Here is a 113,159-nt window from a genome sequence, read left to right as displayed (position 1 = left end):
GGGCCTCGGATAAGACTGCGATGCGCCGGCCCTTGCGACTATCCATATCGCATCTCTCCCTTATCGTTTACACTTGGAATAGTGTTCTGATCAAAATTTAACAAGGGATTGCCATTCTCATCTTGTATGTCCCCTCGAGCTACGATTCGGCATTTGCGCCGAGCTACAGCTTCTGCGCCAGCCAGTTGCGCGCAACATGGCATATCGTCACAATTTTACAGGGAAACCCCGCAATTTGAAATGAGAATTTGTGACCAGCCTACCATTTTTGTGATGGAATAGTCACAAAACTGTATAGATGGTGCCTCACTTCGGCTGCGGGGAAGTGGGTGACGACAAGATCGACATTCTAGGCCGGCAGGGGCGAGTTCGTCACGCCTCTGGTCGGGGTGGCCTTCCGACCAGAGGCTTCATCCTCGCGACTGCTGAGGACATTCCTGGCTGCGCGCGCTACTCGCCGGCTTTTCTTGCTGCTGTTTCGATCGCATCGGCAACCTTTTCCGGTTGGGATGCGAAGACTGCGTGGCTTGCCTTTATTTCAGTCACGTCGCTTCCGGCAAGTTTTGCCATGTCGCGTTCAAGCTCGGGGTTGATGGAGCGATCCTCGGTGGCGACGATCGACCAGCTTTTCTTCGTCCGCCATGCTGGCTGGGTGATCTTGGCGGAGAATGCCTGCTTTGCGGCGAAGACCTGTGACTTTGCCATGAAATCGGCTTCGGCTTGCGGAAGGTCGGCTGCGAAATCCGCGGCGAAGGCACCCGGATCGAGATAGAGATATTTGCCGTCCTTCGTTTCCCTTATATCCATGCTGCCGGCGGGCTTCGAGCTGGCGAGGCTGAGCAGGCTTTCGCCCTTGTCAGGCTGGAACGCCGCGACATAGACCAGGCCCGCGACCGCGGGATCGTTGCCGGCTTCGGTGATGACCATGCCGCCATAGCTGTGGCCGACGAGCAGGACCGGTCCGTCCTGAAGGTCGAGAACCCGCTTGGTCGCTGCCACATCGTCGTCGAGCGAGGTGATGGGCTGCTGGACGATGGTGACGTTGAAGCCGCGCTTCTCGAGTATGTCCGTCGCCTTGCGCCATCCCGAGCCGTCGGCCAGCGCGCCGTGGACGATCACGATGTTTTTGACCTCGGCAGCCCCCGCCGCGAATGCGATGGCGGTCGTGGCAACGGCAAGGGCTGCGGTGAAAATAAGACGTTTGTTCATGGGTATCACTCCTTTGGGTCGTTGTTGATGATTGGGATAGTGATGCGTTTCGGGTTCAACCGAATGTAAAGGCGTAGGCCTGCACGCCGCGATCGAGGAAGCGGATCTCGAAGTTGCGGGCGGCGACCGTGCCGGACTGGCGGACGAGCTGGTAAAGCCTGGTCGCGGTCACCGTACCGTTGCCGTCGGCATCGATGTCGGAGCCGTGGTCAGGCCCTGGCGCCTTGCCGTCGACCTTCACTTGGAAGCGGACCGGTTTGCCGCCGGCGCCAGGCCCAAGAACGAGATGCAGATCGCGGGCGCTGAAGCGATAAGTGATGCCGCCGCCCGGCTGATCAAGCGTCGCCTGATCCCGGCCGACGGTCCAGGTTCCGGACAGGCCCCAGCCATTGAGGCCGGGTTCGGCGATCGTATAGTTGCGCGCTGTGTCTGCCTGCAGCTCTTCTGGAGAGGCGAAATTCGCCGCTTGCTCGTAGCCGAGATAGGTCTCGCCGGAGCGGATGTTACCGAGATCAGGACCTGCTTCCACGCCCTTGGCATCCGGCGCGACCGGCGCACTTGCCGTCGTTTGGCTGCCGGCTTCGCGCAGCAGGTCCTGAATGGCTTTTTCGGTCTTGTTGTAATTGCCTTCGCCGAAATGGTGGTAACGGATCTGGCCTTTGGCATCGATCAGATAGCCGGCAGGCCAGTAGCTGTTTTCGAAGGCGCGCCAGATGCTGTAATCATTGTCGATCGCAACGGGATAGCCAATCTGGAAGTCGCTGATCGCCTTCTTGACGTTGTCGATCTTCTTCTCGAAGGCAAATTCCGGGGCGTGAACGCCGATCACCACGAGGCCCTGGTCTTTATATTTTTCGGCCCAGGCTTTGATATAGGGGATCGTGCGAATGCAGTTGATGCAGGAATAGGTCCAGAAATCGACGAGCACGACCTTGCCGCGCAGCTGCTCGGTGGTGAGAGGCGTTGAGTTCAGCCATTCGACCGCACCATCAAGTGACGGCGCGTAGCCTTCGACGGGCAGATCACTGCGGAAAGGCTGTTTTGCATCGGCGGCCGCAATCATCACCTCGTTGCTCGCCAGCTCGGAAGAAGGGCCACTGAGCGGCTTTGCATGCAGCCTGTCGAGCACGGCCTGTTCCAGCGATGCAGTGCTGGCGTAGGAGAGCCGGGCGAGCAGGCTGGTATCGAGGCCGAGCGCGACGACGGCGACGCCCGCCAGTACGGCAGCGCCGAGTACCTGGCGAATCCGGTCGCCAAACCCGAGGGAGCGCTTCATGGCGGCGAAGAGCTTGCCGCCGACAAGCAGGGCGACGGCAAGCGAACTTGCAGCACCAGCGGCATAAGCGATCAGCAGGAAGGTCGTTTGCAGATTGGCGCCCTGCAATGCAGCTCCGGTCAGCACGAGGCCGAGAATCGGACCGGCGCAGGGCGCCCAGAGCAGTCCGGTGGCAACGCCGAGAAGAAGCGCGCTCTTCACTGTCGTTGTGCCGCGCCCGCCGCCGGTGGCGTTGATAAGATTGTTGCCAAGGTCGACGATCGGCCGGGCAAGCGTGCTTGCGATACGTGGTGAAAGCAGGCTTGCGCCAAAGAGCGCGAGCAGGACGATTGCGGCAAGGCGGCCATATTCATTGGCGCGAATGGCCCAACTGCCACCGACCGCGGCGAGCGTAGCGACGAGCGCGAAGGTGGCGGCCATGCCCGCCAGCATCGGCAGCGTGCTTCTGACGAAGGGCTGTCCGGCGCGGGCGAAGACGAAGGGGAGGATAGGCAGGATACACGGGCTGAGGATCGTCAGCGCGCCTCCGAGATAGGCTATGATCAGAAGTGTCATCATCGTTTCCTTTGAAACCGTTTGATCGGGCTCTGGGCGGCGATGGGCCTGGACCAGCGATGGCCGGGATGTAGCCGGGCCGACGTATCCCCGATGTGTCCGGTTTTGCGGGAAAATGTATCGAAGTGTTGCTGCCGGCGGACGGTGATACAGAGCGACACAAAGTGCTGCCGTGGCCGCGAGGAGCGACGAAAACGGCTGCGGCCGAACCGATGCGTCGCTGAGGCGCCGCGATTGTATCAGACTGTATCCCGGAGGCCGGAAGCTACATGAGCATTCAAAAACTGCTGGCGCGCGACATATCGGAGACACAAGTAGAGCGCCTTTTCAGCACCGTGATTCATTCGACAGGAGAGACCGATGTCAGAGCAAATCAACCAACACCGCCGCCGCTTCTTCGGCATGACGGCAATCGCCCTTGCGGCGGTCGAGTTCGGCGTGGCCGGCAAGGCCGCCGCCCAGTCGGCGCCTGCCGCAGCCCCGCCTGATGCAGAGGCCGGAACCCACACGTCTTTCGAAGCGCTGAAGCAGGTCAAGGCAGGCGTGCTCGACATCGGCTATGCCGAGGCGGGGAAGGCGGATGGCCCTGTCGTATTGCTGCTGCATGGTTGGCCCTATGACATCTATAGTTTCGTCGATGTCGCGCCGCTGCTTGCCTCGGCAGGCTACAGGGTGATCGTGCCTTATCTGCGCGGTTACGGGACGACGCGCTTCCTGGACGACGGCACACCTCGCAACGGCCAGCCGTCAGCGCTCGCCGCCGATATGATCGCGCTGCTCGATGCGCTCGATATCGAGAAGGCTGTCATTGCCGGCTATGACTGGGGCGGGCGGACCGCCAACATCATGGCGGCGCTCTGGCCCGAGCGCTGCAAGGCGATGGTGTCGGTGAGCGGCTACCTGATCGGCAGCCAGGAGGCCAACAAGAAGCCGCTTCCGCCGAAAGCCGAACTTGCCTGGTGGTACCAGTTCTATTTCGCCACCGAACGCGGTCGTCAGGGATACGAGAGCAACACCCATGATTTCGCAAAGCTTATCTGGCAAACGGCATCGCCGAAGTGGAACTTCGACGATGCGACATTCGACAGATCGGCCGCTGCCTTCGACAATCCCGACCACGTCGCGATCGTCATTCACAATTATCGTTGGCGCCTAGGGCTTGTCGAAGGCGAGGCCAAGTACGATGCCTACGAGACGACTCTCGCCGCAACGCCCGTCATTTCGGTGCCGACCATCACCATGGAAGGCGATGCAAACGGTGCACCGCATCCGCAGCCTTCCGCTTATGCCGGAAAATTCTCCGGTAAATACGAGCATCGCACGATCGGCGGCGGCATTGGCCACAACTTGCCTCAGGAAGCGCCGCAGGCTTTTGCGCAGGCGGTCATAGACGTCGATCGTTTCTAGGTCGACGCTGCCGTTGTAGCGCCTCGTTGCTCCGGCCAGCGGAATATGCGTAGGTCGCGCCTATCGCTTCGGTCAGGAACGAAGCGACCGGCGCGGCCGCTTCTATCGATAAGGAACAGGGAAATATGGATCATGTCGATCACATCCTGATCGTCGATGACGATCGCGAAATCCGCGAGCTGGTTTCGGGCTATCTGCAGAAGAACGGCCTGCGCACGAGCGTTGCCGCCGACGGACGGCAGATGCGCAGTTTTGTCGACGCCAATGCCGTCGACCTGATCGTGCTCGACGTGATGATGCCCGGTGACGACGGGCTGGTGCTGTGCCGCGAACTGCGCGCCGGCCGGCACAAGGCGATCCCGATCCTGATGTTGACGGCCCGCACCGACGAGATGGATAGGATCCTCGGGCTGGAGATGGGTGCCGACGACTATCTTCCCAAGCCCTTTGCCGCGCGCGAGCTGCTCGCCCGCATCAAGGCGGTGCTGCGGCGGACGCGGATGCTGCCACCCAACCTGCAGATCAGCGAGGCCGGACAGTTGCTGACTTTCGGTGACTGGCGGCTCGATACGGTCGCCCGGCATCTTCTCGACAGGGAAGGGACCGCGATTGCGCTGAGCGGCGCCGAATACCGTCTGCTCCGCGTTTTCATCGATCACCCGCAGCGGGTGCTCAATCGCGACCAGCTTTTGAGCCTGACGCAGGGCCGCGACGCCGATCTCTTCGATCGCTCTATCGATCTCCTGGTTAGCCGGTTGCGTCAGCGGCTGGGCGACGATGCGCGCGAACCGACCTATATCAAGACGGTGCGCAGCGAAGGCTATGTGTTTTCGGTTCCGGTCGAGATATCGGAGCCGCGCCAATGAAGGCGGCAGTCCGCTTGCGTTCGGGCCTGACGTGGCCGAGCACGTTGCGGTCGCGGATCTTCCTGATCCTGCTGATCGGATTGGCCTTGGCCTACGGGCTGTCCTTCAGTGTGCTCTATATGGAGCGGTACATGTCGGCCAAGGCGGTGATGCTCGGCACGCTGGAAAATGACGTGGCAACATCGATTGCGGTTCTCGATCGGCTTCCGCCAGGTGAGCGCGGCGATCTGCTCGACCGGCTGAGCCGCGGCAACTATCGTTTCGTGCTCGGGCCCGGCCTTCCCGGCGTGCCTGACACGTCAAGCAAGGGGGCGGAAATCTCAGGAAAGATCGAGGAGGCCATCGGGCACCGCTTTCCGATCCGGATCGAACGAATTCCTGGCGATGTGAACCGGCTGCAGGCGCATCTGACGCTTAGCGACGGAAGCCCGTTAACTATCGACGTCACGCCGAAGGGCGTCATGCCGATTGCCGCATGGCTGCCCTACGTCTTCGTCGTCCAGATGGTGCTGCTCATCCTCTGCACCTGGTTCGCGGTTCGCCAGGCGATCCAGCCGCTCGGCGAGCTTGCTGCCGCCGCCGATGCTCTTGACCCGAACAAGGACGGCCCGGCTATGAGTGAGGCGGGGCCGAGCGAGGTCGCGCATGCGGCAAGGGCGTTCAACGCGATGCGGGAGAGGATCGCCCATTACCTCGAAGAGCGTGTCCAGATACTGGCGGCCATCTCGCATGATCTGCAGACGCCGATCACCCGCATGCGGCTGCGCGCCGATATGGCCGAGGATTCGCCGGAGAAGGACAAGCTGGTGCACGATCTCGGCGAGATCCAGCGCCTCGTTCAGGACGGCATTGCCTATGCACGCAGCGCGCATGGCAATGGCGAGAAGAGTGCCCGCATCGATCTCGCCTCGTTCATCGACAGCATAGCCTACGACTACCAGGATACCGGCAAGGCCGTCACCGTCGTCGGCCTGGTTCATGGTGCTGCCTCCACCAAGCCGCATGCTCTTCGCCGTATCCTGTCGAACTTCATCGACAACGCGCTGAAGTTTGCCGGTGCTGCCGAGATCAGCGTCGAGCGCAGCGCCGAGAACGATATCGTCATATCAGTCATGGACCGAGGGCCTGGAATCCCCGACGATATGCTCGAGGCCGCCATGCAGCCATTCTTCCGGCTGGAGCAATCCCGCAACCGGGAGACCGGCGGTACCGGTCTCGGTCTTGCGATCGCCCAGCAGCTGACTGCCAAGATCGGCGGGTCGCTCCGGCTCTACAATCGCGCCGGCGGCGGACTGGCAGCGGAAGTCACCATTCGTTGACGTCGGGGTCGCCGCAGAATCTCGCCAGGTTTTGTATGCCAAGATGTCCTTGACACCGGATGCTACGCTTTGTGACATTTCGGGCGTTTTCGGAAACATGGCGGATATATCAGTCGGTCAAACCACACTCCGTCAACCCGGCCGCCCACCGCGGCCAGTCGCTTGTAGCGACGCAACAGAAGGAGTGTTCCATGACAAAGATCGACAAGGTTCTCTATACCGGCAAGACCCACACGACAGGCGGGCGCGACGGCGCTTCGCACAGCGACGACGGCCAGCTTGATATCAAGCTTTCGCCTGCGGGCAGCAACCGCGGCGGCACCAATCCCGAACAGCTTTTCGCCGCCGGCTGGTCTGCCTGCTTCATCGGCGCGATCGGTTTCGCCGCGGCTAATCAAAAGGTCAAGCTTCCAGCCGATCTTGCCGTCGACACCGAGGTTGATCTCGGAACCGCCGATGGCGGCTATTTCCTGCAAGCCCGCCTCAAGGTCAGCTTGCGGGGGATCGAAGCGGAGGTCGCAAAGGCGCTGATCGACGAAGCCCACCAGACCTGCCCTTACTCGAAGGCCACGCGCGGTAACATCCATGTCGAATTGACGGTTGCCTAACGAGTGGAATTGCCCACCGAAAGCCATTGGCTGCGGTGGTCAGAAAGACAGAGCCGAAATCAAGCGAGACGGGGCCGATCGGGCCTCGCCGATGGAGGATTTGATGAGATTGATGATCATCTGTTTTTTGGGAGCGGTGGTCTTCGCCGCACCCTGCATCTACGACGTAAGCTCGCAGGAGCCTTCGCCGCTTGCGGGCCTCGTGACGGCGGCATCCGCAGCTTCTTCCTCAGGGGAACAGCCGCCGTTTCAGCCGCTTGGATCACCAGGAGAAAGACAGTGAAACTCTATCAGAACGAAATTTCTTCGGCGACGTCGAGAGTCCGTATCGCGCTCGCTCTGAAGGGACTGACGGCAGAAGCGCTGCCGGTTGGCATCCTCGGCGAAGATTCCGAGAGCCGGCAGGCCGGATATCGCAGCGTCAATCCGCAGGGGCTGGTGCCGGCCTTGCTGACGGATAGCGGTGTCCTCATTACCCAGTCGCTGGCGATCGTCGAATATCTTGATGAGATTCAGCCTGAGCCGCCGCTGCTGCCCGACACGGCGGAGGGCAGGGCGCAGGCGCGGTCGATCGCGCTTGCGATCGCAGCCGAGATCCACGCGCTGCTGCCGCCGCGGATCGGCCTGCATCTCGGCAAGGCCTTCCAGGCGGATGCCGATGCCATTACCGCCTGGAATCGTCATTGGGTCGGCGAAGGAATGACCGCGGTCGAGACGATGATCGCCGGCCGCAGGCAGGGGGCTTTCGCTGTTGCGGATCAGCCGGGTATTGCCGAGATCTTTCTCTTCCCGCAGGCGATCAGCGCCCGGCGCCTCGGCTTCGATCTCGCCCGCTGGCCTAATATCGCGGAGGTCGTCGCCAGACTGGAGATGATACCGGCTTTCCAGGAGAACGCACCGGCGCCGAGACGATGATCCAATCAATGAAGAATTGGCCGCAAGTGACTGCGGCCGATTCTCTTCCGGTGTTCTAGCCTTAGCGATAAGACGTCGCCTTCATGGCCCGTCGGCCGCTTTTAGCGGTTGACCCTGGCTTGCAGATGCGCGGGATAACGATCGCCTTCCACCTTGATCGTGGCGAGCGCGCTTTCGATGCTGGCAAGATCCTCAGCCGTCAGTTCGACGTCAGCGGCCTGGATGTTCTCCTCGAGGCGGTGCAGCTTGGTTGTGCCGGGGATCGGCACGATCCAGGGCTTCTGCGCCAGCAGCCATGCGAGAGCCACTTGGGCGGAGGTTGCCTTTTTCTGGGCGGCGATTTCTCCGAGACGATCGACGAGCGCCTGGTTCGCCTTTCGCGCCTCCTGAGAAAAGCGCGGCACGACGTTGCGGAAATCCTTGCTGTCGAAGGTGGTCGTTTCGCTGATCGCGCCAGTCAGGAAGCCCTTGCCGAGCGGGCTGAACGGCACGAAACCGATGCCGAGTTCTTCCAGCGTCGGCAGGATTTCCTGTTCGGGCTCGCGCCACCACAGCGAATATTCGCTCTGCAACGCCGCCACCGGCTGGACCGCATGGGCGCGGCGGATCGTCTGGGCGCCCGCTTCCGAGAGGCCGAAATGTCTGACCTTGCCTTCCTCGATCAGCGCCTTGACCGTGCCGGCGACATCCTCGATCGGAACATCGGGGTCGACGCGATGCTGGTAGAAGAGATCGATGACATCGGTCTTCAAACGCTTCAGCGCCTGGTCGGCCACCGCGCGGATCTGTTGCGGCCGGCTGTTCATGCCGCTCTGGCCGCCATTGGCATCGAAGCTGAAACCGAATTTCGTGGCGATCACCACCTCTTCGCGAAAGGGCGCGAGCGCCTCTCCCAGAAGCTCTTCGTTCTTATAGGGGCCATAGGCCTCGGCTGTGTCGAAGAAGGTCACGTCGCGTTCGAACGCCCGCCGGATCAGTGCGGTCGCCTCCTGAATATCTGTCGCCGGGCCATAACCATAACTCAGCCCCATGCAGCCGAGACCGATGGCCGAGACTTGAAGTCCGCTCTTTCCGAGTTCACGCTTCTGCATAGACGTTTTCCTTTCTAACCTTGGTATTGCGTATCGGTGACATGCTCCATCCAGTCGACGACCTTGCCGTCGAGCTGTTCCTGGATGGCGATATGGGTCATCGCCGTCGTCGGCGGTGCGCCGTGCCAATGGCGTTCACCCGGCGCGAAGCAGACGACGTCGCCGGCGCGGATCTCCTCGACGGGACCGCCTTCGCGCTGCACGCGACCGAAGCCCGATGTGACGATCAGCGTCTGGCCGAGCGGATGAGTGTGCCAGGCGGTGCGGGCTCCGGGCTCGAAGGTGACGCTGGCGCCAGCCGCACGTGCGGGGCTGGTCACGGCAAACAGCGGGTCGACACGCACGCTGCCAGTAAACCAATCGGCTGGTCCCTTGGCCGAAGGCTGCGAACCGCTTCGCTTGATCTCCATCTTTGTCTTCCTTTCGATGTCGGGGTGGACGTGTCCACTCGAGTAGCAAGGTATTTAGGGCGTGCGCCAGGTCGCGATTAGATGGTATAAACGGCAAGAACCCATGAGAAAGTTTCATAAATGCCGCGCCCCGCCGTCAACGACCTCATCGCCTTCCTTGCCGTTGCACGCGCACAGAGCTTCACGAAGGCGGCGGGCAAGCTGGGTGTGTCGCAATCGGCGCTCAGCCACACCATCCGCGGGCTCGAGGAGCGGCTTGGACTGCGATTGCTGACACGCACGACCCGCAGCGTCGCGCCGACAGAGGCGGGCGAACGTCTGCTCGTTTCCATCGGACCGCGGCTCGACGAGATCGAGAGCGAGCTGGCTGCCTTGAGCGCGTTCCGGGAGAAGCCGGCAGGCACCATTCGCATCAATGCCGGCGAGCATGCGGCCGATGCCGTCCTTTGGCCTGCCTTGCAAAAGCTGCTGCCCGATTATCCCGATATCAATGTCGAGATCATTGTCGACTACGGTCTGACCGACATCGTCGCCGAGCGTTACGATGCGGGGGTGCGGCTTGGAGAACAGGTGGCGAAAGACATGATCGCAGTGCGCATCGGTCCCGACATGCGCATGGCCGTGGTCGGCGCTCCCGCCTATTTCGACACCAGGCCGAAGCCGCTGACGCCGCAGGACCTTACGGATCACAATTGCATCAATCTGCGCCTACCGACTTACGGCAGCGTTTATGCATGGGAGTTCGAGAAGGACGGGCGCGAACTCAGGGTTCGCGTCGAAGGGCAATTGGTCTTCAACAATATAGCGCTGCGGCTGAACGCAGTGCTGGCGGGCATGGGACTTGCCTACATGCCGGAGAACTTGGTCGACGCGCATCTAGCCGATGGACGGCTGGAGCGCGTGCTTGAGGATTGGTGCCTGCCGTTTTCCGGCTACCATCTCTACTATCCGAGCCGCCGGCATACGTCGCCGGCATTTGCCCTCGTCGTCGATGCACTTCGCTATCGAGGATAGACGCCCACCGTTTCGGGCCGCCCGGACAGGCATATGTCCGAGCTACTGGTGATGGCCTCTTGCCGGAAAGAAATCATGCCTGCCAGTAATTTGACATTCCTTCACTCGCCGCTAATTCACACTTGAAATTGAAGGAAACAGTGAATGAATACTGCGGCACCTGCCACGAAAGCTCGGACCGGCGTGTCCGGTTTGGATACAGTTCTGGCGGGGGGCCTTTCGCCGGGGCACGTGTTTCTCCTGGAGGGAAATCCGGGAGCTGGCAAAACGACGATTGCGCTGCAGTTCCTGATCGAGGGTGCACGGCTCGGCGAGCAGGGGCTCTACATCACCCTTTCGGAAACCGAGAGCGAACTCCGGGCCGGTGCCGCATCGCATGGCATGGTGATCGATGGCAATATCGAGATCTTCGAGGTCGTGCCTCCGGAAAGCCTGCTGGATGCCGACCAGCAGCAAAGCCTGCTTTATTCGTCGGATCTTGAACTCGGAGAGACGACAAAGGAAATCTTTGCCGCTTTCGAGCGGATCAAGCCACGTCGCGTGGTTCTCGACAGCCTGTCGGAGATAAGGCTGCTCGCGCAGAGCTCGTTGCGCTACCGCCGGCAGATTCTTGCGCTCAAACATTATTTTGCCCGACAAGGCGCGACAGTCCTTCTGCTCGATGATCTGACCTCCGACGTGCTCGACAAGACGGTGCACAGCGTCGTACACGGCGTCATCCATCTCGAAGAGATGGCGCCGAACTACGGCTCCGAACGCCGACGTCTAAGGGTCATAAAATATCGCGGTCAGGCCTTCCGCGGCGGTTATCACGATTTCATCATCCAGACTGGCGGCGTTATCGTCTTTCCGCGGCTCGTCGCCGCCGAACACAGGTCGAGCTACACCCGCGATCAGATTTCCTGCAATATTGCGGAACTGGACCTTCTTCTGGGAGGTGGCCTCGAGCGAGGTTCCAGCACGCTCATCCTTGGTCCTGCCGGCACCGGCAAAAGCACGTTCTCGTTTCAATTCCTGGTGGCTGCGGTCGCGCGCGGCGAGAAAGTGGCGGCCTTCATTTTTGACGAGGAGCTGGGCCTGCTCTTCACGCGGCTGAAGGCGCTCGGAATAGATCTCGAAGCCATGCGGGACGCCGGTCATATCCACATCGAACAGCTCGATGCCGCCGAACTGTCGCCGGGCGAATTCGCCCACCGTGTGCGCAGCTGCGTCGACAAGTCGGATGCGAAAACCGTCATCATCGACAGTATCAACGGTTATCAAGCTTCGATGCCGGATGAGAATTCGCTGATCCTTCATATGCATGAGCTGCTGCAATATTTGAACAGGCAAGGCGCCAACACCTTTCTTACCGTTGCCCAGCACGGGTTGGTTGGTGACATGAAGGCGCCTGTCGACGTTACCTATCTCGCCGATACCGTCATTCTGCTGCGTTACTTCGAGGCGGCGGGAAAGGTGCGGCGAGCAGTCTCGGTGATCAAGAAGAGAACCGGCTTTCACGAGGATACCATCCGGGAGTATCGCATAGACGCTTCCGGCTTGAGGTTCGGCGATCCTCTCGTCGGGTTCCAGGGCGTGCTTCGCGGCGTTCCAGAATTTGTCACGACCTCAACGCCGCTCCTCGCGACCGATGGCGGGGATAGCGGCAATTCCTAATTCCGGCAAACCGAAAGCATTGATCTACACCCCCGTCGGTCGCGATGCCTGGGTGGCGAGATCGTTGGTCGATGAGGCCGGATTGGCATCGATTGCTGCCACTGACCTGTCTATGTTCGCGTCATCGCTCAGCGATGACATCGCGCTTGGCGTCTTGACGGAAGAGGCCGTTCGCTCGAGCGATCTCAAGCCGATTGCCGCCTGGGTTTCGGCCCAGCCGAGCTGGTCGGATCTTCCCTTCATCGTACTCACCACACGTGGCGGCGGGCCTGAACGAAATCCGGCCGCTGCAAGGCTTTCCGAGGTTCTTGGTAACGTCACCTTCCTGGAAAGGCCATTCCATGCGACCTCCTTCATCAGCGTTGCCCGGACCGCATTAAAGGGACGCCTGCGCCAATACGAAGCGCAAGCCAGGCTTGAAGCTCTGGGCGAGGGAGAGCGACGGTTGCAGACGGCGCTCGCCGCCGGTCGTCTCGGGGCGTGGGAGCTGGAGCTGTCCTCGATGGCCTTGTCGGCCTCGGCGACCTGCAAGGCAATCTTCGGTCGAGGGCCGGATGACGATGTCACGCGCGACGATCTGATCGCAAGCATCCACCCCGACGACCGGGATCTTGTGCTGGCACGCCTGCGCCAGACGATCGATACCGGACGCGACTATTCCATCGAGCACAGGACGATCTGGCCGGATGGATCGCTGCATTGGACCGAGGTCCACGCGCAGCTTTATTCCGACAGATATGGTTCCGCGAGGAAACTCGTCGGCGTCTGCTCTGATACCACCGTCCGAAAGACCATCGAGGAAAATCTGAGGCGGCTCAATGAAACCCTCGAAGAACGTGTGAGGGAACGGACCAAAGAGGTCAACGCCGCTCACCAGACCCTGCTCGAGGAAGTCGCCCAGCGCGAAAGGGCCGAGGAGCAGCTTCGCCAATCGCAAAAGATGGAGGCGATCGGCCAACTGACCGGCGGCGTCGCCCACGATTTCAATAATCTGCTTATGGTCGTTCTCGGAAATCTGGAGTTGCTCGGCAAGCACGTTGGCGGAGATGCCAAGGCGACGCGTCTGGTCGACGGGGCGATTCAGGGTGCGCGGCGCGGGGCGGCGCTGACGCAGCGGCTGCTGGCTTTTGCCAGACAGCAGGATCTGCAGGTCAAGCCCGTCGATCTGACCGAGCTGGTCTCCGGCATGAACGACCTGCTGCGGCGCTCGGTCGGATCCTCGATCAGCATCGAAACCATCCTGCCGGCAACCCTGCCGCCGGCGCTGGTCGATGCGAACCAGCTCGAACTGGCGCTGCTCAACCTTGCGGTCAATGCCCGCGATGCGATGCCGGATGGCGGGACGCTGTCCATATCGCTGCGTGAGGAGCAGGTGGCCGGCGATGACGGCGCTCTCGACAAGGGCGCCTATCTTGTGTTGGCGGTGGCCGACAGCGGCACCGGCATGGACGCGGAGACGCTGAAGAAGGCGGTTGATCCGTTTTTCTCGACCAAGGAACTCGGAAAGGGCACGGGCCTGGGCTTATCGATGATCCACGGACTTGCCGTTCAGCTCAATGGCGCACTTCGTCTGACAAGCGAGCTTGGAGTGGGAACGATTGCCGAATTGTGGCTTCCGGCGACCGAACGGCGCCCCGAGCGGCCAGCCGAGGCGGAGCGGCCCGTCCCGCAAGCTGCATCCAGACTGAAGATCCTGCTCGTCGATGATGATGCCTTGATCGCCATGAGTTCGGTCGAGATGCTTGAAGATCTCGGCCACGAGGTCGTCGAGGCAAATTCCGGCGCGCAGGCGCTGGAATTGATCAGCGGTCAGCATTTCGACCTTGTCATCACCGACTATTCGATGCCTGGCATGACCGGCGCACAGCTTGCCCAGGCCACGCGGGACATTCATCCGGGGTTACCGATCGTGCTGGCGACAGGTTACGCCGATCTTCCTGCCGGCACCGATATCGATCTTCCGAGATTGGCAAAGCCCTATGATCAGGCTCAGCTTGCCAAGGAAATCGCCAAGGCGATGGCGAGCGAAACGGTTCCGCTTCTTAGATCCGGCGGCGATGCAGGTGGTTCAAAGCCTCGCCTGTCCAAGGCCGACGATGTCAGCGATGAAATCGGCGATGGCGCCTGTGTCGTCTAGATCGAAGACCGGCAGGGCCGTATCCGTGACGGCATGATCGGCGGCGATAGCGCAGATATGGGGATCGCTCGGCGCCAACGGTTCACGATTGGTGGCCTCAAGGCGGCGGGCCTCTATCTTCGGGATCGGTTCGCGCTTGTAGCCCTCGATCAGCACGAGGTCGCAGGGGGCGAGACGGGCGAGGATCTCCTTGAACTCAGGTTCCGGCGCACCGCGCAGTTCGTGCATGATGGCGTAGCGGGTGCCGGAGACGATGGTGACCTCGTGGGCGCCGGCCTGGCGGTGGCGATAGCTGTCGGCCCCGACCTTGTCGATGTCGAAATCATGATGGGCGTGCTTGATCGTCGAGATCTTGTAGCCGCGGCGGGTGAACTCCGTCACCAGTCGGACGGCGAGACCCGTCTTGCCTGAGTTCTTCCAGCCGGCGATGCCGAAGATTTTCGGTGCGGTCATGCGCGAAGGGCCTCCAGCCAGCGTTCCGCCTCGACGAGATCATCAGGCGTGTTGATGTTGAAGAAGGGATCGAGCAGGCTGGCACGGGTCGGATGCAGCGGAAACGCCACTTCCGTAACGTCATGCCGCAACAGGAAGTCGCGTACGCGGCGCTTCTCGTCGGTGGCGATCCAGGCTTCGAGATCGGCGGCCAGCGTCACCGGCCAGAGCCCGAAGACGGGATGGCTGCGGCCCTCGGAGGCGGCAATGGCGATCTGCGAAGGGTGCTCGACCGCTGCCGCCAGCCGGGCGACGAGATCGGCCGGGAAGAACGGGCAATCCACCGAGACGGTGGCGACATGGGTGATCGAGGGCAGGCCGGCGGCATAGACCATGGCGGCATGGATTCCGGCCATCGGTCCGGCCTTGCCGCGAAAACGGTCGGGAACGACAGGCACGCCCTCGGCGGCGGCATCGGCATTGACCGCGACGAGCGGGGTCTGCTGCGAGAGGCGGGTCAGCACATGGTGGAGCAGGCTCTCGGCGCCAAGCATCACGCCTGCCTTGTCGCGGCCCATGCGTTGCGAGCGGCCGCCGGCCAATACGACGCCTGCTATATCAGATCTGTCGAGCGAGAATTCAGCCATCATCCTTCCTCAGACCGGCGCGCGCGGCGCGGATTCCTGCGCGATCGGCGACACACGGCGCTTGGCCTCACGATAGAATGTATAGAGGCCGGATGCGATGACGATCGCAGCCCCGACGAGCGTCCAGCTGTCAGGCACTTCGGCGAAGAAGAGGAAGCCGAGCAGAGAGGAAAAGATCAGGCTGGTATAGCGGAACGGCGCGACGAAGGAGATTTCGCCGGTGCGCATGGCGAGGATGACCGACTGGTAGCCGACGAGCACCAGCACCGAGGCGAGCACGAGATGCCCAAGCGCGTTAGCGCTGACCGGCTGCCAGCCGCCGAGCGCCGGAATGAGCAGCGCGCCGAAGAAGGAGGCTGATATGGCGGTGATGACGGTTATCATCAGCGAGGGAATCTCCGGACTGATGCTCCGGGTGGCGAGATCGCGGCCGGCCGTCGTCAGCACCGCGGCGACGCAGAGGAGGGCGGCGGCAGTGAATCCCTCAGGGCCGGGGCGGATGATGATCATCACGCCGACGAGGCCGACGAGGATCGCCGACCAGCGCCGCCAGCCGACCGGCTCGCCGAAGAAGAGGGCAGCGCCGAAGGTGACGACCAACGGCAGCGATTGCAGGATCGCCGAGGCATTGGCGATCGGCATCATGCCGAGCGCGGTGATATAGGTGACGGCGGAGAGCGTCTCGCAGATGATCCTGAAGATGATCATCGGCTGCAGCATGATGCGCCAGGAGCGTAGCGCGCCCATTTTCCAGGCGATCAGATAGACGAGCAGGCTGGTGAAGAGGCCGCGCAGAAACATGATCTCGCCGGCGTTCATATAGGCGATCACCGATTTGGACAGGGCGTCGCTCGCGGAAAAGCCGGCCATCGCCAAGCTCATATAGATGGCGCCCTCAGTATTGCGTGACCGCGGCATGAAGAGATTCCCGTTACCTGTGCGCTCCTTTTAGTCGCGAAGATGCATCAAGGGAATCGGATGAATGTCACACCAAGCATAAATCGATGACGCGGTGCACAATGGCGCCGATGTCAACGCAGGCGTGTGGGTGGAAGTCCAGGCAAATCTCCGTTTTATAAGCTGAATTCCGACAGTTCCGACGCCGCAATCAACGCGTCGATGAGGACGCGCCGTCGCGCTGCCGGTTCGGGCCATAGGCGTTTTTCTCCTCCTGCGCGGGAAACGGGTGGCTGCATCGCCTGATGTTTGAGCATCTCAGATCTCGCAACAACGAAGGAGAGATCGATATGACACTTCTCAACGACAAGATCGCAATCATCACCGGCGCAAGCTCCGGCATCGGCCGCGCGGCGGCGAAACTCTTTGCGCGGCAAGGCGCCAAGCTCGTGGTCACCGGCCGGCGACAGGACGCGCTCGATGCCGTCATCGCCGAAATCGAGGCGGAGGGTGGTCAGGCCGTCGCCATATCAGGCGATGTCAAGGATGAGGCGCTGCAGGCAAGACTCGTCGAAACGGCAGTCTCGCGTTTCGGCCGGCTCGACATCGCCTTCAACAATGCCGGCATCCTCGGTGAGATGGGGCCGGTTGCCGGGCTGTCGCTGGAGGGCTGGCGCGAGACGATCGAGACCAATCTCACCGCCGCCTTCCTCGGCGCCAAGTACCAGTCGGCGGCGATGGGAAAAGGCGGCGGATCGCTGATCTTCACCTCGACTTTCGTCGGTCACACCGTCGGCATGCCGGGCATGGCCGCCTATGCGGCGAGCAAGGCGGGTTTGATCGGCTTCGTGCAGGTGCTCGCCGCTGAACTCGGAGCGCAGAAGATCCGCGTCAACGCACTGCTTCCCGGCGGCACCGACACACCCGCCAGCATCACCAACGCGCCCGATGCCACGCCGGAAGTGCTCGCCTTCGTGGAGGGATTGCATGCGCTGAAACGCATGGCGCAACCCGAAGAGATCGCCAATGCAGCGCTTTTCCTCGCCTCCGACATGTCGAGCTTCGTGACCGGCACGGCAATGCTGGCGGATGGCGGCGTTTCGATCAGCCGGACATAGGGCGAGCAAGGGACAGTGCCGTCACGGTCATCGCTTCGGCGTTCTTAGTTGCGGCGGGCTATGCCGCCGCAACTAAGGCGTCGATCAGGCGACTTCGCGTATGTCTCTTGCCGCCTGGCGTTCGAGATAGGCGACCAGATCCTCGATGGTGACGAGGGGGAGGTTGTGGCGTTCGGCGAAGAGCGTGAGTTCGGACAGGCGGGACATGGTTCCGTCGTCGTTGGCGACTTCGCAGATGACGCCGGCGGGGATCCTTCCGGCGAGGCGGGCGAGATCGACTGCGGCTTCGGTGTGGCCAGGGCGGCCGAGCACGCCGCGGGGGTTGGCGCGGAGCGGAAAGATGTGGCCGGGGCGGGCGAATTCGTCGGGCTTTGTGCGATCGTCGACGAGGGCGCGGACGGTGGCGGCGCGGTCCGCCGCAGAGATGCCCGTCGTCGTGCCCTTGAGATAATCGACCGAGACCGTGAAGGCGGTTTTGTGCGATTCCGTGTTATTGGGCACCATCAGCGGGATATCGAGTGCATCGAGACGCTCGCCTTCCATGGCAATGCAAACGAGCCCGCGGGCGTGGTTCATCATGAAGGCGATTGTTTCCGGGGTGACGGCATCGGCCGCGACCACGATATCGCCTTCGTTTTCCCGGTTCTGGTCGTCGACGACGACGACCATCTTGCCGCTGGCAATGGCTGATATGGCATCTTCAATTCTTGCGATAGTCATGCTGTCTGGCCTTTCAAGGGTTATGTCAGCGGACTGACATGGTCTGCTCGGCTCAATCCGTGAGCGAGCCTTCTGCCCTTGGGCGAACAAACGTCAGCCGACTCCCGGATGGAGTGCGACTGCCCGTGTTGTCCTCTTCCATCCGGACTATACCGTCGGCTCCGGCATCTCACCGGATCTGCTGACCTTCCGACAGGAGGTGCCGGAAGCGCTCGCGGGCTCCAGGATTGCTCCTGATACCGCCGGTGGGGAATTACACCCCGCCCTGAGAACATTTCAAAGATAGGATCAAAAACAGGCGGATGGCAAGGTCACTCGACCCGGCAAAAATGCAAAGCTGCCCTAACGCCGATGGACACACTGTTCACACGGAGGCGACGACCGGGTCGCCTTCCGTGCTTCGTTGGTGCTTTGATCCTTCCATGCATGTCGTTGTCCCAAAACCACTGCGCACTTTTGGGCGACATGCATCAGGACATGATCAGGCCGCCGTCGACATTGATGGTCTGGCCGGTGATATAGGCGGCGTCGTCGCTGGCGAGGAAGGTAACCAGGCCGGCGACATCCTCGCCGGAGCCGGCCCGTTTCATCGGGATGCCCTCGACCCATTCCTTCATCAACTCGCCGGGGGCGTAGTTGCCGAGCAGCTTGCCCCAGGCCTGGTCGTTATAGGCCCACATGTCGGTCTCGATGATGCCGGGGCAGAAGGCGTTGACGGTGATCTTCTCGGTCGCGACTTCCTTGGCCAGGCTCTGGGTGATGCCGACGACGCCCATTTTCGAGGCGGCATAATGCGGCGTGTAGATAAAGCCGTCACGGGCCTGGCCGGAAGCGGTGTTGATGATGCGGCCGCCGCGCTTGTGCTTGCGCATTCTCGATATCGCCTCCTGGGCGCAGAGGAAGACGCCCTTGGTGTTGACGGCCATGACCTTGTCCCACTCGTTTTCGGTCAGGTCCTCGACGCGGGCAATGGTGATGACGCCGGCGTTCTGGATCGAGACGTCGACCGAGCCGAATTCCTTCTCGGCGGCATCATAGAGGGCGGTGACGCTCGCCTTGTCGGTGACGTCGCCGATGAAGGAGATCGCCTTGCCGCCGTCGGCCCGGATCTGTTCGGCAACGCCGTGAACCAGGTCCTCGTTGGCCGAGACGACGAGATTGGCGCCTTCGCGCGCAAAACGTCTTGCGATAGCAGCGCCGATGCCGCGGCTGCCTCCGGTAATGACGACCGTCTTCTGCTCAAAGCGTTTCATGCTCTTTCCTTGTCCGTCGATAAACAGCAAATCTGGGCGCGACCTACCATGCGATCATTATTGGAGCTCAACCGGTTGTCGCCAATTCAGGCAGTCTTGAGCGCCGATGACGACGCCCGAGCCTGTTCGATCGGCGTGAAGGGCGGGCAGACGACGATATCGCACGCCGTCTTGCCCGTTATTCCCTTCAGCGCCTCGATCTCAGCCAGGGAGGAAGCGAGACCGTTCATTTTTCAGTTGCCGGCAATGAGCTTTCGCCTCGCCCTCACCAGCAGCAGAAACCGCCGTCGACGAGAAGATCGACGCCGGTCACGAAACTTGCTGCATTCGACAGCAGAAACACCGCCGGACCCACCATCTCGTCGACCGCTGCCATGCGCTGCATTGGCGTCTGCTCTTCGAAGAGCTTGGTCTGGTGGACCATCTCCGGACGGGTGTTCATGGGCGTTGCCGTGTATCCGGGCGAGATGGTGTTGACGCGAATGCCGCGGTCGACCCATTCCATCGCCATGGACTTCGACATATGGATCACGCCCGCCTTCGAGGCGTTGTAGTGCGCTTGGCTCAGCCCCCGGTTTACGATCACGCCCGACATGGAAGCGATGTTGACGATGGAGCCGCGTCCATTCTTCAGCATGGCGCGAGCCTCTGCCTGGCAGGAAAGAAAGACGCCTTTGAGGTTGATATCCATCAACGTCTGATATTGATCCTCCTCCATCTCTTCCGCCGGGTTCGCGTTGGCGATGCCTGCAGCGTTGACTGCAAGCGTCAGCGTGCCGAGATCCGCTTCGGTACGTGCTACGGCATCTGCAAGGGAAGATTTGCTCGTGACATCCGCCGCGATCTGGATCGAGCGGCGGCCGGCGGCGCGAATATGTTCAGCCGTCTTGGCCAATCCGTCGTCGGTTCGGCGGTCGAGCAGCGCCACGTCGGCGCCGCATTGCGCGAGGCCGATGGCAATGCGCTGACCAATGCCGCTGCCGGCTCCGGTAACGATGGCAACCTGGCCGCTGAGATCGAAAAGCTTCGGGGCGTTCAGAGTGATGTCGGACACCGCTCTTCCTTTCTCTGTCTGTTTAGATGGTGGCTAGCTCCATGACCGAAACGTCATTTGCCTGGTCACGATTGAGAATCCCCGCCTGCTTGCCTTGCGCAAGCACGAGAATGCGATTGGAGACTCCGAGAACTTCTTCGAGGTCTGAGCTTACGACGATGACCGCCACGCCCTGTTTGGCAAGATTGACGATGATGTCGTAGATGCCCGCTCGGGCGCCGACGTCGATGCCTCTCGTCGGTTCGTCGAGTACGACGACCTTGGGATCGCGCATCAGCCACTTCGCGATCACGACCTTCTGCTGGTTACCGCCGGACAGGTCCGAGGCATGCTGTTCAGCACGGCCCTTTACGCCGAACTTGGCAACTGCCTTTTCTGCAAACGAGCGCTTGATGCGCGGCGTGATCCAACCACCGCCCAGTTTGTCAAGATTGGCGTAGATAATGTTCTCGCTGATCCGGTGCCCGACGATCAGGCCCTGCTCCTTGCGGTCTTCCGGAACCATCACGATACCCTTGGCGATCGCGTCCGCCGGATCTCGCAGCCTCAGTTCCTCGCCTTCCAGCTTGATCGAACCAGCACTGATTGGATCTGCTCCCGAAATCGCGCGCACCAGTTCGGTGCGGCCGGCGCCGACCAATCCGGCGATCCCCAGAATTTCCCCGGCCCGCACCTCGAAGGTAACGTCACGGAACGAGTTGTCCGGCGAGCTCAGCCCGGATACCTGGAGTACCGGACGATCTGTCGGCACCGGCAGGGTAGGGAACAGGCGGTCAAGCGGGCGCCCGACCATGCTCTCGACAATCGTTCGCACCGGGGTCGCGCTGTCTGAGAATTCTTGCACCCGCTCCCCGTCACGAAGAACGACGATCCGGTCGGTTATCTGCTTGATCTCTTCCATGCGGTGGGAAATGTAGACGATGCCGACGCCTTCTGACCGAAGCTTCCGAACCTGTTCGAAGAGAGCTTCCGTCTCCGCGCCGCCAAGGGCGGCTGTCGGCTCATCGAGGATCAGGAGCTTTGCGTTGAGAGCCAGCGCCTTGGCGATCTCGATGAGTTGTTGATTTGCCGTGGAAAGGCCGGCGACCGTCCGCGTTGCGGGGATGTGAAGGTTCAAGCGAGCAAGCTGGTCCTGGGCCCGGCGAACCATCTGGGCGCGGTCGACGACGCCGTTCTTCATCGGCCAGCGTCCGATGAAGACGTTTTCCGCGATCGACAGCTGCGGCAGAAGCTGCAGCTCTTGATGAATCAGGACAACGCCCTTGTCGATCGCTTCCCTTGGGGTGGCCGGGGCATAAGGCTGCCCCAGCCATGTCATTGATCCTTCGGACGGCGTGCGTGACCCGGCGATGATGCCCGATAGCGTTGACTTGCCCGCTCCGTTTTCACCGAGGAGTGCAACCACTTCGCCCGGATAAACGTCCAAGCTGACATTCTTCAGAACCTGGAGCGGCCCATACCATTTGGATATGCCCCTCAGGGAAAGAACTGGATCAGACACGGCACACCTCCTCAAGACCTCAACTTCATTATGGATGGTTGGCGATGAAGCCTGCGACGTTTTCCTTGGTTGTCAGCGTGGCATCCATAAGCTGCACCGGGGGTACCTTTTCTCCCGCGACAAGCTTGGCGGCATTTTCGACCGCATCGCGGCCCATCTTCTGCGTCTGCTGTGTCGCCGTTACGTTGAAGACGCCCTTGCTGAGCGCTTCGAGAGCCGCGGTGTCGCCATCGAAGCCGCCAACCACGATCTTCTGCGACGGATTGGCGACCTTGATCGCCTGCGCGGCGCCAAGTGCGAGGCCGTCGGCCTGTGCGAACACGATGGAAACGTCAGGATTTGCCTGCAGCATATTCTGCATGATCTGGAAGCCTTCGTCCTGGCTCCAAATGTTCGAGAACTGTTCGGCGACAACCTTGACGTCCGGATATGCCTTGAGAGATTCAGCGCAGCCCTTCGAGCGATCGACTTCCGGCGTCGTGCCCTTCTGGCCGTGGATGATGACCATCTTCCCCTTGCCGCCGGCTTCCTTCAGGATGTAGTCGCACACGGCCTTGGCAGACGCGACGGAATCCGTTGCAAGGAAGGTATCGCCGGGTGCTCCCTCGGCGTTGCGGTCAACGTTCACGACCGGAATACCAGCGCTCTTCGCGAGCTTGACCGGAACGGTCGCAGCAGCCGCGCCGGCCGGAATGTAGATCAGCGCGTCGATTTTCTGGGTCAGAAGATCCTGGATCTGGTTGACCTGCGTCGGCCCGTCGCCCTTTGCGTCGACGGTGATGACTTCGATGCCGCGCTTCTTGGCTTCGGCCTCGACCGATTGCTTGATCTGGTTGAAGAAGTTTGCCTGAAGGTTGGCAACGGCCAGGCCGAGCTTCTTCAGTTCCGCAGCATGTACAGGCCCGAGCATGAGGCCCAGCAGTGCAGCAGATGCGAGCATGGTGCGCGCTATTTTCATTGTATTTCCTCCGTTGTTTGATGGAACCCTCGGGTATGTCCTCCCCCTCGGGGTATTGATCCGACCCAAATTTTTGGGGCGGAATTCCGGGCCCGCCAACGCGGTGGACCTCGCTCGTCAGGCGCGACGCCGACGAATGGTCTCCGCGCCGACCGCAAGCACGATGACGATGCCGATGATCACCTGCTGCAGGAAGGGCGAGACGTTGAGAAGGTTGAGACCGTTGCGAAGCACACCGATGATAAGAACGCCGATCAGCGTTCCACCGATGCCGCCCGCGCCGCCGGAGAGCGAAGTCCCGCCGATGACGACCGCAGCGATGGTGTCCAGTTCATAGCCCAGACCACTGGACGGCTGGACGGAATCCAGCCGCGCGGCGAGCACGATGCCGGCGAGCCCCGCAAGGACGGCACTCACGACATAGACGGCTATCGTCACGAGCGGGACGTTGATACCGGCCAGGCGTGCGACTTCGGGATTTCCTCCCACCGCGTAGAGCATGCGACCTTCGGACCGGAAGTGCAGGAAAAGCCACGCGGCAAGAACAACCGCAAGCATGAGAAACACAGTGGCTGTCAACACGCCGAAATGGCGATCGATTGCCAGCATCATGAACCAGTCGGGGAATCCAACGATCTGTTGGCCGTCCGTGATCATATTCGCGACGCCGCGAGCCGCAGACATCATCGCAAGAGTGGCAATAAACGCTGGAACCCTGAACTGCGTCACCAGAAGTCCGACGATCAGCCCCGAAAGGCCCGCTGCGACCAGAGCAAAAGCGATCCCGACCGGCAGCGGCAGGCCGGCGACATTCGCAGTCCAGCCCATGACCATCATCGCAAGAGCGAGTGCCGAGCCGACGGAGAGATCGATGCCGCCGATCAGAATGACAAAGGTCATTCCGACGGCCATGATGCCGAGGACAGTGATCTGATCGAGGATGTTGAGACCGTTCCGAACCGAAAGAAACGTGTCGGTGCTGAGGCTCAGGAAGACGCACAGCGCGAGCAGCCCCACGAGCGGGCCGGTGGCGCCCTTGAGTTTGCTCAACCAGGCCCCGGACGAAAGCCCGTGTTCATTGATATCGAGCGCCACCATTGTTCCTCCCTATGTCTAGGCTAATAGCTAATTCACTCTACGAATAAATATTCACTGATGCTGGAAAATTCATTAACAAGTTGCTTTCCGGCTGTCAACAGGATTTCTAGGCCTACAACTGTTGGTGTTCCACTTAAAGGGCTTGACTAATCGGTGTCTTGTGCAAAAATATTGACAACTGAATATTTATGCATGAGAGGAATCCATGAATACGACAGAACTCGAGCGGGTCGCTCGCGAGATCCGATTGCGCGATCTCCAGGCGGTCTTTGAAGCGGGCGCCGGCCATATTGGCGGGGAAATGTCGGTCATCGACATTTTGACTGCCCTCTATTTTCGTGTGCTGAATGTTTGGCCCGATCAGCCGAAGCACCCCGACCGCGACAGGTTCGTTCTTTCGAAGGGACATACTGCATGCGCGCTGTATGTGACGCTCGCAAAACGCGGCTTCATCCCGGAGGAAGAGATTTCCACCTTTTTGCAGCCGCATTCGAGGCTGAACGGGCATCCAAATTGCAACAAGGTTCCTGGCGTCGAAACGAATACCGGGCCGCTCGGCCACGGTCTTCCGGTCGCAGTAGGAATGGCGATAGCCGCCAAGCTCTCGGCCGCGAAATATCACACCTATGTCGTCACCGGCGACGGTGAGATGCAGGAGGGCTCCAACTGGGAAGCGATCATGGCGGCCGCGCAGTTCAAGCTCGATAACTTGACGCTGGTCATCGACCACAACAGGTTCCAGCAGGGCGCCGCCCTGGCGGAAACCAACGATCTCGCCCCGCTTCGTCCGAAGCTTGAAGCTTTCGATTGGGAAGTCACCGAGATCAACGGGAACAATATGAGCGAGGTCGTTTCAGCCCTCGAACACCGGGGATCGAGACCGCATTGCATCGTCGCCCACACCAACAAGGGCCATGGAATCTCGTTCATGCAAGACCGAGTCGACTGGCACCACAAGGTACCGAGCAAGGAACAATACGAAATCGCATTGGCAGAATTGTCGGAGGCACTGTAATGAACGCGCCAATAAACGCACCCAAGCTCTACGATTGCCGCGACGCATTCGCCACCACGCTTGAGCGGCTGGCAGCCGAAAACGAAACGATCGTTGCCGTCTGCAACGACTCCGTGGGTTCTTCCAAGCTCGGCGGCTTCAAGGCGAAGTTTGGAGAGCGCCTCGTCAATGTCGGTATCGCTGAGCAGAACATGGTGGGGGTTGCAGCAGGCCTGGCCAATGGCGGACGCCTTCCGTTCGTGTGCGCCGCCGCTCCGTTTCTAACGGGACGGTCGCTGGAGCAGATCAAGGCCGATATTTCCTACTCGAATGCCAACGTCAAGCTGGTCGGTATTTCTTCCGGAATGGCGTATGGCGAACTCGGGCCGACCCATCACTCGATCGAGGATTTTGCCTGGACGCGTGTTCTGCCTAATCTTCCGGTCATTGCGCCTTGTGACCGCATCGAAACAGCCGCTGCGGTTGAGTGGGCCGCGGCCTACAACGGCCCCTGTTTCCTGCGTCTGTCTCGCGTAGGTGTGCCTGATCTGCTTCCGGAGGGTCACAAGTTCGAACTTGGCAAGGCAAACCTCCTTCGCCAAGGTTCCGACGTCACCCTTATCGCAAACGGCACTTTGACTCATCGAATCTTAAAGGCTGCCGAGATCCTCGCAGAACGTGGCATCAACGCCAGAGTACTCAACCTTGCAACGGTTCGTCCGATCGACGAGGAGGCTATCATCGCTGCGGCGAAGGAAACCGGAGCGATCGTCACAGCCGAAGAGCATTCGATCTTTGGCGGGCTCGGCTCCGCGGTAGCCGAAGTGGTGGTCGACAATGCTCCAGTCCCGATGAAGCGTCTCGGAGTTCCCGGCGTCTACGCTCCGACCGGTTCGGCAGAGTTCCTGCTCGACGAATTCGGGATGGCGCCGTCCGCAATCGCCGACGCGGCGCAGTCGCTGATCAGGCGCAAGTAACTGGGATCACGTGATCAGCCCGGACGCTTTTTGTCGTCCCGGCTGCCGCCTGATCTGGGGAGGATAGAATGCGGGCAATTCTGGCAATTGACCAGGGCACGACCAATTCAAAGGCAGTTCTCGTTTCCGAAAAGGGAGAAATTGTTGGCAGAGGTTCGGCTCCAGTCGGCATCGCCTATCCGAAACCAGGCTGGGTCGAACAAGACCCACGCCGGCTCTACGCATCCGTCTGCGAGGCGATCGACGCCTGCCTGAAGGCTGGCCCCGATGTAGCTATTGAGGCGGTGGCGATTTCCAACCAGCGCGAGTCAGTCACTGCCTGGGACGCCGAAACGGGAGAAGCACTTGGGCCGGTGGTAAGCTGGCAGTGCCGCCGAACGGCACAGGATTGCGAACGTCTTATTACCGAAGGCCACCTTCACCGTGTGCAGGCGCTCACGGGCCTGCCGCTGGATCCGATGTTTCCGGGTTCGAAATTCCGATGGCTGCTCGACCGTATTCCGGCTGGGCGTTCGGTGCGGCTAGGAACGGTCGACAGTTGGCTCGTCCACTGCCTGACGGGCGGGCGCCGGCATGTCTGCGACGCTTCCAATGCCGCCAGGAGCCAGTTGTTCGATCTCCAGGAGCAGAGATGGAGCGAGGAACTTGGCGAGATCTTCGGCGTGGATATCGCGCTCCTGCCCGAGGTACTCGACAGCTCTGCCGACTTCGGCAGGACGCAAGGGTTGCCAGGCGTGCCGGATGGAACTCCGATCATGGCCGTGATCGGAGACAGTCATGCTGCGCTGTTCGGTCATGGAGCATTCAAGCCGGGTGATGGCAAGGTAACCTTCGGAACCGGCTCGTCGGTGATGACGACGCTTCCGCGATTTATTCCCCCACGCAACGGCGTCACTACGACCGTCGCATGGCGTCTCCATGGAAAGCCGACCTTCGCTTTCGAAGGCAATATTCTCGTCTGCGCCGCCAGTCTCCCCTGGATGGCAGGCATTCTCGGCCTTTCGGACGTGGCGGCCCTTGTCGAACTTGCGGCGAGCGCCGAACCGGGCGGACCGGGCTTCGTGCCAGCATTCGTGGGACTTGGCGCACCCTATTGGAACTCCGACGCCCGTGCCCTGTTCTCCCAGATCAACTTCAATACGACACGTGCGCAAATGGCGCGGTCGGTCACCGACTCGATCGCCTTCCAGGTGCACGACGTGATCGCCGCCATGCGAGCACAAAGCGGCGGCGAGCTCGGGGCCCTCTATGTGGACGGCGGACCGAGCCAGAACCGCTTCCTGATGCAATGTGTCTCGAATCTCATCGAACATCCCGTGATTCAATGCGAAGCACCCGAGGCGTCGGCTTTGGGAGCGGCATATCTCGCGGGTCTCTCACTTGGCTTGTGGAGCGATCTTCAGGTTATCGCGGAGCTGCCCCGGAGCTCACATATCATTGACCCGGAACCCGTGGATCGAGCGGTGCTTCTGAATACCTGGAATGATGCACTTGCCCGCTCGACGGCACGCGAAACAACGGCTAATGATGAATAAAAATTCACCCTAGGATTAGCGATGACTCGCCTCAATGAACTCCGCCTCATCTCAAGGGTCGCCCAGATGTACCACTTGGAGGGGCGGCGACAGGCGGAGATCGCACAGCACCTTCGCCTGTCGCAGGCGACAGTGTCGCGCATGCTCAAGCGTGCCGAGGCCGAAGATATTGTGCGAACCAGCGTGACCCCCCCCGTTGGCACCTACAGCGAGCTTGAGAGCGCGCTTCGCGAGAAATATGATTTGCCGGAGGCGATCGTCGTTGAGTGTACGGAAGATCGGGACGGCGCCATCATGGCCCGTATCGGAGAGGCAGCGGCTCATCTCTTGGAGGTGACGCTTGCGCCAGGGGAGATCATCGGCGTTTCGAGTTGGAGCCAGACCATCTCCAAGATGGTCGAGAACATTCATCCCCTTAAGAGCGCTCAGGCGAAATACGTCGTCCAAACCCTTGGAGGCATGGGCGATCCTTCAGTGCAGACACATGCGACGCAGCTTACCACGCGGCTTGCTCGGCTGACCGGCGCTGAGCCAAAACTGCTCGCTGTGCAGGGCGTTACAACGTCCAGAGAGGCAAAATTTCTTATGCAGGCCGATCCATACGTTCGGGAGACGATGGACCTGTTCGGCAGCATAACGCTTGCGATTGTCGGAATCGGAGCGGTCGAACCGTCCGAACTTCTCGCACGGTCAGGCAACATCTTTTCGTCTCGCGAACTGTCTGATCTCGCGGAAGCGGGAGCCGTCGGCGATATCTCGCTTCGCTTCTTCGATAAAAACGGCAAGCCGGTCAAGACGCCCCTGGACGACCGGGTCATAGGGCTTCCACTCGAGGATCTCGAACGGGTGGACCGGGTCATTGCTCTTGCCGGCGGGTCCAAAAAGACCGACGCGATCGCAGGCGCGCTCCGCGTGGGGGTCATCCACATGCTTGTTACGGACAAGTTTACCGCGCAGCGATTGATCAACTGATGAGGCAGACTGATTCCCCAACCTCAATGCGCCGTCCCATCCACAATCACGTGGTCGTGGTCCAGCGAGCATCTCTCCACCCGGGCCTCGACCCTGTAGATTTCCCGTAGCATCTCAGCGGTGACGACGTCGCGGGGGGTGCCGCAGGCATGCATGCGGCCGTTGGCGATGACGAGGACTTTGTCGGCGAAGCGGAGCGCCTGGTTGAGGTCGTGGATGGCGATCAGCACGATCATGCCCTTGGTGCGGGCCTGGCGCCGCATGAAATCGAGAACCTCGACCTGGCGGTGGAGGTCGAGCCCGCTTGTTGGTTCGTCCATCAGCATGATTTCAGGCTCGCGTACCAGGGCCTGGGCGATCGAGACGAGCTGGCGCTGGCCGCCGGAAAGCGCGCCGAGATCGCGGAAGGCGATGGAGGTAATGTTTAGCGCCTTCATGATCTCGTCGATGAAGCGCAAGTCGCTGTCGCTGACGGCCCAGGACTGGCCCTGCTTGCGGGCAAGCAGGATGGATTCGTAGACCGTCAGCACCGCGTTGGCCGAGGTATCCTGCGGCATGTAGCCGATGGCCTTTTTGGCCTTCGAGCCTTCGACCACGACATGGCCCGGCCCTTTGAGGAGGCCGGTAATGCGCTTGAAGAGGGTCGACTTGCCGGCAGCGTTCGGGCCGATCACCGCCACGACCTCGCCCGATGTCATCACCGGCGTCGTCACGTCTTCGACGAAGAGCTTGCGGCCGTGATAGGCGCCGACCGATTGCAACTGAAGCGCTACCACGACCGGCTCCTGTTCGAGAGGATGAGCGAGAAGAAGAAGGGCACGCCGACCAGCGCGGTGATGATGCCGATCGGGAAGACGACACCCGGAATGATCGACTTCGAGACGATCGAGGTCAGCGACAGCAGCAGCGCGCCCGACAGGACAGAGCCCGGCAGGAAGAAGCGCTGATCCTCGCCGAGGATCATGCGTGCGATGTGCGGCCCGACGAGGCCGACGAAACCGATCGTACCGACGAAGCTGACCGGCACCGCGGCGAGCAGCGAGACAACAAGCATGGTTTCGAGCCGGATGCGACGGACATTGACGCCGAAGCTTGCGGCCTTGTCCTCGCCGAGGCGGATGGCCGTCAACGCCCAGGCATTGCGGGCAAAGAGCGGCAGGGCGATCAGCAGAACGGCAAGCGTTACCCAGATCTTCGGCCAGGTGGCCTTGGTGAGGCTGCCCATCGTCCAGAAGACGACAGCCGACAGCGCCTGTTCGGAGGCGAGATATTGCAGGAAGGCGAGAGCTGCATTGAAGGTGAAGACCAGAGCGATGCCGAGCAACACCACCGTCTGCACCGAGACGCCGCGGGCCTGCGAGACGAAATGGATGAAGAGCGTGGCGATCAGCGCCATGATGAAGGCATTGACCGGCACCAGCAGCCCGGCTGCGACAGGCAGAAGCGGAACGCTGGTGACGATCGCCAGTGCCGCGCCAAAGCTTGCCGCCGCCGAGATGCCGAGCGTGAAGGGGCTGGCGAGCGGATTGGCGAGGATCGTCTGCATCTGCGCGCCGGCGACGGAGAGCGATGCGCCGACGACAATCGCCATCACCGCAACCGGCATGCGGATGTCCCAGACGACGGCCCGCACCTGATCGGATACGGAGGAGGGGTCGAGAAGGGCTGCGACGACTTCACTAAGGCTGTAGCGGGCCGGGCCCCAGGCGAGATCGACGGCAAAGGACAGGCAGAGCGCTGCCGTCATGGCGGCAAGGATCAGCAGCTTGCGCCGGGCGAGGGCGCGGTAGCGCTCCCTCCCGGCTTCGGCTTCTATCGATATGGCGGCGATCTCGGCCATGTCGGATTACTGACCCGCCTTGGCGTCGACCCAGTAACCCGGCTGATAGGCGACCGGCAGGAATTTTTCGTGGAATTCCTTGAAGGTGGCATCGGGATCGAGATCGGCAAAGAGGTTCGGATGGAACCACTTGGCCAGCCGCTGGACGGCGACGAACTGGTAGGGGCTGGTATAGAACTGGTGCCAGATCGCATGGACATGGCCGCCGGCAACCGCCCTGGAGCCGGTGAAGGCAGGGTTTTCCACCAGCGTGTTCAGCGACTTGCGACTGTCGTCGAAGGTGGCTGCCGCATTCGGGCCGACATTCACAAAGTCCTTGGCATTCTTGGTCTGGCTCCAGTTGGAGCCGGTGACGACGATGACGTCAGGATTGGAGGCGACGACCTGCTCGGCATTGATCGAGCCGGTATAACCCGGCAGGAAATCGGAGCCGAGATTGCGGCCGCCGGCCCAATCGACCATCAGGCCGAAATTATCGGGACCGAAGGTGCCGCAGCATTCGACGAGACCTGCGGCGCGATACATGAAAACGGCAGGCTTCGGCGGATTGGCGGCCTTGAGCTTGTCGGTCACGCGCGCCATTTGCTCTTTCCAGAAGAGGGCCACGGCTTCGGCGCGGTCCTCATGGCCGAAGATCTGGCCGAGGATCTTCAGGCTCGGCTCGGTGTTGGCGAGAATGTGCTCGCGGAAATCGATATAGACGATCTTCACGCCGATGCCGCTGAGCATCTCCTCGAGCTTCACCTCGTCGGCGGCCGCCTTGTTGCCGATCGGCAGCAGCATCACATCGGGATGAAGCTTGACGACCGTTTCGGTCTGCAGCGTGCCGTCGGTCAGGTTGCCGAGGAAGGGCAGGTCCTTGCCCTTCGGAAACTTCTCGACATAGGCGTTGAAGCCGTCCTTGTCGGTGGTCCAGAGGTCGTTGCGCCAGCCGACGATCTTGGCGAAGGGATCTTCCTTCTCGATCGGTGCTACTGCGTAGAGCATGCGGCCTTCCCCAAGGATCACGCGCTCGACCGGCTTGTCGAAGGTCACTTCACGGCCCGCCACATCCTTGACGGTGAAGGATTGCGCCCAAGCCGAAAGCGGCATGAGGCCGGCAATCGCAGCCGCGGAGACTGCAAGCATTTTTACGAAATTCATCTGGAAATTCCCCCGGTGTCTGAATAATGTCCGCAGCCATATGAAATATGACTTTGTGAATCAAGTTTTATGTTTTAGAGCGTTTCCAAAGTGATCCAAAGCCGGGATGCCCAAGATGAATTCCATGAATACGAACTACTCTATCCGCGACGAAATTCGCGACTTCTGGTCGGAGAGGGCGGCGACCTTCGACAACAGCGTCGGCCATGAAATCTTTTCGGAAGCGGAGCGCAAAGGCTGGCAGCGGCTGATCAGAAAGCATCTCGGCGAGGGCCAAGGGCGCGCGGCCCTCGATCTTGCCTGCGGCACCGCCGTCATCTCGCATCTGATGCATGATGTCGGCTTTGCGGTCACCGGCCTCGACTGGTCGGATGCGATGCTGGCGCAGGCGCGCGCCAAGGCGAAGAAGCGCGGCACCGATATCCGCTTCGTCTCCGGCGACGCCGAAAACACCATGGAGCCCAAGAACAGCTACGACGTCATCACCAACCGCCATCTCGTCTGGACGCTGGTCGACCCGGCTTCGGCCTTTAAGGAATGGTTCTCGGTATTGAAGCCGGGCGGCAAGGTGCTGATCCTCGACGGCAATATGGGTAGGGAAACCTGGGTCAAGGGCCTGCAGAAGTTCTGGACGAAGGTGACCGGCAAGCCGCCGGCGAGCCACATGTCGCCGGAGATGATGGCGCGGCACCAGAAGATCCGCTCACGCGTGCATTTCTCCAACCAGGTGCCGGCCGAAGCAGTCGTCGATCTTCTGCGCCAAGCCGGTTTTACGGACATCGTCATCGACCGCAAACTCGCCGACATCCATTGGGCGCAGGCGCGCAAGATGCCGTTCCTGCGTGGGCTGGAGCGCATGGTGCAGGACCGGTTTGCGATTTGCGCGCGTAGGCCTGGGTGATGGGGGTTGGGTTGGCTCCCTCTTCTCCCCGCTGGGGAGAAGAGGGAGCCTGCCGCACCGTATCCCGGCCCTTCGCATGGCTCAGGGCGTTCGAAGCTGCAATCGATTCACTGGATCGATTGCTCCCGCTTTGTGGGACCGCTTCTCACCCACCCGTAACACTCATATGCCGCGCCACCGCCGGACGATTATGCGTGCGGTCGATGATGAAGTCGTGGCCCTTCGGTTTGCGGGTGATGGCCTCGTCGATGGCGGCGTGGAGGAGGGCGTCGTCTTCGGTGGCGCGGAGTGCTGCGCGCAGGTCGGCGGCATCGTTCTGGCCGAGGCACATATAGAGCGTGCCGGTGCAGGTGAGGCGGACGCGGTTGCAGCTTTCGCAGAAATTATGGGTCATCGGGGTGATGAAGCCAAGCCGGCCGCCGGTTTCTTCGACCCTGACGTAACGCGCCGGGCCGCCGGTCTGGTAATCGATGTCCGCAAGCGTGAACTGCTCTTCGAGATCGGCGCGCAGCTTTGAAAGCGGTAGATACTGGTCGGTGCGGTCTTCCTCGATCTCGCCCATCGGCATGGTTTCGATGACGGTGAGATCCATGCCGCGGCCATGGGCGAAGCGCAGAAGCTCCGGCATCTCGGCATCGTTGAAATCCCTCAGCGCCACGGCGTTGAGCTTGATCTTCAACCCTGCCTTTTGGGCCGCGTCGATGCCTTCCATGACCTTGGCGAAATCACCCCAGCGGGTGATCTTGCGGAACTTGTCGGGGTCGAGCGTATCCAGCGAGACGTTGATGCGGCGTACACCGCAATCATAGAGCTCCTCGGCATGGCGCGAAAGCTGCGAGCCGTTGGTGGTCAGCGTCAGCTCGTCGAGGCCGGAGCCGATCTTCTGGCCGAGCTGGCGAACCAGATACATGATGTTCTTGCGCACCAGGGGCTCGCCGCCCGTCAGCCTGATCTTGCTGACACCCTTGTCGATGAAGGCGGAACAGAGCCGGTCGAGCTCTTCCAGCGTCAAGAGATCCTTCTTAGGCAGGAAGGTCATGTTTTCCGCCATGCAATAGGTGCAGCGGAAATCGCAGCGGTCGGTGACGGAGACACGGAGATAGGTGACCGACCGCCCGAAGGGGTCGATCATCGGGTGCGCACCTGCCACCAGCGGCGATGCATTGCCTATCGTTCCAACTCTGGTGTTCACCTGTATCTCCGTACTCTCATCAATGTGGGCATATGCTATTGTCGCGTCAAGGGAAACAGCCCGCGCGAGCATGCCAATTTCAGCTTGCGCTGAAAAAGATCAGCGCCTACTCCTCGCATGAGAAGAGGACAAAATGATGAGCGATATCTGGCCGAGCGAACTTCGCGTCTCGAAAGACAGGCAGCGGCTGGTGGTAACCTTCGATGACGGTCAGAGCTTCGACCTGTCGGCCGAGCTCTTGCGCGTGCTGTCGCCCTCGGCCGAGGTGCAAGGCCACGGGCCAGGACAGAAGGTGACAGTGCCGGGCAAACGCAATGTTGCGATCATCTCGATGATGCCGACCGGCAATTACGCTGTCCGGATCGGCTTCGACGACATGCACGATACCGGCATCTACACCTGGACCTATCTGCGCGAGCTCGGCGAACGGGGCGATGAGCTGTTTTCCGCCTACGAGGACGAGCTCCGCGAAAAGGGCATGAGCCGCGACACGGCGGAAAAGCCGCGCTGAGTGCCGCTACACTTTCAATCCACGCATAATCCAGCCATCGGGGGCCATATGGCGAAGACGAACGGAACGAACTGGCTGCGCGCCAAGGGCAGCGCTAGCGGCAGCAAGGTGACCTTTCTCGAATTGTTTTTCGACCTGGTCTTCGTCTTTTCGATCTCGCAGCTTTCGCATGTGCTTGCCGCCCATTACACGCCGCTCGGTGCCGCCGAAGCGGCGCTGATGACCTTTGCCGTCTGGTGGGTGTGGATCTTCACGGCCTGGGTGACGAACTGGCTCGATCCGGACAAAATGCCAGTGCGCGGCATGCTGGTGGCGCTGATGATGCTCGGGCTGCTGCTGTCTGCCTCCATCCCCGAGGCCTTCGGCGACAAGGGGCTGCTGTTTGCCGGCGCCTATGTGGCGATACAGGTCGGGCGCTCGCTGTTTACGACCTATGCGATGACGCGCGTCGACCGCCCCAACACGCTGAATTTCGTCCGCATCACCGCCTGGCTCGTGGTTGCCGGGGTCTTCTGGATTGCCGGCGGGCTGCTCGAGCATGAAGCCCGGCTGATCGCCTGGGTGATTGCGCTTGCGATCGAATATGCCGGGCCGGCCGCGGGCTTTGCCGTGCCAGGGCTTGGCCGCTCGACGGCGCGGGACTGGGATGTTTCCGGCGCGCATATGGCCGAACGCTGCGCGCTCTTCGTCATCATTTGCCTCGGCGAAGCGATCCTCGTTTCCGGCCGCACCTTTTCGGAACTGCCGTTCTCCGGGCTGACCAGCATCGTCTTCGTCACCGGCTTCGTCGGCACGGTCGCCATGTGGTGGCTCTATTTCCGCTTCGGCCACGGGCGCGCCGCCCACCGCATCGAGCATGAAGAGACGCCGGGGAGCTTGGCGCGGCTGGCCTTCACCTATGGGCATATCCCGATTCTGGCCGGCATCATCGTTCATGCGGTGGCGGTCGAATTCATGTTCTCGCATCCGCACGAGACCGGCGATCTCGGCATTGCCGCGGCCGTGCTCGGCGGCTCCGGCCTGTTCCTGATCGGCAATCTCTGGTTCAAGGGCGCGACCAGCGGCCAGCTGCCGCTATCACATCTTGCCGGCCTGGTGTTTCTGATCCTGCTCGCCTTCGCAGCACCCTTCATCGAGGTCTATCTGATGGGCATCCTGGCGACGCTAGTGCTGATCATTGTCGCCGCCTGGGAATATCGCTCGCTGACCGGCACGGAGACTGCGCCGACGCTGCATTAGGGAGTCCGGCGTCGCGTCCTTTCAGAGGCGTGGCGCTGTCATCGGCAGGTCGATTTCAGTAAAATTTCAGAAAGCCTACCGGACAAAAATTTCGATTTGAACGATTCTCCCCCCGCCATGTGGGATGGGGCGGGTCATGTCAGCGTTTGCGAGTCTCAGCGGTTTCCGGATCGGCCTCGCCACGGGCGCCGCCTCGATAATTTCCGTCGGTCCGATTTCGGGCATCCTGCTGTCAGCCGTCTTGCTGGGTATGGTGTTCAACCTCGTTAAAGACAGCTGAGCGAGGGCTATGCGATGCCGACGAGCCTTGCCCCACTCGCCCTTCTGCTCGCTGCGGCCTTCTGGGGTTTCGGCAATCTGTCGCAGAAGCTCGTGCTCGCGGATATCGGTCCGTTCAGTGCAGTCAGTCTCCGGTGTGCGATTGCCGCTGCCGTCATGATCCCACTCATTCTGTTCGAGAAGAAGCCGGTGGCAGACCAAGGCTACTGGAAGAGTATCCTGATGGTCTCAGGGGCATTCACGGCCGCGATCACCATCCAGCAATATGCTTATCTCGGCGCGAGCGTGACCAATGCCAGCTTCCTGGTCAATACATGTGTGGTGTTGACGCCCCTGATCGCATGGCTGGCACTTGGCCAGATTGCGGGCCGTAGTGAGATCGCCGCGACCGTGATCGCCATCGGCGGCATCTTCCTGATTTCTGGCGCCTCCTCGGGCGCGCCGACCATGCAGTATGGTGATGTTGCCTGTCTCGTTGCGGCGCTGTTCTATGCGATCTGGATGGTTGCGCTTGGCAGGCATGCGGCAGCGCATGGATGCCCTGTCGGTCCGCATGCATCCAGTTTGTGATGGCTGCCCTGTTTTCGAGCCCGTTCGCGATCGGCGAGATGCCGGCGCCGGCCAGTATCGGCGCGGCAGCGCCGCATCTCTTCATCCTCGGCGTCTTCAGGACGGGCGCTGCCTTCGGCCTGCAGACCTGGGCACAGCGCCACACCTCCGCCTCCCGCGCCGCGGTCATCGTTTCGGCCGAAAGCATTTTCGGTGCGCTCGGCGCCTTTGTCGTGCTGCAGGAACGTCCCGGGCTTTCCACGCTGGCCGGTGCCGGCCTCATCTTCTGCGCAATCCTGCTGGTCTGCGTTGCAGGCCCGATCGGCAGTCTGTTGAGGGTTCGTGCGTCGAGGGTGTCCGGATAGAGCGCCGCGCGTCTTTTCAGACGCGCTAAGGACGCTCTATCACTTTGAATCTGCGGATAATCCTTTCCGAAAACCGATTCCGATTTTCGGGGTTATGCGCTACAGCGCCGCGCGTCTTTTTAGACGCGCAAAGGACGCTGTAGCACTTTGAATTGCTGCATAATTTTATCCTTAAATCGATTCCGATTTAAGGAATTATGCAGTAGTTACGGACGGTGCTGATTGTGACCGGCATCGGCCAGCAGACGGACCAGGCCGGACAGATGACGCACGCCCGTTTTCAGGAAGATGCGGCCGAGATCATTGCGAAGGGCGGCTGCACTGACGCCCAGCCTGTCAGCGACCATAGCGCGGTCATCTCCGGAGACGACCTCGAGCGCTATGTCTGTTTCCGCTTTGCTGAGGCCAAAGCGCTCGCGAAGGAATTTCTCAAGGGTGCCTTTCGAATGGACCGGATCGAGCGGCGGCGGCGCACCGATGAAGACGGCGGCCACGGCTGCGGGCTCCAGGCTGATGCGCAGGTCGCTTCCATTGAGTGGCAGGACATGCGCGGCAAGTTCGCCCCCGCTTTCGCCGGCAAGCCGAACGGACAGGCCGGCCCCGTCAAGCGCAGCCTCGTCCCTTGCCGCAATGCGGATGGCCCGCGCGAGCTCCTGCGAAGCGCGGGTCGTCGCTGCTGCAACCAGGCCGCTTCGGCCTGTCACGAACCTGCCTTCATCAAGCATGCGTTCGGCCCGGGCATTGGCGTGGAGGATTCGGCCGTCCGAATTGGTCAGGACCACGCCCTAGTGCAGGAGATCGAGCGTCTCGGCCAAGCGCAGCCGTTCGACGCTGCGGGCATCGAGGACATTGGTGATGGTGACGGCGCGCCGCAAATGGGGGAGCAGCAGCGCGCTGATGCCGATCTCGCGATGGGTGATCGGGCCGTGTCTCAAATGGCGGCTGATCACAAGTTCGGACAGATGAGTCGGTGTGTATATCAGGAACTGATGCAAGATATCGACGATGCCGCGCGGCTTCAGGCAGGTCTGCACATAGGGCGAGCTGTCCAGGTAGCTCGGCGGAAGCCAGCGGGAGGCGACATAGGGCTCATCGGGGGGTGGCCCCGTCGCGAACCATTCCCCGAGGCGGGCGTGGATCTCGGGCATATGCTTCTGTCGCTCGGCAATGCCCTCTTCTCCCCAACCGACATTCTTGTGGATGATGACGCGATGCCGGCGCAGGTCGTTCAGCGACAGGATCGCGGATTCGGCATCCATCACCGCCGCGATTTCCGAGAGCGCGGTCTCCCAGCGGGTGGGATCCAGGGTGCAATCGTAGATGACACCGATGATCCGCGACAGGTCGGCCGGCGGCAGAAGCGCCGCGTGAATACTGGCCGCGTGAGTACTGGCCGACCCGGGCGGGGAGAGGTCGACGGACGGCGGATGACGACCATCCAGTCCTGGCTTGGCGCCATTATCCTTCGCCGGTTCATGAGCGAAGACATAGCCCCGCTTCGGCAGGGATTGCAGGCGTGCACCCTCATCGCCCAGGATACGGCGCAGATCGCGCACGGTCTGAGTGAGCGCATCGTCCGTCACCACCGCCCGTTCCCAGACGGCCGCGATCAGTTCGTCCTTGGAGATCACCCGGTTCGGATTATGGAGTAAATGCATCAGAAGCGTGAAGGTCTTCGGTCGGATCGGCACCACGAAACCGTCACGGGCAAGCAGGCCCGTCTGGAGATCCAGCACAAATGCACCGAAACTGAACCGATTTTCTTCCGGAGAGACTGCCATTCGCCGTCGAACCTCTTAAATTCAACGTCCAGCACGACATCATCTTCTAGTCTTTAAGTGAACGCTAAACAAAGCGGTCTGAAAAGTCCAGACAACAACCTAAAGTCAGCCTGGCACGCGGCTGTCGCGAGCCCAAGCGGCCGCAACCATTGGACCGCGCCGGCGACATGAGACTCGCCTCAGTCTTCGTCGCGCAAATCCTTGAGCAGCACGGTGATGATGCGCTCCATGGAATCGGCGGTCGCCATGCATTGCTCGATCGGTTCGTCCGACAACACGCGGTCGATGAGGCCGGTCTGGATGGCCATGGCTTCCTCGCTCAGCTTTCGACCCTCCGGCGTCAGATAGAGGCGCAGCACGCGTTTGTCGCGCTCGTCATCGCGGCGAAGGATCAGGCCGCGCTTTTCCATCTGCGGCAGCAGCATGCTCATGTTGGAGCGGCCGACCAGCAGCTTGCGCGCCAGCTCCTGCTGCGAGATGCCTTCGAAACGGTAGAGATTGACCAGGATATCGAGGTGCGGCGGCTTGATGTCGAGATCGGCAAGCGAGCGGGCCAGCGATTGCTGCATCAGCTGGCAGGCGCGAGCCACCGCGATCCAGCTGCGAAAACGCGGATGATCCCAGGGAAGGGATTGATTTTTGTTCATCGTTGTACTTTATTGTTCAGTGTTGAACAGTCTTTTGGAATCCCACTATGGCAAACTTTGCGCTTGACGTCACCCGCCTCGGGTTCTCGGCTCTGCAGGTGATTTCGCCTGATCTGGCAGGCAGAGCGGCGTTCCAGCTGTTCTGCCGGACGCCATCGGCAAAGCCGAAGGGAGCAAAGGCGAAGGCAGCGCATGCAGCGGGTGCGGCCCGGCTTGCCGGCGCCGAACGCTTCACCCTCAGGCTTGCCGGCGGGCGCCAAGCGCATGCCTATCGGCTGAACGGCGGGGCGAGGGGCAAGCGCAAGCGCTATCTGGTGACGCATGGCTGGGGATCGAGCGCGGCATATATGGCCGAACTCGTCTCGATGCTTGCGGCAACGAGTGCGGAGGTCGTGGCGCTCGATTTTCCCGGCCACGGCCGTTCCGGCGGACGCTTCCTGCATATGGGGCTTGCGGTCGAGACGATCGCGGCGGCCGAGGAGCGCTTCGGCGCATTCGATGCGACGATCGGTCATTCCTTCGGCGGCGCGGCGCTGATGGTCTCGGCAGCGGAGCTGCTGCCTGGCGTGGCGCCAGTCAGCGGTGAGAGACTGGTGCTGATCGGTGCGCCGAGCGAGATGGGCTGGCTGTTTACCGATTTCGGCCGGATGATCGGCCTTCGCCCTGCGGCGCAAGCGGCACTGGAGAACGAGGTCCATCGCGTCACCGGACGGAGGCTTGAAGACTTCGACGCCGGCGAAGCGGCGGGCGAGATCGGCCGCCCGGTGCTCGTCATCCATGCCGAGGACGACAAGGAGGTGTCGCCTCTCCATGCCAGGCGCTATGGCGCGGCGGGAAAGGGCGTTCGGCTCCTCTGGGCGAACGGCTTCGGCCACCGACGCATCATCGGCGCCGCGCCGGTTCTTGCCGCGATCGCGGCGTTTCTCGACGGCGATCGGGAAGCTGGTGAAGCGCCTGATGAAAACATCAAAAAAGATGCGGAGATCATTCCGTTTTTTGAGCTTCCGGCAAGGCGCGCAGCATTGTAGCGTCCGTCGCGAAGATCAAGCCGCGGCGGGACGCCTCATGAAAATCATCAGCAGCATCGAAGAGCTCAACACGATCTATGGCGCCGGACTTTCGCCGGCCTCCGTCACCAAGGTGACGAAGCAATTGACCCCGCTCTATCGTGAGATGATCGAGATCTCACCGTTCGCGGCGCTTGCGACCGTCGGGCCGGAAGGACTCGACTGTTCGCCGCGCGGCGATCTCGGCGGCGTGGTGCGCGTCATCGACGACGAGACGCTACATCTGCCGGACTGGCGCGGCAACAACCGGGTCGATTCGCTCTCCAATATCGTGCGCGATCCGAGGCTGGCGCTGATGTTCCTGATCCCCGGCTCAAACACGACGATGCGCATCAACGGCCGCGGCGTCGTCTCCGACGACGAGGCGCTGCTTTCAAGCTTCGAGATGGACGGCAAACATCCGCGCACCGTCGTCGTGATTTCGATCGACGAGGTCTATTTCCAATGCGCGCGGGCTGTGATGCGGGCCGAGCTCTGGAATGGAGTGCACTTCGCCGATCCGGCAAAGCTGCCGACGCCCGGGCAGATGCTGAAGGCTGCAACCGGCGATTTCGACCAGGAAACCTACGACCGGGAATGGCCGGGGCGGGCGGCGAAAACGATGTGGTAGAGAAGCGTGCCTGCGGCCGCCGGCCTTTACTCGGCGTCGCGGCGAACTCGTCCGTTTTCTCCCTGACGGACGAGGGAGGAATACGGGGCCGCCACAAGTCTCTTCTCCCCAGCGGGGAGAGCGACTGTCTTGTTTGTCAAGCGTTTTGCCATGGTCGTCCGTCCCTTATGATGGCGTTGAGGATGGTGAGCAGCTTGCGCATGGTTGCGACGGTGGCGACGATCTTGGGCTTGCCGGCCGCGACCAGCCTGTCGCGGAAGGCCTTGAGGTCAGGGTTGTATCGGCTGGCGACGAGGGCGGCCATGAATAGGACGGCGCGTACCTTGCCGCGGCCGCCGCCGATGAAGCTCTTGCCTTTCCATTTTCCCGACTGCCGCGTCCATGGGGCAAGACCAGCCAGCGAGGCGATCTGGCGTCGGTCGAGGCTGCCGAGCTCGGGCAGTTCGGCCAGCAGCGTGCGCGCTGTTGTCGCTCCGACACCCGGCACCGAGGTCAACAGCGCCTCGCGCACCCGCCAGACCGGCGACTTGCGGATATGGCTGTCGAGATCGGCATCGAGGCTTTCGAGCTCGCGCCGCAAGGCTTTCAGCAGGCGCTTGATGCTTTCCTGCGCCTGCTTTGCCAGCGCCATGCGCAACCGGTTCTCCTCGGCCACGACCATCTGCACGATCTGGCGCCGGCGAGCCACAAGCTCGGAAAGCGCCTGTGTCTCGGCATCGCGCAACGGCCGGATCTCGGGCTTCGTCGCCAAAACGAAGGCGGCGATGACGGCGGCATCGATCGGATCGGTCTTGGCCCTGCGGCCGATCGCATGGGCATAGGCGCGCACTTGCGCCGGATTGACGACGAGCACCGTCAATCCGGCTGCGGACAATCCGGCAACCGCCAGCATCTCGAAGCCGCCGGTCGCTTCCAGCGCAATCGCATCAACACCAATGCCTTTGAGCCGCTCGACCAGTTCATCGATGCCGGCATGGTCGTTGCCGACGGCAAAGACCTCTTCTTGCGGCAGGATCGCAACATCCAGGCGCTCTTTCGAAACGTCGATCCCAACAACAATCTCCATCTGATCCCATACTTGCCTAATCGGGCTTTGCTTTCGCAAGCGGCCCTGGCGACTGTTCGGGTTCAATGGAACGGCGGACGGAGACCCAGGCTCTCCCACGGGCTTGGTGTCCCAAAGGTGCATCGGTCTTCCATCCGCCACCGCAACAGGCATTACAGCGCCAGGAGCGGGTAAAGGGAAGTTACAAAAGTGCCGGAGCGATAGCGAGGCGATGAGGGGGTGAGCGGCAAAGCCGCGAATGCGCTGAGCGCAAGCGAAGGCAACAATGAAGGGCGTGCCGCGTGGCCCCCTCATCCGACCCTGCGGAGGGAGCAAGCCGCGCGAACCGGACAGCACCCCGCCGCCATCACCTGCCGGTGACAGTGCACGCGCGGCGCCGGATCGCCGTCAGGTCTTGTAGATCAGCCAGCTCTTGGTGAAATCCTTCTGCATGCCGTCCTGATAGAGGATGGTGCAGTTGCGGCCGGCATTCTTGGCGCCGTAAAGCGCGATGTCGGTCTTGCTGTAGAGTTCGCCGGCATCATCCGCGTTGGAGGCCATGCAGATGCCGATCGAGACGGTGACCGGACCGTAATTCACCCGCGTGCGGGAATTCTTGAAGGGCGTCGTTTCCAGTGTGCGACGAATGCGCTCGGCGATCGCAGTGACTTCGTCGGGCGTATTGCCATCGACAATGAGGGCGAATTCCTCGCCGCCGGTGCGGGCGACGAAGACGTCGCGGCGGACATTGCTGCGGATCACCGAGGCGACGGTGGCGAGCACCTTGTCGCCGACCGGATGCCCGTAGGTGTCGTTGATCTTCTTGAAATTGTCGATGTCGCAGAGCAGCAGTGCCGTCACCGGCCGCATGCTCGAATTGTCGAAGATGGCGGCGAGGCGGTCATCGAAGGCGCGGCGGTTGGAAAGGCGCGTCAGCGAGTCGGTGTTGGCGATGCGCTTGTATTCGTCGAGCTCCTTGCGGACCTGATCCATCTCCTGGGAGCGCTGGACGACGTCCTCGACGGTGCGTTCGCCATGCGCCATGGTGTCACCGGTCGCCTGGCTCAGGAGATCGATGGCGTTTTCGATCAGTTCGACGCTGGCATTGCTCTTGGAGGTGATGCGCTTGTGGGTCTCGCCGAGCAGCCTGGTGTAGCTTTCGAGCGAGCTCTGCTCCTGCCTCAGGATACGCAGCAGGCCGTCGAGTTCGCCTGATATGCGCGTATGGGCATCGTCGAAGACGCGGGCCGGACTGTGGGTGAAGTGCTGCGCGCCGAGCGCATCGAGTTCGGCTTGGGTCACCTGGCCGCCGAGGGCCGCGAGCTCGCGGGTAAGGGCTGGATTGGAGCCGATATAGGCCTCATAGAAGAGTTGGTAATTGCGCGGTATCGGCGCGACGCCCATGGAGCGCATGGCATAGGTGATCTGACCCGCAACGTCGGGAACTTGCACCTTGGGCGCGACAGCCGTATTCATCCGGCGAACTCCTCATATATTCAAAGGCAATATTCTATTTGTTAGCTTAAATTTCTTGGGAAAAGATTAAAGCGATATATACCAAAGATTACATACGACAAATGCCGCATGGGGCAATACTTCGATCAGGCCTATGATTCTCCACGGAAAAACGTATCTTTAGCGAGACAGTGCATACTCGCTGAGCGGGAACGGTGTCTGAAAAACTTACAGTTCTTCTGTGCCGAAGAGCGTATTCATCTTGTCGACAGTTGGTTTTGGTCGTTTCGTATTGCAGCGCCGATATTTTGCAATGATATTTCCTGGGCAGCAGACGCGATCGCAGCTCGCAAACCAGGGTGTGAGATGATGGAAACGTCCCGCTCTAATTCTTTCGCCATCCTCGCCCTTACCGTCCTCGCCGCCGGCGCCTTGCTGCTGGAGCACACCGGCTTCTTCGCGGGGGCTTTCCGCACGGAGATCCTGGCAATGGTCGATGGCGGGGATGTGGTAAGCGTAGGCGAGGCGGTAACGGCGCATAACACAAGCGCGTCGGATAAGGCGTCGGCTCGGTACAGCAGGCGGTAACGCAGCCCGCCACTCACCCCAAATTCAGCTCCTGGAAAAAATCATTGCCCTTGTCGTCGATCACGATGAAGGCAGGGAAGTCTTCGACGTCGATCTTCCAGACGGCTTCCATGCCGAGCTCGGGATATTCGAAGACTTCGACCTTGCGGATACAGTCCTGGGCAAGACGGGCGGCGGGGCCGCCGATCGAGCCTAAGTAAAAGCCGCCATGTTTCTTGCATGCCTCGCGCACGGCGCGCGAACGGTTGCCCTTGGCGAGCATTACCATCGAGCCGCCGAAGGATTGGAACTGGTCGACGTAGCTGTCCATGCGCCCGGCGGTCGTCGGACCGAAGGAGCCGGAGGCGTAACCTGTAGGCGTCTTGGCGGGGCCGGCATAATAGACCGGGTGGTTCTTCAGGTAATCCGGCATGCCTTCGCCCTTTTCCAGCCGCTCGCGGATCTTGGCATGCGCCAGGTCGCGAGCGACGATGATGGTGCCTGATAGCGACAGGCGCGTCTTGACCGGATGCCTGGAGAGTTCGGCAAGCACGTCGGCCATCGGCCGGTTGAGATCGATGCGCACTGTCGATTCCGACAGTTTCGCCTCGTCGATCTCAGGCATGTATTTAGACGGATCGGTTTCGAGCTGCTCGATGAATATGCCATCGCGGGTGATGCGGCCCTTGGCTTGGCGATCGGCGGAACAGGAGACGCCGAGGCCGATCGGCAGCGAGGCGCCGTGGCGGGGCAGGCGGATGACGCGCACATCATGGCAGAAATACTTGCCGCCGAACTGGGCGCCGACGCCCATTTGCTGCGTCAGTTTGTGGATTTCCTTCTCCATCTCGATGTCGCGGAAGGCGTGGCCGCTCTCGGACCCTTCGGTCGGCAGCTCGTCGAGATAGCGGGTGGAGGCGAGCTTGACCGTTTTCAGGTTCATCTCGGCCGAGGTGCCGCCGATGACGATCGCGAGATGATAGGGAGGACAGGCTGCCGTCCCTAACGTCAGGATCTTCTCCTTGAGGAAGTCGATCATGCGATCGTGGGTCAAGAGCGAGGGCGTGCCCTGGTAGAGAAAGGTCTTGTTGGCCGAGCCGCCGCCCTTGGCGACGAAGAGGAATTCATAGGCGTCGGTGCCTTCCTCGTAGATGTCGATCTGGGCCGGCAGATTGTTCTTCGTGTTCTTCTCCTCGAACATTTTGACCGGCGCGAGCTGCGAGTAACGCAGGTTCTTCTTCTCGTAGGCATCCATGACGCCGCGAGCGAGCGCCGCCGTATCCTCGCCTTCGGTCCAGACCCTGCGGCCCTTCTTGCCCATGATGATCGCCGTGCCGGTATCCTGGCACATGGGCAGCACGCCGCCGGCAGCAATATTGGCGTTCTTCAGCAGGTCATAGGCGACGAAGCGGTCGTTGTCGGTCGCCTCGGGGTCGTCGAGGATCGAGGCGAGCTGCTTGAGGTGGCCGGGGCGCAAGAGATGGTTGATGTCGGCAAAGGCGGTTTCGGCAAGCAGGCGGATGCCCTCCGGCTCGACGGTCAGGATCTCCTGGCCCTTGAACGTATCGACCGAGACATGGTCGCCGCTGATCTTGCGATAGGGGGTGGCATCCTTGCCGAGGGGGAAGAGATCGTCAGCCATCGAAGTGACCTTTCTGGTAGGGCGTCGCTAGATTGGAACCGGTCTAAATCCGCCGCGGGGCAAATGCAATCAGGCTGCGCCGGAGTCCGGCCGGTTAAGCCAGAGTCGCGCGTGCTGCACCACGCGAAACGGGTGAAACTAGCGTAATCGCCTCGACAAAGACGACTCCAGGTTGCCTTCGGTTCGAGGCCAGTCCATATTCCCGGCAGCGTTAACCTGCCGGGGCTTCAAATGACAAATGCAAAGCCAACTGCTGTCGACGACCTTCTCGTTTTTTTCGAAGACAATTGGATCCGCGGGAATCTGCTGCGCCTCTCCAGCGATCCCGAGGGAGCGGACATGTATGTTCGCTTCGTCAATGGCGTGCGTATCGACGCCAAACATGGGCCTGACCACGAAACGATCATAAGGGGCGAGTACGGAACCTTCAAACTGAAACCTGACGGTCACTTCGAGTACGAGCTGGACTACACGCTCGACGTCGTGAAAAATTTAACGAAATACGATCAGCTCATCGAGAAGCTGAGCTTCAAGATGTCCGATGGCTCAGGGGGCACGGACCTCGGCGTGCTGACGCTGGCGATCGACGGCGTCAACGAAGGCGAAAAATACCATGAAAACCTGGATTTCGACGATTTGGGCGTCACCTCGAGGGCGGATAATTTCTCTCTGCCTGACTACCGCAACTTTGCGCTCTCGGTGAACGGCGGTCACGAATTCACGCTTCTGAACGGGTATGTCTATGATACCATCCCGGGCGTCGACGCCATCACCGAGGACGGTTTCAGCGATACGGTCCTATCGCCGGGTTCTGCGCCCGTAAGCTTGAAAATGCTCGATGGCGGGGAGTTCACCTTTCAGAGCGTTTCGATTGCCGAATTGTCGGCATCGCCGTTTCACCTGACGCTGACTGCCCTGAACGACGGCCTGATCGTCTATCAGCAGGAACTCGAGATCACCGACCCCAATCTCGAGGTCAATCTCGAAGACATCGACGAAATCCGTTTCGACTTCATGGGCAATTCCGTCGTGATGGACAACTTTTCGCTGTTGGTTTGAGGCTGGACAAGGACGCTTACTGGATATGCCCAGAGTCAGCCCCTCACCCTAACCTTACCGGGGTCGAGCCACCCGTATCGACCCGTCCTCCGGACCCCCGTAAAAACGGGGCGAGAGGACTTGCCATACGAGACGTGGCGGGGAGCGGAGAGGTTGCGACCTGTCCCCTTCGCCCCGTTTACAGGGAGAAGGTGCCGGCAGGCGGATGAGGGGCGGCCCCGTCCTACTTAGGCCCGATCATCGTTTCCGGGCGCACGATCGCGTCATATTCTTCCGATGTCACCAGGCCGCTGGCGAGGGCCTCTTCCTTCAGCGTCGTGCCGTTCTTGTGCGCTGTCTTGGCGATTTTCGCGGCTGCGTCGTAGCCGATCTTCGGGGCAAGTGCCGTCACCAGCATCAGCGAGCGTTCGAGGCCGGCCCTGATATTGTCCTCGCGCGCCTCGATGCCGACGACGCAATTGTCGGTGAAGGAGACGGCGGCGTCGGCGAGCAGTTGCACCGACTGCAGGAAATTGTAGGCCATCATCGGATTGTAGACGTTGAGTTCGAAATGGCCCTGGCTGTCGGCGAAGGTGAGAGCAGCATTGTTGCCGAAGATATGGATGCAGACCTGCGTCATCGCTTCACACTGGGTCGGATTGACCTTGCCGGGCATGATCGAGGAGCCGGGCTCGTTTTCCGGCAGCGCCAGCTCGCCGAGGCCGGCGCGCGGACCGGAGCCGAGCAGGCGGATATCGTTGGCGATCTTGAAGAGGGCGGCAGCCGCCGCATTGATGGCGCCATGGGAAAAGACCATGCTGTCATGCGAAGCGAGCGCCTCGAACTTGTTCGGCGCCGTGACGAAGGGCATGCCTGTTATATTGGCGATCTCCTGGGCGACCTTTTCGGCAAAGCCCACCGGCGCATTGAGGCCGGTGCCGACGGCAGTACCGCCCTGGGCGAGTTCGCAGAGGCCTGGCAGGGTCATCTCGATGCGCTTGATGGCGGAGCCGACCTGGGCGGCATAACCGGAAAATTCCTGGCCGAGCGTCAGCGGCGTCGCATCCTGGGTGTGGGTGCGGCCGATCTTGATGATGTGGCTGAATTCGGTGACCTTCATGTCGAGGGCGGCATGTAGATGCTTCATGGCCGGCAGCAGGTGATGGGCGATCCGTTCGGCGCAGGCGATGTGCATGGCCGTCGGATAGGTGTCGTTCGACGACTGGCTCATATTGACGTGGTCGTTCGGATGCACCGGCTTCTTGGAACCCATGACGCCACCAAGCATTTCTATTGCACGATTGGAGATTACTTCGTTGGCATTCATATTGGACTGTGTGCCCGAACCGGTCTGCCAGACGACCAGCGGAAAGTGGTCGTTCAGCTTGCCGTCAATCACCTCCTGGGCGGCGTCGACGATCGCTTTGCCGAGGACAGGATCGAGCTGGCCGAGCGACACGTTGGCGCGGGCGGCAGCTTGTTTGACGATGCCGAGCGCACGCACGATCGACAGCGGTTGCTTTTCCCAGCCGATCTTGAAATTGCCGAGCGAACGCTCGGCCTGGGCGCCCCAGTATCGGTCGGCGGCGACGTCGATCGGGCCAAAAGTATCGGTTTCGGTGCGGGTTGCGGTCATCAGCCTTGCCTTCCCTTACATGCTGTTTTCGGGCATCTTCGAAAGATGAGGTCTTATAGGTTGGAAAGCCGGACAAGAAAACTGGACGCCGTGCGAAATATTGAAATCGGAAGTCATGTTTGCGCGGGCTTTTCGGCGTGCTTTTTAAGCCACTTTGGAAATTTTATGCGTCCGGGCGTTTTCGCCACACTGGTCTGGGAGCGAAAATTCGGTAAAAAATTAACTAATAATTTCATAATTTTGTGTGAACTGCTGCGCGGCGCCGTGCAGGATCTCCGTCACACAAAATTGAGTCCGCCGGCGCTGGCGGCGCAGGCCGGTTTCTGATCAATGAGGGCCTACGCTGCTTGAGTTTCGCGGGATTTGAGCTTGAGCCTTGCGCTCGTGACAAGAACAGCATGACACCGGGACTGGAAGATATATGACGTTCGTTTTGAAAAGCGCGGTATCCGCATTGGCACTCTCCTGCGGCCTGGCAGTGATGAGTGCTGCTCCCGCGCATGCCTATACGCTGATGGATATGCTGCGCGGCGACAGGCAGCGGACCCAGAGCACCATCTTCATGGACCAGATGCCGCCCGGCCGCGTAGGCCAGCGCGGCGGCATCGGCGGATCGCTCGGTGGGCTCGACCCTGAGGCGCCGCTGCCGAAGGTGAGCGGTCCGCGTTATTATACCTACAAAACCGAGACGCTGCAGTTCGTCGATGCCGGCAAGTTCGCCGATCCGGTCGTCACCGGCGCGGTCGCCGATGTTTCGGGCAGTGGCGATGCTAGCGCCGAACCCGCCGTACAGCGCCGTTTCCTGGCGCAGGCCAAGGTGCGCGCCAATGCCGACGTCGCAAAGGCGCTCGAAGCCTATTACGGCGACAGCCGCAATCCGCTCGTCTGGGTCGAGGGCAACCAGATCAACGACCGCGCCAAGTCGGCAATGTCAGTTCTTGCCGATGCGGCCGTCGTCGGTCTCGATCCGGCAGATTACGCCGTCCAGACTCCTGATATCGACCCGGCTAATCCCGATCCCGCCTTCCGCGACCGGGCGCTGACACAGTTCGAGCTTGAACTCTCCGCCAAGGTGCTCGCCTTCGTCCAGGATACGGTGCGCGGCCGCATCGATCCGAACAAGATCTCCGGCTATCACGACTTCCAGCGCAAGGTGGTCAATCTGGCCCCGGTGCTGAAGCTTGCCCGCATGAGCCCCGATGTCGGCGCCTACATCGCCAGTCGCTCGCCTGATAGTCCGCAGTTCCTGGCGCTCAAGGCGGAGCTTGCAAAGCTTCGCGCCGCCGATGGCGGCAATGAGGAGCGAATCGTCGTTTCGCTCGACAATTTGCTGAGGCCTGGCGACAGCTCGCCCGAGATTGCCAATATCGTCAAGGCGATCGGCAAGCACGGCTCCGAAACACTGAGGACCGATCATGCGGCAACGCTTGCTGCTTACGCAGGCAGCAGCGACTATTCGCCTGACATCGTTTCGCTGGTCGAGGACTTCCAGAAGGAGCGCGGGCTGAAGTCCGATGGCGTTATCGGCCAGGCGACCGTGCGCGCCATGACCGGCGGCGACACCAATGCCTCGAAGATCGACAAGCTCCTCGTCGCCATGGAGCAGGCGCGCTGGCTGCCGGAAGATCTCGGTTCCCGGTACGTCATGATCAACCAGCCCGCTTACATGGTCTACTACCATAATGACGGCAAGGAACAGCTGTCGATGCGCGTGGTGGTCGGCGGCAAGAACAACCAGACCTATTTCTTCGACGACGAGATCGAGACGGTGGAATTCAACCCTTTCTGGGGCGTGCCGCAGTCGATCATCATCAACGAGATGCTGCCGAAGCTGCGCTCGGATCCGAACTATCTCGACCAGCTCGGTTATGAAGTCGAGGTGAACGGCCATGCCGTCGCCTCTTCAAGCGTCGACTGGTACGGCTCGACCGATAACGTCTCGGTACGCCAGCCGCCGAGCAGCGACAATGCGCTCGGCGAACTGAAGATCCTGTTCCCGAACAGCCACGCGATCTACATGCACGACACGCCGTCGAAGAGCTTCTTCAAGCGCGACATGCGGGCGCTGAGCCACGGTTGCGTGCGCCTTGCCGATCCGCGTGCGATGGCGGCTGCCGTGCTCAGCACGACGGTCGACGATGTCGCCAAGCAGATCGCCAGCGGGCAGAACCATGCGGTGCGCGTGCCGCAGAAGATCCCGGTCTACGTCTCCTACTTCACGGCTTGGCCGAACAAGGACGGCGTGGTGGAATATTTCGACGACGTCTACGGCCGCGACGCCTATGTCGACAAGGCCTTCGACGCGACGACCAAGGCACGTGGGGCGCAGATCTGATAATCGGATCGGATTAGCGATGCTGGCGGGCGGTCTTTGGGCCGCCCGTTTTTGTTTTTGGCGGTGATTACGGAATGGGAACAAAGTGGAGAGGGCGCGCACTGTGTGGCACCCCAGCAGAAAGCGGGGGCGCGGCTCCGGTCTCAGACGGCAACCTTCTCCGCGTATTCCCGTAACAGCCTTTCCACCAGCTCCGATGTCAGCTCATCGAAATGGGTGATGATAACATCCGGATCGAGGCTCGAAACCGGCACGTCGGAATAACCGAACGGCACGGCAATCGAGGGCACGCCGGCATTCTTGGCAACGGCGATGTCGTTGCTGCTGTCGCCAATCATCACCGTGCGCGCGACGTCGCCACCGGCGCGTTCGATGGTGCCGGTGAGGTGGCGGGCGTCGGGCTTGCGCACGGGGAAGGTGTCGCCGCCTGATATCGCGTCGAAATATCGGGTGAGGTCGAGCTTGTCGAGCAGGCCGAGTGCCAGGCTTTCCATCTTGTTGGTGCAGACGGCGAGGCGGTGACCTTCGGATCTAAGCCGGTCCATGGCGGCGACCAGGCCGGGATAGGGTTCGGTACGGCCTGGCATGTTGCCGGCATAGTGGGCAACGAAACGCTCGACCAGCGGCGGCAGGGCGTCGCCTTCAAGCGGATGGCCGCGCAGCCGGCAGGCGCGCTCGATCATCACGCGCGCGCCCTGGCCGACGAGATGGGTGAGGTCGTCGTAGCTGACCGGTTCGAGGTCAAGCGCCGAGATCGTATGGTTCAGGCTCTCGACCAGGTCCACATGGGTATCGAGAAGGGTGCCGTCGAGATCGAAGACGACGAGCGCTTGGCGAGCAGGGGCAGGGGTCAAGGGCATGTCTCTTTGAGCGATGGTCGTCTTGAGGAGCGATGGATCGTCCTGAGGTAGGCGATCGCGCGGCGGAAAGCAACGTCCGGCGATGGCCGGGAAGGCCGCAGGCCTCTGTTTCGGCTTTTCATTTTCCGTGATGATTTTGACTTTCGTTTGCCAGGCGAGCCGTGTAAACAGCACATCCAACGCAATAATCGGAGCTGGCGGCGCATGGATGCCCGCGAAATGAAGATCAAGGCCGCCGAGGCCGCACTCGCCCATGTCGAAGGCGGGATGCGTCTCGGGATCGGCACCGGCAGCACGGCGGAAGAATTCGTTCGCCTGCTGGCAGAGAAGGTCGCGGGCGGCTTCAGGGTCGAAGGCGTTCCGACGTCCGAAAGAACCGCGCGGCTCTGCGTCGAACTCGGCGTGCCGCTGAAGTCGCTCGACGAACTGCCGGCGCTCGACCTGACGATCGATGGCGCCGACGAGGTCGATACGGGGCTCAGGCTGATCAAGGGCGGCGGCGGTGCACTGCTGCGCGAAAAGATCGTCGCAGCCGCCTCCGAGCGGATGATCGTCATTGCCGACGAGAGCAAGTTGGTCGAAATGCTCGGCGCCTTCGCGCTGCCGATCGAGGTCAATCCTTTCGGGCTCGTCTCGACGCGCATCGCGATCGAAAAGGTCGCGGCCCGGCTCGGCCTCTCGGGTGAACTCGCTCTGCGCCAGTCGGGTGACGGAGAGTTTACCACGGATGGCGGCCATCACATCATCGATGCATCTTTTGGCCGCATTCCTGATGCAGAGGCGCTTTCGAGCGAGCTGAATTCCATACCCGGCGTCGTCGAACACGGGCTCTTTATCAATATGGCGGCACTTGCGATTATTGCCGGTCCTGCGGGTGTGCGCACACTGCAGGCAAACAGATAACAGGAGCGTATACTCATGATGAACATTGCAGGTCTTGGCCGTCTCGCCGCTGCGACCGTCGTTCTTTCCGGGCTTGCTTTCGGCTCCGCCGTTAAGGCGCAGGAAGTCTCCGAGGAGCAGCTGAAGGCATCTCGCGCGGCGATCGACGCCATTGGCGCCACTGCCCAGTTCGACAATATCCTGCCGGGTCTCGCCGAGCGCCTGAAGGCCGGCCTGATCCAGGATTCGCCGAACTACCAGGACATCATTTCGTCGACGGTCGACGCGCAGGCGCTGGCGCTGGCGCCGCGCCGCGGCGATCTGGAGAAGGAGGCGGCACTCACCTATGCCAAAACCTTCACCGTCGATGAGCTGAAGGCGATCGCTGACTTCTATAATTCCGACATCGGCAAGAAGCTGCTGCGCGACGGTCCAGTCGCCTCGCGCGAGACGGCGAAGGCTGCCGACATCTGGGCACAGGGCATTTCCCGCGACCTGGAAAAGCAGAGCAACGCCGAGCTTTCCAAGGTGATCAAGGCGCCGCCGCCGGCAACCGACAGCCCCGCCGCTCCGGCTCCCGCACCGGCTGCCCAGCAGTAAGGCTTGCCCCGTCAATTTGCGAAAGCCCGGCATCGTCCGGGCTTTTTTGCTATGATGCGGCAAATGCCGCCGGCGAGGTTTCAGGTGACTGCAGATGTCCGATCATGACAAGGCTGTCCGAGTGCGGATATCCGGCAAGGTCCAGGGTGTCGGTTTTCGCTTTTGGACGCGCGACGAGGCCGTACGGCTCGGTTTGACGGGCTGGGTTCGCAATGAAGAGGACGGGGCCGTCGTCGCTGTGATCGCAGGACCCGACAGCGCCATCTCGACGATGATCGAGCGTTTCAGGCGCGGGCCCTCGGGGGCGTCGGTTTCGGGCGTCGAGACGGAAGCAGCCCAGCTTGAGAAGAACCCGACGGATTTCCACATTACCCGCTGAGAGCATCAATCGCTAGGCAGATGCAATTGGCGTCGCATATGCGCCGGAATTCAGTCCCTATGCGTTCGGGTTCTTTGCAAGTTGCCACACGCCGTCCTCATCCGGTTCCACGCGCTTGTTGCCGCGGTAGAAGATCGGCAGTCTCGTCTTCTTGTCGATCGAGAAACGGCTCGGCGTGTATTTTTCGTCCTCATGGCCCTGAATGGCGAGGCCGAGCGCTTCCTTGAATTTGCCAGCCCTGCACAGGTTGGTGAAGAGAGTTTGATCCATTTTTTGCTCCGGCATTCTTTTCCATCCCATGGATTGCCTGCCAGCCTCGGCTGACCGGGTCAATCGCAGCCGTTTACAACGAAGATTCGGCGATGGGAACGGGATGACGCAGGAGCGGGCTTTTGTTTTCGTGATGATCGCCCCTATATCAGGAACATTCTTCCTGCGATTCCCTTCCGGAGCTCCTCATGTCTTCCTACGACTACGACCTCTTCGTCATCGGTGGCGGTTCCGGAGGCGTGCGTGGCGCGCGTGTCGCCGCCTCGCTCGGCAAGAAGGTGGCGATCGCCGAGGAATACCGCTACGGCGGCACATGCGTGATCCGCGGCTGCGTGCCGAAGAAGCTCTTCGTCTACGCCTCGCAGTTCCATGAGCATTTCGAGGATGCCGCGGGCTTCGGCTGGACGGTCGGCGAAAGCACCTTCGACTGGAAGAAGCTGGTGGCGGCCAAGGATGTTGAAATCGCCCGTCTGGAGGGCCTCTACAAGAAAGGTCTCGCCGGCGCCAATGCCGAAATCCTGGAAACGCGCGCAGAGCTCGTCGATGCCCATACGGTCCGGCTGCTGAAGACTGGACAGACGGTGACGGCCAAGACGATCGTGATCGCCACCGGCGGACGGCCGAACCCGCATGCAGCCCTTCCCGGTCACGAACTCTGCATCTCCTCCAACGAGGCCTTTCATCTTGAAGAGCTGCCGACATCGATCGTCATCGCCGGTGGCGGCTATATTGCCGTCGAGTTCGCCAATATCTTCCATGGCCTCGGCGTCGAGACGACGCTGATCTATCGCGGCGCCGAGATCCTGTCGCGCTTCGACGAGGATCTGAGACGCGGGCTGCACGAGGCTATGGTCGCCAAGGGTATCCGCATCCTCTGCCACGACACGCTGCAGAAGGTTTCGAAGGGTGAGGACGGGCTCATTCTGGAGACGCTGAATAGCGGCACGTTGCAGGCCGGCGTCGTCATGCTGGCGCTCGGGCGCGATCCGAACACCGAAGGCCTTGGCCTTGAGGCGGCCGGCGTCGCCGTCGACGAACGCGGCGCCGTTATCGTCGATGAATATTCCCGCACCAATGTTGAAAACATCTATGCGCTCGGTGATGTCACCAACCGGGTACAGCTGACGCCGGTGGCGATCCACGAGGCGATGTGCTTCATCGAGACCGAATACAAGAACAATCCGACCCGGCCGGACTACGAGCTGATCCCAACCGCCGTCTTCTCGCAGCCGGAGATCGGCACTGTCGGCCTCTCGGAAGAGGATGCGGGCAAACGTTACGGCGAGCTCGAGGTTTACCGCGCCCAGTTCCGGCCGCTGAAGGCCACGCTTTCCGGCCGAGCCGAGCGGATGATCATGAAGTTGATCGTCGATGCGGCGAGCCGCAAGGTGGTGGGCGCCCATATCCTCGGCCACGACGCCGGCGAGATGGCGCAGTTGCTGGGCATCACACTGAAGGCCGGCTGCACCAAGGACGATTTCGACCGCACCATGGCGCTGCATCCGACCGCCGCCGAAGAGCTCGTGACCATGTATGCGCCGAGCTATCGGATCCGCGACGGCAAGCGGCTTTGAGCCGCGACGGGCTTTAGCTCTTTGTTTTATCTATCTCGTTGACCCGGAACCGCTGCACACTTCCGGGCAACATGTATCAGAGCGCCGTGCGTCCCTTCGGACGCACAAGGGACGCTCTAACTTTTTGAATCTACGCATCGTGCTTTCCGAAAATCGATTCTGATTTTCGGGCCGATGCGCTAGCTGGTGATGCGCGGCGCCCGGATGACCTTGAGGAAAAGCGCCTTCATCGCATCGGTGATGCCTTCGGTCGGCGTTACTTCGAAATAGAAGCCGGGCGAGGCGCATGCCTGCATCTTCGTCGGGATCTCGCTCTGGAAGGGCTTGATCCATGTATTGTACCAATCGTTGCTCGGCAACGGCAGGTAGGTGGTGTAGAGCACGGCGATCTTGACGCCGCGGTCCTTCAGCGGTTTGCAGAAAGAGGTGTCGATCGGTTCCTGACAGCGGCCGCCAGTCGTCTTCTTAGTGCATCCCGACGGCTTGTAGCTGTCGCCGACGCCGTCGGAAACGAAGAACAGGATCTTTTCGGGGCTGATATTCGACGTGCCGTCACCGGCCGGATCGATGATGGTATTCATCTGCGTCAGCGCGCTATCGAAGCTCGTGAGCTGGTCCTGGTTGTAGTTCTGGTAGGGAATGGTCATCAGGTCGACGGCGTCGGTGTAATTCTTCACCTTCGTCAGGTCGGAGGTGGGGCTGGAGATCGTCGTCAGCTTGGCGTCTTCGGCTTTGGTGCCGAAAGTATAGACGCCCATGCGGAACTGGTCGCTGCTGACGCGTTCGGTCTTGGCCGTATCGGTCAACGCCTGGGTTGCCTGGCGCACGACGTCGATGCGCATGGCGACGCCGAGGCTCTTGGCGATGGTGTAGTTGTTGGTGCTCTGGTCCATCTGATGGCAGGCAAAGGCGCAGCCTGTTTTGGCCTGCAGCTTGGAAACATCGGTCGCGGTTGCGCCGACGCCCATGGAAGGCGTGTTGTCGAGCAGGATGTAGAAATCCATGAAGGCGGCGGTTTGATACTCGGCCGTCGCCGAGCCTGAGATCGTGATCGAGTCCCGGCCGAGGATGCGCATGAAGGTGGTGGGCACGGTCGCGCTGAAGGAAACCTGTGAATTCAGCTTGTTGGCGGTCTTGATGACGTCGATGCCGAGATCGACATGAACGTCGGTCAGCTCCCCGGACATTTGAGACATGAAAATGCTGCGGGCGTCGTCTTTGCCGAGCGAGATCGTGCCGTTGCCGCTCATGGTCATGGCGGCTGCGACCGCGCCGGATTTCTCGGCGATCGAACCGACGGCGGCAGCATCGGCGGCGGCGTAAAGCTGTGTCCTCAGGCTGAGCGCATGGGCGAAATCCACCGCCATGCCGGCCGCACCGAAGAGCGGTACGACCAGCAGCGCCGTCATGATGCCAAAATTGCCCGAGCGGTCCGATATGAAACCGGGCGGAAGGATCGCCATGCCATGTCCCCGATGTTGAAACTCTTTGCGGTTCTACATTGAAAGTCTAAAATATGGGGAAATCGACATGGTATATGCGGGTTTAACCAGACAACGGCGGGGCGGCGGTAGTGAGGCGACAACTGTCGGCGATTGGTCTTTGCAAGCCTGACCTAAAGGTCTATAAGCCGCCGCATATTGAGGGCATCCTGAGGTATGGATGTGAGAACAGGTGAGTGAGATGGCAGAGAATTGGACCCCGAGTAGCTGGCGGCAAAAACCGATCCTGCAGGTTCCCGAATATCCCGACGCAGCCGCTTTGGCGGCAACGGAAGCCACGCTTGCCAGCTATCCGCCGCTTGTCTTTGCAGGTGAGGCGCGCCGCCTGAAGAAACATCTCGCCAATGTCGCCGAAGGCAACGGCTTCCTGCTGCAGGGCGGCGACTGCGCCGAGAGCTTCGCCGAGCACGGCGCCGACAATATCCGCGACTTCTTCCGCGCCTTCCTGCAGATGGCCGTCGTGCTGACTTTTGGCGCGCAGCTGCCGGTCGTGAAGGTTGGTCGCATTGCCGGCCAGTTCGCCAAGCCGCGTTCGTCGAATGTCGAGAAGCAGGGCGACGTGACGCTGCCGGCCTATCGCGGCGACATCATCAACGGCATCGAATTCACCGAGGAGTCGCGCATTCCGAACCCGGAACGCCAGGCCATGGCCTACCGCCAGTCGGCCGCGACGCTGAACCTTCTGCGCGCCTTTGCGATGGGCGGCTACGCCAATCTCGAAAACGTGCATCAGTGGATGCTCGGCTTCGTCAAGGACAGCCCGCAGGGCGAGCGCTACCGCAAGCTTGCCGATCGCATCAGCGAAACCATGGATTTCATGAAGGCGATCGGGATCACCTCGGAAAACCAGCCGGCGCTGCGCGAGACCGATTTCTTCACCAGCCACGAGGCGCTGCTGCTCGGCTATGAGGAGGCGCTGACCCGCGTCGATTCCACGTCGGGCGACTGGTATGCAACGTCGGGCCACATGATCTGGATCGGCGACCGTACGCGCCAGGCCGACCATGCGCATGTCGAATATTGCCGCGGCATCAAGAACCCGATCGGCCTGAAATGCGGCCCGTCGCTGCAGGCTGACGACCTGCTGCAACTGATCGACATCCTGAATCCTGCCAACGAGGCCGGGCGCCTGACGCTGATCTGCCGCTTCGGCCACGAAAAGGTCGCCGACAGCCTGCCGAAGCTCATTCGCGCCGTCGAGCGCGAGGGCCGCAAGGTCGTTTGGTCCTGCGATCCGATGCACGGCAACACGATCACGCTCAACAACTACAAGACCCGTCCCTTCGAGCGGATCCTGTCGGAAGTCGAAAGCTTCTTCCAGATCCACCGCGCCGAAGGCTCTCATCCCGGCGGCATCCATATCGAGATGACCGGCAAGGACGTGACCGAGTGCACCGGCGGCGCCCGCGCGGTCTCTGCAGAAGACCTGCAGGACCGCTACCACACCCATTGCGATCCGCGCCTCAACGCCGACCAGGCGCTCGAGCTGGCCTTCCTGCTTGCCGAGCGCATGAAGGGCGGCCGCGACGAAAAGCGCATGGTCGCGAACGGCTGAGATCAGCCTAAAATGAATGAAGAAAAGCCCGGTTCGCCGGGCTTTTTATTGACAGGCCTCGCTCTTTTCTCGACGTCATTCTCGGCCTTGTGCCGAAGATCTGCTGTGCCGGCTGCAGATGCTCGGGACAAGCCCGAGCATGACGAAAGAGGAGTTGGTCGACTTGTTAGCAGCCCGGCGGACCGCCGGGCTTTTGTTATCGTGCACCCGCACCCAGCCGCTCAGATGCTGGCCTGAACGCTGTGCAGATTGGCGTAGACGCCGTCTTGCGCCATGAGCTCGTCATGTGTGCCCTGTTCGACAATACCATCGGCCGTCAGGACCAGGATGCGGTCGGCATGGCGGACGGTGGACAGACGGTGGGCGATGACCAGGGTTGTTCGGCCGTTCGCCAGGCTGAGCAGCGCCTGCTGCACCGCCCGTTCGCTCTCGTTGTCGAGCGCGCTGGTCGCTTCGTCGAAGATCAGGATCTCCGGATTCTTGAGGAAGGCGCGGGCGATGGTGATGCGTTGGCGTTGGCCGCCCGAGAGCTTGACGCCGCGTTGGCCGATATCGGTGTCATAGCCATGTGGCAGGGCGATGATGAAGTCGTGCGCATTGGCGGCGCGCGCGGCCACTTCCAGCTCGGCATCGCTGGCGTCGGGCCGGCCGTAGCGCAGGTTTTCCGCCACCGTACCGGCAAACAGGTAGACATCCTGCTGCACCACCCCGACATGGCGCCGGAGCGAGGCCAGCGTCACATCGCGGATGTCGATGCCATCGATCCGGATCGCCCCGGCCACGACATCGTAGAAGCGCGGTATCAGCGCGCAAAGCGTGCTCTTGCCGACCCCTGACGGGCCGACCAGGGCGACGAACTCCCCGGGAGCGATGGTGAGCGACAGCTGCTCGAGCACCCGCGGGCCATCGGCCTCGTAACCGAAGGCGACGTTGGAAAAGCTGATCTCGCCCCTTGGTGCCGGCATCGGCCGCGCCGCCGGCCGATCGGTGATATCGGGAGCGATCTCCAGGATCTCCATGGCCCTGACGAAGCCGGTATAACCCTCCTGCCAGAGGCGCACGAAATTCGCCAGCCGCTGCACGGGATCGACCAGCACGGCGATGCAGAGCAGGAAGGTCAGCATATCAGGCACGGTCAGTTCCGCCGCCAGGATGCGCAGGCCGCCGACGATAATCACCAATATGGTGACGAGCTGGGCGAAGGTTTCGGTGCCGACCGAAAACCAGGCTTCGCTCCGATAGCCCTCGGCGCGGCTTTGCAGGAAGCGCCGGTTCTGCTCGGCGAAGCGTTCCTTCTCCAGCGCCTCGTTGGCAAAGGACTGGACGACGCGGATGCCCGCAAGAGCGTCCTCCACCCGCTCGTTGACGGCGGCGATCTGCCGCTTGCTGGCTTCGAGCGCGCGGTTCATGCGCCGGTTGAAATAGAGCGCATAGGCGACCGCCGCCGGTGTGAGCAGCAGGATGAGAGCCGCCAATGGCGGATCGATGAAGAACAGTACCAGCATGGCGCCGCCGTATTTGAGTACGGCGATGGAAAGATCCTCGGGGCCATGATGAAAGAGCTCGCCCAGCCACAGACTGTCATTGGTGATGCGGCTCATCAGCTGGCCGGTGCGCTGGCGGTCGTAGAAGCTGAACGAGAGCTTCTGGCAGTGCTCGAAGAGTTCCTGCCGCACCGTCGCTTCGATGCGCGCACCCATCACATGGCCGCGATAATCGACGAAAAAGATGGCGACGATCTGGACCGCCAGAACGGCCAGCATGACGCCGCCCATGGCAAGGATGTGTGCGAAGGCCTGCGGCGCGTCGGGCAGAGCCAGAAGGCGGCTCGTGACGATGTTGGCGCAGAGCGGCAGGGCGACCGCCGTGCCGGCCACCAGGATGGCGCAAAGCAGATCCGCCAGCAGCAAAGGCAGGTGCGGACGATAGTAGGAGAGGAATTTGCGCATACGCGACCAGCGCCGCTCGCGGTCGGCGGCATTCGCATCGTCGCGGAAGAATTTCAGGAAGGGGTTATGGCGTCGCGAGTTTTTCCTCGCGCGGGAGAACCGAATGTTCATGAAGCTGAATGTCCTTGTGGGGGATGTTTCCTTTCTGTTCGGACAGGGTCGCTCTCATGTCAGTCTCCCGGGGGTTGAATAAATTTGACCTGCAGTATCGCCGACAACAGCCGGCGATTCAATGCCGGGATGAGATGAGGTTGGCGGCTGTTGTCGTCGAGCAACAGGTGCCAAGCATGCATAAGGCCGGCAATTTTCAAGATTTCTGATGATTTCGTTGAACGGAATGGATTTGACGCCGCGGGCGATCGGCGGCAACGTCCCGTCATAAACGGGAGGGCGACCATGACCGAACGGCATACAGGTGGCTGCCTTTGCGGCGCCGTGCGATTTTCAACGACGGCGAAGCCAGGGCCTGTCGTCGGCTGCCATTGCTCGCAGTGCCGCCGGCAGACCGGGTTTTATTACGCCGCGGTCAACGTGGCCCGCGCGGCTCTTTCGGTTGATGGCACCGAGGCGGTCCGCTGGTACCGGTCGAGCGAAGAGGCGCAGCGCGGCTTCTGCTCGAATTGCGGCTCCGCGCTGTTCTGGCAGGCGGACGGATCGGCGGAGATTTCGGTCATGGCCGGCGCCTTTGACACGCCGAGCGGCCTTGCCTTCGGCCATCATATCTACTGCGCCGACAAGGGCGATTTCTACGAAATATCAGATGGCCTACCGCAATATGACGGGAATCCCCCCTCGTCATCCTCGCTGGCCCCGTGATTGACAAGGGTTGATCGCCGAGGCTAGGTTTACCGTGCTGCGTAGGGCGCTTCGTCGAATGTCGAAAGGGCAATGCCCGCCTACAATGTATCAACAGTTGCGCCCATGCCGAATCTCGAAAACCTCAAAAAGCAGGCCAAGCAGTATTTGCGATGGCACCGCGAAAGATACTATCCGGTTGCAGCCGAGATCAGAGCTGCGTTGCCGCGTTTCCGTCATCTCGATGACAGCCAGGTGCTGGAGGCGCGCTTCAAGCTTAGCGACGCGCAGGACCTGATCGCACGTCAAATGGGTTTCGAGGGATGGCAGGCGCTCAAGACAGGAGCCGCAGCCATGACAGATCCGAAAAAACAGCCCGCACCACAAGCCATCCTGAGTTCGCTATCCGCGCAGTTGTTCGTCACCGATATCAAGGCGTCGTGCGAATTCTTCACCGGCAAGCTCGGCTTCAGGGTCGACTTCGTCTATGGCGACCCGCCGTTTTACGGACAGGTCATCCGCGACAATGCTCAACTCGCTCTGAGGCTGGTATGCGAGCCCGTGTTCGTCGGCGATATCAGGCAACGGGAGCATCTGCTTTCAGCCTCGATCACCGTCGATACATCAGACGAGATCAAGCGCCTGTTCCTGGATTTCCAGGCCGCAGGCGTATCCTTCCATCAGCCCCTCAGGAAGGAGCCGTGGGGCGCCAGAAACTTCATCGTGCTAGATCCGGACGGAAATCTCATCCTGTTTGCCGGTCCGGGCGGCTGATCGTCGCGCAATAAGCGCTGCCTCAGCTTCTGGCGGCAAGCGCGGCGCTGAGGCGGGCCACGTCCTCGCGCAGCCCCGTCAACTCGGTCAGTACGTGCATGTCGATCTTCTGGTGCAGGGAGAGTACTTCGAGCTCGGCCTTAAGATTGACCTCGTAATCCTTGGCGGCCTCGAAGCGGTCACGCTCGGCCTGGCGGTTCTGCGACATCATGATGATCGGCGCCTGGATGGCGGCGAGCATCGACAGGATCAGGTTCAGGAAGACGAAGGGATAGGGGTCGAAGGCGCCGGTCATCAGAATGATGGTGTTGATGACAGTCCAGGCGATGAGGAAAACGAAGAAGGCGATGATGAAGGACCAAGAGCCGCCGATGCGGGCGATGCTGTCGGCGACACGTTCGCCGAAGGAGGCCTCGGCCGAGAAGGCGGCATTGACGTCGGTCGAGATGATCTTGCGCGCGTGCGTTTTCGCCAGCACGCGCTTTTCGATGTCGCCGAGTTCATCGGCCGGCTTGTCGAAATGAAGATGCACGAAATTCGAAAGATTATACATGGCCTGTTTCCGATGCCGGTTATCACTTCGGCGCCAGTATTCCGCTCCGCCGGTAAATTGCAATGCGTATCGGTGCCACGCGGCGCGATGCGCAATCCGTTCATAAAAATTTCGTCACCGCCAAGCGTCGCTTTTGGCGCCAACATGTTGCGGTCGCGAAAGGTGCAGGCTAAATAAATGACATGACACAGGAAAACGCCCTTTCTGATATTTTCCGCATCGCCATCGGCCAGCTCAACCCGACGGTCGGCGATGTCGCCGGCAATCTCGCCAAGGCGCGCGAGGCGCGTATTGACGCGGGACGGGAGGGCGCGCATCTGTTCGTCCTGACCGAGCTTTTCATCTCCGGCTATCCGCCTGAAGATCTGGTGCTGAAGCCCGCCTTCATCCGTACCTGCTGGAAGGCGGTCGAGAGCTTGGCGGCCGACACCGCCGATGGCGGGCCGGGCGTCATCATCGGCTTTCCCCGGCAGGACGAGACCGGTCGCTACAATTCCGTCGCCGTGCTCGACGGCGGCAAGGTGATTGCGGTGCGCGACAAGATTGACCTGCCGAATTACGGCGAGTTCGACGAGAAGCGCGTCTTCGACCAGGGCGCCATGCCGGGGCCGGTGAATTTCCGCGGCGTGCGCATCGGCATTCCGATCTGCGAGGATATCTGGGGCGATCTCGGCGTCTGCGAGACGCTGGCCGAAAGCGGGGCTGAAATCCTGCTATCGCCGAACGGTTCGCCCTATTATCGCGACAAGGTCGATATCCGCCACCAGGTGGTGCTAAAGCAGGTGATCGAGACCGGCCTGCCGCTGATCTATGCCGCGCAGCTCGGCGGCCAGGACGAACTTGTCTTCGACGGGGCGAGCTTCGCCTTCAATGCCGACAAGTCGCTGGCCTTCCAGATGAGCCAGTTCGAGACGGCGCTCGCGGTGACGACATGGAAGCGCGGCGAAAACGGTTGGCACTGCGCCGAAGGGCCGATGGCGCATATCCCTGAAAGCGAGGAGGCCGATTATCGCGCCTGCCTGCTCGGCTTTCGCGATTACGTCAACAAGAACGGCTTCAAAACCGTGGTGCTCGGCCTTTCCGGCGGCATCGACTCGGCGATCTGCGCGGCGATTGCTGTCGATGCGCTGGGCGAGGAGCGGGTGCGCACCGTCATGCTGCCCTACCGCTATACTTCCGAGGATTCGCTGAAGGATGCGGCCGATTGCGCCAAGGCGCTCGGCTGCCGCTACGACATCGTGCCGATCGAGCAGCCGGTGATGGGCTTCAGCAGCGCGCTCTCCGATCTCTTCGAGGGCACCGACAGCGGCATCACCGAGGAGAACCTGCAGAGCCGGGCGCGCGGCGTCATCTTGATGGCGATCTCCAACAAGTTCGGCTCGATGGTGGTGACGACGGGTAATAAGTCGGAAATGTCCGTCGGTTACGCCACGCTTTACGGCGATATGAACGGCGGCTTCAATCCGATCAAGGACCTCTATAAGATGCAGGTCTATGCGCTTTCCCGCTGGCGCAACGAAAACGTGCCGCCGGATGCGCTGGGACCTTCCGGCGAGGTGATCCCGCAGAATATCATCGACAAGGCGCCCTCGGCCGAGCTGCGTCCCGACCAGAAGGACCAGGATTCGCTGCCGCCCTATCCCGTGCTCGACGATATTCTCGAATGCCTTGTCGAGAAGGAGATGGCGGTCGAAGAGATCGTCGCGCGCGGCCATGACGTGGCGACCGTCCACCGGGTCGAGCATCTGCTCTATCTCGCCGAATACAAGCGCCGGCAATCGGCGCCGGGTGTTAAGATCACCAAGAAGAACTTTGGCCGCGACCGGCGTTATCCGATCACCAACCGCTTCAGGGATCGCTGACGCAATCGAGATCGCTGACGGCGGCAATTCAAAGTGTTCCAGCGTCCTTTACGCGTCTGAAAGACGCGCGGTGCAGTAGGATTTTCGGGAGGAAACATGCGCAGCTCGGTTGAGATCTACAATGTCGGGACGGGCAGGGCCCGCGAGGTCTGGCAGACGGACAGGCTGGTGGAGGCCCCGAACTTTTCGCCGGATGGTTCCTACCTTCTGTTGAACGGCGACGGGCTGCTCTATCGCCTGCCGCTCGATGGCGGCAAAGTGGTCAAGGTCGATACAGGCTTTGCCGTCAACTGCAACAATGATCACGGCATTTCGCCTGATGGGACTGAGATTGTCATCTCCGACAAGACCGAATTCGGCAAGTCCGCGATCTATGTCCTGCCGATCGAAGGCGGCACGCCGCGGCTTATCACCCAGAACCTGCCATCCTACTGGCATGGCTGGTCGCCGGACGGGCGCCAGCTTGCCTATTGTGGCATCCGCGACGACCTCTTCGATATCTACACCATCTCCGTCGATGGCGGCGCCGAAACGCGGCTGACGCATGGCGAGGGCCGCAATGACGGACCGGATTATTCCGCCGACGGCCAATGGATCTATTTCAATTCCAGCCGCACCGGGCTGATGCAGATCTGGCGCATCCATCCCGATGGCACCGGGCTCGAGCAGGTGACCTCGGACAATCAGGGCAATTGGTTCGCCCATCCGTCGCCTACGAATGACAAGGTGCTGATCCTGTCCTATGACCCTTCGGTGTTCGACCATCCGCGCGATCTCGACGTGCGGCTGCGGCTGATGGACATGGACGGCGGCAATCTGAAGACGCTGTTCGAGCTCTTTGGAGGGCAGGGCACGATCAACGTGCCCTGCTGGTCTCCTGATGGCAAAGAATTCGCCTATGTCCGCTATTTTCCGGCCGACTAAACGCGGGTCCGGCGCCGCTCGCGGGCGGATGTCGCCAGGTCTTCCAGCACGGCGACCGACATATCCCAGTCGATGCAGCCATCGGTGATGGACTGGCCGTAGACCAGCGGCTTGCCGGGAACGAGGTCCTGGCGGCCGGCGACGAGGTTGCTTTCGATCATCATGCCCTTGATGTCGCCGTTTCCGGCGGCGATCTGCGCGGCCACGGATTTGACGACGAGCGGCTGGTTCATCGGATCCTTGCCGCTGTTGGCGTGGCTGGCATCGATGAGGATGCGCGGGGCGACGCCGAGCTTGACGGCTTCACCGGTGACCGCTTCGACGTCGGCCGCTTCATAGTTGGGCCGTTTGCCGCCGCGCAGGATGATGTGGCAATCCTCATTGCCTGTCGTCGAGGCAATTGCCGCCTGTCCATCCTTGGTCACGGCCGGGAAGTGATGCGGCTGCGAGGCGGCGAGGATGGCGTCGAGCGCGACGCGAACGCCGCCATCGGTGCCGTTCTTGAAGCCGATCGGGCAGGAGAGGCCGGAGGCGAGCTGCCGATGGATCTGGCTTTCGGTGGTGCGCGCGCCGATCGCGCCCCAGCTGACGAGGTCGGCGATGTACTGCGGCGTGATCGTGTCGAGGAATTCGACGCCGGCCGGAAGACCCATGGCATTGATATCGAGCAGCAGGCGTCTCGCAATCCTCAACCCTTCCTCGATGCGGTAGCTGCCGTCGAGATGCGGATCGTTGATGAGGCCCTTCCAGCCGACGGTCGTGCGGGGCTTTTCGAAGTAGACGCGCATGACGATCTCGAGATCGCCGGCGAAGCGGCGGCGCTGTTCCGCCAGCCGTTCGGCATATTCCCTGGCGGCAACGGGGTCATGGATGGAGCAGGGGCCGATGACGACGATCAGGCGATCGTCCTCGCCCTGGAGAATCTTATGGATCGCATCACGGTTGCTGGTCACGGTGTCTGTGACAGCAACATTGCGGTGAATTTCCGCGATGATATCGGCGGGTTTGGTCAGCGGGGTGATTTCGACGATACGCAGATCGTCAATGGTATCAGACACGGTATGGCTCCTGTTTGGTCATACCGGCGGAACAAAAAAGCCGCCAGGTAGACTAGCGGCTGTTCGGGTTGTCGTCGCGTCGAATTCAGTTACGCATGGACCCGCATCCGCTGTGAGCAGCGGTACCAATAAAATCGCGAGGCGTTGATTGATGTGATCGACATGGCGCGTATGTAGCGTCACGCCCAGGCGTTGTCACGTAGAATTTTCTGTCTGAAAATCGGGCGCTCTTGTGGAAGATACACCCGGGGACCCACAAAGCACGTCGCATTCGATCTGTCTTATGCGACGTGCTCCAAGTCGTTGTTTATGCATATCGCCTATGCTTTTGGGCGCCATGCATTTGCACTGCTTTACGAACTAAGCGCGGTTCCTGATATCAGAGGGCGTCGACGTTGACACCGACGGTGATGGCGCCGATCGGCGTGCCCTTGTCGTCTGAAATCGTGACGCTTGCCTGCGACTGCAGCGTCTGGGTCGATTCATCCTTTTCGATCTCATCGACGAAGACGGCGTCCTTGCCGGCGCCGAAGGACTTCTGGAACTTGGCCTCGTCGCCCTGCCAGTAATCCGATGTGGTGTCGCTTTGACCGACATTCAGGCCTTTTGCATCCATGACGAAGATTTCCGTGATCTTGCCGCCGGAAGCCTCCTTCTTTCCCTGAAGGAATTTCGACAGTGCATTGTTGAGCACGCCGTCGATCATCGAGTGGTCTGAGCCATCGACTTCGGCACGCCACTTCTTGTCGAGGGCGTCGATATCTGCCGCACTGAGATTGGCGTTGGTAGCGTTCTGCGCCTTGATAGCCTCGATGATGGCAGGGTCGTTAAGCCAGGGCTTTACATCGCTTGTCACGTAGTCGGAGATCGGGGCAAGCTTGGCATCCTGCGCCATGGATACGCCCATGGGCATGGCAAATGCGGTGCAGGCCAAAAGAAATGCGGGCACGATTTTCTTCATAAGCGTTTCCTTCCTGATTATAGGTTGCTGAGAACTAAGGCTTATCGGATGCAGACGACGTCAGAACTCCTCCCAGGCACCGGGAGCAGCGGCAACGGCGGCACTTCCTGCATGACGCTGCGCGAAGGCTCTGGGCTCGGGACGAGCTTGGCGGGCGGCTTGAACGGGTTTGGGCTGGCTGGCGGTAGACGCACCGACGACGAACCTGCCGGCCGAGTCCTGCAGAAGGCGTCCTTGCGACAGCAGTTCGTGGCAGGCCGCGTTGGTTTCCTCGACCATTGCCGCGTTCTGCTGTGTCGTCTGATCCATCTGGTTGATCGCACTGTTGATTTCCTGCAGACCCGTCGCCTGTTCGCGATAGGATTGGACGATGGAAGCGATGCTATCGCTGATGCGGTTGATCTGTTCCTCGATCTTCAGGAGTGCGTCACCGGTTTCGTTCACCAGCCCGACGCCCGCGGCAACTTCCTGGCCGGATACGTTGATCAGGTTCTTGATTTCCTTTGCGGCATTTGCCGACCGCTGGGCGAGTTCACGCACTTCCTGCGCAACGACCGCAAAACCCTTGCCGGCCTCGCCGGCGCGCGCCGCCTCGACACCGGCGTTCAGCGCCAGCAGGTTCGTCTGGAAGGCGATTTCGTCGATGACGCCGATAATGCGGCCGATCTGGCTTGACGAGGTTTGAATCCGGTCCATCGCGCCGATCGCATCGCGCACCACCGTCGCCGAGACATGGGCGCTCCGCTTTGTCTCCTCGACCAACTGCCCGGCATTTTCAGCCCGTTGCGACGATGTTCTGACAGTGGTGGTCACCTCGTCCAGTGCCGCAGCGGTCTGTTCCAATGCTGCTGCCTGTTGCTCGGTCCGTCTTGCGAGCTGATCCGCGGAGGTCGCCAGCTCGCTCGAGCCGGTTTCGACAGCCACGGAGGCGGTCTTGATCTCTGTCAGAGCGGCTGCGACCGCATCGACCATGTTGTTGAAATCCTGCCGCAATTTATCGAATTCAGGACCGACATCGGCCAGATGTATCGAAAAGTCGCCCGCGGCGAGCTGTTCCAAGGCATTTTCAAGAGCGTGCATCACCAGCCGCTGCGTGTTGCTGGCCTCTTCCGTCAACATTGCGTTGCGCGCCCGCTCGGCGTCGAGCGAAGCACTCTGCTCGGCGGCGGCCTGCTCTCTTTCGACCTTGGCAATCGCCTCGTGGCGGAAAACTTCCAGGGCCCGCGCCAGAAAGCCGATTTCATCGCCGTTTTCCCTGTAGGTGACGGGTGAGACCAGATCGCCTTTCTGCAGCGCGCTGATCCGTTCGCTGATCACCCTGATGGGCCGGCCGACCAGGCTGCGCATGGCGAGAAGGAAGGCAACGACGGCCATGGCGGTGATCGCGGACTGCGTGAGCAGCGAAATGAGAACTTTCTGCCTGACTTCGGAAGCGATTTTTTCGACGGACCAGTTCGTGACGATGTAACCGGTGGCCTTGCCCGACTTATCCAGCGGGAGCGGCGCGATGATCGTCACGACGCCGGCAGATATTCTACCGTCATCGATGGTGGTCTTTTCCGGTTTCGCGCTGAGGCTCTTCGCCAGATCGGTTGGTGCGGGCAACCCACTAACGCCATCGCGCGCCCAGGTATCGACGGCGGCAGGTTCAGCGTTGAATGCGGCAAACTGCACGAGATCGAGCGAGGGGTCGTCGCGATAGAGCGAATAAGCCTCTCGAACGGCGTTCGCCTTCCCCCATTTCACGCCGCCCGCTGCCAGAGATGCAAATTGCTCGGCATCCTTGGACCAGTTCGCCTTGGCGCCATCGATCAAGGCCCGGGTTTCGTACATCCAGGTATAGGTGGCGAAAGCGGAAATGCCGCAGAGGTTCACGGCAACGATAATCGCCGCCAGCTTGGCGGTCAGAGGCATCGTCTTCAAAAATTGGAACATTCCGCGGCGGCCTAGAATTGCGGCTCAGTCGGACATGTTCCCGACTGGCGTATCAATACGGGCATCGACGCTGACGATCACATCACGAGCCCTCATGCCCATGTCCGAATTGCGACCCAAAACGCGCAAACGCAGTGTGTATTTGATGTGTGAATAAATCATAAAGTAGAATGGGGTGCTGGGGTACACGCGGGTCATTTCACCCTGGCGTCTGCCGGCGCCGAGTCTTGCGAACCGGCGGGTGAGGAATGCTTCCATCGCGCCAGGCAGATCTGTCTCGATCAGCTATTTTCCGCCACGGCCTCTTCGGGCTCGGCGTGCCGGCGCTTGCGGCCACGCGCCGTCAGTTCCGCCCCGGCATCGCGCGGCAGGCGCAGGAAGGTGATACAGGCCAGCGCCGAAATCGCCGAGACGCTGAAGAAGGCGACGTGGAAATCCGAGACCAGCAGCCTGCCGTCGTGAAAGCTGCTCGAAATTTCGAGGATGCCGCCGGCGATCGCCACACCCATCGCCATGGAGATACGCTGGGCAACGGCATTGATCGCGGTTGCCTGGCTGCTGTCGGCGTCGTCGACATCGCCGAAGGCCATGGCGTTGACGCCCGAGAAAGCCATGGAGCGGAACAGGCCGCCGATCAGCAGGCAGGCCATGATCAGGAACAGCGGCGTCTCGGCGGTGAAAAGGCCGTTGATGCCGAGGAAGATCGCCGCCAGCAAAGTGGTGATTGATATGACGGTGCGGAAGCCGAACGCCTTGAAGGTGCGCGAGGCGGCGAATTTCGAGCCCATGGAGCCGAGCGCGCTGACGAAGGTGACCGAGCCCGATTGCAGCGGCGTCAGGCCGAAGCCGAGCTGCAGCATCAATGGCATCAGGAAGGGCAGGGCGCCGAGCCCCATGCGGAAATTCGAGGCGCCGAGGATCGCCGCCCGGAACATCGGGTAACGGAACATCTTCGGGTCGAGAAGCGGATTGGGTGCGCGGCGGGCATGCAGGAGATAGAGGAGGCCGGCAAGGATGCCGATTGCAACCGTGGCATAACCGTAGATGACGGGCACGGCCGGCAGGCTGATCACCGACAGGCCGAAGACGAAGCCGGAGAAGCCTATGCCGCAAAGGCAGAAGCCGGGGAAGTCCATCGGCCGCGGACTGCGCGGCTCGACCGCCGGCAGGAAACGGGTGACGAGGATGATGCCGAGCACGCCGATCGGGACGTTGATCCAGAAGATCCAGTGCCAGGTGAGGTAGGTGGTGAGGAAACCGCCGATCGGCGGACCCATGATCGGGCCGATCAGGGCGGGGATGGTGAGCCAGGCCATGGCATCGACGAGTTCGTGGCGCGGTGTTCCCCGGACCAGCAGCAAGCGGCTGACCGGCGTCATCATCGAGCCGCCGGCGCCCTGAATCAGGCGCGAGACGACGAAGGCTGTGATCGAGTTGGAAAAGGCGCAGGCGATCGAGCCGATCATGAAAACGAAGATCGCCATGCGGAAAATGTTGCGCGCGCCGAAACGATCGGACATCCAGCCGCTGATCGGGATGAAGATCGCCAGCGCCACGAGATAACTCGTGACGGCAAGCTTCAGCGCGATCGGCGAGGTACCGATATCGGCGGCGATTGCCGGCAGGCTGGTGGCGATCACGGTGGAATCCATCTGTTCCATGAACAGGGCGACCGCAAGGATCATGGGCGTGAGGCGGGGCACGGGCAACCGAAATGCAAAGAGAAAAAGTGCGGCGCCATGGGCGTCGGTCAGGATCGGTTTGTTTCTAAGGCAGCAATGCGCCTCTGTCCATGAAATCGATGTCGCATGCAGCGTATCGGCGGCGTCATGCGGGCCGCCTTGCCGCAGCCGCGCTTTCCTGAAATAGATGCGCCGTCAGGTGCCCGCCGGTAAGGCGGGAGAATCGGGAATCCGGTGCAAAGCCGGAACGTGCCCAACGCTGTAAGGCCGACGTTTGCCGCTTCATCACGCCACTGGCTTCTTGCCGGGAAGGCTGCGGCAGACGAATGACGCCCAGTCAGAAGACCGGCCTGGCAAGATAGACCGATCCGCGCGGACGGCGGGGCGGTTGCGTTGTTGGGGATTTGACGATGCGACCCTTTGATGAGGATGCCCTTTCGGTGGCGTCCGGTTTTTCTTTGGCCGAACGCGAGGCCGTCTATCATGCGATCATGACGCGGCGGGACGTCCGCAGCCAGTTCCTGCCCGATCCCTTGCCGGACGAACTTGTGCAGCGGCTGCTGACGGCCGCCCACCACGCGCCCTCAGTCGGCTTCATGCAGCCGTGGAATTTCATTCTGGTGAAAAGCGCAACCGTGCAGGCGCGCGTCCGGGATGCTTTTGCGAGGGCCAATGAGGAGGCGGCGCTGATGTTCGAAGGGGAACGGCGGCAGGCCTACCGCTCGCTCAAGCTCGAAGGCATTGTCGAGGCGCCGCTCGGCATATGCGTGACCTGCGATCCCACGCGCAGTGGCAGCGTAGTGTTGGGGCGCACGCACAATCCGAGGATGGATAGCTATTCCACAGTCTGCGCCATCCAGAACCTCTGGCTTGCGGCGCGGGCGGAAGGGGTCGGCATCGGCTGGGTCAGCATCTTTCATGAAGGCGACCTGAAGAGCATTCTCGGCATACCCGAGCATATCGAGGTGGTCGCCTGGCTCTGTGCCGGTTTCGTCGATCGGCTCTATGACGAGCCGGAACTCTCCGTCAAAGGCTGGCGGCAGCGGCTGCCGCTCGATGAACTCGTCTTTCATGATGGATGGGGACGGAGCGAGCCCTAAATCAAGCGCGTCGCATCGAAGATGCATGTCGTAGTCCCAAAACCGCTGCGCAGTTTTGGGTGGCATGATTTGATATCACTGCTGTTGTGGCTGCGGGCCAGGCGTTGCCGGATTGGCGAGGTCGATCGAGCCCTGATCGCCGGCCAGAAACTGCGGGCCGACCTGACGGACGCGGTTCTGCGTGGGATCGTAGGGGCGCTCGGGAACGGATGGTTGCGGCGCGGCGGCATCCTTCGCCGGGGGATTGGTGCGGATGGTGGTGATGGAGCCCTGCTGCGGCGGTTCGCTCACCGCCTGCTTGGAGCGCATCTCCTCATAATAGGCGGTGAGATTGCAGGCGCAGGAGGATTTTTCCCCGGGCGTGCGGTTCTTGTAGGCAAAGGCATTTTTCATGGCGCTGTAGGGCGTGCCCGTTGCGACCGAGATCATGTTCGAGGCTTCGGTGCTCGTCACGTCACGATAGAATAGTTCGGTCTCGATGCCCGGGCACATCTTGGCGCAGGTCTGGGCGTCGCGGCCGAAATCGACCGACGTGGCGTTCGAGCTGATCGGGAAGAAGCCGCCGTCGCAGCTGCGCACGCACATGGTGCTGACCGGAGATAGCATCTCGGCCCGCGGCACGCCGTAACGCGGATCGACCTCGTCACCGCCGCCGAGCGGAATGAAGGTATCGGTGCGCATCGCCTGTTCCTCGACGCTCGGAGCCGGTTCGTTGGCGCTGCGATCGCTCGGGGCATAGAAGTTTTCGCTGTTGCAGCCATTGCGCTCGAGAGCGGCAATCAGTTCGCGCCGCGCGCCGTCATCGGCGCCGTTCTGGCCGGCCAGCTCGTCGCGGCGGTCCTGGAGATAGCGGATGTTGTCGATCATGCGGGCTTCGGACTGCGAGAGCTCGGCGCAATAATCGGCATTCTCGCCGCCGATGACGACCATGCTGCCCGAGGTGCAGCCGTTGCCGCGCAGCTCGTTGCGGACCTTGCGCAGCTCGAGGTTCTGCTCGGCCATGGCGCTGGCATATTGGCGCACTTCCGGGCCGTTGTTATTGCCGATCGACCGCGGCAGGTCGGCCAAGCGACCGCGCAGATCCTCACAGATAGTAGTTGTCTGCGCCGCGGCGGGCGCTGCGAAGGCAAGGAGGAGGGCAAGAGACAGGTTTCGGCGTTTCACGGCGTCGTCCCGGAATGAGCAAAGAATCGATCGGTCGATTGCGGCCTCGATAGCCGCGCGTTGTCTCTTAGCGTGTTTCTCTTAATAAGCTTGGAGATATTCCTAGCGCATTTTCGCGATTTTATCCAGCAAATGCGGGTGGTCCCTCTGTCGGGGAATCTGCTGTGCCGCCAAAAGCGGGACCTCCTTCTTTCAATTTTCCGGCGCTTGATTCTTCTTCTCGTTCGCCAGCATATCGGCAAGCTGTTGCGCGACATCAGGATCCGGCACGACTGGCCAATGCCGCGCTTGCGGCGCCGGTTGGGTTTACAGGCGACCGCGGGCACGGTATCGGCCAGCCACTTCGGCGGGCGCGGCCAAGGCGAGAAGGACGGCGAAAATGACAGACATTTCCAACGAGCTCCGCTCCCCTGCAGCGACAGTCGGGATACCCGAAGCCCAACACGGCCTCCACGTCTTCGTGGACGGTTGCTATGAACCCGGTTCCGGGCACGGGGGCTGGGCATTCGTCGCTTATCGTGATGCCGCGGAAATTGCCTCTGGCTTCGGTGGCGTCGAAGACTCCGCCAATAATTCGATGGAATTGACCGCCGTCCTCAAGGCGGCAATCTGGATCAACAGCGATACAAGCGGCGAGCCCGCGACCATCTGGTCCGATTCCGTCTATGCCGTTAAAGGCTGCAACAGCCGGCGGCATATATAGAGGAACAACGGCTGGAGGAAAGGCAACCCCAATGGGAATGCCCGAAACCGAACGATCGTCAATGCGGAACTCTGGAAAGCAGTCGATCTTCGACTATCCCAGAACGCCCTGGTGACCATTGCCTGGTGCAAGGGCCATGCCGGCATTGCCGGTAACGAACGCGCGGATGCGCTTGCGGATAGAGGACGCCTGTCGTTACGGGGTGATTGATATCTGCTTGATATCAACCGGCTGCAGATGCTCGGGACAAGCCCGAGCATGACGAAAGAGGAGTTGGCCGACTTTGTCGGGAGTCTGAGTCGGCTCACGCCGGCTGCGATGCCTCGACGACAGCGAGTGCCGCCATATTGACGACGCCACGGGAGGTGACCGAGGGGGCGAGAATGTGGGCGGGCAGGGCGGTGCCGAGCAGGATCGGCCCAACATGCAGGCCGTCCGTCATCGACTTCACCACACCGAGCGTGATGTTGGCGGCATCGAGGTTCGGGAAGACCAGGAGGTTCGCCTCGTCGTGCAGGGTCGTGTCCGGCATGACGCGCTTGCGCAACGCTTCAGTGATGGCGCTTTCGCCGTGCATCTCACCGTCGACCTCGAGGTCGGGCGCGGCTTCGCGCACGAGCTGCAGGGCGTTGCGCATCTTCGTGGCGCTTTCGGATTCACGCGAGCCGAAATTGGAATGCGAGACCAGGGCGGCGCGCGGGGTGAGGCCGAAACGGCGGATTTCCTCGGCCGCCAGCACCGTCGCCTCGGCGACCTCCTCGGCGGTCGGATTGAAGGTGACATAGGTGTCGGTGAAGAAGGTGGCGCCGCGCTGCGAGATCATCAGGCTGAGGGCTGAGAAGTCGCGGACATCCTTGCGCTTGCCGATGATCAGGCGGACGTCGCGCAGATGCTTCTCGTAACGGCCTTCCAGGCCGCAGATCAGCGCATCGGCCTCGCCGCGCCTCAGCGCCAGCGCGCCGATGACGGTGGTGTTGGTGCGCACGATCGTGCGGGCGGCTTCCGGGATGACGCCGCGACGGCCGACGAGGGAGAAATAGAGATCGACATATTCACGGAAGCGCGGATCGTCTTCCGGGTTGATGACTTCGAAATCCTGCAGCGGCCGGATGCGCAGGCCGTAGCGCTTCAGGCGCGTCTCGATGACTTGCGGGCGGCCGATCAGGATCGGTTCGGCAAGGCCTTCCTCGAGCAGCACCTGGGCGGCGCGCAGTACGCGTTCGTCCTCGCCTTCGGAGAAGATGACGCGCTTGCGCTCAGCGGCCTTGGCGGCGGTGAAGATCGGCTTCATGACGAAGCCGGAACGGAAGACGAAGCGGTTCAACTGGTCGAGATAGGCGTCGAAATCCTGGATCGGGCGGCGCGCCACGCCGCTCTGTTCAGCGGCCTTGGCGACCGCAGGCGCGATGCGCAGGATCAGGCGCGGATCGAAGGGCGAGGGGATCAGGTAATCGGGGCCGAAGACCGGGGTCTCGCCGGAATAGGCGCGGGCGGCGACGTCCGACGGCTCTTCGCGGGCAAGGGCTGCGATGGCGCGCACGGCCGCCATCTTCATCTCCTCATTGATCGTCTCGGCGCCGCAATCGAGCGCGCCGCGGAAGATATAAGGGAAGCAGAGGACGTTGTTGACCTGGTTGGCGAAATCCGAGCGGCCGGTGCAGATCATCGCATCGGGGCGGGCAGCACGGGCGAGATCCGGCATGATCTCCGGAGTCGGATTGGCAAGCGCCATGATCAACGGCTTGTCGGCCATCTGCGCCAGCAGCTCCGGCTTCAGTACGCCGGCGGCGGAAAGGCCGAGGAAGACGTCGGCGCCGCCGATATTTTCGGCCAGCGTACGCGTCTCGCTCTTCTGGGCATAGATGGATTTCCATTCGTCCATCAGCTCGATGCGGCCCTCATAGACGAGGCCTTCGAGATCGTGGACCCAGATGTTTTCGCGTTTTGCCCCGAGAATGACAAGCAGGTTGAGGCAGGCAAGGGCGGCGGCACCCGCGCCGGAGGCGACGATCTTGATGTCGGCGATGTTCTTACCGGCGAGTTCCAGCCCGTTCAGGATCGCGGCGGCGACGATGATCGCCGTGCCGTGCTGATCGTCGTGGAAGACGGGGATCTTCATCTTCTCGCGCAGGCGCCGCTCGACCTCGAAACATTCCGGCGCCTTGATGTCCTCGAGGTTGATGCCGCCGAAGGTCGGCTCCAGCGAGGCGATGGTCGAGACCATCTGGTCGACGCCTGCGGCGTCGATCTCGATATCGAAGACGTCGATGCCGGCGAATTTCTTGAAGAGCACCGCCTTGCCCTCCATAACAGGTTTGGAGGCAAGCGGGCCGATATTGCCGAGGCCAAGCACGGCGGTGCCGTTGGAGATAACGGCGACGAGATTGGCGCGCGAGGTATATTCTGCCGCCATTTCGGGATTGTCGCGGATGGCAAGACAAGGGGCGGCAACGCCGGGCGAATAGGCGAGCGCCAGGTCGCGCTGGTTGCCGAGCGGCTTGGTCGCCTGGATCTCCAGCTTGCCGGGGCGGGGATAGCGGTGGAAGAAAAGCGCCTGCTCGTCGAGATCGCCGCTCGTCAGGTTCTTTTCTGTCTTCGATTTTTCCGGGTGATCCATCGCCGCCTCCGTGCACGTCTTTTGAGCTCCCTCCATACATCAATCGGATACGGGCGACAGTATGGAAATGGCGGAGTTGGCGAGTTTTTGTCTGGGCAATAAAACATCCCGCCCTCACGGACGGGATGTCGGTCCTGCCGATCGATGAGAGACCTCAGGCGGCGATGTTCATCCAGGCCGGGGCGATGGCGGTTCCGCGGCCGAGCCCGTAGCCGAGGCGGATATTGAGCATGCCCAGCGGTTCCAGGAGCTTGGCAGCGTCCAGGCCCCCGGTTTTTTCGACGGCAAATCCTGCGTCGACGACCAGTCTGGAAACCTTTTCCACCGCATCTTCGTCATTTCCGGCGACAAATACCGGCACGTTGGCCGTGGCATCGCGGGACGCGTTGAAGAGCTCGGCGAAGATGGTGTTGAAGGCCTTGACCACCTTGGCGCCGGCCGCGGCATTCTGGATTTTGTCGGCGGCGGAAGTCTCGTGACCGAAGAGCAGACCGGAGAAATCGGGCTTCAGAGGATTGCTGATGTCAACGACGATCTTGCCCGAGAGCGATGGCGAGGCGGCGATCTCAAGAGCACTGGCATAGGGAACGGCGAGGATGACGATCCCCGCAGCGGCGATCGCCTCTGCAATGGTGGCGCTTTCAACGCCAAGGCTTTCGGCAAGGCCGCGCGCGGCCCGATCGTTGCGTGCCGCGACGATCAGCTCAGTCTTCCCGGCAAGGCGTGTGGCCAGGCCCTTGCCCATGTTTCCGATGCCGATAATTGCAGTCTTCATCGTTCTGTCTCCTGTTTCCGATGCGATGGTCACAGGGATACATCCGAAACATTCCATCGTTAATTGCATTGCTTCCAATAACAGAGTTGCATAAAAGTATCGAATGCCCGATCTCTTGAACTTGCAGACCCTCATTGCCGCCGCGACATCGGGAAGCTTTGCCGGAGCGGCGAAGCGGCTCGGCATTTCGCCTGCTATGGTCGGCAGGCGTATTCAGGCGCTGGAGCAGGAGTATGGGGTCAAGCTGATCGAACGCACGACGCGCACGCAGCGGCTGACCGAGGTCGGGTCCCGCTTCCTCGTCAAGGCAAACAGAATCATCGACGAGCTGGAGGAACTCAACGATATCTCTCGCCCTGATGCAGAGGCCATGTCGGGACGCCTGCGTCTAAGCACACCGACGACATTGGGAATCAAGCGGCTTGCGCCCGTGATGGCCGAACTCGCGGAGCGGCATCCTGCACTTTCGGTCGAGCTCAATCTCAGCGACCGCAATGTCGACTTGGTGGCCGAAGGCTATGATCTGGCGATCCGGATCGGCGAATTGAAGCCCTCGTCGCTTATCGCGCGGCGCGTCGGCAGCTATCATTTCGTCTGCTGCGCGTCTCCGGCATATCTCGATAGATTTGCCGGGCCGGAGAGGCCCGAGGATCTTCGCCTCGGCCGCTGCATCCTCAACCTCAATCTCGTTCCCCGCGACGAATGGCCATTCGAGACAGAGGGCCGAGAGAGTTTCACGGTGGGTGTTCGCGGCAACATCGAGATCGACAATGGAGAGGCGTTGCGGACGGCAGCACTTGCCGGAGCAGGCGTCATCTACGTCCCGGTGGATCTCGTAGCGGAAGACATAGCGAATGGCAGGCTCGTGGAAGTTCTCGCCGACTGGCGGAAACTGGTACTGCCGATCCACGCCATTCATCCGTCACGCCGGTTCGTGCCCGGCAGGATTGGCGCGATCATTGATGCCATTGCGCGGGGGCTGCGGGATTAGGGACTGTTCCGCGGCGTGCGGGGATTGCCGCCACCGGCATCGATTTCCCATGAAAATTCAATAGGAAGTCGCTTCCTTTCGTCGCGGCCGCCGAGGGCTAATCCTTTTCGAAACTTGTTTGAGGACCGCAGCAAGCGCAAAATGCCGGCCGCGACGGTGCGGGGCGCCGGTCGCATGGAGGAAATCATGGACAATTTGAACCTCACGACCCTGCAAAGGGGGCAGACGATGGTCAATGACGTGGCCATCGATGCTTTTGCGGCCGGATTTCGCGGCAGTCTCCTAACCAGTAAAGACATGGATTACAACGAAGCGCGGACAATCTGGAATGCGATGATCGACCGCCGGCCCGGGCTTATCGCGCGTTGCGCCGGTGCTGCCGATGTCGTGCGGGCGGTGCGGTTTGCACGCGACAATAATTTGCTCGTTTCGGTGCGTGGCGGCGGCCACGGTATTGCCGGCAATGCGGTCTGCGAGGGCGGTGTCGTCATCGACCTGTCAGCGATGAAATCGGTGCGGGTCGATCCGCAAACGCGGCGCGCCAGGATCGAGCCGGGTGCAACGCTTGCCGATGTCGACCAGGAAACGCTGGCCTTCGGGCTGGCGCTGCCGACCGGCATCAATTCCACCACCGGCATCGCAGGCCTGACGCTCGGTGGCGGATTCGGCTGGCTGACCCGCAAATTCGGGCTGACCATCGACAATCTGCTTTCGGTTGATGTGGTGACGGCCGACGGCGAGTTGGTCAAGGCGAGCGAGACGGAAAAGCCTGATCTCTTCTGGGCGTTGCGCGGCGGCGGCGGCAATTTCGGCGTCGTGACCTCCTTCGAATTCAAGCTCAACCCTCTCAACACGGAGGTTCTTGCTGGGCTCGTCGTGCATCCCTTCGCCGATGCGGAAAAGGTGCTCAAGGAATACCGACAGGCGCTGGAGGCGGCGCCTGACGAACTGACCTGCTGGGTGGTGATGCGCCAGGCGCCGCCGTTGCCGTTCCTTCCGGCCGAATGGCACGGCAAGGAGATCGTGGTGCTGGCCATGTGCTATTGCGGAGACATCGCGGCGGGAGAAAAGGCGACGGCCAGATTGCGCGCGATCGGAAATCCGATTGCCGACGTCGTCGGCCCGGTGCCGTTCACCGGCTGGCAACAGGCATTTGACCCGCTGCTCACGCCAGGGGCGCGCAATTACTGGAAGAGCCAGGATTTCGCCTCCCTCTCGGACGCGGCGATCGAGGTCCTGCTCAAGGCCGTGCGCAAGCTGCCCGGACCGGAATGCGAGATCTTCATTGGCCATGTCGGTGGTGCCGCTGGCCGCGTGCCCACCCAGGCGACCGCATTTCCACAACGAAGCTCGCATTTCGTCATGAATGTGCATGCGCGCTGGCGGGAAGCCGGGATGGATGGAAGCTGTATCGGTTGGGCGCGGGAGCTTTTCGAAGCAACCAAGCCGCATGCGGTCGGCACCGCCTACATCAACTTCATGCCTGATGATGAAGGTGATCGCGTCGAAGAAGCCTACGGCGCCAATTACGCTCGTCTTGCCGAAGCCAAGCGGCGCTACGATCCGAACAATCTGTTCCGCATGAACCAGAACGTGAAACCGATGGCGGCGGTGCGAGCTGCCTAGCCCGACCATGCCCGCGCTCGGGTGATATACTCGGGCGCGGGATGAGGCGCCAATCGCTTGTCACCCTTCGGTGAGTTCGATTAATTCCTGCAACAGCGCCGTGTCGTCCGAACCGGCATGGTCGTCAGGCTTCAGAACATGGGCAAGCCATGCTCCGTCCGCCGCCAGGCGAACGATCTCGAGCCGCATTCCCACGTCTGTTTCGGCGTGCCTGACAAGCCGGTCATTCATCCATCTATGCCACAGAGACTTGGAGTAGGGGTCGGCAAGCACGGTCATCGTCTGCGCCGACCACGGGCTGTTGTTGAGGGCGCGGTCAGCAAACAGGGTGCGGACATAGGCGCGGGTGAATGTGCCGCGGCCGCCCTTATCCTTTTCCAGTTCCTGGTCGATCTCGCGGTCGAGGCTTTCCATCATGCCGTCGAACACGGCCTCTATAAGCGCCTGCTTGTTCGGGAAGTGGTGAAACAACCCTCCCTTGGTCACGCCGGCTGCGCTGGCGACCGCCTGCAGGCTGACGGCGGCCAGACCATGTTCGAGCGCCAGCTTGGTGGCGCAATCGAGAAGAGCTTGCCGCACGACATCCGGCTGTTTCTTTCTGTTGCGGGGGCTATCTACCAATGCATGACCTGTGTTCGAGATAAGCTTCGCGCCGAGGCGCCGGAGTGGATCAGTATCACTCCCGGGATCGCCGGGCCATGGGAACTCCAAATATGATAATGCTATCATACCGACCGGTTGGTATCTTGCGAAGAGAAAAAAGATCGACTATCTGTCGGCTGAGGAGGCCCGCCGAACGTCATTTCGGCGGGATGTGCTTTTTTGGATCCCAGTGCGACCATCGGGAAGGCTTTTGAACATGCTTCTTCACACGAAATCATTGTGTTACGCGCTGACGCTGGCACTTTTCCTCGGCGCAGGCCTTCCGGCTCACGCACAGGAAGGCGGCGCGATGCCGCCCGCTGCCATCAGCGTCCTGACGCTTGGTGCCCGCCCGCTTCCCGTGGTTAGCGAACTGCCCGGCCGCATTGCCGCAACGCGCGTCTCGGAAGTGCGGGCCAGGGTTTCCGGCATCCTGCAGCAGCGGATCTTCGAGCAGGGCAGCCTCGTTCAGCAAGGCGATGTGCTCTACCGGATCGATCCGGCGCTATTTCGGGTCCGGGTGGCAAGTGCCGAGGCAAGCGTCGCGCGTGCCAAGGCGACGCAGCTGAATGCCCGCCTGCAGTTGGACCGGCAGAAGTCGCTGCGCGACCGCGATGTTGCAAGCGGTATCGAATACGATGCTGCAGCCGTCGCCCTTGCCCAGGCCGATGCCGATGTCGCGCTGGCGCAGGCCGCACTCGACGAAGCGAAGATCAATCTCGGCTATACCGAAGTTCGTGCGCCTATATCAGGCATCATCGGCGGCGCGCTGGTGACGGAAGGCGCGCTGGTGACGGCCGATGGCGGCGATGCGCTGGCGATGATCCAGCAGATCGACCCCGTTTATGCCGACTTCACGCAATCCTCCGGAGACCTGCTGGCGCTGAAGCGGGCAGTCGAGAACGGCAGCCTCACATCGACCGAACCGGGCAAGGCCGACATCAAGCTCGTCTTCGACGACGGCACGGTCTATGGCGAGGCCGGTAAGCTTCTCTTTAGCAGCGCCAGCGTCGATGCGACGACCGGCCAGGTCACCCTTCGCGGTGAATTCCCCAATCCCAAGGGCGACCTGCTGCCGGGCCTTTACGTCCGCGTCCGCATCGAGCAGGCCGTGCGGGAGAAGGCGATCCTCATCCCGCAGCGCGCCGTCATCCGCACGGCCGACGGCAAGGCGCAGGTCTATGTCGTCCAGGAGGGAGATGTGGCGCAACCGCGCGACGTCGAGCTTGGTCAATCCTCCGGCAATGAGTGGGTGGTCGAAAGCGGCCTGTCGGCAGGCGAGCGTCTCGTCGTCGACGGCGGCCAGAAGCTGCAGCCGGGCGCAAAGGTCGCGCCGGTAGAGTGGCGGGATGGTCAGCTCGCGTCCGGTGACGCCAAGAAGCCGGAGTAAGGTCGATGGCACGTTTCTTTATCGATCGCCCGATCCTAGCCTGGGTCTTTGCGATCTTCATCTCCATCGCCGGCCTGATCGCGCTGCCGTTTCTGCCGGTCGCGCAATATCCCAAGGTCGCGCCGCCGCAGCTCAGCATCACCACCAGCTATCCCGGTGCATCGCCGCAGGATATCTATCAGGGCGTCACCCGCCAGATCGAAGAAGAGCTGAACGGGGTCGAGCACCTTTCCTATTTCGAGTCGACGTCGGATACATCGGGCGCAATGACGATCACCGCGACCTTTGCGGCCGGCACCGATATAGACCAGGCCTCCGTCGACGTTCAGAACGCGATACGCCGCGTCGAACCGCGGCTGCCGCAATCCGTCAAGGATCAGGGCATCACGGTCGAGGAGGCATCGTCCGGCTTCCTGATGTTCATCTCGCTGACCTCGACGGACGGAAAGACCGATGAGGTGGCGCTCGGCGACTATCTCAACCGGAACGTCATCGGCGAGCTGCGCCGTCTCGATGGCGTCGGCCGCGCGCAGCTGTTTGCGTCGCAGCGGGCGATGCGCATCTGGATCGATCCCGACAAGATGGTCGGCCTGAACCTCACCGCATCCGACATCAGCGCGGCGATATCGGCGCAGAACGCCCAGGTCGCAGCTGGCCAGATCGGCGCGGCGCCCAATCCGATCTCGCAGGACCTGACGGCGACGGTGCTGGTGAAGGGGCAACTGACCGACATCAAGGAGTTCGGAGACATCGTGCTGCGCGCCAATGCCGACGGATCGAATGTCAGGCTGCGGGATGTCGCGCGCATCGAAGAGGGCAGCGAGAGCTACAGCTTCTCCACCCGCTTGAACGGCCAGCCGAGTGCCGCCATCGCCATCCAGCTGTCGTCGACAGGCAATGCCGTCAATACGTCCAACCTGGTCAAGGCGAAGATGGAAGAGCTCTCACGCTTCTTTCCGGCGGGGGTCGAATATTCCGTTCCCTATGATACCAGCCCGTTCGTCTCGGCATCGATCGAGAAGGTGGCGCATACGCTCGCAGAAGCCGTCGCGCTCGTCTTCGTCGTCATGCTCATTTTCCTGCAGAGCTTCCGCTACACGATCATTCCGACGCTCGTCGTTCCCGTCGCGCTGCTCGGGACGCTTGCTGTCATGTATGCCGCCGGCTTCTCGATCAACGTGCTGACGATGTTTGCGATGGTGCTTGCCATCGGCATTCTCGTCGACGACGCCATCGTCGTGGTGGAAAACGTCGAGCGGCTGATGGCGGTGGAAGGGCTGTCACCGAAGGACGCGACTAAGAAGGCGATGCGGCAGATCACCGGCGCGATCCTCGGGATTACGCTGGTTCTCTCCTGCGTTTTCGTGCCGATGGCGTTCTTCCCGGGTTCAACCGGCATCATCTATCGCCAGTTCAGCCTGACCATGGTTGTTTCAATCCTGTTTTCGGCCTTCCTGGCGCTGTCACTGACGCCGGCGCTCTGCGCCACCTTCCTGAAGCCGATCAAAGGACATCATGAGAGGAAGGGCATCGCCGGCTGGTTCAACCGCAACTTCGACCGCCTGACCGGCCGTTATGCCCGCACCGTCGGGGGACTGACCAAGCGCTCCTGGCGGGTCATGGCCGTCTATGTCGCGCTGCTCGTCGGCCTTGGCTATCTCTTCGTCAACCTGCCGAGCAGCTTCGTGCCGGATGAGGATCAGGGCTTCCTGATCGTCGACGTGCAGGGACCGCCGGAGGCGAGCCGCAACCGCACGGTGGCCTCGCTCGAAAGCATCGAAGCGATCTTCAAGAAGGAGCCGGCCGTTGCCAACGTCGTCGCGATCCAGGGCTTCAGCTTCTCCGGGCAGGGACCGAACGCCGCCCTGGTGTTCGTCACGCTCAAGGACTGGGCCGAACGCGGCCCCGGCAATTCGGTCCAGGAGATTTCCAACCGCGCCAATATGCAGCTGTTCGGCCTGAAGGATGCAACGTCCTTCGCGCTGTCGCCGCCGCCGATCGAAGGTTTCGGCACGACCAACGGCTTCACCTTCCGCCTCCAGGATCGCGGGGCGAAGGGGCAGGCGGCACTGACCGAGGCGGCGGGAATGCTGCTCGGCAAGGCATCGCAGAACCCCATCATCGCTGGTATCCGCCCAGAGGGCATGCCTGACTCGGCCCAGCTCGTGCTGGTCATCGATCGCGAAAAGGCAAATACCTTCGGCGTTGCCTTCGCCGACATCAACAGCACGATCACCGCCAATCTCGGTTCGAGCTATGTCAACGACTTCCCGAATTCGGGCCGCATGCAGCGCGTCATCGTGCAGGCGCAGGACAAGAGCAGGCTTCAGGCGGAAGACCTGATGAAGCTCAATGTCCGCAATGCGAGCGGTGGCATGGTGCCGCTGTCGTCCTTTGCCGTCGCCGAATGGCAGAAAGGGCCGGCGCAGATCGTCGGTTATAACGGCTACCCCTCAGTGCGCATTTCGGGCACTCCGGCGCCTGGATATTCATCGGGCGCGACAATTGTCGAAATGGAGCGGTTGGCCTCGGAACTTCCCGACGGCTTCGGCTTCGAATGGACCGGCCAGTCGCTGGAGGAGCTCAGATCGGGATCGCAGGCGCCGTTCCTGTTCGGCCTCAGCATTCTCTTCGTCTTCCTGCTGCTGTCGGGGCTTTACGAGAGCTGGTCCATCCCGTTGTCGGTGATGCTGGTCGTGCCGCTCGGCGTCATTGGCTGCGTGCTCGCGGTGATGAGCCGCGACATGTCCAACGACATCTACTTCAAGGTCGGCCTGATCGCGATCATCGGGCTGTCGGCGAAGAACGCCATCCTGATCGTCGAATTCGCCAAGGACGGTTTTGCCGAGGGGAAATCGCTGATGGATGCCGCGATCGAAGGCGCCCGTCTGCGCTTCCGGCCGATCATCATGACCTCGCTTGCCTTCACCTTGGGCGTGGTGCCTCTGGCGATCGCCACCGGGCCAAGTGCGGCGAGCCAGAATGCGATCGGCACGGGCGTGCTTGGCGGCATGATTTCGGCGACGGTGCTGGCGATCTTCTTCGTTCCCGTCTTCTTCGTCTTCGTGCTGCGTCTCTTGAGGACGAAGCGGCCGGAGACTGTGAATGAGGAGGCTCCGGCCGGGCAGGAAGCTGCGCCGGTGACGTCGCCGAGCTGAGGTGAAGAGTTGGCGGGTTGCCTTACGCAACCCGCCACAGACCTTTGCGGCGGTTCGATTTAAGGAGTTATGCAGTCGGCTTCGGTGTAAGCGTCACGTCGGCGCCATAGGCATCGCGCAGTTCGCCTTCCTGTCCCGGCTGCCGGTCGGCGGCCTGATGCAGCAGGATCGACTCGTATCCTTGCGAGCGCGTCCCCTCGATCAGCGTGATATCGGCGTTTCCAGGATTGTCGGAGCGCTCGAACCACTCGACAGGGCGGTGCAGAAAATTCATTTCGACCGCCCGGTTGGTGACGCCATGACCAACGATCACAACGTTGTGGTCGCTATTTTCGTCATCGTGCATAACGGTCTGCAGGAACAGGCGCACCCGCTGGGCCACGTCCGCCCGGCTTTCGCCATCCGGCGGCCGTGCGTAGAACTTGCCGCTGTTGCTGCGCAGCCTCGCCCATTTTTCGAACTCCTCGGGAAACTTCTGCTTCTGTTCGGCGTGGTCATAGATTTCGGTGAAGAGACCGAAATCCTGCTCGCGCAGCAGATAATCTTCCCTGATATCGCCGACGACGCTTTCCGGCAGGGCTTCGAGCAGCGCATCCTTGCTCTGCCGCGTCCTCAAAAATGGCGAATACCAGATCTGCAGCTTGCCGAAACCGGCGCTCGGCAATGCCTTGAGATAGGAGGCGATGACGCCGCCTGCCTCAAGTGCCTGCCGATGGCCCCACTGCGTCAGCGGCACGTTGTGATCGCCGAATTGGCGGTAAGCCTGTTCGTTGATGTTGCCGAGGGATTCGCCGTGGCGAACGAGAAAAAGACGCATCAGCCATCCCGCATTGTCGGATATGAATCGCCGCTATCATGAACGCCCTGAATGCGCAGGGCAACATGGCCGGCAGGCCTGGCGGCGACGGGCATCCTGCCCGCGCGGCGACAGGCATTCTGCCAGCGCGGCAACGGGCATTCTGCCCGCGTGAGATGAACTGGTTTGCAGCGCTTTTCCACACCTTGTCATCTTCCTGAAACACGAGTCTGATTTTGGAAGGCTAGATGAAAGATGGGACATGAGCGGCAGCTCGTGAAAGACATGATGGAACCCAGACATTTCCGCACGCTCTTCATTTCCGATGTCCATCTCGGCTCGAAGGCCGCGAAGGCCGACTTCCTGCTGGATTTCCTGCGCCACCACGAGGCCGATACGATCGTGCTCGTTGGCGACATCGTCGACGGCTGGCGTCTCAAGCGCAGCTGGTACTGGCCGCAGGTCTGCAACGACGTCGTCCAGAAGCTGTTGCGCAAGGCGCGCAAGGGCACGCGCGTCGTCTATATTCCCGGCAATCACGACGAATTCCTGCGGGCCTTCCCGGGCATGCATTTCGGCGGCATTGAGGTCGTCGAGCGCATGATGCATGACGGCGCCGACGGCAGAAAATATCTGATCCTGCACGGCGACGAGTTCGACGTCGTCGTCCGCAACGCCCGACTGCTCGCCTATCTCGGCGACTGGGCCTATGACACGGCGATCCGCATCAATATCATTCTGGCGGCGGTGCGGCGCCGACTTGGCATGCCCTACTGGTCGTTTTCGGCCTGGGCGAAGCTGCAGGTCAAGCATGCCGTCAATTTCATCGGCGAGTTCGAGCGCGTCGTGGCCGGGGAAGCCCGCAAAAACGGCGCCGACGGGGTGATCTGCGGACATATCCATCATGCCATTATCCAGGATATGGACGGTATCCGTTACATCAACACCGGTGATTGGGTGGAAAGCTGCACGGCGGTCGCCGAGCATGAGGACGGCACGTTCGAACTGATCACCTGGCGGGCGCTCGCCAGCAGTGTGACAGCACTTGCCACCGTCGATCGGGAAGACGCAGAACTGGCTCCACAGGCCGCCTGATTTTGGCGCCGGCGCATCCGCGCCTGCGCTCCCTCGAATTTAGCCGTTACCGTCAGGCGACAGGCCCTGTTTATTTTCTAAAACGTTTCAGAACGGCTATTTCTCGCAATAGTCGCCTCCAGGGTGGTGTGTTAGGACAACGTCCAGTTTCCTTCAGGTCCACCAATGATTCCCGCTCAAAATTCCCCGACGGGTGAGGGAGCGCCGCCGCGCTTTCGGCTGCTCAGCGCGCTTTCCTACTGCGCGCCGCTGCTCGTCAACGGCATCGTCCTGCCTTTCTTTCCCGTGTGGCTCGCAACCCACAGCTTCAGCGACCACGAGATCGGCATCATCCTTGCCATACCGATGGTGGTTCGCGTGCTGGTAGCGCCTGTCGTCGCCATGATCGCCGATCGATTGAAGGAGCGTGCCGACGTGCTGCTCTGGTCGGGCGGCCTGTCGCTACTGACGGCGATCGCGCTGTTCTGGACGACGACCTTCTGGCCCGTCACGATCGTCTATGCGTTGCAGGGCGCCACCTTCGCGCCCTATGTGCCCGTCGTCGAATCAATCGTCATCTCGGGTGTGCGCCGCTGGGGGCTCGATTACGGATCGATGCGCGTATGGGGCTCGATCGCGTTCATCGTCTCGACGCTGGTCGGCGGCCAGCTGATCAGTCGGTGGGGCGGCGAAATGGTGCTGCCGGTCATGGTCTTCGGCTTTATCATGACCGTGGTCATGGCGATCTTCTGTCCGCGTATCGGACCGACGCGACGGCGCGGCCAGCCGATCAACATTCCGGCAGCCACCGGCAGCGGCCTGCGCGAGCCGCATCTTCTGCTGCTTCTGATCGGCGTCGCCATCCAGCAGTCGAGCCATGCGGTGCTGAACGCTTTTTCCTCGATCTACTGGCATCAGCTTGGCTTCTCCGGTACGCAAGTCGGCCTGCTCTGGAGCGCCGGCGTCGCTTCGGAAGTGACGGTGTTCTTCCTGTCGAAGCGTCTCAACCGTCGCTTCGACGCCTGGACGCTGATCCGCTTCGGCTGCGCCATCAGTGTCTGCCGCTGGATCCTGTTTCCGATGAATACAGGCTTTGCCGGTTTCTTCCTGCTGCAATGTTTCCATGGCTTCACCTACGCCTTCGTGCATACCGGCGTGCAGCGGCGGATCGTGGCGACCGTGCAGGAAACGCAGGAATCATCGGCGCAGGGCGCGTATTTCTTCTATGTCGGCATGGCGATGGCGCTGATGACCCTGGCGTCGGGTTATCTCTATGCCTGGCTCGGCGTCGTCAGCTACTACGTCATGGCCGTGGTCGCGTTCTCCGGCCTCGGCATCGTCATCTTCGCCTATTATCTTCAGCCCCAGAGGGTGCTTTCGGGCGGAAAGACCAGGGAAGCGGCGTAACGCAGGCCGGGTTCGCGGTCGCGAGCAAGCAGCAGCGGGCCGTCGAGATCGACGAAATCGGCATTCTGGGCGAGCAGAACGGCGGGCGCCATGGCAAGCGAGGTGCCGACCATGCAGCCGATCATGATACTGAATCCGAGTCGTTCGGCTTCGGCCTTCATCGACAGCGCCTCCGTCAGGCCGCCGGTCTTGTCGAGCTTGATGTTGATCGCGTCGTAGCGGTCGGCAAGGCTTGCGAGATCGCCGGTGTGGTGGACACTCTCATCGGCGCAGACGAGGAGCGGGCGGCGGATTTCGGCGAGCAGCCCATCGCGGCCGGCCGGCAGTGGTTGCTCGACGAGGGCTATGCCTGCTTCCGCGGCGATATGGAGATGACGCTCCAACACCGCTTCCGGCCAGCCCTCATTGGCATCAAGGATGATTTCGGCATCGGGTGCTGCTGCGCGGACGGCGCGGATGCGGCTTTCATCGTCGCCGGTGCCGACCTTGACCTTGAGCAGGGCGCGGCCGGCATGCTCACGCGCCTGGGCGGCCATCACCTCCGGCTCACCGAGCGAGATGGTGTAGGCGGTGGTGAGCGGCTTCAGAGCGGCAAGGCCGAGGCGGGTGGCGACGCTGTCTCCTGTCTGCTTTGCCTCGAGGTCCCAGAGGGCGCAGTCGACGGCGTTGCGGGCCGCACCCGGCGGCATGGCCGACAGCAGGTCATGGCGCGAAATGCCGGCCTCGATCAGCGGTCGCGCCGCTTCGATCTGGGCGAAAACGCTCTGCATGGTCTCGCCGTAGCGGCGGTAAGGCACGCATTCGCCGAGCCCATGCGCACCCTCTTCGACAAGCGTGCAGGTGATGACCTCGGCTTCGGTCTTTGCCCCGCGCGAGATGGTGAAGGTCCCGGCAATCGGAAAGGAATTCATCTGGATATCGAGGGTGCGCGGCATTATTGCTCTCCTGCGAGCATGGAAATTGCACGGTGCTTCTGTATATTGACGCGCCGGGCGACGAACGATCTGCTTCGCGATTCGGCAATGTCGCTGTAAGCCTTGAAAGACACAAGTATCTTGAACGCCGAGAATCGCAACGCCGCCTCCCTTGATGTGGACGACCAGGCTGATGGCTCGGGACAGCGTGTGCGTCTTCAGGGAAATTGGCGTAGCGCCTACATCCATCTAGTGTTGCGCGATTTCGAAAAGCTGCTGCAGAAGAAGACCGGCGACCTCACGGTAGACCTCTCTAATATATCGGAGATCGACACCGCCGGCATCTGGCTGCTGTGCCGGCTGAAGAAGCAAGAAGAGGCGGGCGGGCGAGCGGTTCGCTTCGAAGGCACCAACCCGCATATCGACGAAATGCTGGAGATGTTTTCCGAGGAGCCGGCCAAGCCCGAGCCGGAGCAGACGGAGAAAGTCTCGCTTGTTGCGCGCATCTTCGCGCCGATCGGCAAAATGACCTATGAGGTCTGGGACAATTTCGCTGCCGCCATGTATATCCTCGGCTCGGCGGTGCGCGGCGCGCAGATGAAGTTCGGCCGCGGCAGCGGCGTTTCGCCGGCCTCGATCGTCAACCAGATCGACCATATGGGCGTTCGCGCCGTTCCGATCATTCTTTTGATGTCGTTTCTGATCGGGGCGATCATCGCCCAGCAGGGCGCCTTTCAGCTGCGCTACTTCGGCGCTGAGGTTTTCGTCGTCGATCTCGTCGGCATCCTGCAATTACGCGAAATCGGCGTGCTTCTAACCTCGATCATGATCGCCGGCCGCTCGGGCAGCGCGATCACCGCCGAAATCGGCTCGATGAAGATGCGCGAGGAGATCGACGCGCTGAAAGTGATGGGCCTGAACCCGATCGGCGTGCTGATCTTCCCGCGGCTGGTGGCGCTGACCATCGCGCTGCCGCTTTTGACGGTGCTGGCAAATTTCGCCTCGCTCGGGGGTGCTGCCGCCGTCGCCTGGGGCTATTCCGGCATCACCTTCGCCAACTTCCTGTCGCGCCTGCACGAGGCGGTGACGTTGTCGACGGTTCTGTCGGGCATGATCAAGGCGCCGTTCATGGCGCTGGTCATCGGCATCGTCGCCGCCGTCGAGGGGCTGAAGGTCGGTGGCAGCGCGGAATCCCTCGGCCAGCACGTGACGGCCGCGGTGGTGAAGGCGATTTTCGTCGTCATCCTGATGGACGGGCTTTTTGCGATGTTCTATGCAGCGATCGATTTCTAGGATGGCGGACCGCGTGGACGAGAAACCGATCGATACGGAAGACAAGGACGAAAGGGACATCGTGCTGTCGGCGCGCGACGTCACCGTCGGCTTCGGCTCCAAGGTCGTGCTCGACAATCTGAACCTCAATATCTACCGCGGCGAGATCCTCGGCTTCGTCGGCGCGTCCGGCACCGGCAAATCGGTGCTGATGCGCACCGTGCTCCGGCTGCTGCCGCGCCGCTCCGGCACGATCAAGATCCTCGGCCAGGATTTCGACGAACTCGACGAGCCGCAGCGCAACGCGCTCGACATGCGGCTTGGCGTGCTGTTCCAGCAGGGGGCACTGTTTTCGTCGCTGACGGTCAAGGAAAATATCCAGGTGCCGATGCGCGAATATCTCGACCTGCCGACCTCGCTGATGGACGAACTGGCGCATCTGAAGATCCGTATGGTCGGGCTTGCAGCCGATGCCGCCGACAAATATCCGTCCGAACTGTCCGGCGGCATGATCAAGCGCGCAGCCCTTGCGCGCGCGCTGTCACTCGATCCGGAACTCGTCTTCCTGGACGAGCCGACCTCCGGCCTCGACCCGATCGGCGCGGCCGAATTCGACGAACTGATCGCCAACCTGCGCGATAGTCTGGGATTGACCGTGTATATGGTCACGCACGACCTCGACAGCCTGTTTTCGGTCTGCGACCGTATTGCCGTGCTCGGAAAGAAGCGAGTAATGGTGGAAGGCACGATCGACGACATGCTGGCCTATGACGATCCGTGGGTGCAGGCCTACTTCAAGGGCAAACGCGCGCGGTCGATCGTGCCGCAGAACGCTGCTGCCGCGCGGCACGACAGCAGCGGAAAGTGACCGGATAAGATGGAAACCAAAGCCAATTACACGATTGTCGGTTTTTTCACGGTGCTGGTGATCGCGGCTGCCTTCGGCTTCGTCTACTGGATGGCCGAATACGGCCGCGGCGGCCCGATGACGGAACTGATCGTTCGTATTCCGGGCTCGGCCAACGGCCTCAGCGTCGGCTCGCCGGTGCGCTTCAACGGCATCCAGATCGGCTCGGTGCAGACGCTGTCGATCGATGCCGACGATCCGCAATATTCGCTGGCCTTCACCCAGGTGCGCACCGATGCGCCGATCTACCCCTCGACCAAGGCCGCCCTTGAAATTCAGGGCTTGACCGGCGCTGCCTATATCGAGCTGTCAGGCGGCCGCAAGGGCGAGGAAAGCATCCTCCAGCATGCGATCGACAACGGCAAACGCGCCGTCATCGTCGCCGACCAGTCGAGCGTCACCAATCTGCTGGCGACGGCCGACAAGATCCTCGATCGCGCTAACGACGCGGTCGGCGAACTTCAGGGTTTTATCGAAGATTCGCGCGGGCCGCTGACCGAGACGTTCAAGAATGCCGAAACGTTCTCGGATGCACTGGCCAAGAATTCCGGCAATATCGACTCCTTCCTGCAGAGCGTCGGCCAGCTTTCGGAGACAGTGAAGGCGGTTTCCGGCCGCGTCGACTCGACGCTTCAAGCCGTCGAATCGCTGGTCAAGGCGGTCGATGCGCAGAAGATCGACAACATCGTCTCCAATGCCGAGAAGATTACCGCCAATGTCGCCGATGCCTCGGGCGACCTCAAGGGCGCGATCCAGAAGTTCGACCAGACGGCCACCACCTTCAATGATTTCGGCAAGCAGGCGCAGGCCACACTCGACCGCGTCGATACGCTCGTTGCCCAGATCGATCCGGCGAAGGTGAAGGGCTCAGTCGACGATATCTCGCAGGCGACCAAGGACGCGCGCGCCGCCGTAGCCTCGATCCGCGATGTCGCCAACACGGTTTCGGCGCGCCAGAAAGATATCGACCAGACGATCCAGGACGTGTCGCAGCTTTCCAACAAGCTGAATTCGGCCTCGACCCGCATCGACGGCATTCTCATCAAGGTCGATGCGCTGCTCGGCACCGACAATACGCAATCGCTGTTCACTGAAGCGCGCGATACGCTGGAATCCTTCAAGAAGGTGGCCGACAACCTGAATTCGCGCATCGGGCCGATCGCCGACAATCTGCAGAAATTTTCGAGTGGCGGCTTGCGCGACGTGCAGACTCTCGTCAACGACATGCGCGGAACCGTGAGCAATCTGAACGATACGATCACCAACTTCGACCGCAATCCGCAACGCCTGATCTTCGGCGGGGACACGGTCAAGCAATATGACGGCCGGACGCGGCGTTAACTGGGAAATCAGGGGTAGCCTAATATGGTCGCATCGCATCTGTTGTCGCGCCGTTCTTGGATCAGGGGAACGGTGATCGCGCTGCCGCTGACGGCGCTGATCCTTTCCGGGTGCGGCACCGCGGCCAAGAACGACACCTATGATCTGCCCGCCGCCGTCGACGGCAGCGGACCCGCGGCCAAATCCCGCCAGGTCCTGATCGCCAGCCCGACGGCGCTAAGGTCGCTCGACAGCGAGCAGATCGTCATCCGTGTTTCGCCTTCGGAAATCCAGTATCTCTCCAAGGCGCAGTGGGGCGACAAGCTGCCGCGCATAGTGCAGTCGAAGCTGGTGGAAGCCTTCGAGAACTCGGGCAAGCTCGGCGGCGTCGGCATGCCGGGGCAGGGGCTGGCGATCGACTACCAGATCGTCACCGATATCCGCTCCTTCGAGATCGATGCTTCGAACGGCAACCAGGCGGTGGTCGAGATCTCCGCCAAGATCCTCAACGACCGCAACGGCTCGGTGCGCGCCCAGAAGGTGTTCCGCGCCATGGCGCCGTCCGGCGGCGACAATGACGGCTTCGTCAAAGGCCTCGACCGCGCCTTCTCCACGGTTGCCTCCGAGATCGTCAGTTGGACGCTGCGCTCAATCTGAACTGGAATTCCGAGGTCGCCCCGTGAATATCGAGGGTTGTCGATTCTGAAAAATATTTGACCCCATGGCTTAGGGGCCGCCATCGTATTCAATTTCTTCATGAATTTATGGAACGCATCATGCATCCCTTTCAGGAGGAATGCTGCATGGTGGCTGCACGGGTCTTCGGGAAATCGTCATTGGAGGCGATCCAACGCGAAAATGATCGCCTGGCTGCGCTGCAGCAGCTCGATCTCCTCGACACTCCGAGGGACGAGGGCTTCGAACGGATCGTACGCCTGATAAAGGAGATCTTTTCCATCGACATCGGCATCGTCTCACTGATCGATGCGCATCGGCAATGGTACACGGCTTGCTCCGGCCTTTCGGCCGACGAGGTGTCGCGCGAAGACACGTTCTGCCGCTACGTCGTGGACTGTGAAAGGCCTGTTGTCGTGCAGGACGCTACCAAGGACTCGCGGTTTTCGCAGCATCCTTCGGTGACGGGCGAGGACAATATTCGTTTTTATGCCGGTGTGCCGTTGAGAACAAAAGCCGGGCACATGATCGGAACGGTATGCGCGATCGACCGCAGGCCACGATCGTTCGGCAACAGAGATCTCGGCATTCTCGAGGAGCTGGCAGGCGCCGCGATGGACCGCATCGAGCTCATGCAGTCGGCCGCCATCGACAGCCTCACCGAGGCGATGACGCGGCGTGCCTTCAAGCAGGAGGCCGATCAGCTCATTTCGCTCGCTCTGCGGCACAAGCACGATCTTTCATGCATCGTTTTCGATATCGACCATTTCAAGAAGGTGAACGATACGCATGGGCATGCGGCCGGAGACGAGGTCCTCAAGGCGGTCGCATCGACCTGTAAGACGACCCTTCGAGCCGGTGATCTGTTTGGTCGTCTTGGCGGCGAGGAATTTGCCGTCATCCTGCCGCATGTCGATCGGGAAGGTGCTGCCGCAGTCGCCGAGAAACTCAGAGCCGCCATCGCCTCTGAGATCATTCGCGGCGATCATGGCGCCCTGACCGTTACAGCCAGCTTCGGAACGTCGGCACTCTCGATCGTCAGCAAGGAGATCGAGACCCTGCTGGCTCAGGCGGATGCGGCGATGTATCAGGCCAAGCATGGCGGACGGAATCGTTGCGTGTCGTGGATTTCCATCCACGCCGATCACGCCATTGGCGCTCGACGGCGGGTGCTGAAGGCGGGTTCGATCCTGTTCAACGATCGACGCTCGACCATCGACTGCACCGTCAAATCCATCGGCTCGGAGAGCGCCGGCATTTCGGTCTCCAATACATCAGGCATCCCTTCGGAATTCGTTCTTGCCATCAAAGGCGAAGGATTCGAAACGAATTGCAGGGTGATCGCGCAAGACCGGCAGCATCTGGAAGTGGCTTTCAGATAAGCCGTTAGAGCGCCGTGCGTCCTTTCGGACGCATAATCGCTTCTGATTTTCCGGCCGATGCGCTAGCAAAAACCTGCCGGCAGGTCTCTGCTCATCGGGGGCTACTTGGTCGGTTGCGAATCCGTCATCGTCGCTCCCGGCTGGCTGCCTGGTGTCGTGGAAGCTGTGGCGGTCGATGACGGCGACAGGGTGCTGTCCAGGAGGCTTGCCATCTTGTCGTCGCGTATGCTCGCGGTCTTTTCGCCCATGACGACGCCGACCACGCGGCGGCCATCCTTCAGGGCCGACGTCACGACATTGTAGCCTGATGCGTCGGTGTAGCCGGTCTTGATGCCGTCGACGCCGTCATAACGATACATGAGGTTGTTGTGGCCGCGGAACTTCATGCCGCGAAATTGGAAGCCGCGCATGGAGAAGAGCTTGAACTCCTCGGGAAAGTCGCGCATCAGCGAAACGCCGAGTGTCGCCATATCTCGCGCCGTCGTGACCTGAGCAGGATCCGGAAGGCCCGAGGGATTCCGGAAGACCGTATCCTTCATGCCGAGCTGGTGTGCCTTGTCGGTCATGACAGTGGCGAAAGCCTGTTCGGAGCCGCCAAGCTGCTCGGCAATCGCCACGGCCGCATCATTGGCAGACAGCACGACAATGCTTTCGACCGCTTCACGCAGCGTCACCTTTCGGCCTGCGCCGATGGCAAGCTTGAAGGGCTCCTTGCTCTCGGCATTTTCCGACATGGTGAGCTTCTGATCCCAGGCGAGGCGCCCGTCATGCAGGGCCTCGAAGGCGAGATAGAGCGTCATCATCTTGGTCAGCGACGCCGGATAGTTCAGCTCGTCCTGATTGGAGGCTTCGAGGACCTGACCGGACTGTGCATCCACGACGAAGCTTGCCTGGCCAGCCTCAGCCAGTGTGAAAGCGCCCATCAGGAAAGCGGAAGAGAGCGCGGTGGCAAGGAGCCTGGAGGTCGTCTTGGTCATCAATGTTGCTGTCTCTATCGTTTGGACGGTCGAGTGAGCCGTTCACTAAATGCTGCGGATCGGAAATGTTTGTGACGGAATGAAGGACAGGGGGCAACAAAAAAGGGCTATCCACAGATGATCCCTTTTGTCTCACCGTCTCGGTTTTGACCTCGCCGCGCCCGTTTGACAATGCGCAGCACGGCACGTAGAGAATTCGCCATGAGCACGAAGAGCGCGCCCATGTCCCGTCATATCAGCACCTGCCCGCAGGTCGCGATCGTGCGCGCTCTTGGCGGACGAGGTCTTCGCGTCCTGCTGTGACGTCAGGGCGCTAGGCGTCCGGCGCACTGCTGGACGTAAAGCCCCTCACCACGTCAATCAAGGTTGCCAGGGAGACAGGCACCGTGCTCAATATTTATCATGTCAATTCGCTCGTCCATTGGGAGGAGCGCGAGATCCATCTGCGCGATCATATGATCGGCTTCTTCTCGCAAGAGGTCCGCAGTTTTCTCAGATCCGTCAATCCGGCCTGGGACGTCAGGAGGGTCGAGGCGCCGGCGCTGATGCCGCGGTCGCTGGTTTCAAGCGCCTATTCGAACGCCGGTATCTGGGTTCAGGAACAGCTCTCCGCCAGCGATGCTATGCTGGTGCTGAGACCGGAGACCACGCCGTCGACCTACATCTACATGCAGCATATTCTCGGAAATCACTCGAAGACACGGCTGCCGCTCTGCGTCTGGCAGGCCGGCAAATCCTATCGTCGTGAGCAGGAGCAGCCGACCAAGCACATGCGGCTGAAGGAATTCTGGCAGCTCGAATTCCAGTGCGCCTTCACGGCCGATAGCGGCAACGACTATCATGCCGCCTGCCTCGAGCCGGTCCGCCGCATGATCGCATCGCTGATCCATCTGCCGACGCGGATCGTACCCTCCGACCGGCTGCCGGCCTATTCCGAGATGACTGTCGATATCGAGGTCGACAATGGCGACAAGTGGATGGAGGTCTGCTCGATCTCGCGACGTACGGATTTTCCGCAGCGCTACCGGTCGCAGCCGAAGAAGGGAGCGGCTGTCGACCACGACGTTCTCGTGCTTGAGATCGCCATCGGCCTCGATCGGTGCATTTATAACTGGTGCATAGCCGCAGATCGGTGAAATATCGGGAACCGGGATCACCAAGCGGTCCCGGTTCCCGTGTGGCCCGAAAATTTATGAAAAGTCGATCTCGGCGGCGGGGCGGATTTCTACCGTCGCCTTGCCCGCATCGAAACCATCGAGCGTTTCATTGTGATGAGCGATGATCTCGGAGGAGGTGAAGGTCGCCGTGTCGCCGGTCATGTGACCATCGGCAATCAACGTCACATCATATCCGAGCGACACGGCTCGCCTGACTGTCGTGTCGACGCAGAATTGGGACATGCATCCACCGACGACGAGGTGAGTGACCGATCGTTCGCCCAAGCGTTCTCCAAGATCGGTCTCGAAGAAGGAGTCGGCGCTTTTCTTGCGTACAACGACCTCGGCCTGCCTCGGCGCGATCTCGTCGCGGAGCGCCCAACCCGGCGTGCCGACAGCCAATCGATGGCTGCTGTCGCCGTCATGCTGAACGAGTACGATCGGCGCGCCTGCCCGCCGAGCTTTTTCCTGTAGCGCGGCCAGCCGTGCGACGGTCTCGTCGAGCGCGGCATCGACTTGAGGTTGCCGCTCTGGCGAGGCTTTGCCGGAGAGGATGGCATTCTGGACGTCGATGATCACAAGGGCCTTGGTCATGTCGGGAAGGTTTCCGTGGCTGGATGGCGAAAGCCGCCTGACACATGTTCAAGCGGCTTCCCGGATAATTCCAGTTCAGATCAGCTAGTTCAGCCGAGCCTGCCTGCGGCATGAGCGAGCATCGTGTAGACCTTGCCCGTATCCGAGGTGAGGTAGGACTGCGTCACCGTCCGGTTCGGGTCGGTGCGGGCGACGTCGGCGAGCAGCTTTTCGAAATCACCGATGTAGCGGTCGACGGCGGTGCGGAACTCCGGTTCGCGGTCGTATTTGCGCTTGATCTCGTCGAAGGTCTGTTGGCCCTTCAGCGTGTAGAGGCGACGGGTGAAGACGTCACGTTCGCCGCGCTGGTAGCGGCGCCAGAGATCGACCGAGGCGTCATGGTCGATGGCGCGGGCGATATCGACCGAGAGCGAGTTCAGCGATTCGACGACGTGACGCGGATTGCGGCTGTCGTTGCTGCGCGCGGCCGGCGCGGCAGTTTCCGCCGGGCGGGCGGTAACACGGGCGGCCGCGGCCTCGTCGGCGGCTTCCTCGCGCGATGCGCCACGCAGGAGATCGCTGATCCAACCGCCGCTTTCTGGACGAGCCGGCTCTTGGCGACCTGTTTCCGGGCGGCCTGTTTCCTGGCGAGTGGGGGCAGGCTGCGGGGCGGCGCGCTGGGGGGCGGCAGCCGGCGCAGACGGTGCGATCGTTCCGCGCAGACCTGTCGCTTCGATCGGCGGCGGTGCTGCCGGCTGCGGCGGTTGGGCTGCGACCGGCTGGGCGGGACGCGGAGCCGGCTGCGCCTGAGCGAGTGTGCGGGCGACAGGCTCGGAGATCTCGAGCTGCTGGCTGGAGCGGCCGACGAGTTGGGAGATATCCTGCAGCGCCTTGATCTGCTCGGCGACGGCCCGGCGCATGGCCGATGCGCTTTCCTTGGCTTCCTCGGGAAGATCGAAAGCGCCGCGCTTCAGCTCGGCGCGGGTGGCATCAAGCTCGTTACGGATGTCGGCCGCGGAGCGGCGGATATCCTCGGTGGCGCCGGAGAAGCGGCCGACGGCATCATCGATCGCCTCGCGCAGCGCTTCCCGCATGTTCTGGGCGGCGCCGTCGGAGGCGCGGCCGGCTTCGCCGAGCATGCGCTCGACTTCCGACAGCGAGGCGGTGAGGCCGCCGCGAATGCGATTGGAGAGATCGCCGGAACGGCGCTCGACATTGGCAAAGGTGCCGTCGATCGTCGTATTGGCCTCATCGCCGGCGCGGGTGATCGCCTCGCGCATCGTCTCTGCCGCTTCCTGGGCGCGCTTCTCGGTTTCGGTGAGAATGCGGCCGATATCGGCGAAGGAGGACTGCACGCCCTGGCGCAAATTGCCGGTAACCTGGCTGGAGCGCTGCTCTGCCCGCTCGAACACGGTCTCGATCATGCTGCCGAGGCCTTGCATGGTCTTTTCGATCTCGGCGGAGCGCTGGACGAGGCCGACCGAGAGCGTCTGCAGCGCGCTCTCGCGCTCTTCGAGCGTCGAGGCGAGGTTGGACTGGGCGGCGCCGAGAAGCTGCGAGGCCTGGGTCAGGACCTTGGAGTGTTCGTCGAAGCGGCCGATGATGCCGCCGACCTGTGACAGCGTCTGGCCCGAGATGTCGGAGAGGCGGTCGACCTTGCCTTCGAGAAGCCTGGTCGAGGCGGAGACCATTTCAGCGGCCCTGGTGGCGGAGTCGGCAAAGCGCGTGGTGGTATCGCCGAGACGACCGTCGACGCTGGTCAACTGCTCGGCGGCGCGGTTCATCATCATCGCCATCGCCGCACTGCTTTCCGACATGCGCTCGACGAGGCCGTTGACGTTGCCGACAAGGCTGTTCTCGATGGCGCTGACGGCATTGGCGACATTCTCGGTGCGGGCGGCAACGGCGCTGGCGAGCGCTTCGTTTTCGGCGCGCAGACGGTCGGCGCTGAGGTTGGCCGCGGCGGTGATGCGGGCGGCGGCCTGCTCGCCGGCATCGGTGTAGCGGTCGATGATCGGGCGGGCCGTTTCGTCGAGGATGCGTGTCAATTCGACCGAACGGCCTGATAGCATCGAGTTGAGGTCGCGGGTGCGCTCTTCGAGCGTCGAGCGGATCGAGTTGCCGCGCGCTTCGAGCGCCCGGTCGATTTCGGAGAACGTCGTATCGATCTCGCGGGCACGCTCTTCGAGGTTGGTGCGAATGGCGCTGCTGCGTGCTTCGAGCGCCCGGTCGACATCCGCCATGGTGGCGGAAATCTCGGTGCCGGCGCCCGACAGGGTCGAGCGGATGGCATTGCCGCGTGTCTCCAGGGACTGGCCGGCATCCGACAGTACCTTGGAGATGGCATTGACCTGCGTGCCGACGATGGTCTCGGCCTCTGCGACCTTGTTGACGATGGCGTTGCCGGCTTCCGAGAAGGTCTGGGCAACGGCAGCGGCCTGGCTTGCCAGCCGGTTCTGAGCTTCGGCGACGCGGGTGACGATCTGTGACGAGCGCTCATCCATGGTGCGGGTGAATTCGTCGCTTTTCGCATTGAGATCCTCGGCGAATTGCTGGCCGGTCTTGCCAAGCAGTTCGGTGGTTCTCGTCGCTTCGCCTTCCATTCCCTGAGCCGCGTCGGCAACCGCACTGCGCAGCGTCGAGGCGAGACCGGCGGCCTTGCCTTCGATGGTGCGGTTGACGGCATCGAGGCCGACGGTCAACGCACGGTCCATTGTGGAGAGGCGTTCCTCTATGCGTTCGTTGCCGCGGTCGAGGGTTTCGCCGAGGCTCGCGGTGCGACCCTCGATGGCGCCCGTCAGGCTGGTGGTGCGGCTGTCCAGCGTCTCGGCCAGATTGGCGGTGCGGCTGTCGATCGCCTGAGTGAGGTTTGCAGCACTGCCTTCGAGCGTCGCCGAGATGCGCTGCGTGGCATGGTCGCTGAGCGCGCCGATACGGGAGACGCCGTCGGCAAGCACGCCGGACAGCTGGCCGCTGGCTGCTTCGACCTTTTCGGCAACGCCGCCGACGCCATCGCGGATGCGGGTCTCGATCGCTGCAAGACCAGATTCCACACGCGATCCGGTTTCTTCAAAACGGCCCGTCAGGCTTTCGACCGACCGATCGAGATGGGCGGAGAAATTCTGGGTGGAGCTTGAAATCGCATTTGCCGCCTCCTGGAAGCGGCCGGCGATCTGGCCGGCGCCGGCATGCATGCGATCTTCCAATGTCTGGGCGCCGGCATCGATCGCCTGGCGGATCGCCGCTTCACGGTGCTCCAGCGACAATTCGAGCATGCCGACGCTTGTCGCCACCGAGGTGCCGATGCTGGTCGCCTGTTCGGCCAGCGTATCGCTGATCAGCGCATGGGCCTGGTTCAGCGATAGATCGATGGCGTTGGCGCGGTCTTCGAGCGTCGTGCGGATGCGCTCATGGGCAGAGGCGAGCCCGCCCTCGATGCGCGCTGCGGCCTCGTCGGCGAGGCCTCCGAGCCGTGTATGTGCATCGGTCAGACGGCCTTCGATGCGGCCGGTCAAGCCGCCGACGAGATCCTCGAAGCGGGCGCCGCCGGTATCGAGAACGCCTGAGAGGGCGGCGCTATGTTCGGAAAGCGCATTTTCGAGCCGCTGCTGATTGTCAGTATAAGCGGTGCGGATTGCATCGGTCTTGTCGGAGAAGGCGCCGGCGACTCGGGCTTCGGCACCGGAGACGGCCTCCATGATGGCGTTGCTGCGGGCTTCGAGCACACTGTCGAAGCGGCTCTGGTTATCGTCGAGCGAAATGGCGAGCGCCATGGTCTTTTCATCGAGCGTATCGGTGAGCCGATCGTGGGTTGCCGTTACGGCGCCGATGATCGCGGCGGTGCGGTGGCCCAAGGCCTCCTCGAGGCGAGCCTGGCCTTCGGTTAGCGAGGCGGCGAGGGCGGCGGCCTTCTGGTCGAGCACTCCGTTCAGGCCGACATGCGTGCCGGAAACCGCATTGGTGATCGCCTCGGCGCCTGTTGTCAGCGTCTCCTCGAGACGGCTCTGGCTCTCATTCAGCGAGATGGCAAGCGCCATCGCCCGATCGTCGAGTGTCTCGGACAGGCGGTCGTGGGTGGCAGAGACCGCATTGAGTAAGGATTCCGAGCGGCTCTCCAGGGTGTCCTGCAGGCGGCTCTGGCCCTCGTTCAGGGAGGCGGCGATCGCCGTCGCCTTTTCGTCGAGCGTTTCCGAGAGTCGGTCGTGCGTGCCGGACACGGCCTTGAGGAAGGCTTCAGAGCGTGCTTCCAGCGTGTCTTCGATCCGCGACTGGCTCTCATTGAGCGAGATGGCGAGCGTCATCGCCTTCTCGTCCAGCGTCTCGGACAGGCGGTCATGGGTGCCGGAGACCGCATTCAGCAGGGCTGCCGAGCGGGTTTCCAGCGTGTCTTCGATACGCGTCTGGGTTTCGTTGAGGGAGATGGCGAGGGCCATCGCCTTTTCGTCCAGCGTCTCGGAGAGGCGATCATGGGTGCCGGAAACGGCGTTCAGCAGCGCTGCGGAGCGGGTTTCGAGCGTATTCTCGATACGGGCATGGCCTTCGCTCAGCGAGGTGGCAAAAGCTGCCGCCTTGCCGTCCAGAGTCTCCGAGAGACGATCATGGGTGCCGGAGACGGCGTTCAGCAGCGCCGCGGAGCGGGTTTCCAGCGTATCCTCGATGCGGGCCTGGCCCTCGTTCAAGGAAATGGCGAGCGCCATCGCCTTTTCGTCGAGTGTTTCGGCAAGACGGTCGCGCGTGCCGGATACAGTGTTCAGCAGTGCCTCGGCGCGCGTTCCAAGCGCATCCTCGATGCGGGCATGGCGCTCGTCGAGCGAGGTCGTAAGGGCCGCCGCCTTGCTGTCCAGCGTTTCCGACAGGCGATCATGCGTGCCAGACACGGCGTTGAGGAAGGCCTCGGAGCGGGTCTCGAGCGTGTCCTCGATGCGAGCCTGGCTCTCGTTCAAGGAAATGGCGAGCGCCATCGCCTTTTCGTCGAGCGTCTCGGCAAGACGGTCATGGGTGCCGGAGACGGCATTGATGATGGCGTCGGAGCGGGTTGCCAGCGCTTCCTCGAAGCGCCCATGATGGGTGGTCAGCGCCTCGACCAGCGCGCCGCCGCGCTCTGCCATGACGCTGTCGATGCGGCCGTGGGCGGTGCCGAGCGCCTCGCTGATTTCGGCCGTACGCGCAGCAAGCACGCCGCTCAGCTCCTCGGCGCGACCGCCGAAGGCAGCGGTCACCTGCTCTGTGCCAGCGGCAACGGCAGTCGTCAGATCGGTGGTGGTGGTGCGTAGCGTGTCGCGGAGTTCGGCCGAGCGTGTCTGAAGGTTGTCCTGCAGTTCGGAGGTGCCTGATGCAAGCGTCAGCGCGATTTCAGAAGTCGCGCTCTGCAGCGCAGAGGTCAGTTCACCGGTGCGGCTGGTGAGTGCTGTGGTAATTTCGTCTGCGCGGTTGCCAAGCGTGCTTTCCAGCACTTCGTGGCTGGTGGCGAGCGCGGTGGCGAGCGCCAGCGACTGGTCGGTCATCGACGAACCAAGCCGGTCGATGCCGGAATTCAGGATGCCGTCGATCGAATCCGAGCCGCCGGTCAGCGTCTCGTTGATACGAGCGAGGCTCTCGATCAGCTTGGTATCGAGCGAGCCGGTTCGCTTGTCGAAGGCGCTGGTGAATTCGGCGACGCGTTCGTCGAAGGCGGTCGACAGTTGGGCGACGGTCGTCTGCAGCCGCTCTTCGAAGAAGCCGGAGCGCACGTCGAGATCCATGACGGCGTCGTCGGCCGTGGTCTGCAGGCTCTGGCGGAAACTTGCGCCCTTTTCGTCGAGCGCGCTGTTCAGCTTCGACAGCACGTCGTCAAGCGTGCCGCCGATCGTGCGTTCGCCTGACGTCAGGCTCTCGTTGATCTCGCGGGTGCGGGCGATCAGGATCTCGTTGAGCTGGTGCGTGCGCTCGTTCAGCGCCGCATTCAGCTTCTCGGTGCTGCTGTCCATGGTCGAGGCGCGCGTTTCGAACTGGCTGAGCAGCCTTTCGCCATGGTCGTTGAGATTGACGGAGAGCGCTTCGAGGCGGTTGTCGAATTCTGTGGCGAGCGCAAAACCCGATGCGTTGAGTGTCTGCAACAGGGTATCGGTCTTGGCTGCGAGCAGGCTGCCCATCGACTGCAGAGCGTTGTCCGACTTTTCCAGGATCGTCGCGGCGCGCGTATCGATCAGCGAGGCGAAGGCTTCGCCCGATGTGGCAAGCCGCACCGCGATCTCTTCGGTCGCAAGCGACAACTCTTCCTTCAACTGGTCGTGGACGCTGCCGATCGAGGTGCGGATACGGTCGGCATGGTTGACGATCGCCTCACGCTCGGAGCCGAGTTCGTGGACGAGGCCGCGAACGCGCAACTCGTTGTCGGCATAGGAACGTTCAAGCGCATTGACTTCGGAATGGACGAGCGTTTCCAGCTCGGAGGCACGCGCGATGGTGCGCTCGATGCCCTCGTTCATGGCCGAGACCTCACGGCGCACGGCCTGGCCGACGGTCATGATGCGCTCGGAGGCAATGGTTTCCGGCTCTGCCAGGCGCAATGCCACCTCTGCCATGGAGCGGGCGGCGTTGCGCATGTCCTGGGCGCGAGAGATCATGATGGCGAAGGCATAGAACATCATCACGGGAACGATGATGCCGACGAGGCCGGCGATGACGCCGGGCAGGGCGACGAGATCGGCGAGCGAACGGATCTGCCAGATCTGCGGAGCATAAAGCAGCGACATCAGGCCGAGGCCGGCCATGACCCAAAGCACGGAAAACAGCGTGGCGGTGCGCACCGCCGAGCGGCTGGAGGCGCCGTCAAAGGATTTCAGGATCGAAGCGGGCGTATTGCGGCTGGCGTCGTTGGCGGGCGTGAAGGCCGGACCCCTGGAAGCCTGCTCGCCGGCGGCACCGCGGCGGCTGCGGCGCTGCGCTTCTTCCTGCTGATTACGCGCATTCGATGGATCAGACACATTAGCCTCCGGGGCCTGGGGCGCGTCGCCGCGGCGAGACGGTACGTTATCCTTGCTAAAGTCGATCTGGAGCGCCTCGTCCAATGCCTTGAACGCCTTGTCCTCAATTGACTCGTTGTATTTGTTGTTCGCCATTCGGGTATGCCTCGTTACTGTCAGCCGGCCCAACCGCGCATCCCTGGCTTCCGCCTCACCCGGGAACAACTTTGCCGTTCCAGCCTTCCATCCCAACGAAGGACGGATAAGCATGTCATTTCAGAGTAGATAGCCGCTTTTTCAAACGGAAGGTATCAAAACACTACCATTATCCACTCGCTCGGCAAAGGCGCGTACCATAAACCCGCTCCACCAGTATCGTAGTGACACATCTGGGCTCTTCACACAATTAATGAAGGCTTGAGATTCACGGCTCGTTAACCCGTTGTTAACATCTTTGAATCCGAGGCATCGCTTAAAAACCAATAATTTAGGGATATTTAACGGACGTTAACCATATGGCGAGATTTCCGCCCTGAATGTGCCGGAATTTAACGTGATGGCCACCCTCCTGACGCAGAACTGTTGCAACTGCGGACGATAGAGACGGGAGAATTGGCAATGGCAGCCCAGATGGCAGCATTGAACATCGTATTCGAGGCGCCGGATAATGCAAAGGGACCGTGTCCTTCGAAGGTCCGGCCGATCGATCTGGTGCATCTCGCAAAGCAGACGATGGGCGACAAGACGCTGGAAATCGAAGTCCTTCAGATGTTTGCGCGCCAGGCGCGTGCATGCCTCCAGGATATTGCGAGTGGCGAAACCATCCGTATTGGCGCAGCCGCACACCGGCTGAAGGGTGCGGCAAGCTCGGTCGGCGCGTTCCGCGTGTCGCAGACGGCGGAAGCCGTCGAGGAAACCGGCGGTGATGCCGGCGCGACGGCAGCGCTCGGTGCTGCCGTTATCGATGCCGAGAATTTCATCCTGAAGCTCTGCCGCGGCTGATCTCTAAGTCTTTGTCTTACGCATGTCGTTGTCCCAAAACCGCTGCACATTTTTGGCCGAGATGCATGAGGTACCGTTCGAACGAGGCCCGTTGTTCCATTGCGGAACCGCGGGTCTTTTTGCGACGTACCGTATGACGCTTTGAAGACGGCGGCCGAAGGCCCGATCTGCGAGGCTGTCGCGGATTTCCCAATGTTGACTGACGCGTCGAATTGTCGGAAGAAAATCCGCCCATCCACCTGAAGACCGGAAATAGTTCTGATGCCCAAACTTACCATCGTCGCCTTCGACGGCACGCGTTTCGACCTCGACGTCGACCAAGGCTCCACCGTGATGGAGAATGCCGTGCGCAATTCGGTGCCCGGCATCGAGGCCGAATGCGGCGGCGCCTGCGCCTGCGCGACCTGTCATGTCTATGTCGACGAGGAGTGGACGGAGAAGGTCGGCCAGCCGGAAGCGATGGAAGAGGACATGCTCGACTTCGCCTTCGATGTACGCCCGACCTCGCGGCTGTCCTGTCAGATCCGGATGAAGGCTGTTTATGACGGGCTCGTGGTGCACGTGCCGGAACGCCAGGCCTGACGCGCGCTGCGCTTCAAACGTCGCCGAACAATTCGATATCAAAAAAGACGCCTCGCGCGCTAGAGCGAGCGAGGCGAGGCGGGCGCATTACCTACGGATGAGGGAGGAACATCCGCGGCTTCGGAACGCGCCAGGAGAACCCAGCGATGAAAGTGCAGATGCCGTACCTGAACTTTCGAATGTGTTCATATTAACGCGTTCCGGTTGAGTCTGCCAGGATGAAAAATGACCATTCAGTCGCTGGGGAGGGTGCAAGTTTCGCACAAGTTTCGTTGTGCAGCTAAGGTTTTCCGCTCGCAACCAAACTGAAAAAGCCTTATTTTGCGCCGGCTCGACCATTGATTCGATTGTTCAGCAACCGCAACATGCGCTTCTGAAAATTGACCGCCTCGACCCGGTCGAATCGCGCCTGCTGCCGGTCGTGCTCCTCTATACCGCGAGCTGATTCGTCGGAGACGAGTTCCTGCATGGCTTCGCAGCCGCGCTGCTGCGGCAGCGCCCGGATGGCGCGCTCCATGGCGCGGGCCTGATCGCGGGCGATCTCGGCATGGCGCTCCTCGTGGCGCTTGATATCGCTCGACAGAGCGTCCCAGATCATCGACAGCTCCTTGCTGGCGCCCCTGCGGCTGCTCCAGCGCGGCAGGATGATCTGGGTGTGGACCGTGACCTTGACGTTGCCGACGCGGCAACGCCCGTTATCCTGGATATAGGTTGCCTCGCCGCCGAAGCGGATCTTCGTGGCGCCGGGATGGCGCGCCGAGGAACCGCTCGCCGTCGGGCCGCGCCGGCTGAGTTCGCGATCGAGCTCATCCGCGGTTTTGCCGCGAATGTCGAAATAGGAATAGCTTTTCGATGCGATCACTTCGGCTGCCACGGGGCTCCAAAGGCAAAGAGCAATGGAAAAGGCGATAGGAAGGACCATATAACGCACTGCAAGCGGCATTCTGAACGCAACCCGTGTTGAAATCGTCAGGAGCTTGGGGCATAGCCACCGCAAGCGCAATATCGGATGGCGCTTTTTTCGTCTCCAATGGGATAAGTCTGGTGACAGGGCTCGAAGGCAGATTGTGGCGTGTCGGCCATGGCCGGGAGATCGAACTCGGCCGTCGTTCGACGATCATGGCGATCATCAACGTGACGCCGGACTCCTTCTCCGACGGCGGACGCTTTGAAACCGTCGATGCGGCGGTCGAGCAGGCGCTGCGGGCGGTGAGCGAGGGTGCCGGAATTGTCGATATCGGCGGTGAATCGACCCGTCCGAACGCAGCAACCGTCAGCCCTTCCGAGGAGCAGGCGCGCGTGCTGCCCGTCATCGAGGCGCTACGCGGCCGCACCCAGGCGCTGATTTCCATCGACACCTATCGCGCCGAAACGGCGCGGCTTGCAATCAGTGCCGGCGCCCATATCGTCAATGACGTCTTCGGGCTGCAGAAGGAGCCCGATATCGCTGATATCGCCGCAGTGACAGGAGCCGGACTCTGTATCATGCATACCGGTCGCGACAGGGTAAAACTTGTCGATGTGATTGCCGACCAGGTGCATTTCCTCGAGCGATCGCTTGCGATCGCCGCTGCGTCAGGCGTCAACAGCGATCGCATCGTGCTCGATCCGGGCTTCGGCTTCGCCAAGGAGACGGCGGAAGAAAACCTGGAGTTGATGGCGCGGTTTTCCGAACTTTCCCGCTTCGGTCTGCCGCTGCTCGCCGGTACGTCGCGCAAACGTTTCCTCGGCGCGGTGACGGGGCGTGAGGCGCAGGACAGGGATGCGGCGACGGCTGCGACCAGCGCGCTGCTCAGACTTCAAGGGGCTGCGGTTTTCCGCGTGCACAATGTCGCAATCAACAGGGATGCGCTCGATATCGCCGATGCTATGCTCAATGCGCGCCAGGAATTCGAGAGGAAGCGGCCGACATGACTACCTACACGATTACGCTGCAGAACTGCGCCTTCTTCGCGCGCCACGGCGTGCATGACGAGGAGGAATTCCTCGGTCAGCGTTTCTTCGTCGATGCCGAGCTCGATGTCGTCGCCGGCGAGGCGCTGGAAAGCGATTCGATCAATGATACCGTCAACTACGGTGTCGCCTTCACCGTGATCGAGCAGATCGTTACGGGCAAACGGCGCTACCTGATCGAGGCACTGGCGCTCGATATCGCCAAGGGGCTCTGCGAGACATTCCCGCAAGTGCGGCGGGCGAAGATCACGGTGCGCAAGCCGAACGCGCCGGTGCCTGGCGTGCTCGATTTCGTGCAGGTGAGCGTTGAACATTTTGCCTGAGGCCGCATGGCAATCCGCCACACTCGGTCTCGGCGGCAATATCGGCGATCCCGTAAAGGCGATGGCGGCCGCGCTGCAGAGGCTGGACGGACGGGACGACTGTCGGGTTACGGCGGTCTCGCGGCTCTATCGCACGCCGCCCTGGGGCAAGACGGACCAATCCTTCTTCTTCAACGCCTGCGCTGCCGTCGAGACCAGGCTGGAGCCTGAGGCTTTGCTCGATGTCTGCCTGTCGATCGAACGGGAAATGAAACGTGAGCGCATCGAGCGCTGGGGGCCGCGCACGCTCGATATCGACGTGCTAACCTATGGCGATGTGATCCAGGACGCGCCGCGGCTGGAACTGCCGCATCCGCGCATGACCGATCGCGGTTTCGTGCTGATGCCGCTTGCCGATATCGCGCCGGGTCTGCTCGTCAGGGGCAGGGCGGTGAGTGAGTGGCTGTCGGATGCCGAGGTGACCGGAATCGAGGTCGCCGACGATAGTCGCGACTGGTGGCTGAGCGCCCGAAGCAAGGGGACCTGAAACGCAAAACGGCGGGAAACCCGCCGCTTCAGGAAAATCCACTGTAGGGTTTGTCTACTCGACGGAACCGACGGCCATCTCGTCGACCTGGCGGGTCAGCGTCAGGCCGATGACCGGCACCATCTGGCTTTCGACCTTGACCGAAACGGTGACGTTCATCGTCTTGTCGTCGCGCACGCGGGCGATCATCGCGCCATTCAGCTTGGCGCGGTTGATGCCGACAACGACAGTATCCTCGGAGACGGCGCCGGAGACGACGTCAAGGCCCTTGCCGGCGGCGCCGTCGAGGAACTTGCCCTTGTAGGTCGAGCCCGACCGCGAGATGACGGCGGTCATCGGCTGCTTGAAGACGCCGACGCGGCAGGTGCCGTCGAGCTTGATGCCGGCGCTGCTGTCGCCGGTGGGCTCACCGATCAGGTTGCAGGTGAATTTCGTGCCCTTGTACTTGCCGGCGACGATTTCGCCAGGCCCCTTCCATGAGCCGGCGACGGAATCGAAGAACGCCTTGTCACGGGTTGCAGCAGTGGCTGCCGGAGCGACATCGGCGACGGGAGACAATGCCGCGGCGGCCAACCCGCATACGATGAGAAACTTGCGCGAATACATGGATTTTCCTTGGCAAACACCACTCACGAACTGGCTGCAAGTTTTGCCGAAGAATGGTTAATCCTTCCTTTCAATTGTGCCGAAATGCGAGGCGGCGCACGGCTTTCGTGCGACGGCGATTTTAAACTCCCGTCACTAGATCCTTGAATCTGCTGAAATTTCTCTGGCATTACGCAAGGGGAGGCGAAAGCTGCGGAATCGCTGTTTCGTTCAAGGATTGTTGCCGCGCGGCGACATGGACGGGGTGAGATCGCCGATGAAATCACCGATTCCCGGTCGCTTCAGGGCGCGGAAGGCGAGCGGACGGCAGAGATCCATCGCGGCGATTCCAATGCGGGCGGTCATCAGGCCGTTGATGACGCCTTCGCCCAGTCGGGCTGAGAGCTTGGAGGCCAGTCCATGGCCGAGCACCTGCTGCACCAGGCTGTCGCCGACGGCGATCGAGCCGGTGACGGCCAGATGCGCCAGCACGTCGCGCAGCAGGCGGAACATGCCGAGCGTGCCGGGACGGCCGCCGTAAAGCTCGGCCATGGCGCGAATGAGGCGCACGGCTTCATAGAGCACGTAGAGCAGGTCGACCACGGCGCGCGGGCTGACGGCCGTGACGATCGAGACGCGCTTGGAGGCATTGACGATCAGGGCGCGGGCCTTGCGGTCGAGCGGAGCAAGCAGTTCGCGCTCGGCCAGCGCGATCAGATGCGGGGGATCGATGACCTCGCCCTCGGTCGCCTTCAGCGTCGCACGGCCCTTCGATGTCTCGGGATTTGCCGAGAGCAGCGCAGTCAGCTGGGCGACGACGGCGCGCGCCTTGGCCGGCCGAGTCTCGAGGATCGCCGCCTCGGCTTCGGCCTTGATCTTCTGGACGGCGGCAAGACGCATCATGCCGATGGTTTCGCGGATGACGAGGGCGAGTATGGCGAGAATGCCGACCGCCAGCACGGCAAGGGCCGCATAACCCAGCCAGTCGGCACGGGTGAATAGATCGCGGATCAGGCTATCGGTCCAGAGTCCGATGGCGAGCGACAGCAGGATGCCGAAGGCGCCGGCGGCGATCTTGCCGAAGGAGGTCCGACGTCTCGCCGGCGTTGCAACGGGGACCGCGCTCAGATCCTTGTCGGGATTGAGGAAGGGATCGTCCTCGTCAGATGTCACGACGATATTTTCGGAGAAGCTTTCTGGCTTGCGCCGCTGCTCTCCCTGCCGGCCGTTGTCGCGCAGCTCAGCAGCCTCGTCCTCATAGCTGAAGGCGGCGGGTGCGCGGCGCGGCGGATCGGACGGTGGCTTGCTCATGCGAGACGGTCTCCGAACAGGAACTGCATGGCGCGGTCGAGGCGGATATGCGGCACCGACAGCTTGATGCCGCCGCCGGTTTCCTCAAGGTGCGGTGGGCGGAACCTGACGACATTGACATCGGGCAGCTGCACACCGGTCTCGCCCGCGGCGATGCGGTCGAACAGGCTTTCCGGATCCTCCGGCAGGTCGCCGGGGAAGATGGCGGTCTTTCTCTGGCCGTCAAAGCGCTCGCCGGCAATGGTTTCGCCTTCCATCGGCGTGCCGACAATGACCGGCAGTTCATGGCCGTCACGCTTGACGGTCGCCTCGCGGGTGGCCCGCACGGAGGCAAGCGCCATGACGTCGATGCCGGCACCGGCCATGCCGATGCGGTCGATGGCGCGGTCCACCAGGCGGCGGGTCAGCGCGTCGAGCCGGTCGTGGCTTTCATGGTGGAGATGATCGGCCTTGGTAGCGGCAACCAGTACGCGGTCGATGCGCCGCCCGAGCAGGGAGGAGAACAGCGAATTGGTGCCGGGGCGGAAGCAGGCAAGCACATCGGTCAGCGCGCGCTCCAGATCCTGCACGGCTTCGGGGCCGCGGTTCATCGCCTGCAGCGCATCGACCAGGACGATCTGGCGGTCGAGGCGGGCGAAATGCTCGCGGAAGAAGGGTTTGACGACGATGGATTTATAGGCCTCGTAGCGCCGCTCCATCATCGTCCAGAGCGAGCCGCGGCCGGGACGCCCGTCCGGCGGCAGAGCCAGCGGCGCAAAGGTCAATGCTGGCGAGCCGTCGAGATCGCCGGGCAGGAGCAGGCGGCCAGGCGGCAGGGTGGAAAGCGAGCGTTCGTCGGCTTTGCAGGCTTTGAGATAATCGGCAAAAGCCGTGGCGAGGTCGCGGGCGATCATCTCGTCGGCGCCGGCATGGATGTCAGTGGCGCGCGTCAGCGCCAGCCATGGGCGCGACAACTCGGAGCGGACACCGGTTTCGGCAAGTGCCAACGTTTCCTCGCTGAACGTGCGGTAATCCTTGCCGAGCAGCGGCAGGTCGAGCAGCCATTCGCCGGGATAATCGACGATATCGATCGACAGGCGACCGGGCGAAAACAGCCGGTTCCAGCCGCTGGCGCTCTGATAGTCCAGCGTGATGCGCAGCTCGGAGATGGCGCGGGTCGAATCCGGCCAGATACGGTCCTTCACCAGCGCACGGATATGGTCCTCGTACTGGAAGCGCGGCACGGCATCGTCGGGCTGCGGCTCCAGCCGTACCGCCCAGACGCGGCCTGATTGGACCGGTTCGAACAGCGGCAGGCGGCCGCCATGCAGGAGATTGTGGACGAGCGAGGAGATGAACACCGTCTTGCCGGAGCGGGAAAGGCCGGTGACACCGAGCCGCACGGTCGGATTGACGAGGCCGCTCGCCCGGTCGGCGAGATTATCGAACGCGATGCGGGCATCGTCGGCAAAAGATGTCAGGCGTGGCGGCAAGGCGCTAATCCGGTTGGTGACTGCCCCGCAATATAGGGAGAGCGCGCCGCCCGCAAAAGAAGCGGCGCGAAAGTCTTCAGACGACCACGAAATCGGTGAGGCGCCAGGCGGTGGCCGAAGCATCGAAATCGAGCACGGCAAGGCCTGCCGTCGGAAAGCCGCCGGGAAGGGCGCTGACCATCGCATCGTGGCCGATCAGCGTCTCCAGCGCCTGCTCCATGGTCGGATTGTGGCCGACCAGCATGACGGCGGCCTCTTCCTGCGCATCGATGATCTCGAGATAGTTATCAACCGTGGCGTTATAGAGCGCATCGACATAACGAACCTCGAGCGTAAGGCCCATCGCCCGGTACACCGCATCGGCGGTACCGCGGCAGCGCAGCGCGGTCGAACTGATCAGAAGATCGGGACGGTAGCCTTTGTCGGCGGCCTTGTCGGCGATGATTTCGGCATCGCCGAAGCCATTTTCGTTGAGCGGCCGGTCGAAATCGCGCTGTCCGGGTTCGGCCTGGGCGGCCTTGGCGTGGCGCAGGAGATAGATGCGGTTGGGCGGAGGCAGGGGTACGGTCATGGGCAAATCCAAGATCCAGCGGGCCTTTTCAGTAGCGGTTGCAATCGGCCGGCGTCAACCGTCAGCGCTGCTCCAGCTGCCCAAAACGCGGCTGATAACATGGCGTTTTGAAGGCGAAGCAAAAAACGCAGGCCGGAATAATGATGAGAAAATAGTCTGTTAGCCGAAAACTGTGACAGATTTAAAAATCTGTTTACCTGTCGTATTTGGCTTGAATCGCGGCTAGCGCTTGGGATATACACCCCGCCAGATGAGATGTTCTTCAGGAGAATCGCGTTGAGTGAGAAGATCGATCTTAGCAATTACGTTCCCTCGGAAGAGGAAGAGTTCATGAACGTAAACCAGCGTGCCTATTTCAGGGCCAAGCTGGTTGCATGGAGAAATGATATCCTTAGAGAAGCGCGTGAGACGCTCGACCATCTGGCCGAGGAAAGCGCAAACCATCCCGACCTCGCCGACCGGGCGTCGTCGGAAACAGACCGGGCGATCGAACTTCGCGCCCGTGACAGACAGCGAAAGCTGATTTCGAAGATCGACGCGGCACTGCAGCGCATCGAAGACGGCACCTACGGCTATTGCGAGGAAACCGGCGAACCGATCGGCCTCAAGCGCCTCGACGCCCGCCCGATCGCGACGCTGTCGATCGAGGCGCAGGAGCGTCACGAACGCCGCGAAAAAGTCTATCGCGACGAAT

103 protein-coding genes, 1 pseudogene and 2 riboswitches (2 of these 106 only partly in view) are annotated in these 113,159 nt (G+C 61.7%); of the genes and pseudogenes, 55 read left to right on the top strand and 49 right to left on the bottom strand.

Features of this window, described 5'->3' with window-relative positions; all coding sequences use genetic code 11:
• The 3 genes from J3P73_RS13990 to J3P73_RS13980 all read right to left on the bottom strand — a co-directional run.
• Nucleotides 1–46, bottom strand: the beginning of a protein-coding gene (locus tag J3P73_RS13990) for a DeoR family transcriptional regulator (RefSeq protein ID WP_018068631.1). 677 nt of this gene lie to the left of the window's left edge; only the first 46 of its 723 coding nucleotides appear in the window; its start codon is at nt 44–46; the stop codon falls past the left edge of the window.
• Nucleotides 47–450: 404 nt separating this feature from the next.
• On the bottom strand, nt 451–1,209 hold the full coding sequence (locus tag J3P73_RS13985) for an alpha/beta fold hydrolase (protein ID WP_130691928.1): 759 nt from the start codon (nt 1,207–1,209) through the stop codon (nt 451–453).
• A gap of 55 nt (nt 1,210–1,264) precedes the next feature.
• Nucleotides 1,265–3,040: a cytochrome c biogenesis protein DipZ gene (locus tag J3P73_RS13980; protein ID WP_018068633.1), complete on the bottom strand. Its 1,776-nt coding sequence runs from the start codon at nt 3,038–3,040 to the stop codon at nt 1,265–1,267.
• A 360-nt stretch (nt 3,041–3,400) separates the two neighbouring features.
• Here J3P73_RS13980 and J3P73_RS13975 point away from each other — a divergent pair, with 360 nt between their 5' ends.
• The 6 genes from J3P73_RS13975 (at nt 3,401) to maiA (ending at nt 8,155) form a co-directional block, all read left to right on the top strand.
• On the top strand, nt 3,401–4,447 hold the full coding sequence (locus J3P73_RS13975; protein WP_018068634.1) for an alpha/beta fold hydrolase: 1,047 nt from the start codon (nt 3,401–3,403) through the stop codon (nt 4,445–4,447).
• Nucleotides 4,448–4,572: 125 nt separating this feature from the next.
• On the top strand, nt 4,573–5,313 hold the full coding sequence (locus J3P73_RS13970; protein ID WP_018068635.1) for a response regulator: 741 nt from the start codon (nt 4,573–4,575) through the stop codon (nt 5,311–5,313).
• Nucleotides 5,310–6,632 carry a sensor histidine kinase gene (locus J3P73_RS13965; RefSeq protein WP_018068636.1) on the top strand — a complete coding sequence of 441 codons (1,323 nt, stop codon included), beginning with the start codon at nt 5,310–5,312 and terminating at the stop codon, nt 6,630–6,632. The genes J3P73_RS13970 and J3P73_RS13965 overlap by 4 nt, the downstream gene beginning before the upstream one ends.
• 191 nt (nt 6,633–6,823) lie before the next feature.
• On the top strand, nt 6,824–7,240 hold the full coding sequence (locus J3P73_RS13960; RefSeq protein ID WP_012757750.1) for an organic hydroperoxide resistance protein: 417 nt from the start codon (nt 6,824–6,826) through the stop codon (nt 7,238–7,240).
• A 103-nt stretch (nt 7,241–7,343) separates the two neighbouring features.
• The gene (locus J3P73_RS38150; protein ID WP_080518574.1) at nt 7,344–7,523 is read left to right on the top strand and encodes a hypothetical protein; all 180 of its coding nucleotides are present in this window, start codon (nt 7,344–7,346) and stop codon (nt 7,521–7,523) included.
• Nucleotides 7,520–8,155, top strand: coding sequence for a maleylacetoacetate isomerase (maiA, locus tag J3P73_RS13955; protein ID WP_024321894.1), 636 nt, complete (start codon nt 7,520–7,522; stop codon nt 8,153–8,155). The genes J3P73_RS38150 and maiA overlap by 4 nt, the downstream gene beginning before the upstream one ends.
• Nucleotides 8,156–8,256: 101 nt before the next feature.
• Here the strand turns inward: maiA and J3P73_RS13950 are convergent, their stop codons facing one another.
• Together J3P73_RS13950 and J3P73_RS13945 are read right to left on the bottom strand one after the other, a co-directional pair.
• The gene (locus J3P73_RS13950; RefSeq protein ID WP_018068640.1) at nt 8,257–9,246 is read right to left on the bottom strand and encodes an aldo/keto reductase; all 990 of its coding nucleotides are present in this window, start codon (nt 9,244–9,246) and stop codon (nt 8,257–8,259) included.
• A 14-nt stretch (nt 9,247–9,260) separates the two neighbouring features.
• A complete protein-coding gene (locus J3P73_RS13945) occupies nt 9,261–9,656 on the bottom strand; it encodes a (R)-mandelonitrile lyase (protein WP_130691926.1) in 396 nt (131 codons plus the stop codon).
• A 120-nt stretch (nt 9,657–9,776) separates the two neighbouring features.
• Between J3P73_RS13945 and J3P73_RS13940 the strand changes: the two genes are divergently transcribed.
• The 3 genes from J3P73_RS13940 to J3P73_RS13930 all read left to right on the top strand — a co-directional run bounded on the left by J3P73_RS13940 (nt 9,777) and on the right by J3P73_RS13930 (nt 14,463).
• Nucleotides 9,777–10,670, top strand: coding sequence for a LysR family transcriptional regulator (locus tag J3P73_RS13940; RefSeq protein WP_018068642.1), 894 nt, complete (start codon nt 9,777–9,779; stop codon nt 10,668–10,670).
• Between the two features lie 144 nt (nt 10,671–10,814).
• Nucleotides 10,815–12,326, top strand: coding sequence for an ATPase domain-containing protein (locus J3P73_RS13935; RefSeq protein ID WP_018068643.1), 1,512 nt, complete (start codon nt 10,815–10,817; stop codon nt 12,324–12,326).
• Entirely contained in the window at nt 12,301–14,463 is a 2,163-nt protein-coding gene (locus J3P73_RS13930) for a PAS domain-containing hybrid sensor histidine kinase/response regulator (RefSeq protein ID WP_018068644.1), read from the top strand. The genes J3P73_RS13935 and J3P73_RS13930 overlap by 26 nt, the downstream gene beginning before the upstream one ends.
• Here J3P73_RS13930 and mobB read toward each other — a convergent pair.
• Genes mobB through J3P73_RS13915 form a run of 3 tightly spaced genes read right to left on the bottom strand, consistent with a single transcriptional unit; the run spans nt 14,395 to nt 16,460 of the window.
• On the bottom strand, nt 14,395–14,916 hold the full coding sequence (mobB, locus tag J3P73_RS13925) for a molybdopterin-guanine dinucleotide biosynthesis protein B (RefSeq protein ID WP_018068645.1): 522 nt from the start codon (nt 14,914–14,916) through the stop codon (nt 14,395–14,397). The genes J3P73_RS13930 and mobB overlap by 69 nt on opposite strands.
• Nucleotides 14,913–15,542 (bottom strand): molybdenum cofactor guanylyltransferase MobA, encoded by a 630-nt coding sequence (mobA, locus tag J3P73_RS13920; protein WP_130691924.1) that lies wholly within the window; start codon nt 15,540–15,542, stop codon nt 14,913–14,915. The genes mobB and mobA overlap by 4 nt, the downstream gene beginning before the upstream one ends.
• A 9-nt stretch (nt 15,543–15,551) precedes the next feature.
• Nucleotides 15,552–16,460 (bottom strand): DMT family transporter, encoded by a 909-nt coding sequence (locus J3P73_RS13915; protein WP_018068647.1) that lies wholly within the window; start codon nt 16,458–16,460, stop codon nt 15,552–15,554.
• Nucleotides 16,461–16,789: 329 nt separating this feature from the next.
• Here J3P73_RS13915 and J3P73_RS13910 point away from each other — a divergent pair, with 329 nt between their 5' ends.
• Nucleotides 16,790–17,557 (top strand): SDR family oxidoreductase, encoded by a 768-nt coding sequence (locus J3P73_RS13910; RefSeq protein WP_026170641.1) that lies wholly within the window; start codon nt 16,790–16,792, stop codon nt 17,555–17,557.
• 84 nt (nt 17,558–17,641) lie between these two features.
• Here J3P73_RS13910 and ribB read toward each other — a convergent pair whose 3' ends face one another.
• The 7 genes from ribB to J3P73_RS13875 all read right to left on the bottom strand — a co-directional run bounded on the left by ribB (nt 17,642) and on the right by J3P73_RS13875 (nt 24,141).
• Nucleotides 17,642–18,277, bottom strand: coding sequence for a 3,4-dihydroxy-2-butanone-4-phosphate synthase (gene ribB, locus J3P73_RS13905; protein WP_018068649.1), 636 nt, complete (start codon nt 18,275–18,277; stop codon nt 17,642–17,644).
• A 126-nt stretch (nt 18,278–18,403) separates the two neighbouring features.
• Nucleotides 18,404–18,554: riboswitch (FMN riboswitch) on the bottom strand.
• Nucleotides 18,555–18,747: 193 nt separating this feature from the next.
• Entirely contained in the window at nt 18,748–19,530 is a 783-nt protein-coding gene (locus J3P73_RS13900; RefSeq protein ID WP_024321891.1) for a glucose 1-dehydrogenase, read from the bottom strand.
• Nucleotides 19,531–19,616: 86 nt separating this feature from the next.
• Nucleotides 19,617–19,760 (bottom strand): hypothetical protein, encoded by a 144-nt coding sequence (locus J3P73_RS13895; RefSeq protein ID WP_163856946.1) that lies wholly within the window; start codon nt 19,758–19,760, stop codon nt 19,617–19,619.
• A 35-nt stretch (nt 19,761–19,795) separates the two neighbouring features.
• On the bottom strand, nt 19,796–20,584 hold the full coding sequence (locus J3P73_RS13890; RefSeq protein ID WP_018068651.1) for an SDR family oxidoreductase: 789 nt from the start codon (nt 20,582–20,584) through the stop codon (nt 19,796–19,798).
• A gap of 22 nt (nt 20,585–20,606) precedes the next feature.
• Nucleotides 20,607–22,085: a sugar ABC transporter ATP-binding protein gene (locus J3P73_RS13885; protein WP_020397342.1), complete on the bottom strand. Its 1,479-nt coding sequence runs from the start codon at nt 22,083–22,085 to the stop codon at nt 20,607–20,609.
• Between the two features lie 28 nt (nt 22,086–22,113).
• Complete coding sequence (locus tag J3P73_RS13880; protein WP_003569108.1) at nt 22,114–23,043, bottom strand: sugar ABC transporter substrate-binding protein; 930 nt, start codon at nt 23,041–23,043, stop codon at nt 22,114–22,116.
• A gap of 117 nt (nt 23,044–23,160) precedes the next feature.
• The gene (locus J3P73_RS13875; RefSeq protein ID WP_003540274.1) at nt 23,161–24,141 is read right to left on the bottom strand and encodes an ABC transporter permease; all 981 of its coding nucleotides are present in this window, start codon (nt 24,139–24,141) and stop codon (nt 23,161–23,163) included.
• A 205-nt stretch (nt 24,142–24,346) separates the two neighbouring features.
• On the opposite strand from J3P73_RS13875, the gene J3P73_RS13870 reads away from it, so the two are divergent.
• The 4 genes from J3P73_RS13870 (at nt 24,347) to J3P73_RS13855 (ending at nt 28,619) form a co-directional block, all read left to right on the top strand.
• Nucleotides 24,347–25,156, top strand: coding sequence for a transketolase (locus J3P73_RS13870; protein WP_018068653.1), 810 nt, complete (start codon nt 24,347–24,349; stop codon nt 25,154–25,156).
• The gene (locus J3P73_RS13865) at nt 25,156–26,112 is read left to right on the top strand and encodes a transketolase family protein (RefSeq protein ID WP_012757733.1); all 957 of its coding nucleotides are present in this window, start codon (nt 25,156–25,158) and stop codon (nt 26,110–26,112) included. Before J3P73_RS13870 ends, J3P73_RS13865 begins: the two co-directional genes overlap by 1 nt.
• Nucleotides 26,113–26,180: 68 nt before the next feature.
• The gene (locus J3P73_RS13860; protein ID WP_018068655.1) at nt 26,181–27,647 is read left to right on the top strand and encodes an FGGY family carbohydrate kinase; all 1,467 of its coding nucleotides are present in this window, start codon (nt 26,181–26,183) and stop codon (nt 27,645–27,647) included.
• 21 nt (nt 27,648–27,668) lie between these two features.
• On the top strand, nt 27,669–28,619 hold the full coding sequence (locus J3P73_RS13855) for a sugar-binding transcriptional regulator (RefSeq protein WP_003540269.1): 951 nt from the start codon (nt 27,669–27,671) through the stop codon (nt 28,617–28,619).
• A gap of 23 nt (nt 28,620–28,642) precedes the next feature.
• Here the strand turns inward: J3P73_RS13855 and J3P73_RS13850 are convergent, their stop codons facing one another.
• The 3 genes from J3P73_RS13850 to J3P73_RS13840 are packed head-to-tail and all read right to left on the bottom strand — an operon-like array spanning nt 28,643 to nt 31,602.
• Nucleotides 28,643–29,395, bottom strand: coding sequence for an ABC transporter ATP-binding protein (locus J3P73_RS13850; RefSeq protein WP_130691922.1), 753 nt, complete (start codon nt 29,393–29,395; stop codon nt 28,643–28,645).
• Nucleotides 29,389–30,459 carry a FecCD family ABC transporter permease gene (locus J3P73_RS13845; RefSeq protein WP_024321889.1) on the bottom strand — a complete coding sequence of 357 codons (1,071 nt, stop codon included), beginning with the start codon at nt 30,457–30,459 and terminating at the stop codon, nt 29,389–29,391. Before J3P73_RS13845 ends, J3P73_RS13850 begins: the two co-directional genes overlap by 7 nt.
• Nucleotides 30,460–30,465: 6 nt before the next feature.
• Nucleotides 30,466–31,602: an ABC transporter substrate-binding protein gene (locus tag J3P73_RS13840; RefSeq protein WP_130691920.1), complete on the bottom strand. Its 1,137-nt coding sequence runs from the start codon at nt 31,600–31,602 to the stop codon at nt 30,466–30,468.
• Nucleotides 31,603–31,717: 115 nt separating this feature from the next.
• Between J3P73_RS13840 and J3P73_RS13835 the strand changes: the two genes are divergently transcribed.
• Nucleotides 31,718–32,503 (top strand): class I SAM-dependent methyltransferase, encoded by a 786-nt coding sequence (locus J3P73_RS13835; protein ID WP_130691918.1) that lies wholly within the window; start codon nt 31,718–31,720, stop codon nt 32,501–32,503.
• A gap of 145 nt (nt 32,504–32,648) precedes the next feature.
• On the opposite strand, the gene moaA is transcribed toward J3P73_RS13835, so the two are convergent.
• Nucleotides 32,649–33,695, bottom strand: a complete 1,047-nt coding sequence (gene moaA, locus J3P73_RS13830; RefSeq protein ID WP_018068660.1) for a GTP 3',8-cyclase MoaA — start codon at nt 33,693–33,695, stop codon at nt 32,649–32,651.
• Nucleotides 33,696–33,831: 136 nt separating this feature from the next.
• Between moaA and J3P73_RS13825 the strand changes: the two genes are divergently transcribed.
• The 5 genes from J3P73_RS13825 to J3P73_RS13805 all read left to right on the top strand — a co-directional run bounded on the left by J3P73_RS13825 (nt 33,832) and on the right by J3P73_RS13805 (nt 36,638).
• A complete protein-coding gene (locus J3P73_RS13825) occupies nt 33,832–34,206 on the top strand; it encodes a gamma-butyrobetaine hydroxylase family protein (protein WP_032989254.1) in 375 nt (124 codons plus the stop codon).
• A 48-nt stretch (nt 34,207–34,254) separates the two neighbouring features.
• The gene (locus tag J3P73_RS13820) at nt 34,255–35,445 is read left to right on the top strand and encodes a low temperature requirement protein A (protein ID WP_130691916.1); all 1,191 of its coding nucleotides are present in this window, start codon (nt 34,255–34,257) and stop codon (nt 35,443–35,445) included.
• A gap of 136 nt (nt 35,446–35,581) precedes the next feature.
• A complete protein-coding gene (locus J3P73_RS13815; protein ID WP_018068663.1) occupies nt 35,582–35,725 on the top strand; it encodes a hypothetical protein in 144 nt (47 codons plus the stop codon).
• A gap of 14 nt (nt 35,726–35,739) precedes the next feature.
• Nucleotides 35,740–36,294: a DMT family transporter gene (locus tag J3P73_RS13810; protein ID WP_130691914.1), complete on the top strand. Its 555-nt coding sequence runs from the start codon at nt 35,740–35,742 to the stop codon at nt 36,292–36,294.
• The gene (locus J3P73_RS13805; RefSeq protein WP_130723704.1) at nt 36,294–36,638 is read left to right on the top strand and encodes a DMT family transporter; all 345 of its coding nucleotides are present in this window, start codon (nt 36,294–36,296) and stop codon (nt 36,636–36,638) included. Before J3P73_RS13810 ends, J3P73_RS13805 begins: the two co-directional genes overlap by 1 nt.
• Nucleotides 36,639–36,844: 206 nt before the next feature.
• Here the strand turns inward: J3P73_RS13805 and J3P73_RS13800 are convergent, their stop codons facing one another.
• The 3 genes from J3P73_RS13800 to J3P73_RS13790 form a co-directional block, all read right to left on the bottom strand.
• Nucleotides 36,845–37,342 (bottom strand): helix-turn-helix transcriptional regulator, encoded by a 498-nt coding sequence (locus J3P73_RS13800; protein ID WP_130691910.1) that lies wholly within the window; start codon nt 37,340–37,342, stop codon nt 36,845–36,847.
• Between the two features lie 81 nt (nt 37,343–37,423).
• Nucleotides 37,424–38,419, bottom strand: coding sequence for a winged helix-turn-helix domain-containing protein (locus J3P73_RS13795; RefSeq protein ID WP_130691908.1), 996 nt, complete (start codon nt 38,417–38,419; stop codon nt 37,424–37,426).
• 179 nt (nt 38,420–38,598) lie between these two features.
• On the bottom strand, nt 38,599–39,066 hold the full coding sequence (locus tag J3P73_RS13790) for a MarR family winged helix-turn-helix transcriptional regulator (protein ID WP_011652244.1): 468 nt from the start codon (nt 39,064–39,066) through the stop codon (nt 38,599–38,601).
• 47 nt (nt 39,067–39,113) lie between these two features.
• On the opposite strand from J3P73_RS13790, the gene J3P73_RS13785 reads away from it, so the two are divergent.
• Together J3P73_RS13785 and J3P73_RS13780 are read left to right on the top strand one after the other, a co-directional pair.
• On the top strand, nt 39,114–40,094 hold the full coding sequence (locus J3P73_RS13785; protein ID WP_024321882.1) for an alpha/beta hydrolase: 981 nt from the start codon (nt 39,114–39,116) through the stop codon (nt 40,092–40,094).
• 37 nt (nt 40,095–40,131) lie between these two features.
• Nucleotides 40,132–40,743 carry a pyridoxamine 5'-phosphate oxidase family protein gene (locus J3P73_RS13780; protein ID WP_018068667.1) on the top strand — a complete coding sequence of 204 codons (612 nt, stop codon included), beginning with the start codon at nt 40,132–40,134 and terminating at the stop codon, nt 40,741–40,743.
• Nucleotides 40,744–40,879: 136 nt separating this feature from the next.
• Here J3P73_RS13780 and J3P73_RS13775 read toward each other — a convergent pair whose 3' ends face one another.
• Together J3P73_RS13775 and J3P73_RS13770 are read right to left on the bottom strand one after the other, a co-directional pair.
• Nucleotides 40,880–41,809, bottom strand: a complete 930-nt coding sequence (locus tag J3P73_RS13775; RefSeq protein WP_130691906.1) for an IS110 family RNA-guided transposase — start codon at nt 41,807–41,809, stop codon at nt 40,880–40,882.
• 387 nt (nt 41,810–42,196) lie between these two features.
• The gene (locus tag J3P73_RS13770) at nt 42,197–43,264 is read right to left on the bottom strand and encodes a GGDEF domain-containing protein (RefSeq protein WP_018072357.1); all 1,068 of its coding nucleotides are present in this window, start codon (nt 43,262–43,264) and stop codon (nt 42,197–42,199) included.
• 348 nt (nt 43,265–43,612) lie between these two features.
• Between J3P73_RS13770 and J3P73_RS13765 the strand changes: the two genes are divergently transcribed.
• Complete coding sequence (locus J3P73_RS13765; RefSeq protein ID WP_018072356.1) at nt 43,613–43,831, top strand: hypothetical protein; 219 nt, start codon at nt 43,613–43,615, stop codon at nt 43,829–43,831.
• 13 nt (nt 43,832–43,844) lie between these two features.
• On the opposite strand, the gene J3P73_RS13760 is transcribed toward J3P73_RS13765, so the two are convergent.
• Nucleotides 43,845–45,452, bottom strand: a complete 1,608-nt coding sequence (locus tag J3P73_RS13760) for a fumarate hydratase (protein ID WP_018072355.1) — start codon at nt 45,450–45,452, stop codon at nt 43,845–43,847.
• Nucleotides 45,453–45,683: 231 nt separating this feature from the next.
• Between J3P73_RS13760 and J3P73_RS13755 the strand changes: the two genes are divergently transcribed.
• On the top strand, nt 45,684–46,511 hold the full coding sequence (locus J3P73_RS13755) for a VCBS domain-containing protein (protein ID WP_024321878.1): 828 nt from the start codon (nt 45,684–45,686) through the stop codon (nt 46,509–46,511).
• Nucleotides 46,512–46,734: 223 nt separating this feature from the next.
• Here J3P73_RS13755 and fumC read toward each other — a convergent pair whose 3' ends face one another.
• Nucleotides 46,735–48,126: a class II fumarate hydratase gene (gene fumC, locus J3P73_RS13750; RefSeq protein ID WP_130672675.1), complete on the bottom strand. Its 1,392-nt coding sequence runs from the start codon at nt 48,124–48,126 to the stop codon at nt 46,735–46,737.
• A gap of 60 nt (nt 48,127–48,186) precedes the next feature.
• Here fumC and J3P73_RS13745 point away from each other — a divergent pair, with 60 nt between their 5' ends.
• Nucleotides 48,187–48,453, top strand: coding sequence for a hypothetical protein (locus J3P73_RS13745; RefSeq protein WP_130655671.1), 267 nt, complete (start codon nt 48,187–48,189; stop codon nt 48,451–48,453).
• A gap of 94 nt (nt 48,454–48,547) precedes the next feature.
• Entirely contained in the window at nt 48,548–50,461 is a 1,914-nt protein-coding gene (locus J3P73_RS13740) for a L,D-transpeptidase family protein (protein WP_207579651.1), read from the top strand.
• 143 nt (nt 50,462–50,604) lie between these two features.
• On the opposite strand, the gene J3P73_RS13735 is transcribed toward J3P73_RS13740, so the two are convergent.
• Nucleotides 50,605–51,321: an HAD family hydrolase gene (locus J3P73_RS13735; RefSeq protein WP_197726831.1), complete on the bottom strand. Its 717-nt coding sequence runs from the start codon at nt 51,319–51,321 to the stop codon at nt 50,605–50,607.
• A 204-nt stretch (nt 51,322–51,525) separates the two neighbouring features.
• On the opposite strand from J3P73_RS13735, the gene rpiA reads away from it, so the two are divergent.
• The 3 genes from rpiA to J3P73_RS13720 all read left to right on the top strand — a co-directional run bounded on the left by rpiA (nt 51,526) and on the right by J3P73_RS13720 (nt 53,182).
• On the top strand, nt 51,526–52,224 hold the full coding sequence (gene rpiA, locus J3P73_RS13730; protein ID WP_130664694.1) for a ribose-5-phosphate isomerase RpiA: 699 nt from the start codon (nt 51,526–51,528) through the stop codon (nt 52,222–52,224).
• Nucleotides 52,225–52,239: 15 nt separating this feature from the next.
• Complete coding sequence (locus tag J3P73_RS13725) at nt 52,240–52,803, top strand: DUF2059 domain-containing protein (RefSeq protein ID WP_018072348.1); 564 nt, start codon at nt 52,240–52,242, stop codon at nt 52,801–52,803.
• Nucleotides 52,804–52,897: 94 nt separating this feature from the next.
• Nucleotides 52,898–53,182 carry an acylphosphatase gene (locus J3P73_RS13720; protein ID WP_018072347.1) on the top strand — a complete coding sequence of 95 codons (285 nt, stop codon included), beginning with the start codon at nt 52,898–52,900 and terminating at the stop codon, nt 53,180–53,182.
• Between the two features lie 57 nt (nt 53,183–53,239).
• Here J3P73_RS13720 and J3P73_RS13715 read toward each other — a convergent pair whose 3' ends face one another.
• Nucleotides 53,240–53,452, bottom strand: a complete 213-nt coding sequence (locus tag J3P73_RS13715) for a hypothetical protein (protein ID WP_026170920.1) — start codon at nt 53,450–53,452, stop codon at nt 53,240–53,242.
• A gap of 188 nt (nt 53,453–53,640) precedes the next feature.
• Between J3P73_RS13715 and gor the strand changes: the two genes are divergently transcribed.
• Nucleotides 53,641–55,026, top strand: a complete 1,386-nt coding sequence (gor, locus tag J3P73_RS13710) for a glutathione-disulfide reductase (protein WP_130691902.1) — start codon at nt 53,641–53,643, stop codon at nt 55,024–55,026.
• 179 nt (nt 55,027–55,205) lie between these two features.
• On the opposite strand, the gene J3P73_RS13705 is transcribed toward gor, so the two are convergent.
• Nucleotides 55,206–56,489, bottom strand: coding sequence for a pilus assembly protein TadG-related protein (locus tag J3P73_RS13705; RefSeq protein ID WP_018072344.1), 1,284 nt, complete (start codon nt 56,487–56,489; stop codon nt 55,206–55,208).
• Between the two features lie 220 nt (nt 56,490–56,709).
• Between J3P73_RS13705 and J3P73_RS13700 the strand changes: the two genes are divergently transcribed.
• Nucleotides 56,710–58,083: a class II 3-deoxy-7-phosphoheptulonate synthase gene (locus J3P73_RS13700; protein WP_018072343.1), complete on the top strand. Its 1,374-nt coding sequence runs from the start codon at nt 56,710–56,712 to the stop codon at nt 58,081–58,083.
• Nucleotides 58,084–58,304: 221 nt separating this feature from the next.
• Here the strand turns inward: J3P73_RS13700 and J3P73_RS13695 are convergent, their stop codons facing one another.
• Nucleotides 58,305–60,143: an ABC transporter ATP-binding protein gene (locus J3P73_RS13695; RefSeq protein ID WP_130691898.1), complete on the bottom strand. Its 1,839-nt coding sequence runs from the start codon at nt 60,141–60,143 to the stop codon at nt 58,305–58,307.
• A gap of 285 nt (nt 60,144–60,428) precedes the next feature.
• On the opposite strand from J3P73_RS13695, the gene J3P73_RS13690 reads away from it, so the two are divergent.
• Together J3P73_RS13690 and J3P73_RS13685 are read left to right on the top strand one after the other, a co-directional pair.
• A complete protein-coding gene (locus J3P73_RS13690) occupies nt 60,429–60,848 on the top strand; it encodes a GFA family protein (protein WP_018072340.1) in 420 nt (139 codons plus the stop codon).
• 105 nt (nt 60,849–60,953) lie between these two features.
• Complete coding sequence (locus J3P73_RS13685) at nt 60,954–61,601, top strand: VOC family protein (RefSeq protein WP_105008164.1); 648 nt, start codon at nt 60,954–60,956, stop codon at nt 61,599–61,601.
• A 22-nt stretch (nt 61,602–61,623) separates the two neighbouring features.
• On the opposite strand, the gene J3P73_RS13680 is transcribed toward J3P73_RS13685, so the two are convergent.
• Nucleotides 61,624–62,154, bottom strand: a complete 531-nt coding sequence (locus J3P73_RS13680; RefSeq protein WP_130691894.1) for a DUF1003 domain-containing protein — start codon at nt 62,152–62,154, stop codon at nt 61,624–61,626.
• 182 nt (nt 62,155–62,336) lie between these two features.
• Between J3P73_RS13680 and J3P73_RS13675 the strand changes: the two genes are divergently transcribed.
• Together J3P73_RS13675 and J3P73_RS13670 are read left to right on the top strand one after the other, a co-directional pair.
• A complete protein-coding gene (locus tag J3P73_RS13675) occupies nt 62,337–64,016 on the top strand; it encodes an NAD+ synthase (protein ID WP_130664692.1) in 1,680 nt (559 codons plus the stop codon).
• Nucleotides 64,017–64,112: 96 nt separating this feature from the next.
• Nucleotides 64,113–64,940, top strand: coding sequence for a TolB family protein (locus J3P73_RS13670; protein WP_130691892.1), 828 nt, complete (start codon nt 64,113–64,115; stop codon nt 64,938–64,940).
• On the opposite strand, the gene J3P73_RS13665 is transcribed toward J3P73_RS13670, so the two are convergent.
• From J3P73_RS13665 to J3P73_RS13650, 4 genes are all read right to left on the bottom strand, one after another.
• The gene (locus tag J3P73_RS13665) at nt 64,937–65,998 is read right to left on the bottom strand and encodes a 3-deoxy-7-phosphoheptulonate synthase (protein ID WP_024321865.1); all 1,062 of its coding nucleotides are present in this window, start codon (nt 65,996–65,998) and stop codon (nt 64,937–64,939) included. The two genes, J3P73_RS13670 and J3P73_RS13665, sit on opposite strands and share 4 nt — an antisense overlap.
• A gap of 379 nt (nt 65,999–66,377) precedes the next feature.
• A complete protein-coding gene (locus J3P73_RS13660) occupies nt 66,378–66,959 on the bottom strand; it encodes a cache domain-containing protein (RefSeq protein ID WP_130688278.1) in 582 nt (193 codons plus the stop codon).
• A gap of 60 nt (nt 66,960–67,019) precedes the next feature.
• Nucleotides 67,020–68,894 (bottom strand): HAMP domain-containing methyl-accepting chemotaxis protein, encoded by a 1,875-nt coding sequence (locus J3P73_RS13655; protein ID WP_130688277.1) that lies wholly within the window; start codon nt 68,892–68,894, stop codon nt 67,020–67,022.
• Between the two features lie 281 nt (nt 68,895–69,175).
• Nucleotides 69,176–70,579, bottom strand: a complete 1,404-nt coding sequence (locus J3P73_RS13650) for a DHA2 family efflux MFS transporter permease subunit (protein ID WP_075225842.1) — start codon at nt 70,577–70,579, stop codon at nt 69,176–69,178.
• Nucleotides 70,580–70,756: 177 nt separating this feature from the next.
• A riboswitch (cobalamin riboswitch) is annotated at nt 70,757–70,944 on the top strand.
• A gap of 42 nt (nt 70,945–70,986) precedes the next feature.
• Here J3P73_RS13650 and bluB point away from each other — a divergent pair.
• A complete protein-coding gene (gene bluB / locus J3P73_RS13645) occupies nt 70,987–71,676 on the top strand; it encodes a 5,6-dimethylbenzimidazole synthase (RefSeq protein ID WP_075225836.1) in 690 nt (229 codons plus the stop codon).
• Nucleotides 71,677–71,751: 75 nt separating this feature from the next.
• Here bluB and J3P73_RS13640 read toward each other — a convergent pair whose 3' ends face one another.
• Nucleotides 71,752–72,840 carry a DUF2865 domain-containing protein gene (locus tag J3P73_RS13640; protein ID WP_075225835.1) on the bottom strand — a complete coding sequence of 363 codons (1,089 nt, stop codon included), beginning with the start codon at nt 72,838–72,840 and terminating at the stop codon, nt 71,752–71,754.
• 379 nt (nt 72,841–73,219) lie between these two features.
• Between J3P73_RS13640 and J3P73_RS13635 the strand changes: the two are divergent.
• Nucleotides 73,220–73,753 (top strand): annotated as a pseudogene (locus tag J3P73_RS13635) (ribonuclease H family protein).
• A gap of 94 nt (nt 73,754–73,847) precedes the next feature.
• On the opposite strand, the gene J3P73_RS13630 reads toward J3P73_RS13635, so the two are convergent.
• Entirely contained in the window at nt 73,848–76,160 is a 2,313-nt protein-coding gene (locus J3P73_RS13630; protein ID WP_064648276.1) for an NADP-dependent malic enzyme, read from the bottom strand.
• Nucleotides 76,161–76,314: 154 nt separating this feature from the next.
• Entirely contained in the window at nt 76,315–76,935 is a 621-nt protein-coding gene (locus tag J3P73_RS13625) for an NADPH-dependent F420 reductase (RefSeq protein WP_130688274.1), read from the bottom strand.
• A 103-nt stretch (nt 76,936–77,038) separates the two neighbouring features.
• Between J3P73_RS13625 and J3P73_RS13620 the strand changes: the two genes are divergently transcribed.
• Both J3P73_RS13620 and J3P73_RS13615 read left to right on the top strand, forming a co-directional pair.
• Nucleotides 77,039–77,926: a LysR family transcriptional regulator gene (locus J3P73_RS13620; RefSeq protein WP_075225831.1), complete on the top strand. Its 888-nt coding sequence runs from the start codon at nt 77,039–77,041 to the stop codon at nt 77,924–77,926.
• Between the two features lie 186 nt (nt 77,927–78,112).
• On the top strand, nt 78,113–79,552 hold the full coding sequence (locus tag J3P73_RS13615) for an FAD-binding oxidoreductase (RefSeq protein ID WP_026170916.1): 1,440 nt from the start codon (nt 78,113–78,115) through the stop codon (nt 79,550–79,552).
• A gap of 60 nt (nt 79,553–79,612) precedes the next feature.
• Here J3P73_RS13615 and J3P73_RS13610 read toward each other — a convergent pair whose 3' ends face one another.
• Nucleotides 79,613–80,173: a TetR/AcrR family transcriptional regulator gene (locus J3P73_RS13610; protein WP_018072316.1), complete on the bottom strand. Its 561-nt coding sequence runs from the start codon at nt 80,171–80,173 to the stop codon at nt 79,613–79,615.
• Nucleotides 80,174–80,411: 238 nt separating this feature from the next.
• Between J3P73_RS13610 and J3P73_RS13605 the strand changes: the two genes are divergently transcribed.
• Together J3P73_RS13605 and J3P73_RS13600 are read left to right on the top strand one after the other, a co-directional pair.
• A complete protein-coding gene (locus J3P73_RS13605; RefSeq protein WP_130691890.1) occupies nt 80,412–81,584 on the top strand; it encodes an efflux RND transporter periplasmic adaptor subunit in 1,173 nt (390 codons plus the stop codon).
• A 5-nt stretch (nt 81,585–81,589) separates the two neighbouring features.
• Nucleotides 81,590–84,742, top strand: a complete 3,153-nt coding sequence (locus J3P73_RS13600; protein ID WP_130691888.1) for an efflux RND transporter permease subunit — start codon at nt 81,590–81,592, stop codon at nt 84,740–84,742.
• Nucleotides 84,743–84,809: 67 nt separating this feature from the next.
• On the opposite strand, the gene J3P73_RS13595 is transcribed toward J3P73_RS13600, so the two are convergent.
• On the bottom strand, nt 84,810–85,559 hold the full coding sequence (locus J3P73_RS13595) for a histidine phosphatase family protein (protein WP_075225828.1): 750 nt from the start codon (nt 85,557–85,559) through the stop codon (nt 84,810–84,812).
• A 234-nt stretch (nt 85,560–85,793) separates the two neighbouring features.
• Here J3P73_RS13595 and J3P73_RS13590 point away from each other — a divergent pair, with 234 nt between their 5' ends.
• The gene (locus tag J3P73_RS13590; RefSeq protein WP_207579650.1) at nt 85,794–86,633 is read left to right on the top strand and encodes a UDP-2,3-diacylglucosamine diphosphatase; all 840 of its coding nucleotides are present in this window, start codon (nt 85,794–85,796) and stop codon (nt 86,631–86,633) included.
• 165 nt (nt 86,634–86,798) lie between these two features.
• Nucleotides 86,799–88,019, top strand: coding sequence for an MFS transporter (locus J3P73_RS13585; protein WP_128412172.1), 1,221 nt, complete (start codon nt 86,799–86,801; stop codon nt 88,017–88,019).
• On the opposite strand, the gene dgcA is transcribed toward J3P73_RS13585, so the two are convergent.
• Nucleotides 87,971–88,954 carry an N-acetyl-D-Glu racemase DgcA gene (gene dgcA / locus J3P73_RS13580; RefSeq protein WP_075225826.1) on the bottom strand — a complete coding sequence of 328 codons (984 nt, stop codon included), beginning with the start codon at nt 88,952–88,954 and terminating at the stop codon, nt 87,971–87,973. The genes J3P73_RS13585 and dgcA overlap by 49 nt on opposite strands.
• Before the next feature lie 102 nt (nt 88,955–89,056).
• On the opposite strand from dgcA, the gene J3P73_RS13575 reads away from it, so the two are divergent.
• From J3P73_RS13575 to J3P73_RS13555, 5 genes are all read left to right on the top strand, one after another.
• Nucleotides 89,057–90,226, top strand: a complete 1,170-nt coding sequence (locus tag J3P73_RS13575) for an MlaE family lipid ABC transporter permease subunit (protein WP_018072309.1) — start codon at nt 89,057–89,059, stop codon at nt 90,224–90,226.
• 1 nt (nt 90,227) lies between these two features.
• Complete coding sequence (locus J3P73_RS13570; protein WP_003559847.1) at nt 90,228–91,073, top strand: ABC transporter ATP-binding protein; 846 nt, start codon at nt 90,228–90,230, stop codon at nt 91,071–91,073.
• 9 nt (nt 91,074–91,082) lie between these two features.
• Nucleotides 91,083–92,453, top strand: a complete 1,371-nt coding sequence (locus tag J3P73_RS13565; RefSeq protein ID WP_018072308.1) for an MlaD family protein — start codon at nt 91,083–91,085, stop codon at nt 92,451–92,453.
• Nucleotides 92,454–92,477: 24 nt separating this feature from the next.
• The gene (locus tag J3P73_RS13560; RefSeq protein WP_075225825.1) at nt 92,478–93,089 is read left to right on the top strand and encodes an ABC-type transport auxiliary lipoprotein family protein; all 612 of its coding nucleotides are present in this window, start codon (nt 92,478–92,480) and stop codon (nt 93,087–93,089) included.
• Nucleotides 93,090–93,235: 146 nt separating this feature from the next.
• The gene (locus J3P73_RS13555; RefSeq protein WP_018072306.1) at nt 93,236–94,489 is read left to right on the top strand and encodes a sensor domain-containing diguanylate cyclase; all 1,254 of its coding nucleotides are present in this window, start codon (nt 93,236–93,238) and stop codon (nt 94,487–94,489) included.
• A 101-nt stretch (nt 94,490–94,590) separates the two neighbouring features.
• Here the strand turns inward: J3P73_RS13555 and J3P73_RS13550 are convergent, their stop codons facing one another.
• Complete coding sequence (locus J3P73_RS13550; RefSeq protein ID WP_018484001.1) at nt 94,591–95,466, bottom strand: D-alanyl-D-alanine carboxypeptidase family protein; 876 nt, start codon at nt 95,464–95,466, stop codon at nt 94,591–94,593.
• A gap of 386 nt (nt 95,467–95,852) precedes the next feature.
• On the opposite strand from J3P73_RS13550, the gene J3P73_RS13545 reads away from it, so the two are divergent.
• Nucleotides 95,853–96,602 (top strand): aminoacyl--tRNA ligase-related protein, encoded by a 750-nt coding sequence (locus J3P73_RS13545; protein WP_075225824.1) that lies wholly within the window; start codon nt 95,853–95,855, stop codon nt 96,600–96,602.
• Nucleotides 96,603–96,656: 54 nt separating this feature from the next.
• On the opposite strand, the gene J3P73_RS13540 is transcribed toward J3P73_RS13545, so the two are convergent.
• Complete coding sequence (locus tag J3P73_RS13540) at nt 96,657–97,217, bottom strand: cysteine hydrolase family protein (protein ID WP_075225823.1); 561 nt, start codon at nt 97,215–97,217, stop codon at nt 96,657–96,659.
• Nucleotides 97,218–97,306: 89 nt separating this feature from the next.
• Nucleotides 97,307–104,296: an apolipoprotein A-IV repeat region-like domain-containing protein gene (locus J3P73_RS13535; protein WP_075225822.1), complete on the bottom strand. Its 6,990-nt coding sequence runs from the start codon at nt 104,294–104,296 to the stop codon at nt 97,307–97,309.
• Nucleotides 104,297–104,758: 462 nt separating this feature from the next.
• Here J3P73_RS13535 and J3P73_RS13530 point away from each other — a divergent pair, with 462 nt between their 5' ends.
• Nucleotides 104,759–105,142 carry an Hpt domain-containing protein gene (locus tag J3P73_RS13530; RefSeq protein ID WP_017964526.1) on the top strand — a complete coding sequence of 128 codons (384 nt, stop codon included), beginning with the start codon at nt 104,759–104,761 and terminating at the stop codon, nt 105,140–105,142.
• Between the two features lie 261 nt (nt 105,143–105,403).
• Nucleotides 105,404–105,724 (top strand): 2Fe-2S iron-sulfur cluster-binding protein, encoded by a 321-nt coding sequence (locus J3P73_RS13525; RefSeq protein WP_003540151.1) that lies wholly within the window; start codon nt 105,404–105,406, stop codon nt 105,722–105,724.
• A 316-nt stretch (nt 105,725–106,040) separates the two neighbouring features.
• On the opposite strand, the gene J3P73_RS13520 is transcribed toward J3P73_RS13525, so the two are convergent.
• Nucleotides 106,041–106,667, bottom strand: coding sequence for a DUF922 domain-containing Zn-dependent protease (locus J3P73_RS13520; RefSeq protein WP_075225821.1), 627 nt, complete (start codon nt 106,665–106,667; stop codon nt 106,041–106,043).
• A gap of 101 nt (nt 106,668–106,768) precedes the next feature.
• Here J3P73_RS13520 and folP point away from each other — a divergent pair, with 101 nt between their 5' ends.
• From folP to folK, 3 genes are read left to right on the top strand one after another with little or no spacing between them, the layout of a single operon-like run.
• Complete coding sequence (gene folP, locus J3P73_RS13515) at nt 106,769–107,638, top strand: dihydropteroate synthase (protein ID WP_018072300.1); 870 nt, start codon at nt 106,769–106,771, stop codon at nt 107,636–107,638.
• On the top strand, nt 107,635–108,000 hold the full coding sequence (gene folB / locus J3P73_RS13510; RefSeq protein WP_017964523.1) for a dihydroneopterin aldolase: 366 nt from the start codon (nt 107,635–107,637) through the stop codon (nt 107,998–108,000). The genes folP and folB overlap by 4 nt, the downstream gene beginning before the upstream one ends.
• Nucleotides 107,993–108,526, top strand: a complete 534-nt coding sequence (folK, locus tag J3P73_RS13505; protein ID WP_130693088.1) for a 2-amino-4-hydroxy-6-hydroxymethyldihydropteridine diphosphokinase — start codon at nt 107,993–107,995, stop codon at nt 108,524–108,526. Before folB ends, folK begins: the two co-directional genes overlap by 8 nt.
• Nucleotides 108,527–108,580: 54 nt before the next feature.
• Here the strand turns inward: folK and J3P73_RS13500 are convergent, their stop codons facing one another.
• The 4 genes from J3P73_RS13500 to J3P73_RS13485 all read right to left on the bottom strand — a co-directional run bounded on the left by J3P73_RS13500 (nt 108,581) and on the right by J3P73_RS13485 (nt 112,465).
• Entirely contained in the window at nt 108,581–109,132 is a 552-nt protein-coding gene (locus J3P73_RS13500) for a hypothetical protein (RefSeq protein WP_130691884.1), read from the bottom strand.
• A gap of 210 nt (nt 109,133–109,342) precedes the next feature.
• Nucleotides 109,343–110,422: a YcjF family protein gene (locus J3P73_RS13495; RefSeq protein WP_130655647.1), complete on the bottom strand. Its 1,080-nt coding sequence runs from the start codon at nt 110,420–110,422 to the stop codon at nt 109,343–109,345.
• Nucleotides 110,419–111,894 (bottom strand): YcjX family GTP-binding protein, encoded by a 1,476-nt coding sequence (locus J3P73_RS13490; RefSeq protein WP_130691882.1) that lies wholly within the window; start codon nt 111,892–111,894, stop codon nt 110,419–110,421. The genes J3P73_RS13495 and J3P73_RS13490 overlap by 4 nt, the downstream gene beginning before the upstream one ends.
• A 76-nt stretch (nt 111,895–111,970) precedes the next feature.
• Nucleotides 111,971–112,465, bottom strand: a complete 495-nt coding sequence (locus J3P73_RS13485) for a SixA phosphatase family protein (protein WP_130655646.1) — start codon at nt 112,463–112,465, stop codon at nt 111,971–111,973.
• Between the two features lie 276 nt (nt 112,466–112,741).
• Between J3P73_RS13485 and dksA the strand changes: the two genes are divergently transcribed.
• Nucleotides 112,742–113,159: the 5' portion of an RNA polymerase-binding protein DksA gene (dksA, locus tag J3P73_RS13480; RefSeq protein ID WP_017964517.1), read on the top strand. Its footprint extends 2 nt past the window's final position; the window shows 418 of its 420 coding nt (coding positions 1–418); it begins with the start codon at nt 112,742–112,744; only part of the stop codon is in view: it crosses the right edge, with 1 base visible at nt 113,159.

The sequence above is a fragment of the Rhizobium ruizarguesonis genome, assembly GCF_017357285.1.
Taxonomy (GTDB): domain Bacteria; phylum Pseudomonadota; class Alphaproteobacteria; order Rhizobiales; family Rhizobiaceae; genus Rhizobium; species Rhizobium ruizarguesonis.
Note: the sequence above shows the minus strand (reverse complement) of the source record. Positions and strands in the feature narration are given on the sequence as shown.

What these genes read in the sequence shown, in the direction of transcription:
- J3P73_RS13535 (WP_075225822.1), bottom strand. Translation starts at nt 104,296, where the DNA reads ATGGCGAACAACAAATACAACGAGTCAATTGAGGACAAGGCGTTCAAG.
- J3P73_RS13690 (WP_018072340.1), top strand. Translation starts at nt 60,429, where the DNA reads ATGACCGAACGGCATACAGGTGGCTGCCTTTGCGGCGCCGTGCGATTT.
- J3P73_RS13815 (WP_018068663.1), top strand. Translation starts at nt 35,582, where the DNA reads ATGTCAGCGTTTGCGAGTCTCAGCGGTTTCCGGATCGGCCTCGCCACG.
- J3P73_RS13525 (WP_003540151.1), top strand. Translation starts at nt 105,404, where the DNA reads ATGCCCAAACTTACCATCGTCGCCTTCGACGGCACGCGTTTCGACCTC.
- J3P73_RS13940 (WP_018068642.1), top strand. Translation starts at nt 9,777, where the DNA reads ATGCCGCGCCCCGCCGTCAACGACCTCATCGCCTTCCTTGCCGTTGCA.
- J3P73_RS13675 (WP_130664692.1), top strand. Translation starts at nt 62,337, where the DNA reads ATGACACAGGAAAACGCCCTTTCTGATATTTTCCGCATCGCCATCGGC.
- J3P73_RS13555 (WP_018072306.1), top strand. Translation starts at nt 93,236, where the DNA reads ATGGTGGCTGCACGGGTCTTCGGGAAATCGTCATTGGAGGCGATCCAA.
- J3P73_RS13520 (WP_075225821.1), bottom strand. Translation starts at nt 106,667, where the DNA reads ATGCCGCTTGCAGTGCGTTATATGGTCCTTCCTATCGCCTTTTCCATT.
- ribB (WP_018068649.1), bottom strand. Translation starts at nt 18,277, where the DNA reads ATGACTATCGCAAGAATTGAAGATGCCATATCAGCCATTGCCAGCGGC.
- J3P73_RS13740 (WP_207579651.1), top strand. Translation starts at nt 48,548, where the DNA reads ATGACGTTCGTTTTGAAAAGCGCGGTATCCGCATTGGCACTCTCCTGC.
- J3P73_RS13875 (WP_003540274.1), bottom strand. Translation starts at nt 24,141, where the DNA reads ATGGTGGCGCTCGATATCAATGAACACGGGCTTTCGTCCGGGGCCTGG.
- J3P73_RS13760 (WP_018072355.1), bottom strand. Translation starts at nt 45,452, where the DNA reads ATGGCTGACGATCTCTTCCCCCTCGGCAAGGATGCCACCCCCTATCGC.
- J3P73_RS13660 (WP_130688278.1), bottom strand. Translation starts at nt 66,959, where the DNA reads ATGAAGAAAATCGTGCCCGCATTTCTTTTGGCCTGCACCGCATTTGCC.
- J3P73_RS13680 (WP_130691894.1), bottom strand. Translation starts at nt 62,154, where the DNA reads ATGTATAATCTTTCGAATTTCGTGCATCTTCATTTCGACAAGCCGGCC.
- J3P73_RS13500 (WP_130691884.1), bottom strand. Translation starts at nt 109,132, where the DNA reads ATGTATTCGCGCAAGTTTCTCATCGTATGCGGGTTGGCCGCCGCGGCA.
- bluB (WP_075225836.1), top strand. Translation starts at nt 70,987, where the DNA reads ATGCGACCCTTTGATGAGGATGCCCTTTCGGTGGCGTCCGGTTTTTCT.
- J3P73_RS13755 (WP_024321878.1), top strand. Translation starts at nt 45,684, where the DNA reads ATGACAAATGCAAAGCCAACTGCTGTCGACGACCTTCTCGTTTTTTTC.
- mobB (WP_018068645.1), bottom strand. Translation starts at nt 14,916, where the DNA reads ATGACCGCACCGAAAATCTTCGGCATCGCCGGCTGGAAGAACTCAGGC.
- J3P73_RS13855 (WP_003540269.1), top strand. Translation starts at nt 27,669, where the DNA reads ATGACTCGCCTCAATGAACTCCGCCTCATCTCAAGGGTCGCCCAGATG.
- J3P73_RS13915 (WP_018068647.1), bottom strand. Translation starts at nt 16,460, where the DNA reads ATGCCGCGGTCACGCAATACTGAGGGCGCCATCTATATGAGCTTGGCG.
- J3P73_RS13550 (WP_018484001.1), bottom strand. Translation starts at nt 95,466, where the DNA reads ATGACCAAGACGACCTCCAGGCTCCTTGCCACCGCGCTCTCTTCCGCT.
- J3P73_RS13630 (WP_064648276.1), bottom strand. Translation starts at nt 76,160, where the DNA reads ATGGATCACCCGGAAAAATCGAAGACAGAAAAGAACCTGACGAGCGGC.
- J3P73_RS13780 (WP_018068667.1), top strand. Translation starts at nt 40,132, where the DNA reads ATGAAAATCATCAGCAGCATCGAAGAGCTCAACACGATCTATGGCGCC.
- J3P73_RS13805 (WP_130723704.1), top strand. Translation starts at nt 36,294, where the DNA reads ATGGCTGCCCTGTTTTCGAGCCCGTTCGCGATCGGCGAGATGCCGGCG.
- J3P73_RS13625 (WP_130688274.1), bottom strand. Translation starts at nt 76,935, where the DNA reads ATGAAGACTGCAATTATCGGCATCGGAAACATGGGCAAGGGCCTGGCC.
- J3P73_RS13770 (WP_018072357.1), bottom strand. Translation starts at nt 43,264, where the DNA reads ATGAATACGGCTGTCGCGCCCAAGGTGCAAGTTCCCGACGTTGCGGGT.
- J3P73_RS13600 (WP_130691888.1), top strand. Translation starts at nt 81,590, where the DNA reads ATGGCACGTTTCTTTATCGATCGCCCGATCCTAGCCTGGGTCTTTGCG.
- J3P73_RS13895 (WP_163856946.1), bottom strand. Translation starts at nt 19,760, where the DNA reads ATGAACGGTCTCGCTTCCTCCCTGGCTGAGATCGAGGCGCTGAAGGGA.
- J3P73_RS13880 (WP_003569108.1), bottom strand. Translation starts at nt 23,043, where the DNA reads ATGAAAATAGCGCGCACCATGCTCGCATCTGCTGCACTGCTGGGCCTC.
- dgcA (WP_075225826.1), bottom strand. Translation starts at nt 88,954, where the DNA reads ATGCCGCGCACCCTCGATATCCAGATGAATTCCTTTCCGATTGCCGGG.
- J3P73_RS13810 (WP_130691914.1), top strand. Translation starts at nt 35,740, where the DNA reads ATGCCGACGAGCCTTGCCCCACTCGCCCTTCTGCTCGCTGCGGCCTTC.
- J3P73_RS13865 (WP_012757733.1), top strand. Translation starts at nt 25,156, where the DNA reads ATGAACGCGCCAATAAACGCACCCAAGCTCTACGATTGCCGCGACGCA.
- J3P73_RS13935 (WP_018068643.1), top strand. Translation starts at nt 10,815, where the DNA reads ATGAATACTGCGGCACCTGCCACGAAAGCTCGGACCGGCGTGTCCGGT.
- J3P73_RS13965 (WP_018068636.1), top strand. Translation starts at nt 5,310, where the DNA reads ATGAAGGCGGCAGTCCGCTTGCGTTCGGGCCTGACGTGGCCGAGCACG.
- J3P73_RS13595 (WP_075225828.1), bottom strand. Translation starts at nt 85,559, where the DNA reads ATGCGTCTTTTTCTCGTTCGCCACGGCGAATCCCTCGGCAACATCAAC.
- J3P73_RS13585 (WP_128412172.1), top strand. Translation starts at nt 86,799, where the DNA reads ATGATTCCCGCTCAAAATTCCCCGACGGGTGAGGGAGCGCCGCCGCGC.
- J3P73_RS13930 (WP_018068644.1), top strand. Translation starts at nt 12,301, where the DNA reads ATGGCGGGGATAGCGGCAATTCCTAATTCCGGCAAACCGAAAGCATTG.
- J3P73_RS13975 (WP_018068634.1), top strand. Translation starts at nt 3,401, where the DNA reads ATGTCAGAGCAAATCAACCAACACCGCCGCCGCTTCTTCGGCATGACG.
- J3P73_RS13860 (WP_018068655.1), top strand. Translation starts at nt 26,181, where the DNA reads ATGCGGGCAATTCTGGCAATTGACCAGGGCACGACCAATTCAAAGGCA.
- J3P73_RS13785 (WP_024321882.1), top strand. Translation starts at nt 39,114, where the DNA reads ATGGCAAACTTTGCGCTTGACGTCACCCGCCTCGGGTTCTCGGCTCTG.
- J3P73_RS13790 (WP_011652244.1), bottom strand. Translation starts at nt 39,066, where the DNA reads ATGAACAAAAATCAATCCCTTCCCTGGGATCATCCGCGTTTTCGCAGC.
- rpiA (WP_130664694.1), top strand. Translation starts at nt 51,526, where the DNA reads ATGGATGCCCGCGAAATGAAGATCAAGGCCGCCGAGGCCGCACTCGCC.
- J3P73_RS13485 (WP_130655646.1), bottom strand. Translation starts at nt 112,465, where the DNA reads ATGACCGTACCCCTGCCTCCGCCCAACCGCATCTATCTCCTGCGCCAC.
- J3P73_RS13960 (WP_012757750.1), top strand. Translation starts at nt 6,824, where the DNA reads ATGACAAAGATCGACAAGGTTCTCTATACCGGCAAGACCCACACGACA.
- J3P73_RS13950 (WP_018068640.1), bottom strand. Translation starts at nt 9,246, where the DNA reads ATGCAGAAGCGTGAACTCGGAAAGAGCGGACTTCAAGTCTCGGCCATC.
- J3P73_RS13670 (WP_130691892.1), top strand. Translation starts at nt 64,113, where the DNA reads ATGCGCAGCTCGGTTGAGATCTACAATGTCGGGACGGGCAGGGCCCGC.
- J3P73_RS13985 (WP_130691928.1), bottom strand. Translation starts at nt 1,209, where the DNA reads ATGAACAAACGTCTTATTTTCACCGCAGCCCTTGCCGTTGCCACGACC.
- J3P73_RS13825 (WP_032989254.1), top strand. Translation starts at nt 33,832, where the DNA reads ATGAGCGATATCTGGCCGAGCGAACTTCGCGTCTCGAAAGACAGGCAG.
- J3P73_RS13775 (WP_130691906.1), bottom strand. Translation starts at nt 41,809, where the DNA reads ATGGAGATTGTTGTTGGGATCGACGTTTCGAAAGAGCGCCTGGATGTT.
- J3P73_RS13725 (WP_018072348.1), top strand. Translation starts at nt 52,240, where the DNA reads ATGATGAACATTGCAGGTCTTGGCCGTCTCGCCGCTGCGACCGTCGTT.
- J3P73_RS13565 (WP_018072308.1), top strand. Translation starts at nt 91,083, where the DNA reads ATGGAAACCAAAGCCAATTACACGATTGTCGGTTTTTTCACGGTGCTG.
- J3P73_RS13870 (WP_018068653.1), top strand. Translation starts at nt 24,347, where the DNA reads ATGAATACGACAGAACTCGAGCGGGTCGCTCGCGAGATCCGATTGCGC.
- J3P73_RS13715 (WP_026170920.1), bottom strand. Translation starts at nt 53,452, where the DNA reads ATGGATCAAACTCTCTTCACCAACCTGTGCAGGGCTGGCAAATTCAAG.
- J3P73_RS13835 (WP_130691918.1), top strand. Translation starts at nt 31,718, where the DNA reads ATGAATTCCATGAATACGAACTACTCTATCCGCGACGAAATTCGCGAC.
- J3P73_RS13615 (WP_026170916.1), top strand. Translation starts at nt 78,113, where the DNA reads ATGGACAATTTGAACCTCACGACCCTGCAAAGGGGGCAGACGATGGTC.
- J3P73_RS13910 (WP_026170641.1), top strand. Translation starts at nt 16,790, where the DNA reads ATGACACTTCTCAACGACAAGATCGCAATCATCACCGGCGCAAGCTCC.
- J3P73_RS13795 (WP_130691908.1), bottom strand. Translation starts at nt 38,419, where the DNA reads ATGGCAGTCTCTCCGGAAGAAAATCGGTTCAGTTTCGGTGCATTTGTG.
- J3P73_RS13530 (WP_017964526.1), top strand. Translation starts at nt 104,759, where the DNA reads ATGGCAGCCCAGATGGCAGCATTGAACATCGTATTCGAGGCGCCGGAT.
- J3P73_RS13900 (WP_024321891.1), bottom strand. Translation starts at nt 19,530, where the DNA reads ATGAAACGCTTTGAGCAGAAGACGGTCGTCATTACCGGAGGCAGCCGC.
- J3P73_RS13720 (WP_018072347.1), top strand. Translation starts at nt 52,898, where the DNA reads ATGTCCGATCATGACAAGGCTGTCCGAGTGCGGATATCCGGCAAGGTC.
- J3P73_RS13605 (WP_130691890.1), top strand. Translation starts at nt 80,412, where the DNA reads ATGCTTCTTCACACGAAATCATTGTGTTACGCGCTGACGCTGGCACTT.
- J3P73_RS13560 (WP_075225825.1), top strand. Translation starts at nt 92,478, where the DNA reads ATGGTCGCATCGCATCTGTTGTCGCGCCGTTCTTGGATCAGGGGAACG.
- J3P73_RS13845 (WP_024321889.1), bottom strand. Translation starts at nt 30,459, where the DNA reads ATGGCCGAGATCGCCGCCATATCGATAGAAGCCGAAGCCGGGAGGGAG.
- J3P73_RS13685 (WP_105008164.1), top strand. Translation starts at nt 60,954, where the DNA reads ATGCCGAATCTCGAAAACCTCAAAAAGCAGGCCAAGCAGTATTTGCGA.
- J3P73_RS13735 (WP_197726831.1), bottom strand. Translation starts at nt 51,321, where the DNA reads ATGCCCTTGACCCCTGCCCCTGCTCGCCAAGCGCTCGTCGTCTTCGAT.
- J3P73_RS13655 (WP_130688277.1), bottom strand. Translation starts at nt 68,894, where the DNA reads ATGTTCCAATTTTTGAAGACGATGCCTCTGACCGCCAAGCTGGCGGCG.
- J3P73_RS13570 (WP_003559847.1), top strand. Translation starts at nt 90,228, where the DNA reads ATGGCGGACCGCGTGGACGAGAAACCGATCGATACGGAAGACAAGGAC.
- mobA (WP_130691924.1), bottom strand. Translation starts at nt 15,542, where the DNA reads ATGGCTGAATTCTCGCTCGACAGATCTGATATAGCAGGCGTCGTATTG.
- J3P73_RS13840 (WP_130691920.1), bottom strand. Translation starts at nt 31,602, where the DNA reads ATGAATTTCGTAAAAATGCTTGCAGTCTCCGCGGCTGCGATTGCCGGC.
- J3P73_RS13700 (WP_018072343.1), top strand. Translation starts at nt 56,710, where the DNA reads ATGGCAGAGAATTGGACCCCGAGTAGCTGGCGGCAAAAACCGATCCTG.
- J3P73_RS13650 (WP_075225842.1), bottom strand. Translation starts at nt 70,579, where the DNA reads ATGATCCTTGCGGTCGCCCTGTTCATGGAACAGATGGATTCCACCGTG.
- J3P73_RS13970 (WP_018068635.1), top strand. Translation starts at nt 4,573, where the DNA reads ATGGATCATGTCGATCACATCCTGATCGTCGATGACGATCGCGAAATC.
- fumC (WP_130672675.1), bottom strand. Translation starts at nt 48,126, where the DNA reads ATGACCGCAACCCGCACCGAAACCGATACTTTTGGCCCGATCGACGTC.
- J3P73_RS13945 (WP_130691926.1), bottom strand. Translation starts at nt 9,656, where the DNA reads ATGGAGATCAAGCGAAGCGGTTCGCAGCCTTCGGCCAAGGGACCAGCC.
- folB (WP_017964523.1), top strand. Translation starts at nt 107,635, where the DNA reads ATGACTACCTACACGATTACGCTGCAGAACTGCGCCTTCTTCGCGCGC.
- J3P73_RS13590 (WP_207579650.1), top strand. Translation starts at nt 85,794, where the DNA reads ATGGGACATGAGCGGCAGCTCGTGAAAGACATGATGGAACCCAGACAT.
- J3P73_RS13540 (WP_075225823.1), bottom strand. Translation starts at nt 97,217, where the DNA reads ATGACCAAGGCCCTTGTGATCATCGACGTCCAGAATGCCATCCTCTCC.
- J3P73_RS38150 (WP_080518574.1), top strand. Translation starts at nt 7,344, where the DNA reads ATGAGATTGATGATCATCTGTTTTTTGGGAGCGGTGGTCTTCGCCGCA.
- J3P73_RS13765 (WP_018072356.1), top strand. Translation starts at nt 43,613, where the DNA reads ATGGAAACGTCCCGCTCTAATTCTTTCGCCATCCTCGCCCTTACCGTC.
- J3P73_RS13705 (WP_018072344.1), bottom strand. Translation starts at nt 56,489, where the DNA reads ATGGCGATCCTTCCGCCCGGTTTCATATCGGACCGCTCGGGCAATTTT.
- J3P73_RS13695 (WP_130691898.1), bottom strand. Translation starts at nt 60,143, where the DNA reads ATGAACATTCGGTTCTCCCGCGCGAGGAAAAACTCGCGACGCCATAAC.
- J3P73_RS13495 (WP_130655647.1), bottom strand. Translation starts at nt 110,422, where the DNA reads ATGAGCAAGCCACCGTCCGATCCGCCGCGCCGCGCACCCGCCGCCTTC.
- J3P73_RS13820 (WP_130691916.1), top strand. Translation starts at nt 34,255, where the DNA reads ATGGCGAAGACGAACGGAACGAACTGGCTGCGCGCCAAGGGCAGCGCT.
- gor (WP_130691902.1), top strand. Translation starts at nt 53,641, where the DNA reads ATGTCTTCCTACGACTACGACCTCTTCGTCATCGGTGGCGGTTCCGGA.
- J3P73_RS13620 (WP_075225831.1), top strand. Translation starts at nt 77,039, where the DNA reads ATGCCCGATCTCTTGAACTTGCAGACCCTCATTGCCGCCGCGACATCG.
- J3P73_RS13980 (WP_018068633.1), bottom strand. Translation starts at nt 3,040, where the DNA reads ATGACACTTCTGATCATAGCCTATCTCGGAGGCGCGCTGACGATCCTC.